We start from the raw sequence: 108,465 nt of genomic DNA on the forward strand, positions 1-108,465 counted from the left end.
CCTTGCGCAGCCACTTCGAATTTATGAGTTCACGACCTAGGACGTCGATCCTCCGACAGTTCCACTCGCTTTCCGTTCAAGAACCATGGGCTTGACCGAAGCGGCACGCGCTAAGCTCAATCAACCGATGGCACATCACTCGATGCCGCGCATGCCGGCTTCCATCTGGTGGCGTAGAACAGCCATCGCGAGCATTAGCGTCCGCCGCGCCTGTTTTCGCATCTGCGAGTAGGTCGGAGTTTCGCCATACCCGCCAGCTAATATGCAAGGCTGTAAATTGCCGAAGGCCCTCAGATAGGAAGAACCGGGGTCTTCGGTGCGGCCTCGCCCTAGGACTTCCATCGTATTGGAGGCGCGCTCTAATTCGCCATCCCCAAGCGCGGCGGTACACTGCCTGGCTGCATAGCGGCGCCTCCACAACACGCCACCGATGGCGCAACACACAATGCCATCGGCTCTCGAAAAGCGGCTAGATGCCCAGTTCACTCACATCCATGCCATATGCGGGCTCCGTGATGCTCCACCCGTCATCTTGTGACCACGTGGCCACGCCACGCACGCCAGCTTCCATCTGGTCGCGCAGAACGGCCATAGCCAGTACCAGCGACCACCGAGATTGTCTCCGCATCTGCCAGTAGGTCGGGGCTTCTCCGTATTCGTTCATGAAGTACACGAGCGTTGAGGTCGTGGCCTCTTCCGGTGATGCAGCGAACACCAGCACGACGTCGCCCTTGTCGGTGTCGACACGATAGTATTCGTTGGTGCCAGCAAGCGGGGTGAGATCGCCGGTGACGGGGCTCGCTGGCTGCTCGACACTCCATTCGCGATAGAGCTCATCCCAGTACGCTATCCCTGGCTCGCCGCGCGCCGCGCAGGCCGCGAGAAGCGGTCTGGCAGCGAGCAGCTGTCCTCGATAGGCATAGGTCAGCACGGTGTCGGCTGTGTCGTGCCGACGGTGGTGTCGCCTCCACTCCCTGTAGATGACCTCGGCTTGCTCTTCGCTTTTCGCGAAGACGGTGACCGGGGCCTCGCCGGGCTGCGTGGTCAGTTCGAATGCTGCAAGTTTCATTCTTTCCTCATCGTTCGTTGTCGATGAGGTCACCATGCGCGATCGTCGTATTGGATGCGGGTGGCTTCTGGTTGGTGGCGGTTGGGCAATGAAACCACGCGTGCACTATATACGCGTCAGAGTAATCATCACCGCATAAAAATACCCGTCCATAGCCGAATGCAATATTCCCAGCATATCGGCTATGTTTATAAATCCTATCTCGATTTATTACCTAAACAATGAAGCTAATCTTAAAAATCAAATGGTGGCCAGTACATAACCCCTGGCTTCCACGGCACTTCAGTAGTCTCAAGAAGCACAATTCGTCTCCTTGCTTGGTAAATCTTTGTACGCAGCGAACCAAGCGTGTAGCCATGATCTCTGCCGTTTGCTGCGAGCCACTTTGCAATCCGTGTCGGGCTGGCGCCGGTGCCCCCTAACTGTTGCCGCAGTAACGTCTGCGCAGCCCATACATCTGCAACGAACGCAATAGCCTTTTCCTCGCTTCCTTTCTTGAAATATTCTGCCCGACGCCAAAGCCCAGTCACCTCGACGGCAAGTGAGATACGGCGATCCCGCTCAGCCATTACGCGATCCACAAGGTCAAGAGAAAGCACCGCTGGCGCTGGACGTGCGGTTCTCCTTCGACTCTTCCTCTTGGACTTGCGCCAACGTGCGCGTCGACGCTCTACCTGCCCAGACGTTGGTTCAATCATCAATATCCTAAGAGATCATTTTAAACGCCGAGGAGGTGTGGACAAACTTTGCAACGAAATAAGCCACGAGACTCTCGGAAGATTATGTGCAGATAGGCTTTCTCCATGCCCAAACATCATAGGCACATTAAGGAGAAACCATGGACCATTTGGTCAAAAAATCACTAGAAAGAGCTTCTGAAATTCTTTCGCATGACGGAAAAGACATAATAGAAGATTTCAGCTGCAGCGAATACAACGATTTCGAGGAGACACCTCACGCAGAATATGTATACATATGCCATGAAATTTCTAATCTCATAAGGTCTTACATTAATTCCAGAAATTTAGATTTTCTCAATCCAGACTTTTACGCTCTGACTTGCGCCGAACGGTATCTGAGGGATGTAAGCGCGGCACTCTCAGAGACTTCCACAAGCGCCTCCAAAAAATAGCGCGACTCTGTTCCGCTTGCCAGTGCGCTTTAGGCTGCTACGTGGTCAACCCCGGAGCCTGCCAGCGCATAAGGCTTGCGGTTAGCGGAACTGGCCGGAGGGTTCTGAAAAGTGGCACACCAATAGCTCTCCGGCCATCAATGCCGAAAAGATCTAAAGACGCTAAACCGCACCCAACGAAAATGCTGAGGTGGTCCCGCCTTCCTGGACAGTTTGGCGGCTGAGTTATGGTCGGTGGCTGTTGGGTAATAGCGCTTTAGCCAGCTTGACCAAACATGGCCTAGATTGCGCTCAGAGCCCCCCTAAAGAACAAAACGCGATCGCAGCACACCAATCACCAGATTGACGAATTCTTTTTGAGGGAGCTTCTAAGGCGATTTGTGCATAACGGCTAAAACCTTTTACCACGAACTCGGAGATCAGGCGCGTGTCGGGCCAGTCATGCTAGAAGTCGCCTATCACGTGACGGGTGCGCTCGACATAGCCGATCGGCGCGTCCACGAACGCGATCTCGTCGCGCATTATCGCAAGGCGCTGGAAACGGAAGGACACGCCCTGCCTCCGCTCGAAGACCTGATGCGCCAGTACGCGGCCTTTCTGGCGTTCGGCTATGCGATCTTCCTGGTGAATGCATCGGACTTCCAGCCCGAGGCGATCAACACCGCTTTTTTCGACCGCGATGCTGGACAACGTTACGCTGGGCGCTCTTGCCGACTTTAAACGCGAAAAAGCCCGGCATGCCGCGCAGGCTGCCGGGCCTTCGTGAACCGCTCCCGCCCGATTCCTGCGGATGGGACGAACGCAGATCAGCTGCCGAAGTGGACCTTCACGCGCATACCGTACATGCGCGGTTCGCCCACCGAAGCCGTTTCGAATCCGACCTCGGGAGAGCCGAGACCGGCCGCATAGGTGTAGTACTTTTCCTTGGTCACGTTCGTGGCGAACAGTGAGAGATCGACCGGCGACCCGCCGATTGAGTCCCACCCGACATTGAGGTTCAGCAAGCCGAGCGAAGGCAGGGTGCTGAAAGCGGCAATCGCCGGGTTGGAATTCTCGCGGTCGATATAGTTGACCAGCATCTTCGACCGGTAGGTGTAGCTGGCGCCCAGCGTGATGTCGCCGATGCTGCGGTCGAGCGGCAGCAGGTAGTTGGCCGAAACCGTGAACTTGTGCTTGGGCGAGAGCACTTCTGGATCGCCGACTTCAAACGGAGCCGCCAGCGTGAAGTTGGGGTCGGAATAGTTCTGAAGGGTTTCCGGGACGGATTTGATCTGCGTGTGCAGATAGGTGTAGCTTCCCGACAAGGTCAGGCCGGCGAACGGATTGACCGAGGCTTCAGCTTCGAGGCCGTAGATCTCCGACTTGCCGGCATTTACAGGCGCGGCGGTGGACGATTGCCCACTGCCGGGAACCGCATTGAAACCCACCTGAAGTTGCTGGTTGGAGAAATCGTTATAGAAAGCTGCCAGGTTGAAAGTGCCGCGCACGGCGCCATGGAAGCTACTCTTGAAGCCGATCTCGTAGCTATCGACCTTTTCGGGCCCGACGAGATTCAGCGGCGCTGCAACGTTGGGCGCGATCGTCGCCGCACGATAGCCGCGTGCGTATTTGGCATAGGCCATCATGTTGGGGGTGAAGTTGTAGTCGACGTCGATCAGCCAGGTCGGCTTGCTCGACTTCTGCTTCAGCGTGACAACACAGCCGTTGGCGTCTGACGTCGGATCGGTGCAGCGAGGATTGGGCGCGCCCGGCAAGCTCGGGAACGGGCCGTATGCGGGCGGATACATCAGCGTGTAGGTCTGACGCAGACTCTCGTTGCGCTGCTTGTCCCAAGTATAGCGCAGACCGCCGGTAATCTTGAGCTGATCGGTCAGAGAGTAGGTTGCCTGTGCGTAGAGGCCGAAATCCTGGAAATAGGTCTTGCCGACAGTGTAGTTCACTGACCCCACGTGGATCGGCGGAACCGTCGAGGGGTCGCCGCCGGCTTCGGCGACTTGCTGCACGGCGCCCAGATAGGTCAGAAACCCGATCGGGTCGGTGCACTGGAAGTTGGCGCCGCCGTCCGTGCACGATGCCAGGAACGGCGACTGGCTGCCCGCATATCCGAGCGGGCGGCTGATCTCGACGTAACCGCCGGCCTGCCAGTCGAGGCGGTTGTCCATGGCCTTGCCCTGGAACTGCAACTCCTCGGTAAAAGTGTACTGGTCCGCGGTCTTGAGGCCCGGCGGAGGCGAAATCTGGGTAAAGGGCACGTGATAGCTGCCCAAGGGCAGCGCGCCGCCAGTCAGGGCGTCGAAATCGACGATCGCGTCGACACCGAACTGACCCGCGTTGATGGTCTGCTTGTACTCGGCGTAGCTGGCGATATTCTTGATCGTCAGGCTGTCAGATGCAATCCATGTGGTAGTGTTGATGACCTGCCACTGATCGATCTTCGAATAGGAATTATCCAGCGGGTTCATTACGTTATAGAAGCCGCCCCCTTGGCGCTGAAGCGAATTGTAGAAAATGCCACCCAGGCCCTCGGTCGGATCGACGGCCACCAGCTTGGTCAGGGGGCCATTCGTGTCCGAATGGATGTAGGAGGCGACCAGATAGTTCTCGAGATCCGGTGTCAGGTTGGCCACGACACTGAGGCGCAGCGCCGTGTAGTCGACGTCGTTGAAATCCTTTGGACCGATCCCGGACTGGTTCTTGAGATAGCCGTCGCGGACCATGCGGTCCCCGGCCAAGCGCACCTTGAAGGTGTCCGCCAGCGGAATGTTGATCGCCCCCTGCACGCGCCGCATGTCATAGTTGCCGATCGATCCTTCGACATAACCCTCGAGCAGATCGGTGGGCTTCTGCGGTACGAGCAGCACTGCACCGCCGGTGGTGTTGCGGCCGAACAGCGTTCCTTGAGGACCCTTGAGGATCTGAACATTCTGCAGGTCAAAGAAGTTGCCCGGCAGCACGCCGTCGCCAGTGGGCAAACCGTTCGACGCGCCGCGCGGCGTCACGACTTCGGCGAAGTAGGTACCGACCGAAGGCAATGTACCAATATCCTGCGCAAAGCCGCGGATGGCAAAGGTCGTGTTTTCCGTACCGAAGTTGGTGTTTGAGGAGAGCGACGGCGTGTACGTCGCGAGGTCATTGGCGTTGACGACGTTTTTGTCCGAAAGCTGGTCCTGGTCGTAAACAGTGATCGAGATCGGAACGTCCTGCAGGCGCTCTTCGCTGCGGCGAGCGGTCACGACAATGTCATTACTGCCGATGGTGGTTTCAGCCGTCTGCTGGGCATCGTTCTGCGCGAAAGCAGGCGTCGCCAATGCCAGCGAACTCGCCGCGCACAGCAGCAAACGGTGTCGTGAAGAACGCATGATCTCTCTCCCTGAAACTTGACGGCTTCCGATCGCGATAATCTGGAAACGCCGTTCTCAACGGTGCGCTAGATATTACGCATACGTGCTGCATTGCAAGCGAAGCCTAGACGTTCACCGTGACTTACGCTTTGGAGAACAATGCCAGTACCGCTTCGGTCAAGCGCTGGAATGCCGCAGTTTTCCTTGTATTATCATTCGCTTCCAGAAATTCGGCAAATGGACGAAAGTATCGCTGTGGGGAATTTTTGTCGCAGCCGTTCCCTACCCCGCACCGCAGCGAAGATCTTTTCGCGACTCGCACTTCGGGCGCTCTGGCGCGATCACCCGTCCGAGTAGGCGATCGCCGCGCGAAACGGACTCCCGTTCGCTTCCCAGACCTACCGGACCCGGCGATGAGGCCATGGCCCGAGTCCGTAAAGCGGCCAAGCTCTTGGACGAGGAAGTTATCGCCACGGCATCCGAATTGGTGACGGAGCTACTTCCGCTTTATGCCACCGCAGCAGCCCGATCCCTTGCCGATGAGGCGAATGTTCTCGCTCAGGAAGTGCAACAGTTCCGACTGGACACCAAGGCCGATATCGACTGTGTCGTGCCGCCGGTGGCGGCCATCTTGCCCTTCGAGGTCATTGAGTGGGAAAAGCTGTTCTGGTTCCTCAAATTCCTGATCCCGAAGCTGAAGATCAAGGACCCGAACCAGGATGAGCTCGACGAGCTGCTCGAGGCGGTGGACCTTGCCTCCTACGGCCTCGAGCGCACCAAACTGAACAGCTCGATCGAACTGGACACAGCTAAGACCGAACTGGCGCCACAGAACCCCAACCCGCGCGGCTATCGCGGTGACACACCACAGGAAGACCCCCTTGAGGAAATCATCCGCAGCTTCAACGAACGCTGGTTTCAGGGCTGGAGCGCGACCCCCGAGGAGCAGCGCGTCAAGTTTTTGAACATCGTCGAAAGCGTGAAACAGCACCCGGACTTCGACGAAAAATTCAGCGGCAACCCTGACCCATACGCCCGAGATCTGGCGTTTGAGAAAATCATGAAGGACGTCATGCTCCGTCGGCGCAAGGAAGAACTGGAGCTGTACAAGCTCCATTCTCAGGACGACGCATTTCGAGCTGCGCTTTATCGAAGTGTCCAGGATGCGCTCTCAAGAAACGCTGGAGCTTCAGAGCGCGACAGCTTACCCGAACCCGACGTGCTTCCGCAGAAGATCGTCCAGACCCCAAAAGCGGCGTTCGCGCACTTTCGTGGCGCCGGCGAGTAGCGCGATGGGTGTGCCGACCGGTGGTGTGGCGGAGCGCTGAATGCGATTTGCCTTTCCCCTGCCAAACCCGAGTTTCTACATCAGCAGGTCGGATCAAACGCGGCCCATCGATGCGGATATGCTCTATTTTGCTCTCACGAGCTCTTACAGGACCGATCGAGGGTGTAGATGATGTCGTGGTCATTTATAGCAAAATAGCTCTTAGAGAGTTTCTGAGGCGATTTCTGCGACATCTGTCGTGGAGCCAGTTCGAAGTCTTGTCTGCTAACTCCGCCAGCCTAAGGCCAGCCCATCTCCGCGATGGGTTGTGGGATTGGGTGACCCGCCGGCTGTATCGGCCTTAGCATTCGTCGCTCTCGTGGCTTGCACGATCGCCGCAGCCCATAGGCTTGGTGCCACCCTCCGCAGCCCGGAGAAGGAGAAGGGCACGCCGAGGGTGTGTTTACACAATTGCAGTTTTTGCAACTTTTGACAAAAAATCGCGTCGCGCTGACTCCTGAACGAAGTGAAGGAGTCTATGAATCTGAATCTTGAATCTGATTCTGAGTCTAAGAATCTAATTATATTATTTGTTTTCTTATGTCTGCGCACGTACGTACGCGTACGTGCATAATGCGCTCGCGTGCGTACCCGAGGGGTGTATCGAAATTTCTCGAAGGTCACGGCGTTGACCCTGGTAGACGCCTTGGTCGAATGATCTGGCGGCCATGATCGGTTAACTGGAACAGGGCTCGCTCTGGTCCCTGACGCGACCGGCGATGTCGCCAGTCAGTGGCGACCTCACCACCTCTCGGTGCACGCGATGATTTGGGCGAGATGGGTGTCATCGAACCCTTCTGGGTAGCCCTGCGGATCGCGTCAACGACCCTGCCTTCGTCGCCGGCGACATATCGAACGATCTCGGCGGGGTGTCGCATGATGTTGCATACCATCGACACCACCGTATTCAGCCGGCTTAAGACTGAAGCGCCGCCCACATCTGACACGACAGCCCCTCCAAACGAGTGCGTGTTGATGAGTACGCACTCATGCTAAATCGATATGGGTCGCCTAGCTCTCAGTTGCCCATTCACGCAGCCGCTGAAGAGCGTCTCTGGACAACGCCTTGCGTCCCCCAGAAGCCCAGCCACTCCTTATTGCAAGCATGATTGGCAACTCGTCCGGGCTCAACCACCGCCTTGCCGGCTTTGGGTCAAGAACGACCTCTCTTAACACGAGTTGCTGCTCGTCATTCAGTTCGTCTATGGGAATGCCTAGGGCTTGCTCAAGCCCCGTGCTCAGGTTGCACCCCTCTCCTCCCAAGCCACTATCTGCACGGCGTGGAGAAAGATAAATAGCGGCACTATCAGTGCGTTGTTGAACTGCAGCGGCTAAAAACTCTCCTGGGTCTAATGCCGTTGCATGTGCAATCTCAACTGCTCGATCGAGTGGAATTGGAACACGCCCCTTTGCCATATGACTAAGGACCGTAGACTGCTTGTAACCAAGATCTCTGGCCAGCGATCGGAGCGACTTGCCATTCTTCTCACCCATCTTTCGGATGGCTTCTGACAACATCAATGCCCCCCGGCTCTCCACGTAGGGAAAAGGATCGCTTCCGACTGGTTTGGGCTCCATGCGGCCACCTTGCAAAAGATCAAAAATGCGTGTATATACGCACGCATGCGTAATAACCACTCAACATATGCCAAACTTCATCCTGCCAGTCGACCCCAACCGGTGAGCGGCGCAATCGCAAGACCCAAGCGACTACAATCAAATTTGTCACTGGGAGACAGCTAGCAAATGGCAGCTCACACACTCGCAAAGAAGATCCGCGGAGCGCTGCACAAGCGCACCGGCACCACTTTCACGCGCGAACAGCTTCGGGAACTGGCTGGCTACGGCCTTCTCAATCTCATCGCGCAACATGAAGCAGATGAACTATGTCCCGCGAAAACAGCCCCCTTATTGTCGGAGACTTCTGGCTCGACAAACGACGAGATGGAAAGTCACCGGAAATATGGCAGATCGCAACGGCGCGCGACCGGACCGTTGTGTATCGATCAACTAAGTGCCGGGATGTAACAAAGGCGGGGGCAGTTCTGCGAGCCTTTGAGGCCGCCTCGCGATCGAATACGCCGCAATCGACCGAAGAGGCCGAACTCCTCCCTCATCTATTTCATTACCTGCGCGAGCAAGGACCAGACATCCACCGCATCGATACTGTGAAATCCTCTTATCGTGCGTGGATAGGTTGGCTCATGCAGGACGATCTGGGCACTGGCGCGCATGTCATTGACATCAACAAGGTCACCACGGCACGTTTCCGACGATGGCGCATGGGCCCGCACGAGTGGAAAGTGACCTGGAACGGCAAATTATACTGTCACCGCAGCAAAGGCGTCTCAGGCGAAGCTGTACAGCGAAACATTGAAGACTTGCGTTCGGCCCTCAACCATGCCGAGGCTGCCGGACGAATTCGTGCTGCACCGAAGATTCCTTCAGTCGACAAGCTGCTGCGTTCCGCGCCGCGATCACTTACGCTCACACCGAAACAGCTCGGTGCGATAGTCGCGTTCGCCGATCAGGAACCGGCGGTCCAATGCTGGCTGTGGCTCATGATCGGTACTGGTGTTCGCCCGGACGCGGCGCTCGCCTTTCGCCCTTCGAGCCAATGGCACGGCGCTGTTATCGATTTGCATCCAGTAGGCTGGCCGCGCACCAACAAACGAAACCCTGTCGTGCCGGTGATAGCCCCCCTCAAGTCAGTACTAGAGGACTGGCCCTCGGATGCTGAGGTAAGGTCTCGCAAGACTTGGTGGCGCACAATGCGATCCAAGCTGGACATTCCAATCGCCGTCATACCCAAGACGATCAGACACACGGTGGCGACTCACCTGCGCAACAGCGAGGTTCCCGGAGAGCAAATAAGTGCCCTGCTAGGTCACAAGGACCTTCGTGACAGGCTGGAAAGGACGAGTGAGATCTACGCGCACCCCGATCCCCTGAAAATGAGGGCGACTTGTCGAGCCCTGACCAAGCTGTGGACCCTTGTGGAGCGCGAAGCAGACAAATGGCGCGCTGACCATTTGCTGACCATCACGGACGACAACAACAAGATCATCGTCAAGCGTGACCGATCGAAACGCTAGTTTTCTGGTGCTCGGAAATGGTGGGCGGTGACGGGCTCGAACCGCCGACCCTCTCGGTGTAAACGAGATGCTCTACCAACTGAGCTAACCGCCCGGCATGCCGGAGAGCGCGCTCATGCTGGGTTTCGCGGGATTCGTCAATGGGCGGCTGCAAATTCCAGCCGCGAAGGGTCGGAAACCGCTAGGCGCCGGGTTCGAGCTTTTCCAGCAGGGCGAACAGCGATGCCGCGACGGCCTTGTGGCCGGTTGACACGCCCAGGGGTTTCTCACGGGACAACAGCAGCGCCAGACTCGCAATGGTGACGGCCAGCCCCGACGCGTCCATGCCCATCGTGTCCGTGCGCGGTGCGCGGCCGAGCGCATCTTCGAGCACCCGAATTTCGAGAGCGCGCGATTCCTCGATGAAATGGACGACCTCGCGTCCGAGGCCGTCGATCCGGTTGGCGAGCGCCATGAACTCGGAGATCAGGCGCGTATCGGTGGAATTGAGGCAGATGTCCCAGATCGCCCGAGCGGGCGGGGCCCGCCGGCCGCGTCCTGCAGCCGCGCCAGTTCCCGTCCGGACATGCGCCTGAACAGGGCAATCACAAGGTCGTCCATCGTCCAGAAATAGTAATAGACCAGGCGCTGCTTCACGCCGATGCGCTCGGCGATGCTGCGGGAGGTCAACTCGGCATGGCCCTGCTCGCGCGGGATCGCTTCGGCGCCGTCGAGCATGGCATGCCAGTTTTCGGAGCCCTCGGGCCCCATCCGCCGCCCCGGCTTGTCTGGGATTGCGCTACCCATACACCTGATCGTCCTGCCCGCCTTGCGCCTGCGCCCTGCCTAGTATCCCGTTTCAAGGGCGTAAAGCGGGGTAACGGGCCGGTCCGCTGCTCGATATCGCCTCCGATTGACCGCCTATCCGGCAAAAGCTAACAATGTGACGAACAGCTTGGGGAGAGACGGAATGGAGGCACGCGCGGGCCGGTTAGCCGGCAAAGTGGCGATCGTGACCGGCGCCGGCCAGGGGATCGGTGAAGCCATTGCAGTCGCCTATGCGCGCGAAAGAGCGAAGGTGATCCTGACCGGCCGCACGCTGTCCAAGCTGGAGGCCGTCGCCGAAAGGATCGGCTCCGACGGCGGCACCGCGATCCCGCTGCAGGCGATCGCCGGGGAGAAGGCCGACAGCGAGCGTACCGTCAAGCGGGCCCTGTCCGAATGGGGCCGCATCGACGCGCTGGTGAACAATGCGCACACCTTCACCGATTACCTGCCACTTGATGATCCGCAGATGGAAGAGCACTGCAAGGTCGATTTCCAGTCCGCCTTCTACGGGTCGCTGCAACTGATGCAGGCCTGCTATCCGCACATGGTCGCGCAGGGCGGCGGCTCGATCATCAACATGGGATCGAGCTACGGCGTCCGCTGCGAGCCCGGGTTTCTGGCCTACGCTGCCAGCAAGGAGGCGATCCGCGCGCTCACCAAAACGGCAGCGCGCGAATGGGGAACGAAGAACATCCGGGTCAATACGATCCTGCCTTCCGCCCTTTCGCCAAAGGCGATCTGGTATCTGGAGGAGAGCAAGACCTACGACCTGGAACTTTCCAAGGTGGCCATGGGCCGCTTCGGTGCGCCGGACGACATTGCCCCCACGGCGGTGTTCCTCGCCAGCGACGAGGCGGGGTTCGTGACCGGGCAGACGATCGGCGTCGAAGGCGGCGCGACGATGCTCTGACTTTCCCGTGCCGCCGCGCCCCCTCAGGCCGGCAAGTCGTCCGGAATCCAGTCGGGGGCCCGCTTTTCCATGAAGGCACGCATGCCTTCGCGCGGTTCACCGCCATAAGCCAGGCTGGTGAACATGGTCTCGTAATCGATGGCCGGATATTGCTGGTTGAGCATGCGCTTGGTGTGCGCGCGGGCTTCAGGAGCGGTGCGCAGGATCTCGCTGGCAGCGCGCAGGGCGGCCGCTTCGAGTTCCTCGTGCGCGACGAGACGCGAGAACAGGCCCATTTCGTGCGCTTCAGCGGCCTCGATCGGACGCGCGGAGAGGATGACGTCCCGGGCGCGGGCCATGCCGATGTGTGCAGGCAGCATCGCGGCATAGCTGGCATCGATGATCCCGCGCAGCAGTTCGGGCACGCGGAAGGAGGCACGCTGCGAAACGACGGCGATGTCGGCCATCATTGCAATCAGCAGGCCGCCCCCCTGACAGATGCCGTTCACCGCCGCAATCACCGGCTGGCGCGACTCGCGAATGGTGAGAAACGGCAGGCTCTCGTGGGTGAGCCCTTCGGGAACGTGCTCTTCGCCCTCCTCGTAACGGCCACCCAGATCGCCCCCGGCGGAGAAGGTATCGCCGGTACCGGTGATGATCAGCGCGCACGGCTCGTCGAAGGCATTGACGAGCCGCACCGCGCGTTTCAGCCCGAAATACATGGCCGGCGTGAGCGCGTTGCGCGCGTGCGGGCGGTCGATCCGGCACCACAGGACCGGTCCTTCCCGTTCCAGTTTCAGCGATTGCGTTCCAATGTCGAATTCGCCCATGGTCCTCTCCCGTTCGCAACGCGGGACAAGGCTAACGTGCTGGGGAGAAGCAGGCCATGAGCAATGTGCAACCACTACCGGTGGAGATCGGCGATATCACTCCGGCGTGGCTTTCCGCTGCACTGGGCTGCCATGTCTCCTCGGCGCACATAGCCGACGTGAACAATGGCACCTGCACCAAGATCCGCATTGCCCTGGAGACCGACGATCCGGACATCCCTGAAACACTTATGCTCAAGGGTGGGTTCGAGCCGCACAGCCGAATGATGGACTACATGCACGCAAACGAAGTGCGCGCCTACAGGGACGTCGCCCCGGTGTCTCCGCTGCGGCAGCCGCGCACCTGGTTCGCCGGGTTCGACGCGGACGCACGGCAGGGCATCGTGATCATGGAAGACCTCGTCGCACGCGGCGTCACTTTCCTTCATCCGCAGGAACCGCGCTCGCCCGAGGACGTCGCGAAGCGCCTCGAAGTGCTGGCACGGCATCATGCCGTCACACTCGGCAGATCAGAGGACTTCGCCCCGGCTGGACGGTTCGCCTGGGCGGACGACTATGTCGACGGCTTCTACCATTACGGCGAGACGATCCTGACCCCGGACGTATGGCAAGGCTTCGTGAACAGCGCGCGCGGCGCGGCAGCCTCGACGCGCTTTCACAGCCTGGACTGGTTCCTCGACACGCTGGGACGCCTGTCCCGCTTCAGCAAGACCATTCCGCGCGCGCTGCTCCACGGCGACACGCACCTGGGCAACCTCTATATCGACATCGACGGCGAACCCGGTTTCTTCGACAGCCAGCCGCATGTGGGACCGGTCATGGCCGAAGTCGCCTATCACGTGACGGGTGCACTCGACATGGCCGACCGGCGCGTCCACGAACGCGATCTCGTCGCGCATTATCGCAACGCGCTGGAAACGGAAGGGCACGCCCTGCCTCCGCTCGAAGACCTGATGCGCCAGTACGCGGCCTTTCTGGCGTTCGGCTATGCGATCTTCCTGGTGAATGCCTCGGACTTCCAGCCCGAGGCGATCAACACCGCCTATACCGCGCGCTTTTCGAGCGCGATGCTGGACAACGACACTCTGGGCGTACTCGCCGGGCTGTAGTTTGAGCAGGCCCGCCGCGCCATGCGGGCTGCCGGGCCGGTATGCAACCGTTCCCGCCCGCACCCTGCCGAAATGCACCTCGCCACGCATGGCCTACATGCCCGGCTCATCCACCGATCGAATGTCAGCCGCGATTCAGATTCGGCAGGCCGGGCGAACCGGCACCATCACCCGTTCGAGTTGGCGACTGCCGTGCGAAACAGACTTGTGTCGGCTTCCCAATCCAGGCGGACCCGGCGGTGGGCGATCAGCCATTCTCCGTCGACCTTGCGAAAAGTGTCGAGATAGTAGCCGGCGTGATCGGGGCCGATATCGGTCCATGCCACCCAATATGTCCGCGCCCTGGCACTATCCTTTCCCGTAAGGTCGATCTTCGAGGTGGAAAGGTGATGCCGCACGAAGGTGGCCCCGTGGGTATCGCCCTTTCCCTCCAGCCAGCGCGCCTGCCATGCCCGGATCGCCTCGCGCCCCTCGTAACGGAACGTGCGCTCCTCGGGGACATGCTCGCTTTCCATCACGGCATCGGCCGTGAAACACGAGACGAAATCGTCGATCCGCAGTCGATCGCCGGACGTGGTGTACTTGGCCATGACATCGCGGATCGCCTCTCTCGCGAGCAGGTCCTCGAGGGTCACGACATCACCAGCCCGGCATCGACGTTGATCGACTGGCCGGTAATCGTGCGCGCCTCGTCCGAGGCGAGAAACAGTGCCATGCGCGCGACATCCTCCGGAGTGGAAAAGGTCTTGAGCGGCAGCGGCGCAACGATGCCCGCCTCGATTTCCTCCACCGTCCTGCCCTGCTCGTCGGCTACGCGCTTCATGTAATTGAGCATCAGGTCGGTGCCGATCGCGCCGGGAACCACGCAATTGCAGCGGATGCCGTATTCACCGACTTCGCGCGCGATCGTCTTGGTGAGGATGCGCAGCGCGCCCTTGGCCGCGCTGTAGTGGCTCTTGCGGACCATGCCGTCCCAGCCGGCGCTGGACGAAAAGTTCACGATACTGCCCGCGCGGCGTTCCAGCATCGAGCGGTTGAGCACCTCGCGCGAGCACAGCATCGCGGCCATGCAGTCGACCTTGTAGGTATCCAGGAAGTTGTCGACGGTCTGTTCCCAGATGTACTTGTCCGTGCCGGGCACGGCCGCGTTGTTCATCATGACGTCGACCTGGCCCCATCGGCTCATCGCTGCATCGACCATGGTTTCGACGTCGCCTTCGTCAGTGACGTCGGCGCGGATCGCGACGGCATCGTCCCCGATGTCGGCAGCCACGTCCTCGACCAGTTCCAGCCGCCTTGCCGCAAGCACCAGCTTCGCGCCTTCCGCTGCCATCATACGGGCCATGACCGGGCCCAGCCCGGTGCTCGCGCCGGTGATGATGGCGACCTTGTCCTTGAACCGTTTCATGCTGCCATGACCTTTCGCATCACGTCATGGCTCTCCGGCGATCCGTCAAGCGCACGGTTGAACCGCTCGACGATCCGCCAGCCATCCGAGGTCCGCCGCAGGGTCCAGTGGTTCACCGCGGCGCGCCACAGGAACCAGCGATCGCCTTCCTTGAGGACCACAAAGGAATAGCCCACCGCCTCGGCCTCGTCGCCCTCGACGGTTATCTTCGGCGTCGCGGTGAGGTGGGCACACCCCGTATTCACCAGGTCGATGTGCCCTGGCCAGCTGTACATTCCCGCCACTTCGTCGGGCGCCGCAAGGCGCTTCGAACCACCGTCGGGTAGCGTGAAATTGTATCCGCCGCCCTCAATCCAGAGCTTGCCGGCGGGCTCAGCCGTGGCACTGTCCACCAGCGGGCCGTAGGTCATCAGCAGATTCTGGATCTCGAGGTGATCCTCGGCGGCCCTGAGGCGCGCCTCCAGCGCGGCCACGCGCGCCTCCAGTGCATCGGACGACATGAACTCTCCCAACCATGGCTATCGTTGCCCGGAAAGTCCCGCGCCCCGCGCCGCAGGTCAAGTTCCCTCGTGGGGAGTTGCCCCTACCAGTCGAACCAGCGCCGGCGGCGACGCGTATCGGGAACGCCGTCGTCGTCGGTATCGACGGCGCCCTCACGCTGGTACTCGTGGTGGCTGACATCGTCCCGATCATGTCCGAGCGCTTCGGCCCTCGCTTCGGCGCGGGCTGCCCGTAATTCGGCTTCGTGCACGCGTTCCTGCGCGCTCCGCGCAGCCACCTCGCCGCGCCGTTCGCGCGAAATCGCGTAGTAATGGCTCCACATCTGGCTGTGCGCGAAAGCGAGTGCCAGCCCGCCGATAATCGCCAGGTTCTTGAGCACCATTACCTGCTGCATCGGATCGCCAAGCTGATTATGGAAGAAGATGATCGTCAGCACCGTGAAGACGGCGAGCAGGACCGCCACGAGGCGAACCATGAATCCGGCGGCAAGGCAAAGGCCGGCCACGAGCTCGAAAATCCCGACCGGAATCGCCAGACCTCCGGCAAGCCCGACACCGGTAATCATGGCCTCCGTCCCGGCCACGTCCATGAGCTTTCCCGCGCCCGAAAAGATGAATATCAGCGCAAGCAGAAAACGACCGACAATGGCTGCTATCTTCGACACGGCACTTCTCCCGCCAATGGCATGCGAAAAAAGCTTCGCGCGGGATATTGTTCCGTGAGCAGGGGCCGCGCCCCTTGCAGGTCAGGACCGAGGAATGGCGGGAATGCCGTCCTTGCCGCCGGTGGTCTGCGCATCGCGGGACGTGCGCGGCTTGGCGACCGCATCGGCGATCAGGCGGTCCTGCTCTCCAGCGCTGATCCGCTCCCAGCCAGCGCGACCGAGCTTTTCCATCGGCCTGTACCGCACCTTGTACTGCATGCGCGGCGAACCCTCGACCCAGTAGCCCAGATAGACGTAACCCAGCCCCATCTCCCGGGCCCGGGAAATGTGATCGAGGATGATGTAGTTACCCAGCCCCTGACGACCCTCGTGATGCGGATCGTAGAAGCTGTAGATCATCGAAAGTCCGTCGCACTGGCGGTCTGTCAGGCAGGCGCCGACCAGGCGGCCCGGCGTTACGCCATCGGCCGACGGTTCGCGGTATTCGATGACGTAGCTGGTCACCGGGGTGTGCTCGACCATGTCGGCGAAGTCGGTCTCATCCATCGTCGTCATGCCGCCCTCGGGGTGGCGTTCGGCGAGGTAGCGCTGAAGGAGATCGAATTGCTCATTGGTCGACCACGGACGGCAGACGGTAGCGATCAGGTCGGAATTTGCCTTGAGCGCCCGCTTCTGCGAGCCCGAAGGCTTGAACTCGTCTGCCACCACACGCACCGAGACGCAGGCATTGCAATCGAGGCAGGAGGGGCGATAGGCGACGGTCTGGCTGCGACGGAAGCCGATGCGGCCGAGCGCATCGTTGAGCGAATCGGCATGCGGCCCCTTGAGTTCGGTGAAGACCTTGCGCTCGTTGCGGCCGGGAAGATACGGACACGGCGCCGGGCTGGTCACAAAAAACCTGGGAAATCGAACCTGGGCCGTCACGGGTTTGAAACTTCCTCTTGCTCTCTATGTCGTCTGCCTTGGTGTGTTGACCCAAATATGCACGGCACGCCCGAACCTTCAAAGTCTTTTAACCACGAATCGCGATGATTGTGCGGCCAAATCTGCCCGCCGGCGCTGCAAACGTACGTCGGCGTGCCAATTCGGAGCACCCGCAGGCCGCAACCTTTCATTCGCCCGCAGCGAGCCGCGCGTTCCGGTCGTCACCGCGACCGCCTTGCGGCAGCGCAATGACCTCGCATGTTCTTACAACGCCAGGACTGCCGCCCGGTTGCGGGATCAGTCGGTTTCGACGAGCTTCACTTCGTAGCCCTCGCGGCGAAGGGCCGCGATCAGCGCATTGAGCTGGTCCCGATCGCGCGCCTCGCATTCGATCTCGGTGACGAGCCCCTTGGCGGGCAAGTGCGTGAAGATGCGCTGGTGGAACACCTCGATGATGTTCACATTGTGCTCGTGGAACACCTTGGCGACCTTGAACAGGGCGCCGGCGCGGTCCTGCAGGCCGATCCGCAGACGGGCGAGGCGACCGGAGCGGGCCAGGTCACGCAGCAGGACGTTGGCCAGCAACCGGGTATCGATGTTTCCGCCCGACAGCACGATGCCCACCTTGCGACCGGCAAACAGATCGCGGTTATCCATCAGTGCGGCCAGACCGGTCGCCCCGGCACCCTCAACCAGCGTCTTCTCGATCTGCAGCAGCAGCGCCAGCGCGCTCTCGATCTTCGATTCGCCGACCAGCAGAAAATCGTCGAGATGTTCGCGGAGCACCCTGGACGTGAACAGGCCCGGGGCGAAGACAGCGATGCCTTCGGCCAGGGTATCCCCGCCGATCGGCAGGTTCGTGCCCTTCAGCAGGTTGTACATCGAGGGATAGAGCTGCGCCTCGACACCGACCAGATGGATATCCGGCTTGATGTCGCGCGCGACCGTGCTCATGCCCGCCCCGAGACCGCCGCCGCCGACGGGCAGCACCAACGTGTCGAGCTCGGGCGCGTCCTCCAGCATCTCGATGGCCACAGTGCCCTGCCCTGCCGCGACATGGGGATCGTCGAAGGGATGGACGAAGGTAAGGCCCAGTTCCTCTTCCAGCTTGCGGGCATGGGCATAGGCCTCGTCGAAGCTCTCGCCCTCCAGCACGACCTTGCCACCGACGCTCTCCGTCTGCATGACCTTCACCAGCGGCGTCGTCTTGGGCATGACGATCGTCACCGGCACGCCGAGCCGGGTGCCGTGATAGCTGAGGCCCTGCGCGTGATTGCCCGCCGAAGCCGCAATCACACCGCGATTCCTGCGCTCCTCGTCGAGCTGCAACAGCGCATTGAGCGCACCGCGTTCCTTGTAAGCCGCCGTGAACTGAAGGTTTTCGAACTTGAGCCAGACATCCGCACCGGTGATCGCGCTCAAGGTGGAACTGTATTGCGTGGGCGTACGCACCACGGCGCCCTTAATTCGCTCGGCTGCGGCGCGCACGTCGTCGGCGGTGAGCAGGGCGTCTTCGACCCCGGGAGCGATATTGAGCACTGGCTGTTCCATAGGCAGGCGCGCCTACCGGAAACTGGGGTAAATTGAAAGCAAACTTGGGGGGAAAGGCAGCGGAAGGCTCGCTTCTGGCTGTTTGCTTTCGCGCAAAAGCGGGTAGAAGGCGCCACATGAGCCAGAGCACCAGCGAACCTCGCAAGGTATCCCTGATCGGCCTCGGCGTGATGGGCGGCGCAATCGCGCGGCACATCGCAAAAGCGGGGCATGAACTGACGATCCACAACCGTTCACCCGAGCGGGCCAGGAAATGGACCGAGGACAATCCCGACCTTGCCCACCGCATTGCCGCCAATCCCGCCCACGCGGCGCAGGATGCCGACGTAGTCATCACCTGCGTTGGCAACGACGACGATCTCGCCGATGTCGTTCTGGGCCCCAACGGCGTGTTCCGCATGCTCAAGAAGGGCGGCGTATTCATCGATCACACGACCGTATCGGCCCGCATCGCCCGGCAAATCTCGGTGGAAGCGCGCGACCTGCAGATACACTGCGTCGATGCCCCGATGACGGGGTCGCAGATCGGCGCCGAGCGGGGCACGCTCACGCTGATGTGCGGCGGGCGAAAGGATGCCATCGAGGCGGCGCGCCCGGTGATGGAGGCCTATTCGCAGCGCATCGTCCACGTTGGCAAGGCCGGCTCGGGCCAGATCGCCAAGATGGCCAACCAGATCTGCATCGCCGGCAATGTCGCCGCCTTGGCCGAAGCCGTGCGCTTCGCGCAGGCGTCGCACCTGGACATGGAAAAAGTCTACGAAGCGATCTCCGGCGGCGCGGCGCAGTCATGGCAGATGGACAATCGCTGGAAGACGATGGACGCTGACGAGTTCGATTTCGGCTTCGCCATCGACTGGATGCGCAAGGACCTTGGCCTCAGTCTCGAGGAAGGGCGCGGCCTGGGCGTGTCGCTGCCCGTAGCGGCGCTGATAGACCAGTTCTTCGCAGAGATTCAGGCAATGGGCGGCGGCCGGCTCGACACCAGCGCGATCATCAAGCGGCTGCCCAAAAAGGGCAAGAAGTGAAGTTCACGAAACGGGCGGCCCTGACTGCCGCACTGGCCTGCACCCTGATCGCCCTGCCCGCCGCGGCAAGGAAGAAAAAGGACGCCGAGGAAGAAAAGCCGGTCGCAGGAACGCTGATCGACAACGTCGACGGTCTGACGCCAGACGGTGCGGGCGGTATCGAGCGCTTCGACGGTTTCCTGATCGGGCCGGACGGGCGCGTGGTTGAGGTCTACCATTCCGGCGACAAGCGCCCGCAACGGGTGGACTACAGGCTCGATGGCAAGGGCCGCATCGTCGTTCCCGGCATGATCGACGCTCACGGCCACGTTATGGCGACGGGTTTCGCGCGCATGACGCTCGACCTGTCGATGACCAGTTCGCTCGACGAAGCGCTTTCGCGCATCGCCGCCTGGACCGCCGCCCACCCCGATGCACCGTGGATTCTCGGCAGCGGCTGGAATCAGGTGAAGTGGGGCCTGGGGAGGATGCCTACCGCAGCCGAGCTCGACGCGGCCACCGGCGGCAAGCCGGCCTGGCTTGCCCGCGTCGACGGCCACGCCGGCTGGGCGAACACGGCAGCTATCAAGGCCGCCGAGGTCACTGCCGCAACGCCCGATCCTGCGGGCGGAGAAATCGTGCGCGTCTCCGGGAGCAAGGCGCCCGCCGGCGTGTTCATCGATGCCGCGACCACACTGATCGAGAGCAAGGTTCCCGAGCCCAGGCCCGAAGATCGCGACACCGCGCTCGGCGAGGCACAACTCGCCCTTCTGGCACAAGGCGTCACCGCCGTTGCCGACATGGGGACCACGATAGAGGACTGGCAGGCGTTCCGCCGCTCCGGCGATCTGGGTCATTTGCGCGTGCGCATCGTGTCCTATGCCGCGGGCGTCGACGACATGCGCCTGATCGGCGGTCCGCGGCCGACGCCATGGCTCTATGGCGACCGGCTCAAGATGAATGGGCTGAAGCTTTACCTCGACGGCGCATTGGGATCGCGCGGCGCCTGGCTCAAGGCGCCTTATGCCGACGCTCCGGCGAGCGATGGTCTGCCGCAGATGAACGAGACGCAGCTCGGCAACCTGATGAGCCGGGCCGCGATCGACAATTTTCAGGTTGCCGTCCACGCCATCGGCGACGAGGCCAATGCCACCGTTCTCGACACCATCGACGAGCTGTCCGCCACCTACAAGGGGGACCGCCGCTGGCGTATCGAACATGCCCAGATCGTCGATCCCGCCGATATCCCGCGGTTCGGCGAACATGGCGTGATCGCCTCGATGCAGCCGCAGCATGAGGCCTCCGACCGCGTGATGGCCGAACAGCGACTGGGTCCGGACCGGCTCGCCGGTGCCTATGCCTGGAAATCGCTGGCAGGGGCCGGCGCGACGCTGGCTTTCGGATCCGACACTCCGGTCGAACCCGCAAATCCTTTCGAGGGTATTGCCGTCGCCATAACCCGGCAGGACGCCGACGGCGAGCCAGTCGGAGGATGGCAACCGCGGGAAATCATCAGCCGCGAAGCCGCGCTCAACGCCTATACCACCGGTGCAGCCTACGCGATGTTCGCCGAGGATCGTCTCGGCCGCATCGCCAAAGGCTACGACGCCGATTTTCTCTTCGTCGACACCGACCCGACGCTGGCAACGCCCCAGCAGATCCGTAACACCCGGGTTCTGGAAACATGGATTGGAGGCCAACAGGCGTGGTCGGTAGCCATGGATCGGACCGGGGAAGAGTTTGTACCCGAGGGACGGTAGCGGAGCGGGGCGCCCTCACGCCGTGGCTGTGACCTGTCCCTATCCGATCACTCGGCTGTCGCGCTCGCGGCCTTTTCCTCGGCAGCCTTCTCGCGCGCGTCGCGGCGTTCGGTGAAGAGCATGACCAATAGCGTGCCTTCGAACAGGGCCATAAGCGGCAATGCCAGCATGAGCTGCGAAATCACGTCGGGCGGCGTCGCGATGGCCGCGATCACGAAGATTCCGACGATGGCATAGCGGCGCGCGCCGGCGACCTGGTCGCGCGTTACGATCCCTGCGCGATTGAGCAGCATCAGCAGCACGGGCAAGAGAAAACTGATGCCGAAAGCGAGAATGAACTGCATGACCAGCGAAAGGTAGTCGCCGGTGCCGGGCAGGGCTTCCAGTTTGAGACCGCCCTTGTCACCCTGAAATCCCAGGAAGAAATGGAAGGCCGTGGGCATGACCACGTAGTAGGCAAGCGCGGCGCCCATGGTGAAGAGAACCGGCGTGGCAACCAGGAAGGGCAGGAACGCCTTCTTCTCCTTGGCATAGAGCCCGGGTGCGACGAAAGCCCAGATCTGGTTGGCGATCACCGGGAAGCTGACGAAGAAGGCGGCGAAAAGCGCGACTTTCACTTCGACGAAGAACGCTTCGTAGAGCTTGGTGTAGATCAGCTTCCCCTGCCCTGCGGGAAAGGCATGGGTCAGGGGGCGGACCAGGAAGCCGAAGATATCGCTGGCGAAGTAGAAGCACACGCCGAAGGCCACAGCGAAGGCCAGGAAGGCGCGCAGCAGGCGCGTGCGCAGTTCGATCAGGTGATCGAGCAGCGGAGCTTGCGATTCATCGATGTCGGGAATGCGAAATGCCATGGCGGGACCGATCAGGGCGGCGGAGGCGGAAGGTTGAATTCCGCCTGTTCCGGATCACCGGACGGCTTTTGCTTCCGATCCGATGGCTCCATTTCCGGGGTGGCATCCGGTGAAGCCTCGGCGTCACTGGGCTTCGGCGTGGTCGGCGCCTGCATGTCCTCGGCGGTGGGAAGCTGCGGGGTCGATTTCATGATCGCCTCGTTCTGCTCGCGCCACTTCTTCTCCATTTCCTCCAGTTCGGCCTCGCGCACCATGGCGTCGATACCCGCGCGGAAATGGCCGGAAATCTTGCGCATCTTGCCGATCCAGCGGCCAGCCGTGCGCATCGCCAGCGGCATGTCCTTGGGGCCGATGACGACGACCGCCACGATGACGACCATCAGGAGTTCGGAGGCGCCGATGTCAAACATCGCCGGTGTGCGACCTTGCCCTGTCCAGCGTCAGGCTCAGGCCTGACCGTTCTTGGTCTCGCTGGGCGTCGGGCTGGGATCGCCCTGCTGCTGCTGCGAGGTGATCTGCGCGGGCGGAGTGGTGTCCTTTTCCGAGGCCTTCTTCTCGTCCTCGTTCATGCCTTCCTTGAAGCTCTTGATGCCCTTGCCGAAGTCACCCATGATTTCCGACACGCGGCCGCGTCCGAACAGCACGAGGACGATCACCAGAACGATCAACCAGTGCCATATCGAGAAGCTACCCATACCTAATACTCCAAATTCGGTGCGCCGATTCCAGACGCTACGCGGCCCATTTAGGAGCTTTGCGGCTAACTTGCCAGTCCGTCATCGTTGTGACCCAGTCCAGTCGCATCGCCGTCATCTTCTTCCTGATCCGGCGGATTTCCGGGACTGAGCGCCGATTCTATCATCTCGTCATCGACCGGATCGAGAAGACCTGCCGCTCTCAATTCGTCGATTCCTGGCAGTTCCTTCAACGACTTGAGCCCGAAATGCGCCAGGAATTCGGGCGTGGTCGCGTAGATGACCGGGCGGCCGGGCACTTCGCGACGGCCGGCAACGCGCACCCAGCCGGCTTCCATCAGCACGTCGAGCGTGCCCTTGGCGGTCTGCACGCCGCGAATCGCCTCGATCTCGGCGCGGCTGACGGGCTCGTGGTAGGCGACGATGGCCAGGACTTCGGTAGCGGCGCGGGACAGCCGGCGCAGTTCTTCCTTCTCACGGCGCAGCAGGTGGGCAAGATCTGGCGCTGTCTCGAAATGCCAGCGCTTGCCCCGCTCGACGAGACGGATACCGCGCTGCGCATAGTGCTGCTGCAACTCTGCCAGCGCCGGGCGCACATCGGCCTGCCCGAGATGGGTCGAGATCTGGTCCACCGTCATCGGCTGCTCGGCAGCGAACAGCGTGGCCTCTACTGCACGGACCAGATCGTCCGGGGCTTCGACAGGCTCAGCCTGAGCGGTGCCTGGACCAACGCATTCTTCCGCTCGTCCTGAGCTTGTCGAAGGACGGTTATCGGACGTCACGGCTTGGCCGCCTTGAGGCGCAGCGGTCCGAAAGTCTCGTCCTGCGCTATCTCGGCCTTGCCGGTTCGCGCCAGTTCCAGCACCGCGACGAAGCTGGACGCCAGTGCCGAGCGGCGCAATTGCGGATTGGCCCAGCTATCGTGCGCGGGAGGCAGGAAATCGCGCAGGTCCATCCAGTCGATCGCGACGCCGAGCATCGAGGAGACCCGCTGGATTGCGCTGTCGAGCGTCATCACCATGCGCTCGCGCACCATGTGGACGACCGGCTCGTTGCGGATCTTCACATCGCCATAGGCGCGGATGAGATCGAACCACTCGCATTGCCAGCGGTTCTTGCGGTCGACTCGCAGCCCCTCCGCCGCGCCGCGCTGGAACACGTCGCGACCGAGGCGATCGCGCCCCATAAGCCGCGCGGCAGCCTCGCGCATGGCGCCGAGCCGCTGGAGGCGTAGTTGCAGGCGCAGGGCCAGTTCCTCGGGGCTCGGGTCTTCCTGCTCGTCCTTGGGCAGCAGCAGTGCCGACTTGAGGTAGGCCAGCCACGCCGCCATCACGAGGTAATCTGCGGCCAGTTCCAGCCGTAATGCCTCGGCCTGCTCGATATAGGTGAGGTACTGATCCACCAGTTCGAGGATCGAGATCGTGCGAAGGTCGACCTTCTGCCTGCGCGCCAGGTCGAGCAGCAGGTCCAGCGGTCCCTCCCAACCGTCGATCTCGAGGTAGAGCGCTTCCTTGCGTGTCTCTGCCGCGGCAGCACCATCCCAATCGTCTTCGGCCGCATCGAGCGGATTTCCGGACGTTTCGGGAAGTCCGCCGTAGTCCATCCCTCAAGCCACCGCTTGCGCCAGCAGGGCATCGCGACGGGCAACAAGCTCGGCATGATCGCCGGCAGTGTCCGCTCCGCCAGTAGATTGCAGCGCGCGATGCAGCCGTTGCGCCGTTTCATCGGACATGACGGGAAGCCGCGAGGCGATTCCCACCATGTCGTCCATCTTCGCCCAGCAGTTGAGCGCGATGTCGCACCCGGCGGCAACGGCGCGCTCGGCGCGCTCGGGCACGGTCCCGTCGAGCGCTTCCATGTCGAGATCGTCGGTGAGCAGCAGCCCACCGAAGCCGATGCGCTTGCGAATGATCTCGCCGATGACGAAGGGCGAGAGCGTACCCGGCAGATCCTTGTCCCAGGCCGTGTAGCGGACATGGGCAGTCATTCCGACCGGCGCATCGGCAAGCGCACGAAATGGCTGCAGGTCGGTGTCCAGCTCTTCCTCGCTCGCTGCGACCGTGGGCAGTTCCTTGTGACTGTCCGCCATCGCGCGGCCGTGGCCGGGCATGTGCTTGATGCAGCCGACAACGCCAGCGCGCGCCAGGCCGGCCAGCGCGGCGCGCCCAAGCGCGGCGACCCGCATGGGTTCGGCGCCGAAGGCCCGGTCGCCGATCACGTCGTGTGCCCCGGGCCGACGTACGTCGAGCGACGGATAGCAGTCTGCCGTGATGCCCGCGTCGGCAAGATCGAGCCCGAGCGCCTCGGCATTGGCACGCGCCGCCTCGATAGCGGATGCCGGGGCGGTGTCGTAAAGCCTGTCGAAGGCCTCTCCGGCCGGATAGGACGGCCACACGGGAGGCTTCATCCGCGCGACGCGTCCGCCTTCCTGATCGATGCAGACGTAGAGCCGTTCACGACCATGGATGGCCTTCAGGTCGTCCACCAGTGCACGGATTTGCTCGCGGCTTTCGACGTTGCGGCCGAAAAGGATATAGCCCGCCGGATCGGAATCGCGGAAGAACGCGCGCTCCTCGTCCGATAAAGTCAGGCCGGAAAGGCCGAAAATCGCCGGTACCATCGCAATTTCGTCGCAGAAATGCGCGGAATTCGCAAGAAAACGGCCGTCTCAGGTGTGCAAAACTGCAGCCGCGCAGCGCTGCTGCCGCGCCGGTCGGGTTCTGGGGCTCAGTCCTTGACCTGACAGGCCAGTCCTGCGTCCTTCATCCCCTGGCACAACGAACGGGCCGCGGAGAGCCCGCCGGGAACCGCCTGAAGACGATAGACCGTGCCGATGTCGGCCTGCCCCTTGATCACGCGATGCGACATCTCGGCCAGCGGCGGATATTGCGACTTGAGCGCGTTCCAGCCGGCTTCGGCCGAATCCTTCGACATGTAGGCGCCCACCTGCACCCCAACACCCGCGGGTTCGGCCGGCTCGGAGGGCTGCGCCGCAGACTTGCCGACGGAATCGAAACCCGGCTTGGGCCCTTCGTCCTTTTCCTCGATCTGGGGCGGACGCGACTGGCCTTCGGCGACGGCGAAGCTGGTGTCTCCAGTGCCGTCGACGACCTCGCCGCCGGGATTTTCCGGTTTGGTCTTGTAGGGCTCCTTCGGTGCGGAAATCACGCCGCCATCGGCGACGAGCGCTTCGTCCGAATTCTTGCCCAGCACCCAGAACAATCCGCCGACAATCGCACCGATGGCGACAAGGCCCAGCAGCACCAGCAGCAGGCCCTGCCCGATGCCGGGGCCGTCCTGGTCCTCGAACTCGTCGTCGTCGCCTTCCAGCCAGGGCAGGCGAACGTCCTCGTCACCGAGTTCGAGCTGCTGCGTCTGTTCGAATTTCGCAGGCGCCTCGCCGGAGAGTTCCTGCGGCTCGCCCTCGGGGCGCTCCTGGCCCGCGAATTCGGGATCCTCGTGGCTCCCTTCCCGCCCAGTGTCCAAGATCGCCATAATCTACATTTCCTCCACCGCCTCGACGCCGAGCAGGGCCAGCCCGTTGCGGACAAGTTGACCGATTTGCACGGCCAGGAAAAGCCGCGCACCCGTGAGTGTACCGTCCTCATGGTTAATAAACCGCTTTTCGACGCGATCATTGCCCAGATTCCAGTAGCCGTGGAAGGCGGCAGCGAGATCGTGGAGGAAGAAAGCCATGCGATGCGGCTCGCGCGCGGCGGCGGCGGCTTCGATGACACGCGGGAACTGCGCGGCCAGCTTGATCAGGTCCAGCTCTTCCTCGCCCAGCAGGTCGAGGTGTGCATCGGAGGGGGCAAACCCTTCCGCCGCCGCCTTGCGCAGCGTCGAACAGACACGGGCGTGACAGTACTGGACGTAGAAGACCGGATTGTCCTTGCTCGCCTCGACCACCTTGTCGAAGTCGAAGTCCATCTGCGCGTCGGGCTTGCGGGTGAGCATGGTGAAACGCACCACGTCCTTGCCGACCATCTCGACGACATCAGCCAGCGTCACGAAATTGCCCGCGCGCTTGGACATCTTGAACGGCTGGCCGCCCTTGAGGAGCTGAACCATCTGCACCAGCTTGACCTCGAAAGGCGTGGGTTCGCCATCGACGCCGGTCATCGCTGCAACGGCCGCCTTGATCCGCTTCACGGTGCCTGCGTGGTCCGCGCCCCAGATGTCGACCAGCGCATCGGCTTCCTGCGCCTTCTGGTAGTGATAGGCGAGGTCGGCGCCGAAGTAGGTCCAGGTGCCGTCGCTCTTCTTGATCGGGCGATCCTGATCGTCGCCGAACTGGGTCGACTTGAACAGCGGCAGTTCCACCGGCTCCCAGTCCTCGGGCGTCTTGCCCTTGGGCGCTTCGAGCACGCCGTCGTAGACGAGGCCCTTCGAGCGCAGCCACGCCTCGGCCTCGTCGGGCTTGCCGGAGGCCTGCAGTTCGGCTTCGGACGAGAACACCTCGTGCTCGATGCCCAGCAGCGCGAGGTCAGCGCGGATCATGTCCATCATCGCCGCGACCGCCTTGTCGCGGAACAGCACCAGCCATTCCGATTCGGGTGCCTTGGCGTATGTGTCGCCGAATTCCTCGGCGAGTGCCTTGCCGACCGGAACGAGATAGTCGCCGGGATAGAGGCCTTCAGGGATGGCGCCGATGTCCTCGCCCAGCGCCTCGCGGTAGCGCAGGTGGACCGAGCGGGCGAGCACCTGCACCTGCGCACCGGCATCGTTGACGTAGTATTCGCGGGTGACCTTGTGCCCGGCATATTCGAGCAGCGTCGCCAGCGCATCGCCGACGACCGCGCCGCGGCAGTGGCCCATATGCATCGGCCCGGTGGGGTTGGCGGAGACGTACTCGACATTCACCGTCTTGCCGCCGCCCATGTCGGAGCGGCCGTAGTCGGCACCGAGCGCGGCAATCGCGCGCAGTTCGGCCAACCAGGCCGAAGGCGCAAGCCGCATGTTGATGAAGCCCGGCCCGGCGATCTCGGCGGAAGTAACGTCCTCGATCTTGATCAGTTCGGCAACCAGCGCCTCGGCCAGATCGCGCGGTTTCATGCCGGCGGGCTTGGCCAGCACCATCGCCGCATTTGTCGCCAGATCGCCATGGCTGGGATCGCGCGGCGGTTCGACCGTGACCGCGCCTCGCTTCAGGCCGCCCGGCAGCGTACCTGCTGCTTCCAGCGCATCGAGCGCGGCGGAAAGGTGGCCTGCAAAGGCGGCGTAAAGCGTCTGGATCTCGTTCATGGGCGCGCGGATAGCCCATGTGTGGGGAAAGGGGAACAGGCCCCGCCTACTTCAGCGTCTTGAGAAAGGAGAGCAGGGCATCGAGCTTCGCCGGATCGTGCTCCCCGGCGTAGGGCATCTTGTTGCCCGGCACGACCTTGCCCGGATTTTCGAGGTAGCGTCGCAGTTCGTCCGGCGTCCACGTCAGCCTGGAATGCTTCATCGCAGCTGAAAAGGAATAGCCCTGCAGCGTCCCCGCTTTTCGGCCCACGACGCCGTAGAGATCCGGCCCCACCGACGGGGCCGCGTCCCGGGTGCTGCGATGGCAGATCGCGCATTGGGCCTGGAATACCTTCGCGCCACCGGAAACATCGCCGGCCATGGCCGGCACACTGCCGAGTAGAGCAGCCGTGAGCGCGATCGGGCGCAGGCCCTTCAGAATGCAAGCCATGTAAAGAGCCTCAGGGCGTTGTTGTCGGATGCGTTGGCACCGGCGTTGTCATAGTTGTGACGCGATCCGTCGAATTTGCCGTAGGCGGTGTACTGCAGTCCGACCCGCATGTTGACGCGGGGACCGAGCGGAGAATCGCTTCCTCCCCAAGGCGTGTAGTCGACTTGCGCCATCACGCCATTGCTGTCGGGCCTGCCGTTGCCGCCATAAAGATCGGCATTCCGGCTGCCCGAGATCGCGAACGCAGCAAGAGTGGTCCCGATCCGGTTGTGCCAGGTATAGCCGATGTCGCCCCGCCACTCGTTGAGGTGACCGTGCGCGCATTCCGAGCTCGAGCCATCGCCGATCAACGCCAGGGCGCAGCTTGCCCGCAGGGTGCTCGATTCATGCACGTAGCGCAGCTGCGTCGAGAGGGTGTTTCCGGAAGACAGCGCCTTCTGCCATGAGGCATCGAGGCCCAGATCCGTGTAGCGATCGTGCAGGCCGGAGCTCCTGTCCCGGCCGGGATTGATCGCAGCCTTCAGCGCGAAGGCCCCTGCCTGCAGGGTCCCGCCGCCCACCTGGTGCTGCCAGGCGAGGCGGCCATAGGGGGCAAGGCCGTGAATGTCGCCGGGATCGCCGGGATCCGCGCCGAGCCAGTCCAGCGTTCCGGCGGCCGGGCTGGTGTAGGCGCCCGCCTCGGCATAGATCTTCTGCCCTACCCAGGCATAGGCACTGAGGCCCAGGGTATTCTGCGCCAGGGCATCGTCGATCAGCGGCGCGGCGCCCGGCGTGCCCGAGACTGCAGTATCGGTATACGGATAGCCCCAGGCCGGTGTCGTATTCCACGCGTCCTGGACCGTCGGCGAGTTGTTGAGCGTCAGGCCGAAGACGGTATCCGCGCCGAACAGCTTGCCTCTCGCCACTGCTCTCAGGTCCAGGTTGTCCCACGCCCAGGCTTTTTCCACCCCATCGTAGGTGATCTGCGCGAAGCCGCCGAAATGCTTGCCGACACCGCCTGCCAGAAAGACGCTGCCCTCGTCGAAGGCCAGATTGTCGTTCCGGTCCAGCCCGTCGGGCGCCGGGACCTGGTCCTTCCGGGTGTGGGTGAAGGAGCCGACTGCCATTGCCGAAAGCGGTACGTTGAATGCCTTCGTGCGCATCGTATAGCCATTGAGCTTGAACTCGCGCCCGAATGGGGTGAGCTGCGGTCCGAAGCCGCCGACGTGGCATGCCTGGCAAGACAGGCCGGTCTGCTCGGCGAAGGCCGGCACCGCCTCGACCCGGTGCGCCGGTACCACCAGCAGCACAAGCCCCAGCGCCATAGGCATGGCCACAGGAGCGAGCGTGCGAAGCCCGGGTCCTGCTCTTGATTCGCGGGCATCCGGCCGGATTTCCGGTGTTGAGGGACGTTTCATGGCTACTCCCTGCCTCTGTGCTTCGCCTGTCGCTGCGGGTTAGGCGGTCTTCCTCCGTCCCGGTGCGGCAGCCGTCCCACCGGGACGCCGCGCGCGGACATGATCCTCAGTTGTATGGGAAACTTTTCACGCGGGGATATTCGCGAGCGAGGCCGCGCGCCGCTCGGGACGCGCGCAATTTGACTGTGCGGCCTCGAATTGCGACAGTTAAGGGACGCCGGGGCCTTTGCAGGCGCCGAACGAGCGGCGCGATGCGCGTCGGAACGAATTTACCCGAAGGAATATTTATGCAGACCGCAAAGAACGGTGACACCGTGCTGATCGATTTCGTGGTGCGCACGGACGATGGCCGCGTCGTCGGCAATACCGAAAAGGACGGCCCGCAGACCGTCACTATCGGCGGTGCGCAGGTGTTTCCGCAGATCGAGGCCGCGCTTGACGGTATGGAAGTCGGCGCCGAGCAGACGGTAACGGTCACGGCTGCCGATGCGTTCGGTCCGCGGCGCGAAGAGATGGTCATCCAGATTCCGCGCGCAAATCTGCCCCAGGAAGCCGATCCGCAGCCGGGCATGGGGCTGTCGGCTCGCCAGCAGGATGGGTCTACGATCGATCTCGTGATTACCGAAGTCGGCGAGGAAGCCGTTACGGCGGATGGCAATCACCCGCTGGCGGGCGAAGATCTGCACTTCGGTCTGACGCTGGTCGAAATCAAGGCCGCGGCTTAAGCGACTGCCGCCGGCGGTCCTGGACGGACGTCCGGGGCGTTATTGCCCGTTTGCACTCGCGTCGGGAATGCGCTCCGAACCTTCCGGTGCGGACCGCCGGCCACGACGCCCTCACTCAGATGACGTGCAGGCGCTCCACCGTGCCACCTTCTGGCGTGGGACGAACCAGGTCGTCATGTTCGGCAAAGATCCGTTCGATCTCCGCGCGCTTTTCCAGAATGAGCTTGGCGACTCCGGCGGTCATGCCGCCCTCTTCACCGACACGTCCGAGAACGCCGGCGAGGTCTTCGAGAGTCGCTTTCTCCAAGGTGGCGTGCAGTACGCCCTTTGAATCGCGAAAAGCTATGCATTGACTGGCCATGTGTCGCCTCCTCCATCACGTCTGTCGAACTACAACAACGCAAGTGCGACCCGGTCGGTTGCATCCAGGGGTGCCACCTGACCGTTAACTTACGCCTCTGCCTGACGGTCGGCAACGCGGAAACGGCAGCTGTGCAAACGTGGGACGACTGCCGTAGCGAGTGTTTACGCCTGCCAGACCATAACCCCCCTGGGTCAGCCAGGTCCGCCGTCCAGGCAACGCCGCGCTCACCCCTTCAAAACCGCTGCAAACGCGTGTACGGGCGCGCGATGCGTCCTACCCAGAATCCCAAGACCTACCGGGTCAAGAGCTTCGGCTGCCAGATGAACGTCTATGACGGTGATCGCATGGCCGAATTGCTGGCCGAACAGGGCATCACCCCTGCCCCCGAAGGCGAGCAGGCCGATCTCGTCGTGCTCAACACCTGCCACATCCGCGAAAAGGCCGCCGAGAAAGTCTATTCCGACATCGGCCGGATCGTGAAGGACTGGGATGGCGATGACGGCTCCAGCCCGCTGATCGCCGTTGCCGGCTGCGTCGCACAGGCCGAGGGCGAGGAAATCATGGCGCGCGCGCCGGCAGTGAAGATGGTCGTCGGCCCGCAGGCCTACCACCGCCTGCCCGACATGCTGCGCGAAGCCACCTCTGGCAAACGCGTGACCGACACCGACATGCCGGCCGAGACCAAGTTCGACGCGCTGCCAAAGCGCCGCCGTTCGGGTCCGACCGCATTCCTCACCGTGCAGGAAGGCTGCGACAAGTTCTGCACCTATTGCGTGGTGCCCTATACCCGCGGCGCCGAAGTCTCGCGCCCGCACGCCGATCTGGTCGAAGAGGCCAAGCGGCTCGTCGATGGCGGCGCGCGCGAGATCACGCTGCTCGGCCAGAACGTCAACGCCTGGACCGGCGAGAATGCCAAGGGCCAGCCGGTGGGCCTCGACGGCCTGATCCGCGAGCTGGCGGAGATCCCCGATCTCGCCCGCATCCGCTACACCACCAGCCACCCGAACGACATGACCGAGGGGCTGATCGCGGCGCATGGCGAGATCGCCAAGCTGATGCCCTTCCTTCACTTGCCGGTGCAGGCGGGCAACGACCGCGTGCTCAAGGCGATGAACCGCAGCCATACGGTCGACAGCTACCTGCGCATCCTCGAACAGGTCCGTGCCGTCCGGCCTGACATCGCGCTTTCGGGCGACTTCATCGTCGGCTTCCCCGGCGAGACCGACGCCGAGTTCGAGGATACGCTGGGGCTCGTCGATGCGGTGGGCTATGCCCAGTGCTTCAGCTTCAAGTACTCGCCGCGCCCCGGCACGCCCGCCGCGACGATGGACGACCAGATTGCCGCCGCCGTGATGGATGAACGCCTGCAGCGGCTCCAGGCCGCGCTCAACCGCGACCAGCTGGCCTTCAACGAGGCTTCGGTCGGCAGGACCTGCGACGTTCTGGTGGAGCGCAAGGGCAAGCATCCCGGCCAGTGGCTGGGCAAGTCACCCTGGCTGCAATCGGTACACTTTACCGGAGAGGCCCGGATCGGCGATCTGCTCCGCGTGGAACTGGCCGAAGCGGGCCCCAATTCGATTTCCGCACGCCTTCTCGAAACCGCTGCCGCCTGAACGCGGCTATTCGACGGGCTTGAGCGGCTCGGCCGGGATCAGCACGGTCCCGAGCGAGTCGGTCTCCTGCGCCGGCGCGACTGTCGGATTGCGAGGATAGCCCTTGCCGTCGTATTGCAGGCGCACCGCGTGCTCCGCCACGCCGCCGCCGGCGATCGTCACCGCAAGGTCGCGCCAGCCATTGCTCTTGCTGTCGAGCACGCCCACCGGCAACTGCACGACGCTGAGCTCGCTGACCTTGCGCAAGTCGCCGCCCTCGCGCTTGAGCACCACCAGATTGCAACCACCCGTACCGCACATCATCGGCCCACCCACATAAGCCAGCACTTCGGGCGTTCCATCGCCGTCGAGATCGGTATCGGCAGTGGCATAGAGCAGCTTGCCCATGTCCTTGTAATTGGATGCGATCCAACTGGCCGCGCTATCCTGCACGACCGCTTCCTCCGGCTGTGCCGAAGCTTCTCCGGTAGCTTCGCTCGTGGGGGCGCCTGCAGGTTCGCTTGTGGACTTTTCCTTCTTGCAGCCGGCCAGAGTGCCGGAGACAAGGACGGTGGCCAGGAAGGCGGCGATGAACAGCTTTGGCTTCATGTTGGAACGCTACTCCCGCCTGTCGGCAATCTGCAACAAAAATGGCGCCGCACGAAAAGCACCACTTATCCACTGCACTGCAGCGCAGCATGACTTGCGCGGGCCAATTCCCGCCCTATCTTTCGACTCAGGAACAATTGCTTCGTTCGAAAGGAGCGCATGGCCCGCAAAGCAGCTCGTGCCGTTGATCCGGCGCAGTTCCGCCCCGAGACACATCGTAGGGCGCGTGTCGAGATCGAGTTCGACGAACCGACGTTGCTGGGGGCCTTTTTCGGCCAGTTCGACGCCAATCTCGTACAAGTGGAAAACCGGCTGGGCGTCTACATCGCCGCCCGCGGCAACCGCATCCAGATCGAAGGCCCCGAAGACGCCGTCGCCCGCGCGCGCGATACGCTGAAGGGCATGTATCACCGCCTCGAACAGGGACAGGATCTCGACTCGGGCGCCATCGAATCGCTGATCGCCATGTCATCCGAACCCACCCTAGAAGGCATCATCGCCGGCGACGAAGGCGCGCCGCCGATCATGATCCGCACGCGCAAGAAAACGATCGTGCCGCGCTCGGCGACGCAGATCGAATACATGCGCGCATTGGCAAAGTCGGACGTCATCTTCGCGCTCGGCCCGGCGGGTACCGGCAAGACTTATCTCGCCGTCGCACAGGCGGTGAGCCAGCTGATGACCGGTTCGGTCCAGCGCCTGATCCTGTCGCGCCCGGCGGTGGAAGCGGGCGAGAAGCTGGGCTTCCTGCCCGGCGACATGAAGGACAAGGTCGATCCCTACCTGCGGCCGCTCTACGACGCGCTCTACGACTGCATGCCGCCCGAACAGGTGGAACGCCGCATCGCCAGCGGCGAGATCGAGATTGCCCCGATCGCCTTCATGCGCGGCCGCACGCTCGCCGATGCCTTCGTCATCCTCGACGAGGCGCAGAACACCACGCGCGAGCAGATGAAGATGTTCCTCACCCGCTTCGGCCAGAACTCCCGCATGGTGATCTGCGGCGACCCGCGGCAGGTCGACATCCCCGGCGGCGACCGCATGTCCGGCCTTGCCGACGCCGTGGGCCGTCTGGAGGGCGTGGAAGGCATCGCGGTCACCCGCTTCACTGCCGCCGACGTGGTGCGCCACCCGATCGTGGGGCGGATCGTCGAGGCCTACGAGGGGCCGACCGAGTAGGCTCCCCGACGGGCGGGATGCCGGCGTTTTCCGGGTTGAAGCTTTCAATCGGGAGCATGGCACGATAGGCCCGCTGCATGATGAACATTCCCTGGGATCAGCCGGCGACACTGATCGATCTGGACGGCAAGACACCGATCATCGGCACGATCTTCGACTGCGTCACGCACTTCTCCCTCTTCAAGCCCTTCGCCAAGGCACAGGCGCGCATCCTGTTGACCCGGCCTGCGTTCCGCCCCGGCCAGAAGACCCGGACGTGGGTTCTCAACCCGGACGAAATCGAAATGCTCGTCGAGAAATGGGCTGCCGACATCGAGGAAGCGCTGAAGCCCGACTGATGGCGTGAATTTCGGGGCGCAAACGGGCAGGCCAAGCAAGGTCCCGTCATCTCCGCGAAGGCGGGGGGCCCGCTTCTCTTAATCCAGCCGCGAAGATAGAGCAGAGCCATGGATCTCGAAATCGACATCGAAGCCCCCTGGCCCGGCGATACCGACTGGGCTGACCTTGCCGAACGCGCGCTTGAAGCGCTGGAGCAGGTTGCGCCCGAAATCGGCAACGGACGCCTGATCGCCAGCGTACTGTTCACGTCCGACGAAGAGGTTCACACGCTCAACCGCGAGTGGCGGGCGAAGGACAAGCCGACCAATGTCCTTTCTTTTCCGATGCTGGAGCGCGAGGATCTGCTCGAACTCGCCTCCGAAGGTCCTCCGGAAATGCTCGGCGATATCGCTCTCGCCCATGAGACCTGCGCCCGGGAAGCCGCAGAAAAAGGCGTTTCGGTTCAGGATCATGCCAGTCATCTGGTGGTCCATGGACTACTCCATCTGGCCGGGCACGATCACGAGATTTCCGATGCCGATGCGGATGCCATGGAAGCGCTCGAAACAAAGGCTCTTGCGATTCTGGGCATTGCCGACCCATATGGGGACCGATCTTAGGCTTCAGGGGATACCCAGATACGATGGCCGACAATGGCCGCCACACCGAGTCCGGCTCGGGAGAAGGGGACAGTAGCGGCGCGCTCTGGCGTGTGATCAAGCGAATGTTCCAGTCCGACGTCGATCAGTCGCTGCGCGCGCAGATCGAAGGCGTCATCAACGAGCACGAGGGTGAGCAAGATCCGAACGGCCTTCCGAACGGCGACCTTTCGCCGCTCGAACGCCAGATGCTGCGCAACCTGCTGCACTTCAGCGAGCACGATGCCGACGACGTCGCCATTCCGCGCGGCGAGATCGTCGCGCTGCCGGCGTCCGCCGAGTGGGAGGACGTGGTCGAGGCCTTTGCCGAGCATGGCCACAGCCGCATGCCCGTCTACGGCGAATCGCTCGACGAGGTGAAAGGCATGCTCCACATCAAGGACGTGTTCTCGCACCTGGCGCGCGGCACGCGGCCGACCGACTGGTGCGACCTGCTGCGCCAGCCGCTCTACGTGCCGCAGTCGCGCGGCGCGCTGGACGTGCTGGCCGACATGCAGGCGCAGCGCGTCCACCTGGCCGTGGTGATCGACGAATATACGGGCACCGACGGGATCATCACCATCGAGGACCTCGTCGAGGAAATCGTCGGCGAGATCGAGGACGAACACGACGAAGCGCCCGACGTGATGCTCGTGCCGCTCGAAGGCGGCATGTGGGATGCCGATGCCCGCGCCGAGCTCGACGAGATCGCCCAACGGATCGATCCCCGCCTCGCCGAGGTCGAGGAATCGGTCGATACCCTCGGGGGTCTGACGTTCGTCCTGGCCGAAAAGGTGCCGGAGGTGGGCACCGTCCTGACGCATGAGAGCGGCTGGCAGATCGAAGTTATCGACGGGAATGAACGACATGTAACGCGCTTGCGATTACATCCCCCTCAGCAGGTCTTGGAAAACGGGGAAGAATAGTTACAGTTGCATGATCTGCACTGCAGATTGCATCCTGAGCAACCCCGACGAAAAGAAGTCCATTGCCTGTACGCCGTCTTCCCCCGCTGCGCGCACTCGAAGCTTTCGTGCGCGTCGTCCGTCTCGGCTCGGCCAAGGCCGCGGCCAACGAACTGGCCCTGTCACCCTCGGCGCTCTCGCGCCGCGTGGCCGCGCTGGAGGATTTTACCGGCAAGCGCCTCTTCACGCGGCAACACCAGGCCATGAAGCTGACCGACGAAGGCCAAGCTTTCTACAATGCCATCGGCCCCAAGCTGGAGGAACTGGCCGAGGCGGTGGAAGCGCAGATAGACCGCGGCCAGGTGCTGCGCCTGCATCTGGGCGTGCCCTCGCTGTTCGGCGGCCAGCGCCTGTTCCCGCGCCTGCCCGAACTGCGCAAACTGCACCCGCGCCTGCATATCGACATCGACACGGCGACCCATTCGGAAGACCGCGTGGGCGACACGCTGGACGCTGCGATCGTGCTCACCAAGGAACCCGACCCGGCATTCTATCGGGTCCAGCTCGATCATAACAAGGTCTACGGTATCGTCTCCAAGGAACTGGCCGAAGAACTCGGCGGCGTGCCGGATAAGGAGACGCTGTCCAAGCAGACCTTCCTGATCCATCAGGACCTGCCCGACAGCCTTGATGCCTGGAAGAAGGCCATCGGCATGCCCGACCTCGAACCGGCATCGGTCGACAAGTTCGATTCCGGCCAGCTCGTGCTCGAAGCGGCGGCACAGGGCCTGGGCATCGCGATCATGCATGACGACCACTTCCGGCGCGCCCATGACGGCCGGCTGGCCCGCCTGTTCGACATCGATATCGAGAGCCCCTACCGCTACTGGTTCATCTGCAAGCCCAAGGCGCTGGAGACCCGGCCCGTGCGCATCTTCCACGAGTGGTTGCTGCAGGCGGGGTTATAGCCTCGCGGATGACGCTCCTTGCACGCGTGTTGCAGCGGAGCCTCCGGAGCCCGTTACAGCCTGCTACGCGGCGTTCGCCTCTCAACTGGGATTGTAGGAGGACATCGACTCGTTGAGGACGATCGGCGCAATCGTGGCAAAGGGGATGATCGGCTCGAGCTGATACTTGACGGTGACGCTGCTGTACTTGGCACCGTTGGACGTCCCGCGCGTCAGGTCGAGCGAGACGATGCCATCGCTGTCGACGCCGGCCAGGCTTGCACGCACCCTGTCGAGCACTTCGGTTTGCGTCGCTGTGGGATGGACCTTGGCGTACCGGACCCCTTCACCCGCGGCATGGCGTATCGCTCCCGACGCCTGAAGCACCAGCCCAAACTGCAATATCGCGATCATCACGATCAGGACCGCCGGCACGGCGAAGGCGAATTCGATCGCGGAAGCCCCGCGTACATCGCGTAGGAAAGCCCGAGTCTTCATTGGATCCTCACCAGGCTATCGCCGGTCACGGTCATGCTCGGCGCCGCGACCCGCGCGCCGAACATGCCGGCAAGGGTTTGCCAGTCGAACTGGAACTGGACCGTCCGCTTGATCGAAACGCTGACGAACCGGGCCGACGTCTGTCCCACCGGACAAGGATTGTTGAACTTGGTCTGGCGCACACCATCGCACTCGAGAAATATGTCTGCCGTGACATCGCCTGTCGGGACCCCGGCGGCGGCCGCCGCCTCATTGCGCAGATAGGTCGCGTCCGAACCGTTGGGCCTCTTGGCGAGAGCGTAGGCAGTCGTGCGCTGGGCCGCCTGCTCGGTTTCGATCGCAGCGCAGACGTAACGCGATACGTCCACCATTCCGGCGAACATGAACAGCAGGACCGGCAGAACCAGCGCGAGTTCCATGAAGGCAGCCCCTTTCCGATCCGCGATGGCACGCCGGGCGATGCAAGGAAGAATACCGTTTGTCATCGTCGTCACTCCACCACCCTCACGACGCGAGCCGATAGGTCGAGATCGTTGTATTCGGGCCCGCAATTGTTATCCATCGAGGTGGTGCCTGCGAAGCTGACCTGGTTAGCGACCATCAGCAGGCAATCCGCGTGCTGTCCTGCGTTTCCGGTGAAGTTCAGGTTGCCGCCGGGCATGTAGACGATGCCGTCCAGTTTCAGCGTGCTGCCCCCGGTGATGTTGCTGTCGCTCGAGGCTCCCATCGGGTCCTGGAAGAACAGGATGTTCTTCCAGGTCGGATCTTCCACGGCCGTGGGGGCCCGCAAATCGAGGTTCGCGCCGCCCGCCAGCTTCACGGTTGCCACGTTCTTGGGATCGTCCCCCGTCAGGATGATGGTCACGCCGGCCCCGGTCAGATGGGCCTGGCTGTTCACCGTGAAGGATCCCTTGTCCATTATATAGACACCGGGCGAAAGCGTAACATTGCCCTGGATCGTCAGCCCGTTGCAGTACCGCCCCGGATAGATCGTCTTCGTCACGCTTGGTGCGATGTTGAGATTGTTCGCAGTGCATGCCGTAGGCGTGGACGGGACAGCGAGATTTCGCGAGGCGATCGGATCGGCGATGGGCAGACCGTAGGTTTGCAGAACTGCCGAAGACGGGACGCTCGTGCTGCTGGCGTCGATACCGCCCACCGCGTGAAAGTTCGGCGCGTCGAGCCAGCTACTGCCGTCCAGGTCGATGGCGGTCTCGATGTTCGAGTTGGCGGCCGCCCCGCAGCCAAGATTGACCTGGGCAGAGCCGACCGTCCCGATGCCGACGCCGGTGGGCGAAAGGGCGATGACGCAATATTCGCCGTCCGAGACGGTTGTCGCGACCGCGCGCGCCCTGACAACGGGCGCAATATCGAGGAAAACGCTCGAGAAGGGCAGCTTCCGGCTGGTCGTCGCCTGAACTTCCACGGCGTTGGTGTCGCCGGTGTAGGCGCCCGTCGTGGGCGGATTGGAAAGGCGTTCGATCGAAATGGAAAGGGTCGAATCGGCATTGCGGCCGAGTTCCCGGGTGGCCTCGGTCTGGTAGCCGTTGCCGAGCGCCTGGCTTAGTGCACCGGCCATCGCCCCGGAATCTACCGCCTGCTGCAATTGGCGTTTCCACAGGTACCATTGCGCCGTATCGACCGCGAGCGCGGCGCCGCCGACCAGCGTCGTCAATCCGACGGCCGTGAGAACCAGCACGTTGCCTTCCATGCTGGACCGCAGGCGGGACAGGCATGATCCAACTTTCATCGCAGCGTTCCCCGAGTCGCATCACCAAACGCTGCTATTTGAAGGCATTTCCGGTAAGGGAATCTGACGCAGTCTGATTACCCGAAATTAACAATAGTTCATCCGGTGCAGATTATCGCGCGGATGTTCAGCAAGATGTGTCACATCCTGGCAAGAAAAAGGCGGCCCTTGCGGGCCGCCCTCTTCCAATTCCGTTCAGAATCAGAAAACGCCTCAACCTTCGGAAACGGTGGCCTTGACGATCGTGCCCGGATTTCGCGGCGGTTCGCCCTTGGGCAGCGCGTCGACGTGCTCCATGCCTTCGACCACCTGGCCCCAGACGGTGTACTGGTTGTCGAGAAAGGTGGCATCGTCGAAAACGATGAAGAACTGGCTGTTGGCCGAGTGCGGGGCGCTGGTGCGGGCCATCGAGCACACGCCGCGCACATGGGGCTCGGCGTTGAATTCGGCCTTGAGATCGGGCTTGTCCGAACCGCCCATGCCGGTGCCATGCGGACAGCCACCCTGCGCCATGAAGCCGGGGATCACGCGGTGGAACTTCACACCGTCGTAGAAGCCCTCGTTCGTCAGTTCCTTGATCCGCTCGACGTGACCGGGGGCCAGATCGGGACGCAGCTTGATCTTGACGTCGCCCTGGCCTTCGCCGGTGTCGAGGGTGAGCGTCAGAAATTCGTCGGCCATTAGAAATCTCCTGTTGCCTGCGCCCGACTGCGGGCGCGGATCGGCTCGGCGCCCGATATAGGATGACTGCCGGCAAAGTCACGCTTTGGGTTCGTTGCGCACGGCACATCCGTGCCAGGCTTGCGATGCCGAACGGAAATGGCGTTGCCATTTCCGGCCGACAAACGACTCGCTGTTGCAATTGCGAGATAGGTGCGTAGACCCACGCTCATGAGCGAAGCGGACCTCAAGGAAGACCTGCCCGAAGACGAGGCCGCCGCCGAAAACGACGCGGCACTCGAAACGGAAAGCCTCGACGAGGAAAACCGCCTCAAGCCGGAATTCGTCCGCAGCGTGAAGGAAGCGCTGGCCGAGGAGGATTCCGACCGCGTCTACGACCTCGTCGAACCGCTCCACCCGGCCGATATTGCCGACCTGTTCGAACTGGTCGACGAGAACGAACGCCATACCCTCGCCCGCTCCATCCGCGACCTCATGGGCGTCGAGGTCATTGCCGAACTCAACGACTGGGTCCGCGAACTGCTGGTCGAGGCGCTGCCCGCCGACGTCGTCGCCGACATCGCCGAACAGCTCGACACCGACGATGCGGTCGCGATGCTGGAAGACCTCGACGAGGCCGACCAGCGCGCCGTGCTTGCCGAAATGGAGCCGGAAGAACGCGCGGCGATAGAATCTGCGCTGGCCTATCCAGAGGAATCCGCCGGTCGTCTGATGAGCCGCGAGTTCGTCGCGGTGCCCGAAACGATGACGGTGGGCGACCTCATCGATTTCCTGCGCGAACACCGCGAACTGCCCACCGAGTTCTGGGAAGTGTTCTGCGTCGATGCGCTGCATCACCCCGTCGGCACTTGCGCGCTGTCATGGATCCTGCGCTGCCCGCGCAACATTCCGCTCTACGACGTGATGAAGCGCGACCAGACGCTGATCCCGGTCGGCATGGACCAGGAAGAAGTGGCACTGCGCTTCCAGAAATACGCGTTGATCTCCGCTGCGGTGGTCGATCCGTCCGGCCGGCTGATCGGCCAGATCACCGTCGACGACGTCGTCCACGTCATTCAGGAAGAGGCGGGCGAGGATACCCTGCTGCTTTCCGGTGCCGGCGACGGCGACATCAACGAGCCGATCCTGCTGACCGTGCGCGCGCGCCTGACCTGGCTCTGCGTGAACCTGGCCACCGCGATCATCGCCTCCTCGGTCGTCGGCCTGTTCCAGGGCGCGATCGCCCGCTTCGCGCTGCTCGCCGTGCTGATGCCGATCGTGTCGGGCATGGGCGGCAATGCCGGCACCCAGACGCTCGCGGTGGTCGTGCGCGCCATCGCCACCAACCAGCTCACCGACACCAACACCTGGCGGATGATCATGCGCGAATTCCGCATCGCGCTGGCCAACGGCACGGCGCTGGGCGTTCTGATCGGCACAGGCACGGGGCTGTTGTTCGGCAATGCTTTGCTGGGCGCGGTCATCGCAACGGCCATGGTGGTGAACAACCTGGTCGCCGGCCTCGCGGGGATTCTTGTGCCGGTGACACTGGCTCGCTTCAAGGTCGACCCGGCCGTTTCCTCCGCCGTCTTCGTGACGACGGCGACCGATACGATGGGCTTCTTCTCGTTCCTGGGGCTCGCGGTGCTCACCGGACTGGCCTGACTCGCCTTCGCTTCCTATCTTGCCCGTCATGCCGCTGCACATGACGAAGATCGCCTTTTCCGCCGAGAGCCCCGCTTCGCTGCGCGCGTGGCTGGAGAGCCATCCGGACGAGGCGCGCCTGACCACCCGCTACCTGCCCAAGCGGCACGAGGAGATGGTCGGCGGCTCGCTCTACTGGATATTCGAGCATGCGCTGATCGGCCGCTCTCCCATTATCGGATTCGAGCAGCGCGAGAGCGACGGCCGCTGGCACATCCGTCTCGCGCCAAAGCTGATCCCGGTCGTCACCAAGCCCAAACGCGCGCACCAGGGCTGGCGCTACCTCAAGGAGGAAGACGCCCCGCGCGACCTCGGCGACGGCGAAAGCAGCGGCGACATCATGCCGCCCAAACTGGCGCGCGAACTGATGAAGCTCGGGCTGGTCTGACCGCGGCGGTCAGTCGGCACCCGGATCGCGGCGAAACACCGGTGGCCGCTTCTCGAAGAAGGCCGAAAAGGCCTCGCGCGCTTCGGGCGAGGCTATTGCTTCACGAAAGACACGCGCTTCCTCGTCGATCCGCGCCGCGATCGCAGCCGGATCGCCCTTCATCAGCCGCCGGGTGGCCTGAAGGGCCTGAGGCGGCTTTGCCATGAGCGCCGCCGCCCTAGCCCGCGCATGGGCCAGCAGATCTTCGGCGGGTACGAGGGCGGTCAGCAACCCGGCCTGATGGGCATCCGGCGCGAGCATCGGTTCTCCCAGCAGCAACAGCGCGGCAGCGCGGGCATGACCGAACGTGGCCGGCGCCAGCAGGCTCGACGCGGCTTCCGGTACAAGCCCTAGATCGACGAAGGGCATGATGAAGCGCGCATCGGGCGCCGCGTAGACCAGGTCGCAGTGGAACAGCATCGTGGTGCCGATGCCCACGGCCAATCCCTGCACGGCGGCAACCAGTGGTTTGTCGAATGTGGCGATGGCGCGGACGAATTCGAAGGCGGCTTCCCCGCCTTCGGGGCCGGCCATGAAATCGGCAAGGTCGTTGCCCGCGCAAAACGCATCGCCGCGCCCGGAAATCAGGACGACGCCGATTTCCGGATCACCCGAGGCGGCCTCGAGCGCGGCGTTCATCGCGCGGTACATCGCGGATGTCAGCGCATTCTTCTTGTCCGGCCGGTCGATCCGGATTTCGAGGACCCCGGCCGTGATCGTGGTGTCTATGCCGTTCGGCACTTTCGCATCTCCTGCCATGGAATCCCGGCCTCAGCCACGCTCCACCCACCAGCGCAGCAACGCATGGGCAACAGCGGCCTTGGGCGGCGCGCCGAAGGCTTTCCCCTGTTCGCCGCGCGCGACTGCCGCGAGTGCGTCGGTGACTTCCTCGCGGGTGAACCAGCGCACATCGTCCATCTCGGTTTCGTCCATGACGATGGCGGGATCGTCCGCGAAGGCATGGCAGCCGATCATCAGCGACGAAGGGAACGGCCAGGGCTGGCTGATCACGTACTCGACGTCGCGGGCACGCACGCCGGCTTCCTCGAAGGTCTCGCGCTTCACGGCTTCCTCGATCGTCTCGCCCGGCTCGACGAATCCGGCGAGTGCGGAATACTGGCCCGGCGCAAAGCGCGGCTGGCGGCCGAGCAGGAGCTTGCCGTCGTGCTCGACCGTCATGATCGTGACCGGATCGACGCGCGGGAAGTGTTCGGACTTGCAGGCTTCGCTGGTGCAGGTGCGCTGCCACCCGCCCTTGGCCATCGCCGTCGCGCTGCCGCAAACGGCGCAGAAACGGTGGCGTATGTGCCAGCCGACCAGCGCGCGGGCAGCGCCATAAGCCGCCAGTTCGCCCGATTCCAGCACGGCCATGGCCTTCCAGCTCGCCGGCCCGGCATGAGGCCCGCCGGGAGGCGTCGTCGCGGGCACTTCGGCAAAGCAGCCGTGCTCGCCGTCCGCCCCCTGCGCGATGCCGAGGAACACCAGTTCACTGTCCGGCGCTGCATCGGCAAGGTCGCCCCAGGCGAGCGCGCTGTCGTCCGTCAGCACCGGATCGAGACCATCCATGCGCAGCAATCGGGCCTGCGCGGTCCTGAGGGCTTCGAGCGCCGCCGGATCGTTGCGAATATGATCAGCGCGGTCGATGTGCGAACCGGAAAAGGCGATGGGGGCGGCGACATCCACGTTACTGTTTCTCCAGCAGGGCCATGACATCGGCCTTCAGGGCCGTCTGGAATTCGGGCAGCAGGTCATTGGCGTTGGGGGGCATGAACTGCACGAATATCTGCGAGCGCAGCGAATGGAGCATGTCGACCATGCCTACCGTGCCGGCGGCGCCAGACCAGCCATAGACACCGGCTTCCGCGCCCCTGCCCACGCGGCCACCGGCCCCGAAACCGGCATTGCCGCCGAACAGCTCGGGGATTTCCAGGCCGGGCGGCAGCAGGTCGCGCGTGCCGGTGCGCACGGTCAGTTCGCCCAGCACGCGCTGTCCGTCAATCTCGCCATATTGCGCGAGCATGCGCAGGAAACGGTCGTAGTCGCGCGGTGAACTCACCAACCCTGCTCCACCGAAGGGGAACGGCGGCGGATCGAGATAGATCGAGGTCTCGCCCGGATCGATCGGCACGAGGACATTCTTGACCGCGCCGTAGTTGGTCGTCAGTCGCTTAGCATCGGACGGCGGGACCTGGAAAAACGTGCTGGTCATCCCCGCCGGTTCGAAGATCGTTTCGCGCAAGTAGGCATCGAAGCTCTTGCCCGAGACGACCTCGATCACGCGGCCCATCAGGTCGAGCCCCATCGAATAGCTCCACCGGGTGCCCGGATCGGCCACCAGCGGCACTTCGGCCAGCCGGTCGGCGAAAACGTCCAGCCCCTCGACCGTCTTGCCACGGCTGAGGCCGGGAATTTCCTTGCGGCTGACTTGCCCCGCAATCAGCCCCTTCTCGTCCATCAGCTTGGCAATGGGGCCCTTCTGGATGATGGTATAGCCGATGCCCGAAGTGTGCGTGAGCAACTGGCGGATGGTGATCGGCGTGGGCGCGGGATGCAGTTCGGTGATCGATCCGTCGTAGGTATCCTGCACCATCATGTCGCGGTACTTGGGCAGGATCTCGTAGAGCGGCTGGTCCAAGCCGAGCTTGCCCTCGTCGATCAGCTGCATCGCCGCCATGCCGGTAACCGGCTTGGTCATCGAATAGATGCGGAAGAGGCTGTCGGCGGTGACGGCATCGCCGTCGTTAAAGCCTTCCGAACCGCGCGCGACATATTGCGGATCGTGCCCCGGAATGCCGAGCGAGGCGACCATGCCGGGGAACTTGCCCGGCCCCACCCAGCGCTCGATCACGGTGCGCACATGCGGCAGCAGGTCGGGGTCGGCAGCCGCCAGCGACAGACGCGGCATAAGCGCGGCGCCAAGGCCCGCGCAGGCACCCAAACGCAACAACATGCGACGGTCCATCGCCGCTTCGAGGGACTGCAAATCCCGGATCATGCCTCTTCTCCCGTTCCGGCCAGCGCCAGACGCGCGGCCTTGGCGAAAAGGGTGGGAAGGCCGGCGTCTTCGAGCCGGTCCAGCGGCCACCATTCGCCCGCTTCCTGTGCAAGACTATCGCATTGATTGCCAAGATAAACCGACAAGTTCAGCGAAAGCGAGAAGTGGGTAAAGACATGCCCCACCCTGCCCGCGCTTTCCCACGGGCCCGCAAGCGGCCCCTCGCCCGTTCCGTCGCTGCGCGCATTCCAGCCGTCGTCGGGCAAGGCGCGCATGCCGCCGAGCATGCCATTGCCGGGACGGCGGACCAGCCAGACAAGCCCTTCGCCGTCCACTTCACGCTCGATCCAGAAGGCCCGGCCATTACGGGCCGGCTTGGCCTTCTTCGGCGCCTTGACCGGGAAGCGCTCGGGCTCGCCCGTGGCCCGGCCCCGGCAATGCGCCGAGAGCGGGCAGAGCAGGCAGCGCGGGGCACGGCTGGTGCAGACCGTCGCCCCGAGGTCCATCATCGCCTGCGCAAAGTCGCCGCTGCGCGCCTCGGGCGTGATGGCATCCGCTTTCTCGCGGATTTCGGTGCGCCCGCCGGGCAGCGGCGTATCGAGCGCGAAGAGGCGCGCGACGACCCGCTCGACATTGGCATCGACCACCACCGCCCGGCGCTCGAAGGCAATGGCGGCCACGGCCGCAGCGGTATAGGCGCCAAGCCCAGGTAGCGCGCGCAGGCCCTCTTCGGTGTCGGGAAAGGTCCCGCCCTGCGCGGCCACTTCGCGGGCACAGGCGAGCAGGTTGCGGGCACGCGCGTAATATCCCAGCCCCGCCCACGCCGCCATGACCTCCTCGTCCGAGGCAGCCGCGAGCGCTTCCACCGTCGGCCAGCGGCGGGTAAACTCGGCGAAATAGGCCTTTACCGCCGCGACGGTTGTCTGCTGCAGCATGACTTCGGACAGCCACACCCGGTAGGGATCCGGCGGCGGCACACCGGGTGGCGCGCGCCACGGCAGATCGCGGGCATGGGTATCGTACCAGTCGAGCAGGGCGGACGATATGGCATCGGAACTGGCATCCATGCGCCCGCTATGGCATTGCGGCCCCGACAATGGAACGGGACGACAGCAAACAATCCGGCTCTTCGAAAGCCAGGCCATCCGGTCTCAAGCGCTACGAGCGTCCGCGCGGCGGGCAGGCGCGCGCGATTTCCGATCTGATGCCCGAAGTCGGCCGCACGGCATTCCGCCGTTTCGGCTTCGTACAGTCGAGCGTGGTGTCGCGCTGGCCGGAGATCGTCGGGGCTAAACATGCCCGAGTCTGCACACCCGAATCGATCCGTTTCCCGCCGGGGGAAAAAAGCGACGGCATTCTCCAGCTCGTCGTCGTGCCGGCCCATGCGCCGATCATCCAGCACGTGATCCCGGAGATCATCGAGAGGGTGAACCGCTTCTTCGGCTACAATGCCGTCGCCAAGGTGAAGATCCGGCAAGGTGAGGTTAAGGCACCACCTGCTTCAAAGCCGCAGGCTGCCGCACCCTCGCTGCGGCCCGTGCCTTTCGAGCTGGGGGAGTCACTGCGCGACGTGGGCGATCCCGAGCTTCGCGCGGTACTCGAGTCGCTGGCGCGCAGCATGAGCGCCAAGGATAGTCAGGAAGACCAGTAAATGAAACTTGCCGGAATGAAGACCGCCCTGGGTGCCATGGTGCTCGCGGCCGGTGCGATGACCTGCGTCTCGGCCTGGGCCAAGACGAGCAAGAGCCTCGAGACGCCTTCGACCAACTGGAACAGCCGCATTGCGGTGACCGACAACGGCAGTCATCAGTTCGGCAATCCCGATGCTCCGGTCAAGCTGACCGAATATGTCAGCTATACCTGCCCGCACTGCGCGCACTACCAGCAACAGTCCGATCCGGTGCTGCGGCTGACCGTCGTGCCCAAGGGCAAAGTGCAGGTGACAGTGACCAACCTACTGCGCAATCCCATAGACCTGACGATCGCGATGCTCACCAACTGCGGCGATCCCAACCGCTTTTTCGTGCGCCACAACGCGTTCTTCGCCACCCAGGAAACCTGGCTGGAGAAGGCCCAGAAGGCCACCAAGGGCCAGCAGCAGCGCTGGTTCCAGGGCCCGATGATCACCCGGTTGCGCGCGATTGCCAGCGATCTGGACTTCTACAAGATGATGTCCGGCTGGGGCATCGACCGCACCCAGGCGGATGCCTGCCTTGCCGACAGCACGATGCTCGACAAGCTGCGCGCGCAGCAGGAACAGGCAGCTTCGCTCAAGATCAACAGCACGCCCAGCTTCACGCTGAACGGCAAGGTCCTGACCGACGTGCACGATTGGGCCGCGGTTTCCACCGCGATCACCGACACACTTGCCGAACAACGCGACGGGACCATCTGAAGCGCCGAAATGCGCCGGTTTAGCTGTGGAGAGAATCCCCGTAGACCGCCCCCGGTGCTTTGTTCCATCCCTCCCATGGGCTAGCTCATTTCCCGACTCTGCAAAGGATTCGCCTCGATGACCCGCAATCGTTTCCGCCAGTTAGTGCTCGGCGTGCTCGCCGCGCCTCTCGCGCTGGGCCTTGCCGCCTGCGACAACAAGGCAGAGGACGGCGCACCGAAGTCGAGCGAGCCCATCGCCAAGATCGCGCCGCCGGCAGGCAAGTCCTGGCAGGACATGATCGAGAAGACAGCCGAAGGCGGCTATCGCATGGGCAACCCCGAGGCCCCCATCAAGCTGATCGAATATGGCGCCCTGAGCTGCTCGCATTGCGCCGAGTTCGCCAAGGAAAGCTTCGAGAAGCTGCGTGACGATTACGTCGCAAGCGGCCGGGTAAGCTATGAGCTTCGCTATTTCATGCTCAACCCGTACGATGTCCCGGCATCGCTGCTCGCCACCTGCGGCTCGACTGAAGCGGTTATCCCGCTCAGCGAACAGTTCTGGGCCTGGCAGCCCAACATGTTCGAGAACGTGCAGTCGGTGGGCGACGCCAAGCTCCAGGCGATCGGCGACTTGCCCAAGGAAAAGCAGATCGCCGCCATCGCAGACGTTTCCGGCATGATCGATTTCTTCTCCTCGCGCGGCATTGCCCGCGACCAGGCCAAGGCTTGCCTCTCCGACACGGCCAGGGCGAAAGCGCTCGCCGAACAGACGGAAAGGGCCTCGAGCGAGTTCAACGTGACCGGCACCCCGACCTTCATCATCAACGGCTCCTCGGTCGGTTCGATGGGCTGGGACGAACTCGAAGCGAAGCTGCAGCAGGCGGGCGCGCGATGATGCCCCCGCGGATGCTTCCTCGGCGGCTCTTCTAAAGGCGGTCCGATGCGCATAAGGCGGCTCAAGCTCAGTGGATTCAAGAGCTTCGTAGAGCCTGCCGAACTGCGCATCGAACCCGGTCTGACCGGGGTCGTCGGCCCCAACGGCTGCGGCAAGTCCAACCTGCTCGAAGCGATCCGCTGGGTCATGGGCGAAAGCTCGCCCAAGTCGATGCGCGGCGGCGGCATGGAAGACGTGATCTTCGCCGGCACCGCAAATCGCCCGCCGCGCGCCTTCGCCGAAGTCGTCCTGCAAGCCGAAACCGCGCCGCGCGATGATGGCGTGCGCGAGGAACTGGAAGTCGTGCGCCGCATCGAGCGCGGCGCCGGCAGTGCCTATCGCGTCAACGGCCGCGACGTGCGCGCCAAGGACGTCGCGCTGATCTTCGCCGATGCCGCCACCGGCGCGCACAGCCCCGCACTCGTCAGCCAAGGCCGCATCGCTGCGGTCATTGCCGCCAAGCCCGCGGAGCGCCGCCAGATGCTGGAAGAGGCGGCGGGCATCGCCGGCCTGCACGTGCGCCGCAAGGACGCCGAGCAGAAGCTGCGCGCGACGGAAACCAATCTCGCCCGGCTCGAGGACATCATGGCCGGGCTCGACAAGCAGGTGGCGACGCTGCGCCGGCAGGCGCGGGCCGCCGAGCGCTACAAGTCGCTGTCCGACCAGATCCGGCTCGCCGAGGCGCGGCTGGTCTTCGCCCGCTGGCGCGATGCCGCGGCGGCCGCCGAAGCCGCCAAGAAGGAAGCGCAGGCCGCCGAAGCCCGCGTGGCCGAAGCGCAGGAGGCGGCCAGGACCGCGCAGGAAGCACAGGCAGCGGCCGCCGAGGCCCTGACCGAAGCCCGCGACGAACTTGCCGACCGCCGCGACGACGCGACGGCCCAAGGCCATCGCATGGCGACGCTGACCAGCCAGCTCGAAGCTGCAGAGCAGCGCCTCAAGGATCTCGACCGCCAGCGTACGCGGCTCGAAGAGGACCGCAGCGATGCCGACCGCATGACCCGAGATGCCGCCGAGGCGCTCTCGCGGCTCGAACGGGATCTCGCGGAAGGGGCGAAGCAGCTGGAAGCGGACGAGGCGCAGCGTCCGCGTCTGGCGAATGCGCTCGAAGGCGCCGAGCGCATGGCGCGGACTGCCGAACTCGATCTGGCGCAGGCCACTGCCGAGCAGGCTGCCGTCGAAGCCGAGTGGCGCATTGCCGAAGCCGAACTGGCGCAGGCGCGCAGCCGGCTCGACAGGTTGAACGCGGAAGCCGAGCGGCTGCAGGCGCAACTGGCGGGCCTGCCGGCAATGGACGATCTCGATGCAACGATTGCGCAGGCCCGGCGCGAAGCCGAAGCAGCTGCTGAAGCCCTCGGCAAGGCGCGTGAGGGGCTGGAAGCGCAACAGGCGCGCAAGGCTGAGCTGCAGGCCGAACGCGATTCAGCCGCTTCCGAGCTTTCCGGCGCCCGCGCCGACCTTACCGGCATAGAGCGCGAACATGCCGCTCTGACGCGCGACCGCGAGGCGCGGGCCAAAGGCGCCAAGGCAGCGCACGGCCTTCCCGTCGCCATCGATGCGGTGCGCGCCGCGCCGGGCTATGAGCGCGCGCTGGCCGCCGTGCTGGGGCGTGACGCCAAGGCGCCGCTGGGGCGCGTCGAGAACGCCGATGGCCGCTTCTGGACCGGCGCCGAGGCTCCTTCCCCCGTGGTGGACAATTTGGCCGCGCATGTTCCGCAATGCCCGCCCGAACTCGCCGCCCGGCTGGCGCTGGTCCATGTCGCCGAAGAGGACGATGGGCGCGCGCTGAAGCCCGGCGAATGGCTGGTCACGAAGTCCGGCCTGCTGCGCCGCTGGGATGGCTTCGTCGCACGCGGCGAAGGCGCGGCGGAAGCGGCACGCCTCGAAGCCGAAAACCGCTTTGCCGAACTCGATGCCCAGCTTCCCGCGCTGCGCGAGGCTGTTGCGAAGGCGGAAGCGCGGCAGGGCGAAGTGCAGCAGGAACTGTCCAGCCTCTCCGCCGCCGTCGTCGCAGCGGAGCGCGCAATTGCCGATACCGCCAATGCCGAACGCAATGCCCTGCGCGCCGTCGATCAGGCCGAGGACACCAAGGCGCGCCATCAGGCCCGCCGCACCGAACTCGACCGCAGCGTCGCCGAGCTGGCCGAACAGCGCGCCAATGCCGAACAGGATCTGGCCGCCGCAGAGGCCAAGCGCGCCGACCTGCCCGATCCCGAGACCGGCCGCGCCGCGCTCGACGCCGCCAGGGGCAGGAACGAGACGGCCAAGAACGCGCTGCAATCGGCTACTGCCGCGCTCGCCTCGCACGATCAGGCGCTGGCCGTGGCGCGCGAACGCACCGCCTCGCAGCGCGGCGATATCAAAAACTGGCAGGCCCGCGCGGGCGATGCCACAAACCGGCTTGCGCAGATGGCCGGGCGGCTGGAGGAAATAGAGAGCGAACGCGCCGTCATCGCCGCCAAGCCCGCCTCGCTGATGGAGCAGATCGAGCAGGGCGAAGCGGTGCGCAATCGGCTCGCCGAGGAACTGGCCAAGGCCGAAGCGGCCGTGAGCGATGCCACCGAAGCAGCGCGCAAGGCCGATGCCGGTCTGGCCGCCGCGCAGGAGACACTCGCCAGCGCCCGCGAAGGCCGCGCCGGTGCCGTTGCCCGCGCCGAGAACGAGGACGAGCGCCGCATCGAGATGACACGCATTTCCGGCGAGCGCTTCCAGTGTCCGCCGCCGGTCCTGCCCGAACGCTTCGAATTCGTCTCCGCGGAAGTCAGCGGCGCGGTTGAAGAATCTGCGGTGATGGACAAGCTCGTCGCCGACCGTGAGCGGATCGGGCCCGTCAATCTGGTCGCCGCCGACGAACTGGCCGAAGCCGAGGAGCAACTGGGCTCCAGCGTCACCGAAAAGGACGAACTGACTGAGGCAGTCAACCGGCTGCGCGGCTCGATCGGCAATCTCAATCGGGAGGGCCGCGAGCGTCTGCGTGCCGCTTTCGAAGCGGTAGACGGCCATTTCCAGCGGCTGTTCAACCGCCTCTTCCAGGGCGGCAAGGCGCACCTTGCGCTGGTCGACTCCGACGATCCGCTGGAAGCCGGCCTCGAAATCTACGCCCAGCCGCCGGGCAAGCGCCTGCAATCGCTCACGCTGCTTTCGGGCGGCGAACAGGCGCTCACCGCAGTGGCGCTGATCTTCGGCCTGTTCCTCACCAATCCCGCGCCGATCTGCGTGCTCGACGAAGTCGACGCCCCGCTCGATGACGCCAATATCGAACGCTTCTGCGACCTGCTCGAAGCGATGACCAAGGAAACCGACACCCGCTACCTCATCGTCACCCATAACGCCGTGACCATGAGCCGCATGCACCGCCTGTTCGGCGTCACCATGGTCGAAAAGGGCATCTCGCGGCTGGTCAGCGTGGACCTTGTAGGCGCGGAAGAACTTCTGGCGGCGGAGTGACTACTTCAGCACGAACCGCGGCCCCGGCCCGTGCGCGGCAGCCCCGTCGCCGGCATTGTAGAGCTGGCACTTCTTCAGGCTCAGACACCCGCAGCCGATGCATTCGTCGAGTTTGCGGCGGGTCAGTTCGAGCAGGGCAATATTGGCATCGATCGAGGCGCGCATCGAGCGGCTGATGCGCTCCCAGTCAGCCAGCGTCGGCGTGCGTCCCTGCGGCAATTCTGACAGTTCGCGCTCGATCTCGGCAAGAGCCAGTCCCAGCTTCTGGGCGATCAGGATGAAGCTGACGCGGCGGATGTCGGAGCGCAGGAAGCGGCGCTGGTTGCCGCGTGTGCGCAGCGACATCAGCAGGCCCTTTTCCTCGTAGAAGCGGATCGCCGAAACCGCGACGCCGGTGCGGCGCGACAGGTCGCCGATGGAAATGAACCGATCCTCGACCATAGGCTCCACGAATTTTAGGACTTGAGCTCAAGTTAGCTTGAGGTTGCATCTTTGCCAAGCCGGTGATTCGCCGGCAAGCAAAAAGGAGTTGTAACCATGGCCAAGGGCCGCCTCGAACACGCCAATATCACGGTAAGCGACATCGAACGCTCCTCTCGCCTGCTGCAGGACCTGCTGGGCTGGGAAGAGCGCTGGAGAGGTCCGGCGATCAACGACGGCGAGACGATCCACGTCGGCGAGGAGTTCAGCTACATTGCCATCTACACCGACCACAAGCCCCACGACCGCTTTACCAAGGGCGCGCCGCTCAATCACATCGGCCTCGTGGTCGACGATCTCGACGCCGCCGAGAAGATCGTCGTCGCCGCCGGCCTCGAGCCGTTCAGCCACGCCGACTACGAACCGGGACGGCGTTTCTACTTCTTCGACTGGGACGGCATCGAATTCGAGCTGGTCAGCTATGAATGAGCCACTGATCACCGGACCCGCAGCGGGGTATCGCCCCGCCGCGCGCCGATCAGATCATGCCCGCATTGCCGACAACCCAGCAGGCAAGCGCCATGACGAGGCCCGCGTCGCGGTTCGAACGGAAGCGATACAGCGCATTTTCGCCGTCTTCGGGATCGAGCGTGAAGGCCTGAAACCCCAGGTGAAGCGCAACCGGCACAAGGGCGACGAGCGCAACCCAGTCGGGGCGGATCGCCCAGAAGGCCAACGCCCAGAAGGCCAGCGCCAGAGCGTAGAAAGCCGTGATGCCGGCGCGCACGCGATCGCCTAGCCGCAGGGCTGCGGAGCGGATGCCGATCAATGCATCGTCTTCGCGGTCCTGAATGGCGTAGATCGTGTCGTAGCCCATGCACCACACGATGCTGCCCGCATAGAGCGCCGCCAACGCTTCGAGGTGGTCGGTGCGGATTTCTATCCAGCCGACCAGCGATCCCCAAGTGAAGACGAGCCCCAGCCATGCCTGCGGCCACCAGGTAATCCGTTTCATGAAGGGATAGGCGGCCACCAGGGCAAGGCTGCCCAGCGCCACAAGCTGCGCCTGCCAGCGCAGTTGCAGGAGTACCCCGGCCCCGACCAGGCACAAAGACACGAGCCAGATCCAGGCAGCCTGCAGGCTGACCCTGCCGCTCGCGATCGGTCTGGCTGCAGTGCGCGCCACGCTGCGATCGAGATCGGCATCGACAATGTCGTTATAGACGCAACCGGCGCCGCGCATCGCAATGGAGCCGAGCAGAAACCAAAGCAGCAGGTCCCAGCGGTCCTCGCCCCCGGCCAGCAAAACGCCCCAGGCGCAAGGCCAGAACAGCAGCCACCAGCCGATAGGCCGATCAAACCGGGCCAGCCTGGCGTAAGGGCGCAGCGGCAGCGGAAGCAGGGAAACGAGGCCGCCATGCTGGCTGTCGGGCACACCGACATCCGAAAAGGTTGATGGTTCAGTCACGCGGCAGGTCTAGTCGATTGCATGCCTTGTGTCATCGGTCATCGCGAAACGGCCCTTTCGCCCGTTGCATAGCGGCAGCGATGGCGCGAGAAGGCAGGCCCCTGACAACTCCGGATCGAGAAAGCCGCTGTTCATGGCAGCCACCCCCGCCTGGCCACCCCGTTCGGCTCCCCGCCTCTTCGTTCCCGGCCCGCTCGCTGCGGCAACGCCGGTCTCCGTCGAGGGGGGGCAGGCGCACTATCTCTCCAAGGTGATGCGCGTGGCGCCGGGCGATGCCGTGGTGCTGTGCGACGACCTCACCGGCGAATGGGCGTCGCGCGTCATTTCGGCAGGAAAGCGCGATGTCGTTCTGGAACCGGCGGAATGCCTGCGCCCGCGCGAACAGGTGCCCGACTTCTGGCTATGCGCGGCCCTGCTCAAGAAGCCGAACTTCGATCTCGTCCTCGAAAAGGCGACCGAACTCGGCGTGCGCCGCATCCTGCCGCTGATCACGCGCCGCTGCGTAGCCGACAAGCTGAACCCGGACCGGGCGCGCACGATCGTCACAGAAGCGGCCGAGCAATGCGCGCGAACAGCGCTGCCGGAACTGGCGCCCGCAATGAAACTGGACGCCCTGCTGCGCGACTGGCCGGAGGACCGCGCCCTGTTCTTTGCCGACGAGCAGGGCGGATCCCCTGCAGCCGGGATGTTCTCGGCCCACGCCGGAGCGGCCGCCCTGCTGATAGGCCCGGAAGGCGGGTTCGACGATCAGGAGCGCGCCGCGATCCGTGCCCATCCACAAGCGCGTGCAATCACCCTGGGCCCGCGCATCCTGCGCGGCGAAACAGCCAGCATCGCCGGCTGCGCGCTGTGGATGGCAGTTGCAGGCGATTGGGCGACAAACGGGAATTGAGCATTTCCGAAACAAATATTGCTGGCATCGGCAGGCCCGCCCCACTACTTCCCGCCGCATGAGCACCAGGGAGGTATCGGATCGCGCCGATCCGATCGTCGAAAGCCTTGATCAACTCGCCGCGCCGATGGCCGCGGGCGAAAAGCCGCGCGCGGCGTGGCGAATCGGCACCGAGCACGAGAAGTTCGTCTACGACGTCGTCGACCACCATGCCCCCTCCTACGACGAACCCGGGGGCATCCGCGACCTGCTGATGGCACTGACCGAGTTCGGCTGGACGCCGATCGAGGAAAACGGCAAGGTCATTGCCATGAAGGGGGCCGACGGCACCGTCAGCCTCGAACCGGCCGGCCAGCTCGAACTGTCCGGTGCCCCGCTCGAGAACCTGCACGAAACGTGCTGCGAAACCGGACGCCACCTCCAGCAGGTAAAGACGATCGGCGACAAGATCGGCAAGGGTTACCTCGGCCTCGGCATGTGGCCGGACAAGACCCGCGAAGATCTGCCGATCATGCCCAAGGGCCGTTACGGCATCATGCTGCAGCACATGCCGCGGGTCGGCTCGATGGGTCTCGACATGATGCTGCGGACCTGCACCATCCAGGTCAATCTCGACTATTCGAGCGAAGCCGACATGGCGCAGAAGTTTCGCGTCAGCCTGGCGCTGCAGCCGCTCGCGACTGCGCTCTTCGCCAACTCGCCTTTCACCGAGGGCAAGCCGAACGGCTATCTTTCGTACCGCAGCCACATCTGGTCGGACACCGATCCGGCGCGGACCGGCATGCTGCCCTTCGTGTTCGAGGAAGGGTTCGGCTACGAACGCTATGTCGACTACATGCTAGACGTGCCCATGTACTTCGTCTTTCGCGACGGAAAGTACATCGACGCCGCCGGCCAGTCTTTCCGCGATTTCCTCAAGGGCGAACTCCCGGCCCTGCCCGGAGAGCTGCCGCGGGTGAGCGACTGGGAAGATCACCTGTCCACCGCCTTCCCAGAAGTGCGCCTCAAGTCCTTCCTCGAAATGCGCGGCGCAGACGGCGGACCGTGGGGCCGCATCTGTGCCTTGCCCGCCCTGTGGGTGGGCCTGCTCTATGACCAGACCGCGCTCGATGCGGCCTGGGATCTGGTCAAGGACTGGGACATGGAAGGCCGCGAACTCCTCCGCGCCGCGGTGCCCAGGCTTGGCCTCGATGCGCCGCTTCCGGGTGGCGGTAGCCTACGCGACATTGCCGGCGAAGTACTCTCCATCGCGCGTTCAGGCCTTGCCGCGCGCGGCCGGCTCAATGCCGGCGGCGACAACGAGACCGGCTACCTCGAGCCGCTGGCCGAGATCGTAGCTTCGGGAAAGGTTCCGGCCGAGCGCCTGCTCGACCTCTATCACGGCGAGTGGGGTGGCGACGTCTCGCGCGTTTACGGTGTGAAGAGCTTCTGACCTATTCGGCGGGGTGAAGCTGCGGATTGCGCGGCTGAAGGCGATTGCCCAGGCGTGACAGCGTGCGCGTGATCAGGGCGTTGCGGCCCATCCACTCGTAGTACTCGCGGTACTTCGGATCCTCAGCCAGCAGGTGCGCTTCCTCGGTCCGGGCGCGCCAGTAGTAGATGGCGCTGACGATCCCCAGCAGCACGGTATTGCGGACCGCCTCGGCGAGAGATCCGTCGCGTACCAGGAAGGGCAGGGTCGATGCCCACCAGAACAGGTTCTTCGACAGATAGGCCGGATGGCGCGTGAAGCGGTAGGGGCCATTGGTCAGGACGCCGCGATAGGTCAGGTTCGAAAACCGCAGGCCGAACGCGAAGGTGGCCCAGGCATAGATTGCCGTGAGGAACACCATCAGCGCTGCCCAGCCCCATAGCAGCGCCTGATGCGTGGCCAGAACGCCGGCCCAGCCGACCGTATTGACCTCGTATCCCAGCACGTCGGCACGGCCCATCGTGCCCCATACGAAGGGCGGATAGCACATCAGCGCCGCGAGCCAGCCGGCAAGGAAGGGATTGCCGCTGCGAATATGGGCATCGAGCGGCCGGAACGTCAGCAGGTAGCCGACCGTCCCGATCTGCACGTCGATCAGGAACAGGCCTGCTATCAGGGTCGATCCGAGCGCCGCGGGATCGTATTCCATCGCCGCGAAGTCGGCATTCACCACTTGCGCGAAGCCCGCGGGCAGGATCGAGATCATGAAGGCGCCGAAGAATGCCTTGATTGCCCAGGCCCGCCAATGCTTCTTGATTTCGCCCGAATCCCAGGCTTCCCGCCCGATCAACATGGCGCCGAAGTGCCAGGCATGGTCGCGCGGCTCGATCACGTAGCGATCGAGCCAGAAGATGTAGGGAACAGAAAGCACGAACAGCGGCAGCGCCGCGGTGCCGATCACTTCCATGGCGAACAGGTACTGTCCGTCCCAGTACCAGCGAGCGATGCAGTAGTAGAAGCCGATTACCGCCCAGGTCGCCCACAATCCGGCGATCTTGGTGATCGAGATGTCCATCGTTTCCGTCAGCGGACGCGGCGCGCTCCAGTCGATTCCGGTCGACGACCGCAAGTGGACCTTGTCGACGAACACGGACCAAAACGCCATGGCCGTGCCGGTGAAGAGCAGCGTGGCTACCGAAGCGTAAGGTCCGCTCATCGGGGCATGCGGACCGGGCAGGGCGAGAGCGTCCGCAATCGCCGCCCAGTTGCGACAGACCATCAGCCACAGGAACAGGGCGGCCAGCCCCGACAGGCCGACGCCCGCCGAGACGTCACTGGCGGGCCGGCGGTCCGCGACGGTCTGGGCATTGCTCATGCCCGATGCCTAGCCGGAAATGGTTAAGGGGTCCGAAACGGGACGGGATCGGGCCCCGCCCCGCATCCATGCCGGATCAGCGGAAAGCCGTGATCCGGCCCGAATTGTCAAGGATGTACAAGGTCCGGTTGGCCACGACCGGCTCGAGCATCACGCCATCGTTGAGCTCGGTAAAGCGCGTGTAGGTTCCGGTTGCCGGATCGACCTTGCCCACTTCGCCTTCGGAATTCGCGATCCACAGGCTGTTGCCGGCAAGGACCGGGCCCACCCAGAAGATCGGATTCTTGCGTTTCTTCTCGTTCTTGAAGCGCGCCAGCTGCGTCAGCCAGCGAACGCGGCCGGTAGAGCGGGCAATCGCCAGAATTTCGGCGTGATCGTCGAGCGTGAACACCCAGTCGCCGGCCACAGCCGGTGTGGAAATACCGGCAAGATTGAGTTCCCAGATACGCTGTCCGGTAACGAGCTCGTAGGCGGCCATGCGTCCGCCCTGGCCCAGCGCATAGACGCGGCCGCGGTCGATGATCGGATCGGCATCGACGTCGGTCAGGCTGCCGACCTCGGTCGAAATCGACGTGCGCGCGAGAGCATCGGACCAGAGCTGGCGGCCATTCTCATAGCGGTAGGCAACCAGTTCGCCAGAGGAATAGCCGGCGATCACGGTTCCCTGCCCCGCCGCCGGAGCGGCGACGCCGAACACACCGGCCTGGGTCAACGAGCCCGACTCGTTCCAGATCAGCGAACCGTCCGTCGCGTTGAGCGCCAGGATCTGGTTGTCCTGGGTCATGACGTAGACCGCGTTGAAGGCGATCGTCGGCGCCCCGCGCAGCGGGCCGGCCGGCTTCTTGCTCCAAATCTGCTCGCCCGTGGCGGCTTCGAGCGCGGCGACTTCGCCCACGCCCGTCGTGACGTAGACATGGCCGCTGTCATAGCTGACACCGCCGCCGAAGACGGACTTCGAGCCGTCTCCACTCACGCCGAAGTTCTTGGTCCACAATTTGGCGCCGCTCTGGGCATCGAAGGCATGGACCACACCCTCGGTATCCATCACGTAGAGTCGGCCATCGCCGATCACCGGCGCGGCGGCGAGACGCTGCCGATTCGAGGATCCAGCGACCTGCGCGGTCCAGGCCCGCGAGGGCGTTGCTGCCAGCGCAAGGTGGCCATAGGCCTTGTTGGCGGTGCCGCCGCCCTGAGCCCAATCGGCGTTGACCTGTTCCGGCGGCAGGATCACGGACACGGAGGCCAGGGTCGGATCGACCTTGGCCCCTGTCTCGATGCGCGAAAGGATCGGAACCCTCTCGCCGACCGTGGGCGTCTTGGGGCCGCTCTTGCCGCCACCGAACAGCTTGCAGCCCGACAACCCCATCACCAGCGCAAGCGCGATCAGGGGCACGACCCTGCGTGCACCGGGGCCGCGGCGGTCAGTTCCGCGAGTGTTCGAGACAGTAGCCTTCATGCGCACCTCATCAGACATTCTTATTCACCGCTCACTTCGGCGGCCTTGACGATCTTCGCGACCGGCTTGTCGAGCGGCTCGCCCTTGTCGTCCACCACATCGTCCACGGCATCGACGCCAAGTACGGCCGCAAGCTGGCGCGCGCGGCTGCGCAGGGCATCGTTCACCCCCTCGTCCTTGGCGATCGCCGCGAACAGCGGACCCGCCTGGTCCTTCTTGTCCTGCTTGAGATAGGCCATGCCCACCAGTTCGCCGGCAACGCCGAACCAGGGATTGCCCGGCGCGGCAAGCGGCTTGAGACGATCGACCACATCCTGCGGCTTCATCGCGTCGAAGTTGGCCGCGACTTCACGAACACGCGCAAGGTCGCGCAACGGCTGCGGTGCCTTGGCATCGGCCGCCACCCGCCCGTAGAGCTTGAGCGCCTGATTCTTGTCGTCCTTTTCCAGCGCGATGGCGGCCAGCATCAGCCTGGCCGCGGTGGCATTGGCATCGGATCCCTGGTCTGCCAGAGGCTGCAGCTTGGCCTTGGCATCATCGAGATTGCTGGCCTGAACGCTGTCGAGCGCCTGGACGAAGGTTTCGGTCCGGCCCTCCAGTTCCGTGGTCTGGCGGTGCTGCCAATAGAGCCAACCGCCGAACGCGGCGAGACCGAGCACGATCACGGCAATCAGCGGCTTGCCGAAGCTCTTCATGAAGGTCTCGACCTGGTCCTGGCGCAGGGCATCGTCGACCTCGCGAACGAACACGTCCTGCTCGGCGGCAGCCAGCGCCGCTTTTTTCTCTTCGGATTTCGAATTCTTGTCTGGAGGCAGGGCCAATTTGGGCGCTTTCCGCGGTAATCTGGATGGTTGCGGGGCTGTTTAACGTATGGACAGGCGTTTTCAACGGGGATGATCGCTGCACGTCCCGGCGTGAAGCGCGCCTGAATGGCGAATGTGGCTAGGGGAAGGCAGTCCGTCCCAGGGCACGGCCATAGGTTTCGCGGTAGTCGCGAATCATGGATTTCTCATCGTAATCGGCCTGTGCGCGGGCGCGATTGGCTTCTCCAACCGCCGAACGCAGGGCCTCGTCTGCGGCCAGGAGGCGCAGCGATCCCGCCAGCGCCGCCTCGTCCCCGGCAGCCGTCACGAACCGCCGGTTATCCCCGGATACCATGTCCGCCACGTCGCCGACGGCAGGCGATGCCACCGCGACTCCGGCCGCCATGGCCTCGACAACGGAAATCGGGAACTGCTCGCTGTCGGAAGAAAGCGCGAAAATGTCGAACAGGCCGACCACGCGCGACGGGTCCGGGACGAAGCCGGGCAAGTGAACCCGTTCGGCGACACCGCAGGCGGCGGCCTGCGCCGCGATAGCATCGCGCTCCGGCCCCTCGCCCACGATCACCAGCCGCCAGTCCTCGGGCAAGGCGGCGAAGGCCCGCACGAGGCGGGGCAGGTTCTTGACGGCGCGCAAGCCGGCAAGCGTACCCAACCATCTTTCGCCCGGGGTCTTGATCAGCCCCGGCACTGCATCGGCGGACGGCGGCTCGCGATACGCGCCCGTGTCGATCCCGTTCACGATCAGCCGTACCCGCGCGGCGGGCTGGCGCCAGGCATCCAGCGCTATCGCCTGCAGCCGCCGCGAAGGCACCACCAGCGCCGATGCCCGCGCAAGCGCCACGCGCCGGAACTGGTTGCGCGCAGGTTTCAGGCCCTGCGCTTCATCCTCGTTGAAGCCATCTTCGTGATGAACGAGTGGCCCCAGGCCCAGCACGCCTGCATAGAGGCGATGCGCCAGCACGGCGTCCATCGCCCCCCAGTTGTAGGTCAGCACCAGATCGAAACCTTGCATGGCGCGGGCAAGGCGCAGCAGCCGCAAGGGCGTGGGACGGCCTTGCAGGCTCGGAAAGTCCCGCGGGTACTCGACCTCTATTTCAGGATCGAGCGCAACTGCAGCGCCATAGGCATCGGGTTGGGCGGAGACCACCGCGTGAGCGACCTCGGGCCCGAAGGCATTCATCAGCCGGGCGGCGCGCAATTCCTTGCCGCCAGCCGAAAAGCTCGAGTGAAGGTGCAGGATGCGCACGGCGAAGGCCTCAGGCGACGCGCGCCAGCAGCCGCTCGATGGCGGCAATCGATTCGGGTTCGTCGAGCGTCGGCGCGTGACCGACGTCTTCCAACGTCACGGCGTCGGCACCCGGGAGGCGGCGAACCATTTCTTCGAGCGTCGCTTGCGACAGCAGATCGGACAGGGCGCCGCGCAGGATCAGTACCGGGCTTCCCGCCAGGGCCTCCCAGGCCGGCCAGATATCGGGCTGATCGTCAACCTCGAACGCCATGAACGGCTCGGCGATCTTCATGTCGTAGTCGAACACGATCCGGCCATTGCTCGTCAGCGTCATGATGCGCTTCGCCATGCCGATCCAGAAATCGAGAGGCTGGCCGGGGTGGGCCTGGCCGTGCGTCTCCTCGATCTCGCGCGCGGCGTGCACCCAGGTGGGAAAGCTGCGCCCCTGGCCGACATATTCCTTGATCCGCGCGAGGCCATCGGGCTGGAGTTGCGGCCCGACATCGTTGATCACCGCCCCGGCGATCTTCTCCGGAATCACCGTCGCCAGCCCCATCGTGAGCAATCCGCCAAGCGACGTGCCGATGGCAACGAAACGCTCCACGCCTTCCTGTTCGATCAGTTCGAGCAGGTCCTCGGCATACTGCGCCGGCGTGTAGCTTGCGGCATCCTTGGCGTATTCGCTTTCGCCGCGGCCACGCAGATCGGGGCAGATCACGCGCCGTTCGGTGGCAAGACGGGATGCCAGGTTCTCGAAATCGCGTGCATTTCGGGTCAGGCCGTGCAGGCACAGGACCGGCGGCAGCGCATCGCCGGCGCCCGTTTGCGGGCCCGGATAATCGCGGAAATGCAGCTTGAGTCCGTCGCGGCTCGACCAGAACCGATCTTCGAAATCCGTCATGCCGAAACGGCAACCTCCTTCGCACCCGGCTTGATCGGCGGGCCAGCGCACCCCACTATCGCTTGATGCGAAGCGAACCGCAAGCAAGTGCCTATCGCCCCGATCCGCGCATCGCGAAAATTGCCGACTGGATCGGCGATCCGGTGCCTGCTGCGGATTTCCCCCGGCACCAGTTGCGCTTCCGCAATGACCGCTGGGCCAGGGCTGTAGGGCTGGACGATCTCGACGATGCCACGTGGATATCCCACCTCGGGCGTTTCGAACCCCTGCCGGACAATCTGCCGCAGCCGTTGGCCCTGCGCTATCATGGGCACCAGTTCCGGGCCTACAACCCCGACATCGGTGACGGCCGCGGCTTTCTCTTTGCCCAGATGCGCGATGCCGACGACCGCCTGCTCGATCTCGGCACCAAGGGCTCCGGCCGCACGCCCTACAGCCGCGACGGCGACGGCCGCCTGACACTCAAGGGCGCCGTGCGCGAGATCCTCGCCACGGAAATGCTCGAAGCGCTCGGCGTCAATACCAGCAAAACCTTCTCGGTGATCGAGACCGGCGAATCGCTTTGGCGCGGCGACGAACCCTCGCCCACCCGCTCGGCCGTGCTGGTGCGCCTTTCCCACGGACACATCCGTATCGGTACCTTCCAGCGCCTCCTGGCCCACGACGACAAGGAGCACATGGAGGCGCTCGTCGCCTATTGCCTGGAGACCTATCCCGGCGGGCAGCCGCCGGCCGATGCGCCCGCCCGCGAGGAGCCCGCGGTCATCCTGATGCACCAGGTGGTCGAACGTCTGGCGGATCTTGCGGCAAGCTGGATGATCGCCGGATTCGTCCACGGGGTGCTCAATACCGACAACATGAACATTTCGGGCGAAAGCTTCGATTATGGTCCCTGGCGCTGGCTGCCCAAATGGGACCCGCGCTTTACCGCCGCCTATTTCGATCATGGTGGGCTCTACGCCTTCGGACGTCAGCCGGAATCGGTTCTATGGAACTGCGGCCAGTTGGCCGTCGCCCTGCGCATGCTGACAGACACCGAACCGCTGATCGCCGCACTCGACCGCTTCGGACCGCTCTACCAGCAGGCGATGGCGCGCCGATTTACCTGGCGTCTGGGGGTCGAAGCACAAGGGCTCGAAACAGACACCACGCTGATCCAGGCGGCCGAGCGCCACATGGTCGACAGCCAGCAGAGTCCGGACGATTTCTTCATTGCCCATCGCGGCGGGCGCGGCGCAGGTGACGATCAATTCGGAGAAATTCTGCGCCGCTACATCCCCGCCGCCGATACCGAGGCGGATATTTGGCACGCGAACGAGCCGCCAAACCTGTTGATCGAGGAAGTCGAACGGATTTGGTCAGCCATCGACGAGCATGACGACTGGGCGCCACTGCAAGAAAAGCTTGCGCAAATCCGCAACCTTGGCAGAAATCTCGACGAACCGCCCGAGCCGTGCGGCCTGCAAACAATTTAAGCCCGCGCGTTAGCACCCCGGTAGGAATACTTGTGGCATAGACTGCCAAATCTAGAACTTTCTTGGATAACGGATTGTTAGCCGTAATGGACGGTGCAGCAGCAAGTTCAGCAACAATAGCCAGCGATCGAGGCCCCGTGTCTGAATCAAGCAAGGCCGAAATCATTTCCTATGAGCCGGCGACCGGTGCCGAGATCTGGCGCGGACCCGTGTGCGAGATCGACGATGTCGTGTCGCGTGCGCGCCGCGCGTGGCCGGGCTGGGCAGCCCAGCCGCTGTCTACCCGCATGGAACTGGCCCGCCGCTTCGCCAATGAAGTGCGCAAGGACGCGGACAAGCTTGCCACCAGCATTGCCCGGGAAGTCGGCAAGCCGCTTTGGGAGGCCAATGCCGAAGTCGAGCAAGTGATCAACAAGGTCGAAGTCTCGATCCGCGCCTACGCAGAACGCACGAGTCAGCGAAAGCTCGATTCGGCCCTCCAGGGAACGATGGCGGTGCGCCACAAGCCGCATGGCGTGCTGGTCGTGCTCGGCCCATACAACTACCCGGCCCATCTGCCCAACGCGCACATCGTACCCGCGCTGATCGCGGGCAACGTCGTGATCTTCAAGCCCAGTGAAAAGGCCCCTGCCTCTGGCGAAATCCTTGCGCGCTGCTTCAACCGTGCCGGAATTTCCGCCGCGGTCATGCAGTTTGCACCCGGCGGGCCGACAGAAGGCCAGGCCCTGATCTCGCACGATGGCGTCGACGGCGTTCTGTTTACCGGTTCGGCCAATACCGGCATCGCCATCAATCGCCGGCTCGCCACGCGACCCGACAAGATGGTCGCGCTGGAAATGGGCGGCAATAACGCGATGGTCATGTGGGACACGCCCAAGCTGACCGACGCCGCCGCGCTGATCGTGCAGTCCGCCTTCGCCACTACCGGCCAGCGGTGTACCGCCGCGCGCAGGCTGATCGTCAAGAATTCGATGTACGATGCCGTCATCTCGGAAGTGAAGGCTCTGGCCGACCGGGTGATCTTCGGTGCACCGTTCGACGAGCCGGCGCCTTTCATGGGTCCGGTAATCGACAATGCCGCCGCCGACGGGCTTTCCGAAAGCTTTCTCTATCTGATGAGCAACGGCGGCAAGGCGATCAAGCACCTCGTGCGCCCCGACGAATCGCTGCCCTTCCTCAGCCCGGCGATCATCGACACGACGGCGATGAAGGACCGCCCCGACGTCGAGCTGTTCGGTCCGATCCTGCAAGTCATCCGCGTGGAAGACTTCGACGAGGCCATTGCCGAAACCAACAACACGCGCTTCGGCCTGGCCGCATCGCTGATCGGCGGCACTCCCCAGGAATACAACAAATTCTGGGCCAACGCCCGCGCCGGTCTCGTCAACTGGAACCGCGCCACGGTGAACCCCAGCCACGCGGCGCCGATGGGCGGCATCGGCCTATCGGGCAACCACCGCCCCACCGGCTACTATGCTGCCGACTACTGCGCCTATCCGGTCGCCTCGGGCGAAATGGAACAGCCGCGCGCGATGATCGGCGTCGGCCTCAAGTAAAGCGGTATAGGACTCTTCCCGTCCCCCTGGTCGGGAAGAGTCCGGACCTGCGGATTTTATTCGCCGCTGGTCACCAGATCGACTTCGGTGATTCCGCTGCCCAGCTTGCGAGCGTAGATGACATAGGCCTTGCTACCCTTGCGGCCGCCAAGCACGTGGTCGTCGCCATCAAGCTTGTACTCGGCGCTGTACCCAGCCTGCCCCGCCTTGGTGTAGTAGAAGCTGATCACGTCGTCGGGCGTGACCGGCGTCGCGAAATTGACCACCCTCAGGGAACAGTTGCTGCTGTCGATGCCGGCGGCCTCCTGCACGGCGCCGCGCGGATAGACGGGAATCTCGGACGGCAGCTTGGCCGCCCAGGTGTTGGAGTACTCGGCCTTGGCGGCGCAGTCGGTATGCGCGAGCTTCGAGGCTTGCGCGATTTGCGCAGCGGTAGCAGCTGCCTCGGTCAATTCGGCAGCGCCGCCACTGGCGGGCTGCGGGGCGGGCTTGAGATTGCCGCCCACGGCAGCGGCAGCCTTTTCCTTGGCGTCCGCGATCGCCTCGGGCGACCGGTCCTCGGGCGGCAGAGTGATTTGTCCACTGTTGGCACCCACGGCAGCGCCATCCTGCCCGGCCATGTCCGGATCGACCATGATCTGGTCGCCCAGCGCTCCGCTCATCGCCGGATCGGTTTCGGTGCCGGTGGGCGTCTTGTCGTCGGAGCCGCAACCGGCAAGAAGCAGCGTACCGGCAAGGCCGAAAGCCATCAAACGGGCGAAAGTCTTCATCGTCGCGTTCCTCATTTCGCTGCACCACGAGAGCGCAGCGCTTCGCCTTTATCCGTTGAAAGGGCGATCAACGCTTTCAACCAGACGCGAAAAGTGGCGGAATTGCGAGTCGTAAGCAACCGGCGTCCCAATTCGGGAAGAGCGCGGCGCAAAAGGTTGAGGGCGCCCGCGCTACACGCAGACGCCCTCCCGCCCGGGCACGCAGGGCTGCGGCCGGACGGTCCCCCACGCGTCGCCGTCCGCGTGAAGAACCGATTTTCAGATCATGTCAGGTCAGCGGCAGCGGGAATCGCCACGGTCGATCTCGCGTCCGAGCAGCGCGCCACCGACCGCGCCCAGCAATGTGCCCAGCGTGCGATCGCGACCGCCGTCGATTTCCCGGCCCAACAGCGCACCTGCTGCACCGCCGATGATGAGCCCGGTCGTGCCGTCCTGCTTGCGGCAATAGTAGCGGCCGTCGCGGCCACGCCAGGTTCGCGTGTTGCGGTAGACCGGCTCACCGTAGCTGCGGTAGTTGCCGCGATATCCGCGACGCCGGTCTTCACGCGAATAGCGCTCGCGGCTGTGATTGTAGGTTTGTTCACCTGGCGCATGGAACTGTGTGTCGAACGCCGGGCTTGCCGATGCCGGAGCGGCCACTGCAAGGCTCGCGGCCGCCGCAGCCAGGGCCGTAAACTTGTTGAATGCGTTCATCTCATTTCTCCTCGCACGTGAGGGGCGGACCGGGCTGTCTCGACTCGATCCGTGCCACGCATTCATCTTTAGGCCGTTTAATATGAACGGCCTGCAACGGCGCTGTCAGATTTGGCTTAATCGACGAAGCGAGCGGAAGATTGCGATGAAACGATAGTCTTGCCGGGGCGAGGCCAGACCTTTATGCGCCCCCCGGTCGGGCCAAAGCCCCTCCCCCCAGAGTTCGTCATGCCAAGCACCATTCCCTCCCGCCTGGGCGGCCTCGCCCAGGGCCTGAGCGCATATCTGATCTGGACCCTGTTCCCGCTCTACTTCGCGCTGCTAAAAACCGTCTCGCCGTTCGAGGTGGTGGCGTGGCGCATCCTGTTCACGCTGCCGTTCTGCATCGCGATTATCGCGCTGTTACGGCAGGGCCGCGAGTTGCGTGCAGCCTTGAGCAACCCGCGCATCCTGGGGGCCTTGGCCGTGAGCGGGACGCTGATCGGCACAAACTGGCTGGTCTATGTTATCGCGGTAATGCACGGCCATGTGCTTGCGGCGAGCCTCGGTTATTACATCAACCCGCTGCTGAACGTGCTTACCGGGGCGATTTTCCTGCGCGAACGCCTCTCCCGGCTGCAATGGTTCGCCGTCGCTTTAGCGGCGATCGGCGTCGCCCTGCTGGCCAACGATGCCCTGGCGACGCTGTGGATCAGCGTCACGCTGGCCCTCGCCTTTGCCGGATACGGACTCACGCGCAAGCTCGCTCCGGTTGCTTCGCTTCCGGGCCTCACCATCGAAACCGTGGTCCTGCTGGTCCCGGCTTCGGCGCTGCTGGCTTGGCAGGCGACGACCCCGGAAGGCCTGAGCATGGGCACCAGCGTGGATCTCAGCCTGCTGCTGGCCTGCGCCGGCGTGCTGACCGGCATCCCGCTCTTGCTGTTCGCCAGCGCCGCCAGAAAGCTCGACTTTTCGGTGTTGGGGTTTCTTCAGTTCGTGACCCCGACGGGTTTGTTCCTTCTCGGCCTGTTCGTTTTCGACGAACCGCTCAGGCCGGTTCAGCTCGTGTGCTTCCTGTTCATCTGGACCGCGATCGGCTTGTTCTGCTGGGACATGCTAGCACGCAACCGGTCCGCGCGGTCTGCGGGATTACAGAGCGCCGGCGAAGCGTAGCGGCTCGCCCAGCGCCTGATTGGCCAACTGGCCTTCCCACATCGCGGCGTGGCCGCGCACGATCGTCCCGACGACACGCCCGTCGAGTTCCATGCCGGTAAACGGCGACCAGCCGCAGCGGCTTTCCACCCAGTCCTCGGTCACGGTGAACTTGCCCTTGCGGTCGACCACGGTGAAGTCGGCATCGTAGCCGGTGGCGATGCGCCCCTTGCCGACGAGGCCGAACACGCGCTGCACGCCGGCGGAAGTCATGTCGATCAGCCGCTCCAGCGTCATGTTGCCCTTGGCGACGTGATCGAGCATCAGCGGCAGCAGCGTCTGCACACCCGGCATGCCCGAAGGACTGGCCGGATAGCTCTTGGCCTTTTCTTCCTTGGTGTGCGGCGCATGGTCCGACCCGATGACGTCGGGCACGCCCTGCCGCAGCCAGTGCCACAGCCCGTCACGATGCGCGGCCGAGCGGATCGGCGGGTTCATCTGCGCATAGGACCCGAGCCGCGGATAGGCATCTTCGGCCGCGAGCGTGAGGTGCTGCGGGGTGACTTCGCAAGTCGCGATATCGCGGTGCTGCGCGATCAGTTCGAGTTCCGCCGGGGTGGTGACGTGAAGGATATGGATCGGCCGCCGCGCCTGGCGCGCCAGCCGCAGGATGCGCCTGGTCGCCAGCATCGCGCTTTCATCGTCGCGCCAGACGGGGTGACTGGAAGGATCGCCCTCGACCCGCTCGCCCTTGCGCTCGTTCATCCGCGCTTCGTCCTCGGCATGGATGGCGACGCGGCGGCGGCCATGCGCCAGCACCCGGGCGAGTTGTTCGTCCTCGGCCACCAAGAGGTTACCGGTCGAGGCGCCCATGAAGATCTTCACGCCGGCGGTGCCCGGGATGCGCTCCAGGTCGCCCAGCTCCTCGGCATTCTCCGCCGTCGCGCCGACATAGAAGGCGTGGTCGCAGTACATGCGGTGATGGCCGCGTTCGAGCTTGTCGTGCACGCGCATCACCGTGTCGGTGTTGGGATTAGTGTTGGGCATTTCGAACACGGCGGTCACGCCGCCCATCACCGCCGCGCGGCTGCCGCTTTCAAGGTCTTCCTTGTGCTCCAGCCCCGGCTCGCGGAAATGGACCTGGCTGTCGATGACGCCCGGCAGCACGTCGAGCCCGGTACAATCGATCCGGCGCGCCGCATCGGGATAGCTGCCCACGCCCACGATCTTGCCGTCACGCACAGCGACATCGGCCACGGCGGCGCCGTTGGGCGTGTGGACCATTCCGCCGGAAAGCACGAGTTCGGGGGCAGTTGCGGTCATCGGCTAGTCTCTCCGCTGTCCAGGGTTACACGCAGTTGACACGGGTGACACGGTCCAGAAGCAAGCCGCCGAACCGCATTCCGGCTCGGACCTAGGCTTACCGTGGAGATCGTGCAAGGAGGGGGCGCCGGCGTCATGCCGCCATTCTGCCACAGCCGGCAGCGTGTAGGACAGGCCCTTGGCCGTTCAGCGACCCGCGCCCTTGCGCAGCAGGGCCTGGACGAAGGCGTCGAGATCGTCGACTTCGACATCGAGCACTTCGTTCCAGTCGGCCAGAACCGCCTGGATGTCCTCGCGGCTGTATGCGGCCTGCGGCGAAAGCGGCACGCGCGGCGGACGGTGGGGCCAGGGGTGGCCCGTCAGGTTGTTGAACAGCCAGCCGACGCCGCTGAGCAGGAACACGTTCGCCGCGATCGGCAGCATGAAGGCCGCGCCCCAGGGGACCTTTCCCGTCGCTCCCAGGGCGCAGAGCAGCGCGCAGGCGCCTCCGGGCGGATGCAGGCAACGCGCCAGCGACATGACGGCGATCGCGATGCCCACGCCCAGACTGGCGGCCAGCCAAGGATCACCCAGTGCATGTCCTGCGCCAAGGCCGATGATAGCCGAAATCAGGTTGCCGCCGATGACCGGCCAGGGTTGCGCCAACGGACTGGCCGGCACGCAGAACACCAGCACCGCCGACGCCCCTAGCGGTGCCACCAGAAACGGGAGCAGCGCGGCCCTGCCGCCCACCAGCAGCAGGGTCACGGCTCCTGCCACAGCTATGCCCAGTCCCGCTCCCACGGCGTTGCGCGCCCAGCCCAGGTGGCCGACCGCCATGCGGCCCCAGTTGGCCTGCGACGTCCGTTCCGGTAATTGCGACACGATCCCTCCCTTGTGGCAGGGGCGCTATGCCCGATCCCATGCCGGACGGCGACACAGGCATTTCACGGAGTTGAAAAGGTCAGCTTTTCAACCTGCACCGTGGATCAGGTCAGAACGCCACCTTCACGCCGACCATGACGCGGTTGCTGACGGAGCCATCCGGCATCGCCGCCGAATCGACGTGCAAGTCGAGCGAGGCTCCTCCCCCCAGATCCACCTCGGCACGCGGCAGTCCGCCTTGCGTCACGTAAGTGTCCGGCAAGGGGCGCAGCCGGTTCGCTTCGGGATCGGGTGCGCAGACCACGATCTCGTGCCCGGAAGACAAGGGGCAGCGCGGCTTCACCACCTTCAGGTCGAGGCCCACGTCGTCGCCGGAGACGTCGGCCAGGTCGAACGGCACCGGTGCCTGTGCCATGACAACAGGACTATCGGGGGGAAGATCGACGGGGGGCATCGGCACCTCGCAGGCAACAGCAATGCACCTTGCCCTCGCAAACGTGGCGAATTCGCGGCAGCCGCTCCCTTCCGCCGATTAACTTTGCGCAACCAAGACGGCCCGGCCCGCCCCTGCTGGGGCGAACCGGGCCGATCGGCGCCCGCAAGGGCCAAGGGGCCGGGCGGGCGCCGCGGGGGGATTGAAAATCAGGCGAACTTGCCGGCCTTGACGATCTCGGCAACCGGCTTGCGCGAGCTGGGAATTTCCCTTTCCTGCAGGAAATCGGGCAATGTTTCCTTCGCGGCCTGCTTGCCGATCACGAAAGCGGCCTCGAGACGGTGATCGTCGGGAATTCCCAGCGCCTTTTCCGCCTCGCCGAACTTGATGCCCGTCATGCCGTGGGTGTGATAGCCCATCGCCTGCGCCTGGAGCGCGGCAAGGGCCCAGGCCGCGCCGGCATCGAAGCTGTGGCTGTGGTTGTCCGAATTGCCCTTCTCCGAGCGCATCTGCGAATCAGAGACGACGAAGACCAGGACCGAAGCGTCCTTGGCCCAGCTCTGGTTGAAGTCGATGAGCTGCGAGAGCAGCAGGTCCCAGTTGGCATCGCCGCGGCGGGCATAGAGGAACGTCCAGGGCTGGACGTTGTAGGCCGAAGGCGCCCAACCGGCGGCCTCGAAGATCACGTCGAGGTCTTCCTGCGGCATCTCGCTGCCATCGAAGGCGCGCGGGCTCCAGCGATCGACGATGAGCTTTTCGACCTTGGGGTGTGCAGTGCGTCCGGTCATCAAAACGGGTCCTTTCGGTTGGGGAGAAAGAAGTGGAATGCGCGGCGGAGCAGAACGCTCCGCCGCAGGGGATCAGGCGGCATCGACGAGGACGAGTTCGGCATCCTCGAGCGCAGTCACGGTGATGGTGTCGACGCCGGTTATGGCGACGCCGTCGCGCGCCCGCGCTTCGACCTCGCCGATCCGCACGCGCCCGGCGGCGGGGACGAGATAGGCATGGCGTCCGGTTTCGGTGCGATACGTCACCGTATCGCCCGCCTTGATCGTGGCGCCCAGCACGCGCGCGTCGGCATTGATCGGCAGCGCATCTTCATCATCCTGCCTGCCGCTGGCGAGCGTGACGAAGCGACCGGCGCGGTCGCCCTTGGGAAAGGGACGCGCGCCCCAGTCAGGCCGTTCGCCGCGACGATCGGGCATGATCCAGATCTGGAACAGCGTGGTTTCCTCATCCTCGAGGTTGTACTCGGAGTGGCGAATGCCGGTTCCCGCACTCATGACCTGCACGTCGCCCGCTTCGGTACGGCCACGATTGCCGAGACTGTCCTCGTGCGTGATCGCACCTTTGCGAACGTAGGTGACGATTTCCATGTCGCGGTGCGGATGGGGGGGAAAGCCCGTGCGGGGGGCGATGGTATCGTCGTTCCAGACCCGCAGGCGGCCCCAGGTGGTCCGCTCCGGATCCTGGTAATCGGCGAAGGAAAAATGGTGGTGGGCGTCGAGCCAGCCATGGTTGGCGGCACCGAGGCTTTCGAAAGGGCGCAGTTCGATCATGGGGGCACTCCTCGAATTGGACGGCATGGGGGTCGCAGCGACCCGATGCCCGTGAAGTTAGGGCTTGGCGAGCAATCGGAAAATTGAGATAAATTCGACAATAATGTTCGGAATAGTTGAATGCCTGACCTCGTACCGCCCAGTCTGGACCACCTGCGCACGTTTCTCGCCGTCGTGGAGGAAGGCAGCTTCAATGCCGCCGCGCGCAAGCTTGGCCGGGCGATATCGGTGGTCAGCTACGCCATCGCCCAGCTCGAGACACAGCTCGACGTCCAACTTTTCTATCGCGAGGGTTCCCGCAAGCCGCAGTTGACCGAGGCCGGACGCGCCCTGGTCAGCGAGGCCCACGCGATCGCAGACGATGTCGATGCGCTGTTGGCGAAAGTGCGCAGCCTGCGGCAGGGACTCGAAGCGGAGCTTTCCCTTGCCATCGACGTCATGATGCCGGGCCATGTCCTGGCCAGGCTCCTGCGCGACTTCCAGGCGCGCTTTCCTAGCGTTTCGCTGCGCCTCCACATCGAGGCGCTGGGCGCCGTCGCGGCACTCGTGCTGGAGGAGCGAGCGACGCTGGCGGTGGCGGGGCCGGACATCCTCGACCTGCCGGAAACCGAGCGCGAAACTATCGGCTCGGTGGAGATGGTGGCCGTCGCCGCGCCGGACCATCCGCTGGCACGGATGGAGCGGATCGCCCCCGGCGAAGCGCGCAAGCACCTGCAACTCGTTCTGACCGACCGATCGCCGCTGACCGAGGGCCGCGACTTCTCGGTATTCAGTCCGCGATCCTGGCGCCTCGCCGATCTCGGTGCCAAGCACGCCTTGCTCAAGGAAGGGATCGGCTGGGGTTCGATGCCGCGCCACCGCGTCGAAGCCGACCTGGCAAGCGGTGCGCTCGTGGAACTGCACCTGCCCGAGAGCGCGACGATGATCTACGCGCTCGTCGCCCTTTGGCGAAAGGACTGCCCGCCCGGCCCCGCCGCCACCTGGGTGCTAGACGAAATACGCGAGCGGCTGGCGAACTGTCCCCAGAAGGCGTCAGCGGGACTTGCACCGCAGGCCCCGCTCCCCACCTTGGAGTCATGACTGCGACCCGCCTCTTCGACCGCACCGTGATCCGCCTGTCCGCCCGCGAAGGTGCGGACGAGAGCGTTGCCGATTTCCTGCAGGGACTCGTCACGTCCGACGTCAAGTCGGCGCTCCCCGTCTGGACCGGGCTGTTGAGCCCGCAAGGCAAGGCGCTTTTCGATTTCCTCGTCTGGCCCGCCGGCGACGACATCCTGCTCGACTGCGAGAGCGTCGCCGCCGATGCGCTGATCAAACGGCTGTCGATGTACCGGCTGCGCAAGCCGATCGAGATTGCCCGTGACGAGAGCGTGGCCGTGCACTGGCGCCCCCATATGGGCGATGCCGCCGCGGCCGATCCCCGGCTTCCCGCACTGGGCGAACGCTGGATCGCCCCGATCGACGAGACCGACCCCGAAGAAAGCGAAAAGGGAGCCGACGCGGCATGGCGCGAGCATCGGCTTTCGCTTGGCGTTACGGAAGGCCGGGCAGAGCTGGGCGACGGCGAGACGCTGTGGCTGGAATGCAATGCCGCCGAACTGAATGGGGTCAGCTTCACCAAAGGATGCTTCGTGGGCCAGGAGAACACCGCGCGGATGAACTGGCGGCAGAAGGTCAACCGCCGCCTCGTCGTCGCGCCGCTGGAGCGTTCCGACGAGAAGCGGCGGCGGATTGCCTATCCCGATCTGGGCCTTGCCGTGGACTACCTGCGGGTAGCCGACATGGATGCGGACCTGATGCCCGCATGGCTCGTGAACGCGCAACCCCGCTGACGGCGTCGGTCAGGCGGAAAGTGCATGCTCGTCCTGGGCCGCGAAGAAATTCGAGTGGCCCTTTTCGAGATCGGCCACGAAGATCCTCGCCGGCGCTGACCCGCCACGCCCTTCGCTGTAGCGCGGCTGTTCATCGCCGGTATCCTGAAAGCCCGCCGCCTCGAGCACACGAACCGAGGCGTCGCTGTCGATGAAGTGCCTGGCGACCAGACGGCGGTGACCCAGGGTCCAGGCCTGTCTCACCACTGCACGCAAGGCTTCCAGGGCATAGCCCTTGCCGCGATAGGCCGAGGCGATCCAGTAGCCCACCTCTGCATCGTTGCCGTAGGGACCCAGCCCGATGCCGCCCACCAGCTTCGCTCCCTGCGCGCCTCGCAGATACATGAAGAAGTGGGGGTAGCGCGGGTCGCGCGGGCGCTCGAGATATTCACGCACAGCCTCTCGGGTGCGCGGAAATGCCGTCACTTCCACAGTGCGCTGAATTGATTCGTCATTGAAGGCCTCGAAAAGATCGTCGAGATCTTCAGGCCAACCAGGTCGTAAAAATAGCCTCTCCGTGCGGAAAAACATTAGACGGTTCTCCGTTTCCCCGATTCCGCAAAACTATTGTGCCCCCAAACACCTGCAATTGCACGAACTTTTCTGCATTATGTGGGCTGCTTGCGACCAAAGGTCTGACATCTCGCGGTTAATCAAAGGTAATGACGTGAATCCAGTCCGGAGTCAGGCTGCGCGCTTGCATCGCATGGCATCCCCGCAGGCGTGCGAGGGGCCCAGTGCCAGTTCGTAGGTCCGTGCCGGACAGGCCTGACCACGCCCCTTGCTGAACCGTTCCACGACTCGCGCAGTCCTGCGAAAACCCGCCTTTTCGAGCACCCGTCCGGAGGCCGGATTGTCGACGAAGTGTTCGGCAACGACTCGGGTATGGCGCATGGCGCCGGCCAACCCCACCACGGCGCGCACTGCCTCGGTGGCATAACCGCGTCCCCAATGGTCGCGCGCGATCCAGTAACCCAGTTCGGCTCCACCTTCGGCTCGGTCCAGACCGATGCACCCGACGATGCATGCACCTCGGGCATCCGGCCTGGTGATCAGAAAGCGTGGATAGCGATGGCTCTGCGGCAGCCCGATGAAGCTGCGCGCATCCTCTGCGGTATAGGGCCAGGGCACACTGGCAAGGTTGCGCACGACGTCCTCGTCGGCAATCACCCCCAGCAGCTCTTCCCAGTCCTCGGGCCAGCCCGGCCGCAGGAACAGCCGTTCGCTGCGAATGAACATCTCGTTTCTCCACTCATCCGCCCCGCCATGCCGGATAGCCGGCGCGCGTGACATTGCCATTACGCAGGCGGGCGCGGAACGGGTCGGCCATGCACGACATCGCTAAGATGCGGCAGGCACGGGCCGAAGAGACGCACGCTTGCGGCGAAGGGAGGGAGAAACGCAAAGAGGGAGACGGGCGGTGGCCCTCTCCCTCATTCAGCCGAACTTAGAGCGTCCGGCGGGGCCATCCCGTCAGGATGGCCCGTTTACCGACCATCCGGTTATTCGGCGGCTTCCGCCATGGCATCGACCGACACGTACTTGCGGCCGAGTTTGCCATCGTGGAAGCGCACGCGGCCTTCGGCCAGCGCGAACAGGGTGTGATCCTTGCCCATGCCGACGTTCACGCCCGGGTACACCTTGGTCCCGCGCTGACGCATGATGATGTTGCCGCCGATCACTTCCTGACCGCCGAACTTCTTCACACCGAGGCGGCGGCCCGCTGAGTCGCGACCGTTGCGCGATGAACCGCCTGCTTTCTTATGTGCCATTTCCCGTTACTCCGAATGCAGGGCTTCAGCCGACCGACGTGATGCGCAGCAGCGTCATCTGCTGGCGGTGGCCGTTCTTGCGACGATAGTTGTGGCGGCGGCGCTTCTTGAACACCACGACCTTCTCGCTCTTGGCCTGCGCAATGATCTCGGCCGAAACCTTGACCTTGGCGGCATCGGCGATCTCGCCGTCCTTGCCGGCCAGCAGAACGTCGTCCAGCGTGATGGTCTCACCAGCTTCACCAGCCAGCTTCTCAACCGCGATCTTGTCTCCGGCGGCAACCCGGTACTGCTTGCCGCCCGTGCGCACAACTGCGAACATGGTGCCCTTACCTAATATCAAATGTGCCCGAAACGAGCCGAAACAACCGTGCCCCGGCCGCGGTGTTCCAAGGCAGGCCTTAAAACGTGCGGGCGACGCGCCGGACACCCCGCGAGGCGCGAGGGGCCGGAAAGAGTGGGTGCCGTTAGGGCAAGGCCCGATTCGTGTCAACCAGGGACTGCAGGTTTCGCGCGCAGCGCGCGGCAAATCCGATCACGAAAGGCACTCCCTTCATCGGCGCTGCATGCTATGGCGATTTCATGATCCGCGCGAAAGCCCGATTGCTTACCGTTCTGCTGCCGATGGTGGCCGGCGCCTGCTCCACGGCGGGAAACTATCCTTCGCTCGCCTTGCGCGACGTCGAACGAATCAGGGGAAGCGCGCAGCCGGTCGCCGGCGAAGCGCCCCAACCCGCCCCGGAGCCTCCGCCGCTCAGCGCGGACCTGGCCACGCGTCTCAACGGACTGGTGAAGATGGCGCGCGAAGCCGACCGGCAGTTCCAGGCCAACCGCCCTGCGGCCGAGCGGGCCGTCGCCTCGGCCGGCGGCATTGCCAGCGATTCGTGGAGCACGGCCAGCATCGCACTGGCCCGCCTCGAAACGAGCCGGTCGAGCGCCATGGTGGCTCTCGCCGATCTCGATGGGCTCTACGTCGACGCGCGCACCGATGCGCCGCTCGAGGAAACGCCATCGGCAGAGGCCATCGCCTCTGCACGCGATCTGGTGGATGGCTGGGTCGACGCTCAGGACGAAGTCCTGTCCAGCCTGGCCGCACGCTTGCCGGGCTGAACGCGCCACCACCTTCGCGCATCGGATTTCAAAAAAGCGAAAAGCCCCTCCCCCAAGCGTGGGAGAGGGGCCCTCCGAACGTCCGATCTTTGGCCCAATAGCCCCCCGGCTCGGGCCAGACGATCAGATTACGAAGGCCACGATGGCCGCGACCGCCAGGCCCCAGCCCAGGATCAGCACGGGCAGGGTAAGTACCTGAATGGCCGCTTCGTTGGCTGTCAGCCTTCCGCTCAGAGTGTCGATACCGCGGGCGGCAAGCTGCCCCCAGGTCATTGCGGCAGTGTCGTTCTCGGGCTTCATCGTCGCCCAGAAGCCCGCCAGCCCGAACGAGAAGACGATGAAACCGGCAAAAAGAACCATCGGGATCGCCAGTTCCGGGTTGAGGAACAGCGCCGCCATGAGGCCGATGAAAGCAAGGTAGAGGGCTACCGTCGCGGCATAGAGGCCGGTCGGCAAACCGAAATTGCGGTCGACTTTCGTACGCGCCGGCACATCGGTGACGACGGCGACGTCATGAAGTTCTTGCTGATTGAGACGTTGCGACATGGTTCCATCCCCCGTTTGCGGGCACCATGTTCGATTGCCGTCTCCAGCGAATTGACCGGAATCAACGGATTCGGCTTTTTCGGGTCACCCCCAGCGGGCGATATCCTCGAAATCCTGCGCGCGCGGCTCGATCCAGCGCCACTCTCCGTCCGCCTTCTCGCGCTTCCAGAACCACGATTCGCTCTTTAGGTGATCCATGGCGTAGTCGGCGGCGGCAAAGGCATCGCGGCGGTGGCGCGCAGCTGCTGCAACGAGCACGATCGGATCGCCCGGTTCCATCACGCCGCTGCGATGGATCACCAGCAGGCCTTCGAGCTCCCAGCGCTTGCGGACCCGCTCGGCAAGATCCTTCATAGCGGGGAGGGTCAGCGGTTCGTAGTGCTGCAGTTCCAGCGCCTCGACCTCGTCCCCGGCGCGCACCTGCCCGAGAAAACTGACCACGCCGCCGGCCTCGGGATGGACGCGCGTGAAGGCGCCCAGTTCGTGGGCGGGATCGAAGGGATCTGTCAGCAGGCGTACGTCGGAACCGCTGGGCGTCATGTCATCCGCCCGAAACCGGTGGCAGGAAGGCTATCTCGTCGCCGTCCTTGAGCACCGGGGCATCGGTGTCCTGAAGCAGGATGCCGTTGACGGCGAGCTTCACGCGCGGTTCGCGCAGGGCGCTGGCAAGGGCCGGATCGAGACCGTCGAGCACGGCGTCGATGGAAGGCGCCAGAGGCACCTTGCGGCTGCTGCCGCCGGCCAGGTCCTCGAGGCGCCCCAGGAACACCAGCTTCACACTCAAGGAATTCTTCTCCCCGGAAGAAACCAGCTCTGCTCGCGCATGCACGTCAACCTCCTGTCATGGACATGTGACGGGAAACTGCCGGAGCGGCGCCGGGTTCCTCGATAGCGAAGTGGTGGCGTTCGGGCTTGATCCGCATGGCCGTATCGAGCGCGGCAGCCAGTTCCGCCTCGGGATCCTCGCTGCGCAGCGCGGCGCGCAGGTCCACCCGTTCGTTACCGCCGAGACAGGCATAGAGCTGGCCGGTCGCGGTCACGCGGATGCGGTTGCAGCCTTCGCAGAAGTTGTTGGTCAGCGGCGTGATCAGACCGATGCGGCCGCCGGTCTCTTCCACGTCCCAGTAGCGCGCCGGGCCGCCGGTGCGGTGTTCGCTGGGCGTCAGCGTCCAGCGCCGCGCGAGATCCTCCTGCACCGCCACCAGCGGCAGGTAGTGATCGAAACGGTCTTCCTCGACATCGCCCAGGGGCATGACCTCGATCAGGGTGGAATCGAAGCCCTGCCCGTGCGCCCAGGCGATAAGATCGGGCATTTCACGCTCATTGATGTCTTTGAGCGCCACCGTGTTGAGCTTGACCTTGAGGCCAGCCTCCTTCGCGGCCTGCAGCCCTTCGAGCACCTGCGGCAGCGAATCGCGGCGCGAGAGGCGGGTGAAGGTTTCGCGGTCGAGCGTATCGAGCGAGACGTTGACGCGGCGTACTCCGGCGGCAACGAGATCGTCGGCGAATTCGGAAAGCCGCGTGGCGTTCGTCGTCAGCGTCAGTTCTTCAAGGCCATCGCCGATCTTGCGGCCGAGCGCGCGCACGAGTTCGATCATGTCGCGGCGTACCAGCGGCTCGCCACCGGTCAGCCGAATCTTGGTGATGCCGCGGGCAATGAACCCGAGCGCGAGATCGTGCAGTTCCTCGAGCGTAAGCACTTCCTTGCGCGGCAGGAACGTCATCCGCTCGGGCATGCAGTAGGAGCAGCGCAGATCGCAGCGGTCGGTAACGGACAGGCGCAAATAGGTGATGCGGCGCTGGAACTGGTCGACAAGGGGTGCGGGACTGGTCATCCCTGCTGATATAGCACCGGACCGGCTCCGGTTCCATCGAGGGGCATCAACTGGCCCGTGACCCCGGCGGCACCCTCCATCCAGCGCACCGCGGCTTCGAGCGCGGCGGGTTCGTCGCATTCGAAGGCATTGACCCGGGACGGCGCAAAGCGGCGCGCAAGTGCCTGAACGACAGCGAGGCGCCAGGCCCGATGGGTATGATCAGCCGGCAGGAACACCATGGCCAGAGGGTCCGCCCCGCCGCCCAGCGTCGCCTCGATCGATGGCAGCAGCCGCGCGTGAAAATCCGCGGCGGCATCCAGCGGATCATCCGCCAGCGGACCGACGTGGAACAATTCCATCACGCCGCCCCCTTCACCGCCGTTCCCGCGTCAAGGTCATGCCGATCTTTTCTCCGTTCTCGGCAATCGCCAGCTTGACGATCTTGACGGTCACGGCCTCGACCCGTTCGTCCTGGAGGAACAGGGTTTCGCAGATGTGGTCCGCGACAGCCTCTATCAGCTTGAAGTGCAGCCCCGGCGGCAGTGCTTCGGAGGCCGCGAACTTGAGGTCCATGTAGTTCTTGCTGGCCGTCAACGGCGTGTCGGGCGCGTAATGCCGCGCGGGCTTCATCCGGACGGTAATGGTAAAACGCAGCGGCTGCGGTTTGCCGGTTTCCTCCGAGTAGATGCCGGTGAGGACATCCTGCTCGAAATCGGCGACTTCAAGAATCAGCGAATCGGCCATGGCGCCCCTTAGCCGGGATTCGACCAGCGCGCGAATATCGCGGTGGGGAGCAGGCGGCCCTGGCGATCCTCGCGGACGGCAAGGTCGCCGTGCTCAATCTTGCCCGGAAGGCCCTCGAACAGCTCGTCCATCAGACCGGCCAGCGCCAGCGAAGACATGCGCACGGCATAGACGGTGAGGAACAGGAATCGGCTATCCGGATCGAGGAGCTGGCGGCAATCGGAGAGCAGGCCAGGAAGGCCCTCTTCCAGCCGCCAGGTCTCGCCGCCCGGACCGCGGCCGAACTTGGGCGGGTCGAGGATGATTCCGTCGTAGCGCTTGCCCCGGCGCACTTCGCGCGCGGCGAACTTCGCGGCATCGTCGACCAGCCAGCGCACCGGGCGGTCTTCCAGACCCGCCAGCGCGGCATTGTCGCGCGCCTGCGCCACCGACTTCTTCGAGGCATCGACGTGCGTCACTTGCCCGTGTGCCGAAAGCGCCAGCGTGCCGACGCCGGTGTAGCCGAACAGGTTCAGCGTCGCGGCATCGTCGCGCCCGGCAAGTTGTTCGCGCATCCAGTCCCACACCGGCGCCATGTCGGGAAAGAAGCCGAGGTGGCGAAAGGGCGTGCACTGCGCGGTGAAAGAGACCTCGTTCCACATGAGCGGCCAGCCTTCGCGCGGAACCTTGCCGCCGAAATGCCACTTGCCGCCGCCGTCCTCATCGGAGCCGGGTACGAATTCGCCATGCGCATCCCAGTCGGCAAGCCGGGGCGTCCACATCGCCTGCGGTTCCGGACGGATGAAGCGGTAGTCGCCGTAGCGCTCGAGCTTGCGGCCATGCCCCGAATCGACGAGTCCGTAGTCGCTCCACCCTTCTCCCGCGAGGACGACCGGCTGGGTTACCAGCTCAGCCATCAGGCCCTGGGCGAAGCGTGGCTGGCCACGAACTCGGCAATGGCGGCGTATTCACCGGGAAGCGCCACGCACTTTTCCTCACGGTCGAACAGGTCGCCGACGCGGGCGGGCAGGCTCGGGCGGTGTCCTGTGGAGCGCTCTACGGCTTCAGGGAACTTGGCCGGATGAGCGGTAGCCAGCGTGACCACCGGCGTCGCCTCGTCGAGGCCCGAGGCACGAGCCGCGAAGAGGCCGCAGGCGGTGTGCGGATCGATCAGCTCGCCGCAGTTCTCCCAGGCCCAGCGGATGGTCGAAGCCATCTCGTCGGCATCGGCGCGGCACGACTGGAACAGCGCCGAAGCGCCTTCGCGCTGCGCATTGGTGAGCTGCATCGCCTTGGTCGCTTCGAAGCCCGCCATCTGCGCGGCCATCGCCTTGCCGTCGCGGCCGCCGAGGTCGAACAGCAGGCGTTCGAAGTTCGACGAGACCTGGATGTCCATCGAAGGCGCCGCGGTGGGCGTGACCGTGCCTTGCGAGTAGTCGCCGGTCGACAGCGCGCGGTGGAGGATGTCGTTGACGTTGGTCGCGACGATCAGCTTGGCGACGGGCAGGCCCATCTGCGCCGCGACATAGCCGGCGAAGACGTCGCCGAAGTTGCCGGTCGGTACCGAGAAAGCCACCGCGCGGTGCGGCGCTCCAAGCTGCAGGCCGGCAGCGAAGTAGTAGACGACCTGCGCCATCAGGCGCGCCCAGTTGATCGAGTTCACCGCGCCGATGGCGAAGCGATCGGTCATCGCGGTGTCGGCGAACATGCGCTTCACCATCGCCTGGGCATCGTCGAACGAGCCGTCGATGGCGATGTTGTGGACGTTAGGCGCGAGCACCGTGGTCATCTGCCGGCGCTGCACGTCGGAGACGCGGCCCTTGGGGTGGAGCATGAAGATGTCCACCTTTTCACGTCCTGCCACCGCGTCGATCGCCGCCGAACCGGTATCGCCGGAAGTGGCGCCGACGATCGTCAGGTTGCGGTCGGAACGCGAGAGGAACTCTTCGAAGAACAGGCCGAGCAACTGTAGCGCCACGTCCTTGAACGCGAGCGTGGGCCCGTGGAACAGCTCCAGCACCCACTGCTGCTCGTCGAGCTGACGCAGCGGCGTCACCGCCTTGTGCGCGAAGCGGCCATAGGCCTCCGTGGTCAGTTCGAGCAGCCGCTCGTAAGTCAGGCTGTCACCGACGAAGGGCGCCATGACTTTCGCAGCAAGTTCCGCATAGGGCAGGCCCGCCATGTCCGCGATCTCTTCCCCAGAGAAGCGCGGCCATTCGCGCGGCACATAAAGGCCGCCGTCCGACGCGAGGCCGGCCAGCGTCGCGCCTTCGAAATCGAGCGCCTGTGCGCTGCCGCGGGTGCTGATGTATTCCATGGCCAATCCTGTTGTTTGCCGGGCCGGTTAGCGGCGCGCGCGCGGAAAGGGAAGCCTTGGCTTGCGCGTCAGTCGCGCGAAAGGCGCTTCCGCAGCGCCAGCGCGTAGATGACGAGCGCAGTCGCGGCGAAGAAGAACCACTGGATCGCATAGGACAGGTGGTTGTTGGGTATACCCGAAGGATCGGGAATCTCGTTGGGCTCGAGACCGGCCAGCGGTGGATTGGCGACCAGGCGCGGACCCGGTGCGATCACGCCGCGCACGTCGCCGCCCTGCCAGGCGGTCGCGGCGTTGGGTTGCTTCGACCATCCCAGCACGACGAGCGCCTTGCCGCCGCCGGGCAGCGAGCAATCCGCCGTCTGCCCCATACCTGGCTGACCCTCGGCATTGCGGCCGGCAATGCTGCTGTGGCCGATCACCGCGGAACACGTGAGGTGCGCTCGGCGATAGAGCATTGTGTCGTTGACACCTTCGGAGGTCCATTCCACCGCCTCCGAGGCGTGCTGGGCTGCCGCGTAGTGATTGAGCAGCGCCTCTTTCCACTGGAGCCGGCGCAGTTGCCAGAACCCGAGCGAGATCATGATCGCGACGGCAACCAGAACCAGCAGCGTGGGCAGCAGGGGAACACGGCGAATCATTCGTCCTTCAGCCGCCCCTCGCCGGCGCGGCGGCGGTATTCGGCGCCGAGCAGCCAGGCCTTCGCGATTCGCAGTCCGGCGATCACCAGCACGGTCGTCAGCGGCACCCACAGTATCGCGTGAACCCAGAAAGGCGGTTCGAAGGACAGCTGCAGCCAGATTGCCAGGATGGCGATCACGGCCCCGACGATAAGCGTCAGGAATGCGGCGGGCCCGTCCCCGACGTTGAACTGCGAGTAGTCCAGCCCGCAGGCCCGGCAGCGCGGCGCGAACTTCACCATGCCGTCGAACAGGGTCTTGGCGCCGCAGCGCGGGCAAAGACCGAAAAGGGCAGCCGAAGCGGTCTCCGGCTGCCCCTCAGATTTTGGATTATCTTCAGACGACATCAGTGCGTCGGGTAGCCCCAGCCACCCCAGATGTAGACCGCCACGAAGAGGAACAGCCACACGACGTCGACAAAGTGCCAGTACCACGCGGCCGCTTCGAAACCGAAGTGCTGGCGCGGCGTGAAGTCGCCCTTGTAGGCGCGCACGAGGCACACGATCAGCATGATGGTGCCGACGATGACGTGGAAGCCGTGAAAGCCGGTCGCCATGTAGAAGGCCGAGCTATAGGTGTTGCCACCAAAGCCGAACGGCGCATGCATGTATTCGTAAGCCTGGATCGAGGTGAACAGCAGGCCGAGCAGGACGGTCGCCCAGAGACCCTTCTTCAGACCGTCGCGATCGCCATGGATCAGCGAGTGGTGAGCCCAGGTCACGGTGGTGCCCGAGCACAGCAGGATCAACGTATTGAGCAGCGGAAGCGCGAAGGGATCCATGACCGCTTCAATCGCCTTGGGAGGCCACTGCCCGCCGACGACTTCCGCCAGTTCGGACGGGAACAGCGAGAAATCGAAGAACGCCCAGAACCAGCCGACGAAGAACATCACTTCCGAAGCGATGAACAGGATCATGCCGTAACGCTGGTGCAGCTGCACGACCGGGGTGTGATCGCCCGCGTGCGCTTCCTTCACGATCTTGGAGAACCACATGAACATGGACGCGAGCAGGATCGCCATGCCCAGCCACGGCACGAAGTGACCGCCGGGCAGTTCGTGCATGAACAGCACCATGCCCGATGTGAACGTTAAGGCGCCGATGGTGGTTGCCAGCGGGGCAATGTCCGGCGGAAGGATGTGGTAATCGTGGTGCTTGGTACCGGCCATGCTGCCTTCTTCCCCGTTATTCGAAACAGTCTCTTGCCTGCGGCGCCCCCACGGTGCCGCGAAAGGTTTCCCGTGGGCCCTTAACCGCCCGTGCTGTTCTGGTCCAGTGTCTTTGCATCGCCCACCGATGTAAGGTGGAACGTATAGCTCAGGGTGATCTCTTCCACATCCTTGTTGTCGGGATCGTCGAGGATCGCCGGATCGATGTAGTAGAGCACCGGCATACGCACTTCCTCGCCGGGTTGCAGTGTCTGCTCGGTGAAGCAGAAGCACTGGATCTTGTTGAAATACTTGGCCGCCTGCTCCGGCTCGACATTGAAGCTGGCAGTGCCGGTGACCGTTTTGTCGGAATCGTTGCGGGCCCAGAACAACGCCATGTCGCGCACCCCGATGGAAACCGTATCCTTCACCTGCAGCGGTTTGAATTCCCAGGGCATGTTGCGTGCCGTATTGGCATCGAAGCGTACCGACATCGTTCGCCCGCTGTCCTTGATCGACGCAGCCTGCGCCTCGTCGACGCGCTTGGTCGTGCCGCCGTAGCCCGTCACCTGACAGAAGATGCGATAAAGCGGGACAGAGGCATAGCCGAGCCCGAGCATCCCCAGCGCCATCGACAGGGCGACAAGTGCGACCTTGCGATTGCTCTGCCGAGCCCTCTCCACTGCGCTGCTTGCCTGGGTCATCGCGTTCAGCCCATCTTGGCGAGCGAAATGAAGAAGACGAGTATCACGAACGCGGCAAGGCTGAGAGCCAGCACACGGTTGCGGCTTTTGCGGATCTGCTCGATGGAGCGCGGATCGTTTTCGGGTTCTTGCATGGGATCGCCTTACAGGACCACGAAGCGGTCCACCACCAGCGCCGCGAACAACGCGAAGAGATAGATCACCGAATAGGCGAAAAGCTGCTTTTCGGGCTTCATCGTATCTTCGGGTCCACTGCGTTCACGGAAGGCGACGCGCAGCGACAGGGCCAGGAACAGCCCCGAGAGCACGAGGGCCGACAGGCCGTAGACGGCGCCGGTCCCACCGATCCACCACGGCAGCACACTGAGCGGCAGCAGCAGCACGGTATAGATCAGGATCTGGCGGCGCGTAGACCTCTCACCGGCAACGACCGGCATCATCGGTATGCCGACCTTGGCGTAGTCGCTCTTCACGAAGAGCGCGAGCGCCCAGAAGTGCGGCGGGGTCCAGAAGAAGATGATGGCGAATAGCACGACCGGCATCAGCGAGATGTGGCCGGTCGCCGCGACCCAGCCGATCAGCGGCGGAAACGCACCGGCACCGCCGCCGATGACGATGTTCTGCGGCGTGCGCGGCTTGAGCCAGATCGTGTAGACGACGGCGTAGTAGATGATCGAAATCGCCAGGATCGCCGCAGCCAGCCAGCCGACCGCGAAACCCATCAGGAACACCGAGGCGGCGCAAAGCACGCCGGCGAAATCGCGCGCGGTCGTGCGGTCGAGGCGGCCTTGCGGCAGTGGCCGCTTGGACGTGCGCTTCATGCCCGCGTCGAGATCTGCCTCCCACCACTGGTTGAGCGCGGCGGCACCGCCCGCGCCCATGGCAATGCACAGGACCGCGGTAAAGGCGAGAACCGGGTGGATGCGCTCCGGCGCGGCGATCAGGCCGCACAGACCGGTGAAGATCACCAGGCTCATCACGCGCGGCTTGGTGAGCGCGAACAGGTCGCGCCAGTCGGCCGGCAGCGACGTCGAAGCGGAGGCGGGAATCGTAGGTGTCATGGCGTCTGGATCATACACCGGAAGGGCGTGTCATGGCGAGGTGCCCGATACGGAGAAGCAATCCAGCGCGCTTTGAGGCCCTGGATTGCTTCTTTCGGCTCGCCACGACGAGCGTCCGGATCAGTGGTGAGCCGTTTCCTCGATCACGGGAAGCGTCTCGAACTGGTGGTACGGCGGCGGGCTGGAGAGGGTCCACTCGAGCGTGGTCGCGCCTTCGCCCCAGTAGTTGTCCTCCGCCTTGCGGCCAGCGGCGAAGGCATAGATGATGTTCACGAACCAGATGCCCATGCTCGCGGCCATGATCATGTAGCCGACGGTCGCGAAGTGGTTCCAGTAGGCGAAGGCTTCCGCATAGTCCGGGTAACGGCGCGGCATGCCCTGCAGCCCGAGGAAGTGCATCGGGAAGAAGATCATGTTCACGCCGACGAAGAACACCCAGAAGTGCAGATGTGCCAGCAGCTCGGAGTGCATCTTGCCGCTCATCTTCGGGAACCAGTAGTAGAAGCCCGCGAAGAGGGCGGTCACGGCACCCAGCGACAGCACGTAGTGGAAGTGCGCCACGACGTAGTAGGTGTCATGCAGCACGTCGTCGACACCGCCGTTCGCCAGCACGACGCCGGTCACGCCGCCCACGGTGAACAGGAAGATGAAGCCGATCGCCCAGACCATCGGCGACTTGAACTCGATCGAGCCGCCCCACATCGTCGCGATCCACGAGAATATCTTGATGCCGGTGGGCACCGCGATGACCATGGTGGCCGCAGTGAAGTACATCTTAGTGTTCACCGACAGGCCCGTCGCATACATGTGGTGCGCCCACACGATGAAGCCGACGACGCCGATGGCGACCATGGCGTAAGCCATGCCGAGGTAACCGAAGACCGGCTTCTTCGAGAAGGTCGAGATGATCTGCGAGATGATGCCGAAGCCCGGCAGGATCATGATGTAGACTTCGGGGTGGCCGAAGAACCAGAACAGGTGCTGGTACAGGACCGGATCACCGCCGCCCGAGGCGTCGAAGAAGGTCGTGCCGAAGTTGCGGTCGGTCAGCAGCATGGTGATGGCCGCGGCGAGAACCGGCAGCGAGAGCAGCAGCAGGAAGGCAGTAACCAGGACCGACCACACGAACAGCGGCATCTTGTGCATGGTCATGCCGGGGGCACGCATGTTGAAGATGGTGGTGATGAAGTTGATCGCGCCCATGATCGAGCCGGCACCGGCAAGGTGCAGCGCGAAAATGCCGAAGTCGACGGCGGGGCCGGGCGAACCGCTGGTCGAAAGCGGCGCATAGACGGTCCAGCCGGTGCCGGCGCCCATGCCGGTGCCGCCCGGCACGAAGGCAGAGAACATCAGCGAGCAGAAACCGGCAACGGTCAGCCAGAACGAGACGTTGTTCATGCGCGGGAACGCCATGTCCGGCGCGCCGATCATGAGCGGCACGAACCAGTTGCCGAAACCGCCGATGATCGCCGGCATGACCATGAAGAACACCATGATCAGGCCATGCGCGGTGATCAGCACGTTCCACATGTGCAGCGTGGCGTTGAAATTCGACGGATCGTCGCCCACGAGCTGGGAGAAGAAGCCGAGGTACTGGATGCCCGGTTCAGCCAGCTCGAGACGCATGATGCCCGAAACGGCGCCACCGATGACCCCCGCGAAAATCGCGAAGATCAGGTACATCGTGCCGATGTCCTTGTGGTTGGTGGACATGAACCAGCGCGCGAAGAACGCCGGCTTGTGATCGTGATCGTGCCCGTGGTCTTCCGCGTGGCCCTGGAAGTGTTCAGCGGTGGTTGCCATTTTCTGGTGACCCTGTCCTTGAATACGCGCTTATTCAGCTTCGACGGCAGCAGGTGCTGCGGATGCGTCGGCGGCGGGAGCCGCACCGGCGGGCTCTTCACCCGGCAGGTAGTCGGTTTCGCTGCCTGCGGGGGCATTGGGATTGTCGACCTTGGCGCCGGGATGCGTCATGACCCAGGCGTTGTACTTGTCGCGCGGGAGCGCCTCTACCGCGATGGGCATGTAGCCATGCTTGGCACCGCACAGCTCCGAGCACTGGCCGTAGTAAACGCCCGGCTTGTCGATCATCAGCACCTTCTCGTTGATTCGGCCCGGAACGGCGTCGAGCTTGAACCAGAGCGAGGGCACAGCGAACGAGTGGATGACGTCGGATGCCGTGATCTGCAGGCGGATCGGCTCGCCGGCGGGAACGACCATGCGGTTGTCGACCTCGAGGTGGGACGGACCGTCCCACGGCTCGGAACCGACCTTGCGGATACCGTTGTTGATGGTGGGGCCGGTCACCGGGTTCAGCATGTTGGAAACGACTTCAAAATCGCCGTTGTCGGGGTAGCCGTAAGTCCAGAACCACTGGTTGCCGGTAACCTTGATAGTCAACGCGCCCTTGGGAGCCGGCTTGTACTGCTTGGCGATGAGATCGATCGAGGGAACCGCGATACCGATCAGGATCAGCACGGGAACCAGCGTCCAGATCACTTCGATCAGGGTATTGTGGCTGGTTTTCGAAGCGACCGGATTGGCGCGGCGGTTGTAGCGCAGCACCACGATGATCAGCAGGGCCAGCACGAGCAGGCAGATCACGGTGATGATCGGCAGCAGCACGCCGTTGTGGATCCAGGCCCCGTATTCGCCGAGTTTAGAATACTGGTCCTGCAGGCCGATGCCTTCGGGAACCGGCATGCCAACTCCTGGCGTCGGCTTCATCGGCGTGTAGCTGCCGGCGACGGCTTCGGTCGCAGCGGCTGCAGGCGCAGAAGCGGCATCCTGTGCGAAAGCCGGCGTTGCCGCGACGGCAAGAACACTGGCGAGAGAAATACCGAGAGCCTTCACGGACTGGCTAACGGCGCTGGCGTTTGTGCCGGATTTCATCGTCTTTGCGCTTCCGTTTTCCTTATCACGCGCCTTCGAGTCGCCCCGCTTGCGCGCACCCCTAATGCGGAGGCAAAGCCCCCCTTCGCGGGGCCTATACGCGCGCTTGCCGCGTGTCTCAAGCGCCTCTAGGGGAATTTTTGACCGAAGGCGCAACAAAGGTGCGCCAGATCAATGTAAATTACGTCAGGGGTAACGTCCGAAATGACCGAACAAGAGGTCCTCGCCGAATTCCGTGCCAGCAAGGCCTTGCTTGAGGGACACTTCCTGCTTTCCTCCGGCCGGCACAGCGCGCACTACCTGCAATGCGCCCGCGTTCTGATGAACCCGGAGCGTGCCGGGCGGCTCGCCGTGGCGCTCGCCGCAACGCTGCCGCACGACGTCCGCAAGCAGATCGACAAGGTCGTCTCGCCGGCCATGGGCGGCGTGATCATCGGCCAGGAGATGGGCCGCGCACTGCAGGTCGACGCGATGTTCGTCGAACGTCCGACCGGCACTTTCGAGCTGCGCCGCGGCTTTGAACTCGATCCCGGCGACAGGGTGCTGCTGGTGGAAGACGTGATTACCACCGGCAAGTCCTCGCGCGAGGCGATCACGGCGATCGAGGAGGCCGGCGGAAAGGTGATCGCAGCCGCTTCGCTCGTCGATCGCTCGGCAGGCACGGTCGATCTCGGTGTGCCCTATTTCCCGCTGGTGGCGATCAATTTCCCCACTTATGCCCCCGACGAACTGCCCCCCGAACTGGCGGCAACGCCGGCGATCAAGCCCGGGAGCCGGGTCGCGACCTGACCCTTCGACCAGACCGGCCCTTCGACTAGCTCAGGATGAACGGATGAACGTCCTCAACCCGACCCGCCTGCGCCTCGGCGTCAACATCGATCACGTGGCGACGATCCGCAACGCGCGCGGCGGCGAGCACCCCGACCCGGCGCGTGCGGCGCAAATCGTCGCGCAGGCGGGCGGCGACGGCATTACCGTGCACTTGCGCGAAGACCGCCGCCATATCCGCGACGACGACCTGCAGCGCGTCCAGTCGGCCACCGGGCTGCCGCTCAATCTCGAAATGGCCGCAACCGACGAGATGCTGGAAATCGCCCTGCGCCACAAACCGCATGCGGCCTGCATCGTGCCGGAAAAGCGAGAGGAGCGCACGACCGAGGGAGGTCTCGACGCGGCCGGACTGCACAACCAGCTCGCACCGATCGTCTCGCGCCTGTCCGACGCAGGCGTACGTGTCAGCCTGTTCATCGCCCCCGAACCCCGCCAGATCGAAGCGGCGATGAAACTGGGGGTGCCGGTGGTCGAGTTTCACACCGGTGAATACGCCCATGCCACCGGCGGCCAGGTTGCAGTGGAATTGAAGCGGATCACCGACATGGCCGCGCTTGCCGCGAAGAACGGCATCGAGCCGCATGCCGGCCACGGCCTCACTTACGAAAACGTGCAGCCGGTTGCCGCGATCCCCCAACTGGCCGAACTCAACATCGGTCACTATCTCATCGGCGAGGCGATCTTCTGCGGGCTCGAAGCCAGCGTGAAGAAGATGCGCGCACTGATGGACGAAGTGCGGTGAGATTTGGAACCAACCGTCATCCCGGCGAAGGCCGGGATCGCGTGCCGGAAACGCGGCACCTGGTGCATAGCGGCCCCAGCCTTCGCTGGGGCGAGGACCGGAGGAGCAAGGCTTGATCATCGGAATGGGCTCTGACCTGTGCAACATCGAGCGTATCCAGAATTCGCTCGACCGCTTCGGCCAGCGCTTCGAGAATCGCGTCTTCACCGAGATCGAGCGCGCCAAGGGCGACCGGCGTCCGTTCACCAAGGCCGGCACGCTGGCCAAGCGCTTTGCCGCCAAGGAGGCCTTTTCCAAGGCCGTGGGCACCGGCTTCAAGGCCGGCGTCTTCATGAAGGACATCGGGGTGGTCAACGCCAAGTCCGGCGCGCCAACGCTGGCGCTGACCGGTGGAGCGAGGTTACGGCTTGATTCGATGACTCCGGAGGGTCATGAGGCCGTGGTTCACCTTACGCTCACAGACGATCATCCATGGGCGCAGGCCTTCGTCGTCATCGAAGCTCGTCCGCTCACTGCCGAATAGGATCCGAGTTGCCCCCCGCCATGTCCGAAACCGCCCCTTCCGTTTCCCAACCGAAGGACAAGGACCGGGAAGGCTCCCGGCGGGAGACGATCAACTGGTGGCACGAATTCCGCGGACTGGCGCTGATGCTGCTGGGGGTGCTGGCGTTTCACTCGTTTCTCGCCAAGCCGTTCTACATCCCCTCGATATCGATGATGCCGAACCTGCTGGTGGGTGACCGGCTGGTGGTATCCAAGTATCCCTATGGCTGGAACTGGTCCTCGCTGAGCTTCCACCTGCTCCCGCGCAGCACCTGGCGCATCCTGGGACGCACCCCGCGATACGGGGACATCGTCATCGTCGTCCCGCGAAACCGCAAGGAAGATCTGATCAAACGCGTCGTGGCGCTTCCGGGGGACCGCATTGCCGTGATCGACGGACGCATTCGCCTCAACGGCAAGTTCATCAAGCGCGAGGTCGAGCCGCCGGTCGAGATCGCCGCGGACGATTCGCTGCAATGCGATGGCCAGGCTCCGGGGCATTGCTACGACGGCTTCGGCATGTTCCGCACGCGCCTGCCGAGCGGGCGAGAGGTCTACGACCTGCCGACGTATCGCGAAACATTGCCCAACGGGGCAACCTACCCGGTCATCGATTATCTCGACCAGCCGCTCGACAACTATCCCGAGACAGTCGTGCCCAAGGATCACGTTTTCCTGATGGGCGACGACCGTGACCGCTCCGCCGACAGCCGCGCGCCGTTCGACACGGATTTCATGGGCAACCCCGGCGGCGGCCTCGGCGGCCCCGTGCCGCTTTCCGACATCGGCGGGCGTGCCGAATTCATCACCTTCTCGCTCGACGGAACCCAGACCTGGAATCCGCTGACCTGGTGGAGCGCACTGCGCGAAGGCCGCGCCTTCAAGAGCCTGCGACCCCGGATCGACCCGGCCGTCGCCAAGGCCTACGAAGAGAAGCTGGCGGCAGCCGCAAGATAGCTCCGCAACCCGAGCGCTGCGAGGCAGGTGCTTGACCCCGACGGCTGCCCGGGCAACACGCACCGCCCATGGCTCGCAAGTTCCTCTACGTCATCGCCGTCCTGGTGGTGCTCTACATTCTCGTCAGGCTGGTCCTGACTTTCTACGCCGAAGACCTGACGGAAATGGCGTTCGTCCCCGATGGTCCGTTCCATGCGCGCCCCGCCCTTGCCGACAACGCCTATGACGATCCCAGGATGTGGATCGCCCGGCCCGACCTGGAAACGAAAGACAATGCGGCGCAGTGGCTGCCGCCCGGTGTCGACGCTCCCGACAAGGCGCCCACCGTTGCGGTCTTCTTCGTTCATCCGACCAGTTACATCGAAAAGGGAGACTGGAACGCCGATCTCGACCATGCCAAGTCGAAGCAGCGGGCCGACCTTTTCGTGCAGGCCATGGCAAGCCCGTTCAACGGCACGGGCGCAATCTGGGCGCCGCGGTATCGTCAGGCGGCGGTCGGAGCCTTCCTGACCGACAAGCCCCAGGCGGAAAAGGCCATCGATCTTGCCTATCGCGATATTCGCGATGCCTTCGATGCATTCCTTTCCAACATTCCCGAAGACCGGCCGATTGTCCTTGCCGGCCACAGCCAGGGCGCCTTCCTGCTGCGCCGTCTGCTGCGCGACCGGGTGGCCGGAACGCCGCTGGCCGGTCGGATCGCCGCGGCCTACGTCGTGGGATGGCCTGTTTCGATCGAACACGACCTGCCGCACATGGGCCTGCCGGCCTGCATGCAGCCACGTCAGTCCGGCTGCGTGGCGAGTTGGCTGAGCGTTGCCGATCCCGCGGACACCTCGATGCTGATGCAGGCCTATGCCCGCCGCAAGGGGCTCGACGGACAGAACGAAGGCGGAAGCCCGTTCCTGTGCTTCAATCCGCTCACCGGAACCCTGGGCGGCGCCGCCGACGCCACTGCCAACAAGGGCACGCTGGTCCCCGACTTCAAGCACAGCACCGGAGAACTCGTGCCGCAGGAGGTGCCCGCAGCCTGCGGTGCCGACCACTTCCTTCACATCGGCCCGCCGCCCAAGCTCGATCTCGACGCCTTCGTGCTGCCGGGCAACAACTACCACGTCTATGACATCACCCTGTTCTGGGCCAACCTCAGGGCCGACTACGAAAGGCGCACTGCGACATGGCTGAAAGCGCACTGATCACCACCAGCGCGCTCGACTTCCGCGACGCGCTTCCCGACGCCGGGCCCCTGCTCGGGCTCGACCTGGGCACGCAGACCATCGGGACGGCCTTCTGCGATGCCGGCTGGCGCTTCGCCTCGCCCGGCAAGACGATGAAGCGGGGCAAGTTCGGCGCCGACAAGGCCGCGCTGGAAGCCCTGATCCGCGAACGCTCGGCCAAGGGCATCGTGATAGGCCTGCCGCTCAACATGGACGGGTCCGAAGGTCCCCGGGCGCAATCGAGCCGCGCCTATGCCCGCAACCTCTCGGTTCTGGGTCTGCCGATCCTCTTGTGGGACGAACGCTGGTCCACCACCGGCGCCGAACGCGGTCTCATCGAGCAGGACATGAGCCGCGCCAAACGCGCCAACCGTATCGATTCGGCCGCCGCCGCCGTGATCCTGCAAGGTGCGATAGACGCTCTGGCCGGCGGTTTGTTTTAGAGGCTGCAATCGCCTGGCGGTCCTCCAACAGCCACATCGGGCCTTGCCCGCCGGTCAGCTGAAAATGCGCGCGAAGAAGCTCTTGATGCGTGTGGGCGGTGATGTCTGGCCCGTCACCTGGAACAGATAATTCCCCAATTGAACGGCCTGGTTCTTGTCCATGAACACGAACTGCGTGTGAAGATCTTCAGGATCGTATGGGGGGGTCTTGCGTACCGTCTCGAGCTTCAGCGCCAGCCGGCTGCCGAGGTCTTGCGACGTCCAGCCGACCAGTACACCGGAGTTTTCATCCATGGGCTATCCCCGTTAGCTTACGGGAAAAACTCTACACGCGTCCAACCCCGGATGACAATTACCCCTTCGGGCTGACCGGACAAGCTGCCGCCACACCTACCTTCGGCGCTTCGCCGCTTTCGCGACCCTGCGGCTGCCGGCCGCTTCCGCCTCGCGCCAGACTGCATCGCGCGCTCCGCTATCCGATGCCGCGCCTGCCAGAGCGCGCCAGGCGACGAGCCGCATGCGATCGCTGGGGTGGTGCTTTCCAAAATGCCGCGCAAGTTCGCCGGCCTCCTCGCTGCCCAGCGCCACGGCAAGGCGCAGGAAAGTTTCGCTGGGTCCGTGGCCCAGCACGCTGGCGATGCGAAAGCCGCCGACGCTGCCGTCGATCGGTTCGAAGGTGTGGTGGTCCGTCCAACCCTGGGCGCCGTGGACATGACACAAGGTCAGGCTGACCGACAGCGCCTCGGGCGGATGCTGGCAATGGACATCGCACCTCGCGCGGTAGTGGACGAGCCGGCCCGGCATGTGCTGCGAGCGACCGACCGGACGCAGCATCACTGCAGCGCCGGAATGGCTGGCGGAATTCTCCACGTCGAATTCGTAGTCGTCGATGCGGCAGCCGGGGCCGAAATAGCCCAGCGTCAGAAAATCGAAGTTGTGGTTGTGGACCACGCCGTAGCCGAGAGCCCTGGCGCCACTGGCACGCAAGGCGTGCTCGGCCGGGGACGGCAGGATTTCCGCGCCGATGGCGAAATTGCCGCGATCGGGCCCGGCAAGCAGAAGACTGTTCGGCCCCCAACCGCGGAATGCCGGCGCGCCGGCCGCCGGCCGCTCGCGCCCGGCAAGCAAATCGACAAGCGCATCGCCGAGAAAATGCGGATCGTTGCCAAGACGCCGCAGCCAGTTGGCCGAATGCGACAGGCTTTCCTCTTCACGCGGATCGAATCCCCACGTCGCGAGCGCCTCCACGCATTCGCCGAGCGTCGCCGGGGTCGGGTCCCTTGCCGGGATCACTCTGACCATGGCGACGTTCTCTCCAGATCCGGCCACGTATCGAGCAACGAGGCATGCAGTGACGCGACAGGATGCGACAAGGGGTCTTCGGGATCGGCGGACAGGCGGGCGAGCAAGTCCAACCCGGCGGCGGTGTCGAGCGCCAGCACCTCGCGCAGCGCTTGCCAGCGCAGGCTTTGCGAGGCGTCCTTGAACGTGTCTCCCGATGCTATCGCAGCCATTGCCCCGACTGCATCCTTGCGCCCCATGCGCGCAAGCACGGAAACGGCGAGTTCGAGACGGGTATCATGAGGCTGCGCAGCTGCCTGGTGTACCAGCGTTCCATCAGGCAGGCTGAATTCGCGTGCCGGCTCGGTATCGGCAAAGGCGCGCTGCAAACGCAAGAGCACCAGGCTTCCCTGCACGCTGCGCACCTGCAAGGCCTGGCGGGGACCATAGCGGTAGAAGGCCGTCCCGGGCCGCAGTTCGACCGCACCCGATTGCAGCACCTCGCGGTCGTCCGGGCCATCCCGGCGCAGGATCAGATCGGCCGTCCCCGTGCCGGAAAGGACGTGTATCCACGTCTCCTGCGGGCTGAAGCGCGCCGTCCTCGGCGCCGGCAGCGCCGCGAGCGCGGCACCTTCGTAAGCCGCAAGAGCCAGACTGGCCCGTCCCGAGGACGCCAGCACGAGCACCGGCACGGCATTGCGACGACCATGCGAGAGCGGCATCTGACCGAGAGGATGCGCGCGCAGCCCATCAAGCCCTGCCGAAACGAAAACCTCGGCAAACCGCCTGGCCTGAGGCGTCTCTGCAGCGAAAAGATCGGCCAGGGCAGGACACAGATCGAGCGCAGCGCCCTTGCCGAAGCGATCCATGGCTTCGAATACCGACGCGACGCACGGGTCCGCGCGCCATTCAGCAACCCTGTCGGCAAGGGCTGCCTGGGCAATCTCCACAGTCTCTTCTTCCTGGCGCAGCGCGGCCAGGGCCTCGTTCACCGACATGGGAATCGCGTCATTCGGTCAGGGCGAACGGCATGAGGTAGGGCATCAATTCCGCATGGTTGTCGTCCTCGGCATCGATCCGCGACTCGTCGGCAAGGCTGCCGAAGATGCCGGTCAGCACGTCCAGATCGGGCAATGCCGCGTGATCGATCCGCGGAAGCGTCGTCTCGTCGCGTCCGGACATTTGGTGTCCCGCCCCCTGTTTTTGGTGGTATTTGTCCAACGTGAAAATGCCGCAACGCGCGGAAAGCTCTCAATTAAAAGTTTGCAACGGTGGAACGGGGCGTCGTTCACCCGCGCCTTTCCGGGCCGCGCAGGAGCACCACGAGCCCCTCGCCCGCCGGAATCTGCCCCGGCGCCACTGCCACCCGGCTGGCGTCGGCCCGCGCCCGTTCGAGAACCTTCCTCGGCACGCCGGGCTCGAAGGCGACGATGTCTGCCGATCCCATCAACCGCGCCTCCCGCAGCGTCAGGTCTTCGGGGTCATCGCTGCGCAGAACGATCTCGACAGCGCCCGTCGGGTCCGGATCCGCCTTCTCCCCGAGCCAATGCTCGACACGTCCCGGAGCGACCTCCGTCAACACGTCGAGCGCGCCTCCGGCGCCGAGCGCGGCATCGAGCGCCCGGCGGCGCGCGCCCGCGTCGGGAAAGCGCGTCCGCAAGGCTGCCCGCGCTTTCCCGAGCGCCGTAGCCAGCGGCCCGAGCGATTGCGGCAGGAGTTGCTCAAGCCGCAGTCGCAACTGCTTGGCCAGGCCCGCCGATGCCCCGCCGGTGCCGATGGCTACAAGCACCGGTGAACGGTCGAGGATGGACGGCACCGTGAAGTCGCACAGGGCCGGCCTGTCGGTGGCATTGACGAGCAGTCCTGCACATCGTGCCCGGATCGCGTCCGCCTCGGCTGCACTGTCGCTGTCATGGGCAATGAAAGCCAACCGGGCTCCCTTGTCGATCCCCTCCTGCAGGTCGTCGATGACGAGGCCTCCGGCGCGCTGCACCAGCCGCCGCTTGGCTTCGGCCGCTTCCCCTGCACCGAGCACGACGACCGGCTGGCCGGAAATACGATGGAAAAGGGGAAGGGTTTCGATCATCGCCAGACCGTAGCGGGGGAAACGGCCAAGCCCAAGACCTCGCACGCGGGCCGCGACAGGCGTCTGGCACGGGACGTTTCGTCGCCTTCCGCACTCGGAAAGGCGACAATCGGCAACCGCCAAGAGCCGGAAGCGTTTTCCTCACGTAACCGAAGTTGCTTTCGGGAGAATGCAGATGACCGGAAAGATCATACCTGTCCTTTTCGGGGCGGCTCTGGGCCTGGCCGCGCCGGCACCGGCACAGGACGTCGCGGCCCGCGCCTCTGCCGGTCCGGCGACCAGTCCCGCCATGGCGCCCCCCGACGTGGTGACTGTCCGCAATATCACGCGTGTCGAACTCACGCCGGGGCTGCCCATCGTGGATGACAGCGGGGCGCAGATCGGCACTGTCAAGAAAGTGGCCGGCAACACCATCGTGATCACGGATGGCACCGCGGACTACAAGGTGCCGATCACGCAGTTGTACGCATATCGCAAGGATGCCGCCGACCATTTTGCCAGCCGCCTGCCCAAGTCGGTTCTCGAACGAGAGGAGTAGCGCGCCGGCAAAAGGGCGATTGCTTGTGCCATGGACGATTTCGCGTCCGCTGGCCTCGGCTGCGGATGTTACGAATGTGTGCTTCGGGAACCCTTGGCTATGCTCCCCGTTGCACAAATGCACAGTTTCACAGCGGCTTGCAAAGGAGAGTGCCCCATGGCTGATTCGACACCCACAGGACGCGCCAAGTGGTTCTGGATCATCGTGATCCTGCTTTTGCTCGTGGTCCTTGTGGTCTGGCTGTTCTCGCCATCGGGTGACAGCAACGATGTGGCCGTCACTGCGCAGGCGACCGAGGATTCGAGCCAATGGGTGGAGGAACCCTCCGGTCCGAAGGTCCCTGTAGACTTGCCGACATCGCAGTAGGCAGCGACCCCGCGATTTCATGAGCTTCGCAGCGCGCCGCAATGGAATGCGGTGCGCTGTCGCTTGCGGTACCGGCCGGGCTTGGGCATGCTTGCGGCAAAATCGCAAGGGGGAGAACCATAACCATGCCCACTATCAACCAGACGCTTGTCCTGGTGCCGATGCTCGTGGTCGTCGCACTGACGTTCATTGCCTTCGTAAGGATGGCTGTAGCCCGCGGGGCGGCAGTGAAGGCCGGGCAGGATCCGAACTTCTATCGCGCTCATCTCGGTTCGCCGGAGCCTGAACCTGCGACGGCGGCGGCACGGCACTGGGACAATCTGTTCGAACTGCCGACGTTGTTCTACGCCGGCTGCCTCACCGCGTTCGTGCTCGGCGCCGTGGGCACATGGACCCTGGTCTTCGCCTGGGGCTATGCGATTTCACGCCTGGCGCAGAGTGCCGTGCACATGACGTCCAACAATCCGGGGCCGCGCGGTATCGCCTTCAGTCTCGGCACGCTGTTCATGCTGGCGCTGTGGATCAACGTCGGCAGCGCGATCGTCGCCGCGCTCTAGAGCCTGTCACGCTCCATTGCCTCGACGGCGTCCTTCGATTCCTTGAGGCCCATTCCGGTCGCTTCGCGCAAAAGCTTGATCGCATCGATCTTGTGGCCCTCTGCCACCGCCGTTTCGATTTCCGCGCGCAGCGCCGGGCCGAGGTCGAAATAAGCAGGCGGGAGCGGGGCCGATGCACCGCGTCTGCGCGCCGTGCCACGCCCGGCCATCCAGCCCAGCGCGAACACGACAAGCAACATCAGCATGAACAGTAGCCAGTCCAGCCCGCTCATGCGCCGATCTCCCCGCTCGTAAGCGTTCGGATGTGCACTTCGCGCTCTCCGGCGAGATGCCGGTTTTGTCGCCCGCAGATACCGACATCATCGAGCACTGCACGTTCGAACTCGGCATGACGGGTGCGTCCGATCTTGTCGTTGACCAGGCCGGGCTGGCCGGTGCCCAAGTTCAAGGTCCGGAGATCGGCCGTCTGCCCCAGTCTTTCGGGCGCGATTTGAAACTCGAAGGGTCGCACGCTCGATTCAGAAGACATAGCCGTCCTCCCGTCTTCAGGGTTGCTCCATACCATGATCTCGCCGCGTTGCCGCATGAACGTACGTTCACTGTCCGACACTGCGCAAAGCGGACCTGCACCCGGAATGTAGAGAAGCCGCGACGGCCCGATCATGGCGTGCCCCTGATCGCATGCCGAATCGCTTGCCCGCCGAACCGCCGTCCCCGGGGGGGGCTAAGGGACGGCGGCCGGCACAGCTCGGGGCCGCACCGTGGACGGGCGTATTGCAAGGGCAGGAGACAACGGCCGCGATGACTACCGGCCGAAAAATCGCCCAAGTATATTAAAGATCTCAGTATTCATTCAAATTACCTCACTGCCACAGCAAGGCAAGCTGGATTGCCACCGAAATGAACCCTAACACCTGCCGATAGGATTAAATATCGGTAAGGCAAAACCTTTAAAATCAGACCGAGAACTCAATTCAAATGAAAAAAGCAACCCCGTTAGTAGGGTTAACTACATGCTGCAATTGCAGCCCACCCTTCACCTGACCAGTAACAGGCTCAATAAGCGGCAGTCGCCAGGAAGGCGTTCGCGTGTGCGAAATTTCCGGTCAACGCCCGGACGGGCGTTCAATCAGATGGTCCAGGAGCCGGGATTCGGCATCGGGGCGTGTTTTTGCGCGTTGATCAGGCACAGGACGCTGCGCACGATCACGAGGATCGCCGTCGCAAGAAGCACCAGAAAGCCGATCAGCACGATCATCAGCAGAAAGCCGGCGATCGACCCCACAAGCGCGATCCAGAACGTATTGATCAGATACTGGTAGTGCGAAACTTCCCAATCCGCCTTGGGTTCGTTGCGCCAGACAAAGGCCAGAACGACGCCGATGATCCCCGTGACCCCGACCACGAAGGATGCGAGGTAGAGCAGGCTGATGATCGTCGGGTTGTTGAATTCGAAACCCGAAGCCGGGTTCGAGGGCTTGCGGTCGAGATCGTCCATGGCTTGCCTCCCTGTCGCCAGAATGCGCACCGCGGGGATGGTGCCTTCTTTGCGCTTCGGGTGCAACCGCCCTCTGCCGGTGCGTCAGGCGAGGTCTTTCATGCTCTGCGCCATCGCCGTCAGCGCTTCGCGGCGCGGCATGGCGCGCAATTGGGAGAACATCTCGCGGTAATGGGCATTGGGAACGAAAGTGGGCCCTTCGCGCAGGTTGTCCAGTGTGAGCCGGGCCACCTCGGCGGCAGCCTGCAGGTTGGCGAGGCCGGGCATGCCGGCCGTAGCTTCGGATTCGGTTGCACCGGGGCACAGCGTCAGCACGTCCACGCCGGTGCCCTGCAACTCGCCCCACAGGCCCTCGCCCAGAGACACGACCAGCGCCTTCGATGCCGAATAGGCCGTCGAGTATGGGCAGCCGATCAGTCCCTCGACCGAGGCGGTGAAAACGATCCCTCCGCGCCCGCGCGCTTTCAGACGGGAGATGAAGCCATGCGCCAGTTGCATCGGTGCCTGGCAATTGACCGCGAGCATCTTGGCCATCGCCGAAGCGTCCTTGGTCTCGAAGGCACCCTTGAGGTTGAAGCCGGCATTGCTGACGACGAGGCCGATGTCGCTGCCTTCCGTCTCCGCCAGCAGCCTTGCGGGCGCTTCGGGATCGGACAGGTCGGCGCCGATCACCCGCGTGCGTACGCCGCATGAACTGAGCAGGCGCTGCGCCAGGGCCTCGAGCCGATCGGTGCGCCGCGCCGTGAGCACCAGATCGAACCCACGCGCGGCGAGTTCCTCGGCAAAGGCGAGGCCGATGCCGGACGAGGCGCCCGTCACCAGGGCGATGGGTCCGTAGGTCTCGCGGAATTCCTCTGGCTTCATGGCGCCCTCCGGCTAGCATTGTCGCTTGTCAGGGGAGAGAAAACGATGACGCAGCCGATTGTCCAGACGCGCGCAGGCAAGATCGCGGGGACGCAACATGACGGGTTCCGGCGCTGGCTGGGCATCCCCTATGCGCAGGCCCGGCGTTTCGCGGCGCCAGAACCCGCAGCGCCCTGGGCCGGCGAACACGCTGCCACCGCATTCGGCAAGCAATGTGCCCAGCAGTTCGGCCGCAAGGTTCGGGCGGCCTATGCACAGAGCGAGGGCTTCGGCGAGGACTGCCTCTATCTCAACGTGTGGTCGCCCGACGGCGGCACCACCGCGCCCAAGCCAGTGATGGTCTGGATCCACGGCGGTGCTTTCGTCGCGGGCGGAGCGGATAGCTACGACGGTTGGCAACTCTCCACCGAGGGCGATGTCGTGGTGGTCACGATCAACTACCGGCTGGGCGTGTTCGGGTTCGTCAACTTCGGCGAAGGCCTGGGCTTGCCGGCGATCCCCTCCAACCTTGGCCTGCGCGACCAGATCGCGGCGCTCGCATGGGTGCGGGACAACATCGCGGCTTTTGGCGGCGACCCCGACAAGGTGACGATCTTCGGCGAATCCGCGGGCTCCATGTCGGTTTCGCTGCTGATGCTTTCACCCCTGGCGCAGGGCCTTTTCCACGGCGCGATCATGCAGTCGGGCGCCGTCAGCCTGATTCACGACCGCGACCGCTCGATCAACGATGCGCGCCGCTATGCCGAGGTGCTCGACCTCGACCAGTCTGGCTTCGCCAAGCTCCAGTCGCTCTCTGCAATGGAGCTGCTCCAGGCCCAGGCCCGGGTCGGCGCGATGGTCGAGCCCGGCATCCCGGCAGCTCCATGGTACGACGACGATGTCCTGCCCGCCTCGCTGGCAGACGCCCACAAGCGGGAGATGGCCCCGGTTCCGTTGATCGCGGGTGCCACGCGCGAGGAGATACGCCTGTTCCGCATCCTGCCCGGAAACATCCTGCCGACGAAGCGCGAGGACCTGGAACACCTTGTCCGCAACCAGCTGGATCAGGTCCACGCCGAACGGATCCTGGCGCAGTATCCGCGCAACAAGCGGGGCGAGATCGCGCTCGGCACCGACCTCACGTTCCTGATGCCCACCCGCAACTTCGCCACCCGCCACGCCGCGCACCAGCCGACATGGTTCTATCGCTTCGACTACGCCAATCCGTTCTTCGGCGCCGCCCATGCCATGGATCTCGGGGTGTTCTGGCCGATGCAGGGCCTGCGCGCGTTCATCGTCAGGGGCGGGCTCAACCGCGGGCGGCGAAAGGCGCTGGGCGTGCGCATGCGCCGTCACTGGGCTCATTTCGCCCACCACGGCACGCCCGGGGAAGACTGGCCGTCCTTCACGCCGGAGGGCCAGCAGATCCGCAGCTATGCTCTGGAGGACGCGATGCTCGAAGACCCGGACGCCGCGCGTTTCGCCGCGTGGGGCGGCGCAGACGTGAAGGCGCGGATCGGGCTCTAGCGGAAAGCCTCAGACCAGGCTCAGGAACAGTCCCGCAAGCGCCGCGCTCATCAGGTTGGAAAGGCTGCCCGCCGCCAGCGCCCGAATGCCCAGTCTGGCAATCACCGGACGCTGATTCGGCGCGAGGCCGCCCGTAACCGCCATCTGGATCGCGATTGACGAGAAGTTGGCGAACCCGCACAGCGCGAAGGTGACGATCGCGACGGTGCGCGCGGACAGGGTGCTGTCCTGCCCCAGTTCGATGAACGAAACGAATTCGTTGAGAACGATCTTGGTGCCGAACAGGCCGCCGGCATGCATCGCCTCGTTCCAGTCCGGCGCGCCGAGCAGGAAGAACACGGGCGCAAAGACATAGCCGAGCAGCGACTGGAAAGTGACGCCCTGGAACCCGAACAGGCCCGCCGCCCAGCCGACGAGGCCGTTGGCGAGCGCGATCAGGGCGACGAAGGCCAGCACCATTGCGCCGACGGCGACAGCCAGCTTCACGCCCGTCTGCGCGCCTTGCGATGCCGCCATGATTATGTTCGCGGGTTCTTCGTCCTCGTGCTCAACCGGCTCGACCTCGTCCACGTGGACTCCCGGCTGGTGCGTCACGTCGTCGCGGTTGAGCGCAGCGGCGGCCATGCCGGCCGGCGGCACATAGCCTTCGTGCACGTTGCTTTCGTCGGGGTGCGGCCCGCGCGGATCGGGCATGATCATCTTCGCCATGAAGATGCCGCCCGGCGCCGACATGAAGGCGGCGGCCACGAGATAGTCGATGCGGATGCCCATCGAGGCATAGGCTGCCAGGATCGTGCCCGCCACGCCGGCCAGGCCGACGGTCATCACGCAGAACAGCTGTGAGGGATTGAGGCTGGCGAGATAGGGCCGGATCACCAGCGGGCTTTCGCTCTGGCCGACGAAGATGTTCGAGGCCGCGCACAGGCTTTCCACCTTGCTGATCCCGGTCACCTTCTCCAGCGCCCCGCCGATCCAGTGGATCACCAGCGGCATGATGCGCAGGTAATAGAGGATCGAGATCAGCGATGCGAAGAAGATGATCACCGGCAGCGCCGCGATCGCGAAGCTGGTGCCGCCGATCTCGGGCGATGCGAGGGGGCCGAACAGGAAATCGACACCGGCATGGGCATAGCCGAGCAGGCTCTCGACGCCCGCGGCCGCGCCGCGCAATACCCGGTTGCCGAAAGGAACATAGAGCACGAGTGCGGCGAAACCCGCCTGCAGCGCGAATGCCGCGCCGACCACGCGCAGCCGGATCGCCTTGCGGTCCGCAGAGAGCAGAAATGCTGCCGTCATGATGAGAACGATGCCCAGCAGGCTGTAGACGACATGCATCGAGGCGGAAATCTTTCGTGAAATGGGAGGAGGAATTGGGAGAACCTATCGGCCCGGACCCGACACGGCTAGTCCAATTGTCTCCACCCCGTTAGAGGATGGTCATGGACCAACCTGTCGCTGCCGCACCTGCGCCCGCCCCTGCAACCTCCCGCTCTCTTTTCGTCTATTCCCTCCTTTACGGGGGGCTCGTCGTGCTGGCGGGCGTGCTGGGCACAAAGCTCGCCTCGCTGGGACACTGGCCGGTGCTGGGTGATCTCGCGGTCGAATCGGGAATCTTCGCCTTCCTGCTGCTGGTCGTGCTGTCGAGCGCCGTCGCCGAACTGCACGGCAAGGACGCCGCGAACCGGCTCGTACGCTACGGCTTCATCCCGCTGATCGTCTCGATGCTGTTGCTGACTTTCGTCATCCATGTGGTGCCGCCGGCGCCGTTCTGGGACGACCAGGAAGCCTTCGCCCGGCTTCTGGGCCAGGGTGCGCGCATGCAGTTTGCCGGGCTGGTCTCCTACGGCGTGTCGCAGACGCTCAACGTCTATCTGTTCTCCAGGCTCGCGGGCGAGAACCTCGGGCACGAGCGCAGTGGCATGCTGCTGATGCGCGCCTGGATCGCGAGCATGCTGTCGCAGACGATCGATACGGTGCTGTTCATCTCCATCTCGTTTGCAGGGCAGGATCTGCCTCTGATTTCCATCATGGAAGGGCAGATCATCTCGAAACTGCTGCTTTCCACGATCATGGTGCCGCCGTTCATCTGGTTCTTCGTGAAACTGGGGCGGCGCCTCGACGCTTGAGGAGGCTGCAGACCCGTGTGCAATCACTATGGCAACATCGCGGGCGCCGAAGATCTCATCTCCAGCTGGCGTGACTATATCGCCTGGTCGCTCGACAGCGACATCCCGCAGGGTTCGTTTGAAACGGATCTCTGGCCGAAGCGCGAAGCGATGGTGGTGCGCGACGCAGCCGGCGGCGCCGTAATCGACCGCCTGCGCTGGGGCGCGCCGCTCAAGGTGCCCGGCAAGCGCCCGGGAACCACGATCACCCGGCGCGTGACGAACGTGCGCAATCTGGCCAGCCCCTTCTGGCGCTCCATGCTCGCTTCCCCGGCACAGCGCTGCCTCGTGCCCTTCACCCGCTTTGCCGAGCCGAAGCCGGGGGCAGGCAGGGAAGAAGTCTGGTTTCGGGTGAATGCCACGACGGTGCCTGCCTTCGCCGGCATCTGGCGCGCTTCCGAGGAGGGCAACGTCTTCGCGTTCCTGACCTGCGAACCGAACCCGCTGGTGGGGCCGATCCACCCCAAGGCGATGCCGGTGATACTTCATCCCGAGGACTACCAGGACTGGCTCGACGGCGCTCCTGCGCAAGATTTCGCCAGGCCGTTTCCCTCCCAGCTCATGGCCGTGACCGCGGCGGACTGAGCGATTCGCTGCAATCATCCGGGCGGCAAACGCCAATCTGCCGGAAAACCTCTTCAAATCCGCGCCAAGGGTACTAAAGCCCATCCCATGTCGAATCCCCACGATCCCGCCATGCTCGCCAAGGCCGAAACGCTCGTCGATGCGCTGCCCTATATGCAGCGATATGCCGGCCGCACTTTCGTGGTGAAGTATGGCGGTCATGCGATGGGCGATCCTGAACTGGCGCACGACTTCGCCGAGGACGTGGTGCTGCTCAAGGCGGTTGGCATCAATCCCGTGGTGGTCCACGGCGGCGGGCCGCAGATTGGCGCCATGCTCAAGAAGGCAGGGATCGAAAGTCAGTTCGTCGACGGCCTGCGCGTGACCGACAAGGCGACCGCCGAAGTGGCGGAAATGGTCCTGTCGGGCGCGATCAACAAGGAAATCGTCGGCTGGATCACCAAGGCCGGCGGCAAGGCCATGGGCATTTCCGGCAAGGACGGAAAGATGGTCACGGCCCGCAAGGTCCAGCGCACCAAGAAGGACCCCGACAGCCTGATCGAGCAGGTGGTCGATCTCGGCTTCGTGGGCGAGCCCGACACGATCGACACCTCGGTGATAGAGACGATTTCGTCTGCCGGCATGATCCCGGTGATCGCCCCGATCGCCCCCGGCGCCGAAGGCGACACCTACAATGTCAACGCCGATACGATGGCCGGCGCCATTGCCGCTGCACTCGGAGCCGCGCGCCTTTTCCTGCTCACCGACGTACACGGCGTGCTCGACAAGCAGGGCAACCTGCTGACCGACCTCAGGCCTGCCGACATCGAGCGCCTGCAGCAAGACGGTACGATTTCCGGCGGCATGATCCCCAAACTGGAAACCTGCGTGCACGCCGTCGAAGCGGGGTGCGAGGCTGCGGTCGTGCTTGACGGGCGTGTATCGCATGCCATGTTGCTGGAAATATTCACGCAGGAAGGGGCCGGCACGCTGATCCGCACGGGCCAGGCAACCAAGTGAGGGGCTTCAAAAGGCTGAAAGGTATCACGAATCCCATGCGCACCAGAGCCGCATCCAGGACCATGCTCGCCACCGCACTTTCGGGCAGCGTGCTGCTGCTCGCGGGCTGCGACAACAATGCGCCTTCGCCGGAGATGACCGCCGAGGCGACCGGATTTGCAACCGATGCCGTCGTCACAGAGCCGGCACCGCTTCCTTCGGTGGATGCATCCGCGGCCGCAAGCGCCGGCATCGCTGCCGGACTGGACATGGCCGCGCTGCACGAACGCCGCGATCCCGAACGCCTGCTGCGCTACTATACCAACGCGATCCGCGTCGGCGACTGGATCGATGCCGCAAAGGCCTGGAGCCTCGATGCGCAGATGACGCCGGAGAAGCTGCAGGCCGAGTTCGGCGGGCAGGCAGGCCCCAAGATCGCGGTGGGCAAGGGCGATGTTGAAGGGGCTGCCGGCTCGCTCTATTACGAAGCACCGATCGTCGTCGATTTCGCCGATGGGCGCCCGTCCAAGCGGGGCACCATCGTGCTGCGCCGCGTGAACGACGTGCCCGGCGCGAGCGAGGAACAGCTCAACTGGCGGATCGAGCGTACGTCCACGCTGGTCCCCTGATTCCCGGCCCGAACGCACTGCACGGATCGGTATTCGTCGAAAGCTGTCGATCAGCGGTAGAGCGCACCCTTGCCGGGATGGCGCCTGCTCGGCTATCAGCGCGTCCAGCCTCGACCTGAGCGCGGGTCCCCATCAGGAAAGGAGCAGGTGTTGCTGTTCGCCACCCTCTACGAGATCGTCCAGTATCTCATCAATATCATCGTCTTCGTGGTGATTGTGCAGTTCGTGTTGAGCCTGCTCATCTCGTTCAACGTGGTCAACATGCACAACCAGTTCGTCGCGGCAGTCTATCACGCCCTAAACGCCATTCTCGATCCGCTGTTGCGGCCTATCCGGCGGATAATGCCCAATACCGGTGCGATCGACTTTTCGCCGATGATCCTGATCATCGGGCTGACCATCCTCGGCATCATCCTTCGCAACCTGGCGATAGCGTACGCGTAATGTCGGAAGCTGCGATCATCGACGGCAAGGCCTTTGCTGCGGGCCTGCGTGAACGCGTCGCCAAGGTAGCAGCCGATTTCGAGGCGCAGGCAGGCCGCAAGGCGGGCCTCGCGGTCGTGCTGGTGGGCGAGGATCCGGCCAGCCAGGTCTACGTGCGCAACAAGAACAAGCAGACGGTCGCCTGCGGCATGAACAGCTTCGAGCACAAGCTGCCCGCCGAAACGCCGGAGGCGGATCTGCTGGCGCTGGTCGAAAAGCTCAATGCCGACCCGGCGGTGGACGGTATCCTCGTCCAGCTGCCGCTCCCGGCGCACATGAACGAGCAGAAGGTGATCGCCACGATCAACCCCGACAAGGACGTCGACGGCTTCCACGTCGTCAACGTCGGGCGTCTGGCGACCGGCCTGCCCGGCTTCGTGCCCTGCACGCCGCTGGGCTGCACGATGCTGCTGAAGGACCGGCTGGGATCGCTCTCCGGTCTCAATGCCGTGGTGATCGGCCGCTCGAACATCGTCGGCAAACCGATGGCGCAGTTGCTTCTTCGTGAGAACTGCACGGTGACGATTGCCCACAGCCGGACGCAGAACCTCCCCGAGGTCGTGCGCGGTGCCGACATTGTCATTGCAGCGGTCGGTCAACCTGAAATGGTCAAGCAGGACTGGATCAAGCCCGGCGCGACCGTGATCGATGTCGGCATGAACCGCCTGCCGCCGCCCGAAGGTGAAACCAAGGGCAAGCTCGTCGGCGACGTCGATTTCGCTGGTGCTTCGAAGGTGGCCGGATCGATCACCCCCGTCCCTGGCGGCGTCGGCCCGATGACTATCGCCGTTCTGCTGCGCAACACTATCGTCGCCGCGCATCGCAATGCCGGGGTCACGCTGGACGAGAGCGCGGTTTGAACCGCTTCGGCGCCTTCCTGCTGGCAGGTGCGACGGTGGCAATGCTCGCCGCGCCCGCGAGTGCTGACAGGCGCCGTCGACCTGCGGGCGTGGGGACGGCCAATCCCAGCGCCCTGATCGCGGCCGAGATCGCCTTTGCCCGTGCCGCGCGCGAAGACGGGCAATGGACCGCCTTCCGCAAGTTCGCGGATGACGAGGCCGTGATGTTCGTGCCCCAGCCCGTCATGGCGAAGGACTGGCTGAAAGGCCGCGCCAATCCTGCTCAGCCCGTGCAGTGGGAACCCTACCAGGTCTGGATGAGCTGCGACGGCACGCTCGGCGTGACCAAGGGCGAATGGAACCGTCCGGACGGGTCGGTTGGCTATTTCACCACGATCTGGAAGCAGCAGAAGAAGGGCGATTACCGCTGGGTGCTCGATCAGGGCGATGCGCTGAACGAGCCGCTGGAAAAACCCGACTGGCTTTCCGCAAGCGTAGCGGATTGCCCCCAGCGCGGCAGCGGCGAGCCTCAGCACACCGGCGACGGCGATCACGAGAAGCGTCGCGAAGCTGGAATGACCGGTTATGGGCAGGCCGATGACGGCACCCTGAGGTGGAGCTACAAGGTGTCGCCCGACAACTCGCGCGTGCTGTCCGTCTACCTGCGCAAGAACGGGAGCATGACCGAGGTCTTGTCTTCATCCGTGGCCGGGCAGGCGAACTGAGCGCAGCATGCTCGACCTGTTCCTCTCGGCTTTCGTCACCCTTTTCGTGGTGATCGACCCACCCGGCTGCGCGCCGATCTATGCAGGGCTTTCGGCAGAGGCGAGCCGGCGACAGGCCGTGATCAT

At 64.3% G+C, this 108,465-nt stretch carries 124 protein-coding genes and 1 tRNA gene (1 of these 125 only partly in view); 47 read left to right on the forward strand and 78 right to left on the reverse strand.

All coding sequences use genetic code 11. The features are described from left to right. Positions 1-469 precede the first annotated feature (469 nt). Positions 470-1,069, reverse strand: coding sequence for a hypothetical protein (locus LK12_RS19355; protein ID WP_039287933.1), 600 nt, complete (start codon positions 1,067-1,069; stop codon positions 470-472). 233 nt (positions 1,070-1,302) lie between these two features. Further along, complete coding sequence (locus LK12_RS24735) at positions 1,303-1,638, reverse strand: hypothetical protein (RefSeq protein WP_156135569.1); 336 nt, start codon at positions 1,636-1,638, stop codon at positions 1,303-1,305. Positions 1,639-2,642: 1,004 nt separating this feature from the next. Between LK12_RS24735 and LK12_RS19360 the strand changes: the two genes are divergently transcribed. Beyond that, entirely contained in the window at positions 2,643-2,921 is a 279-nt protein-coding gene (locus tag LK12_RS19360) for a hypothetical protein (RefSeq protein ID WP_039287936.1), read from the forward strand. A gap of 86 nt (positions 2,922-3,007) precedes the next feature. On the opposite strand, the gene LK12_RS19365 is transcribed toward LK12_RS19360, so the two are convergent. Next, positions 3,008-5,560 carry a TonB-dependent receptor gene (locus LK12_RS19365; RefSeq protein WP_039287938.1) on the reverse strand — a complete coding sequence of 851 codons (2,553 nt, stop codon included), beginning with the start codon at positions 5,558-5,560 and terminating at the stop codon, positions 3,008-3,010. Between the two features lie 403 nt (positions 5,561-5,963). On the opposite strand from LK12_RS19365, the gene LK12_RS24990 reads away from it, so the two are divergent. Further along, on the forward strand, positions 5,964-6,830 hold the full coding sequence (locus LK12_RS24990; protein WP_039287941.1) for a hypothetical protein: 867 nt from the start codon (positions 5,964-5,966) through the stop codon (positions 6,828-6,830). A gap of 1,050 nt (positions 6,831-7,880) precedes the next feature. On the opposite strand, the gene LK12_RS24745 is transcribed toward LK12_RS24990, so the two are convergent. Beyond that, on the reverse strand, positions 7,881-8,447 hold the full coding sequence (locus tag LK12_RS24745; RefSeq protein WP_156135570.1) for a helix-turn-helix domain-containing protein: 567 nt from the start codon (positions 8,445-8,447) through the stop codon (positions 7,881-7,883). Positions 8,448-8,755: 308 nt separating this feature from the next. Between LK12_RS24745 and LK12_RS19375 the strand changes: the two genes are divergently transcribed. Then, positions 8,756-9,964: a tyrosine-type recombinase/integrase gene (locus LK12_RS19375; protein ID WP_039287944.1), complete on the forward strand. Its 1,209-nt coding sequence runs from the start codon at positions 8,756-8,758 to the stop codon at positions 9,962-9,964. 18 nt (positions 9,965-9,982) lie between these two features. Here LK12_RS19375 and LK12_RS19380 read toward each other — a convergent pair. The 3 genes from LK12_RS19380 to LK12_RS25220 form a co-directional block, all read right to left on the reverse strand. After that, positions 9,983-10,058: transfer RNA gene (locus LK12_RS19380), tRNA-Val, on the reverse strand. 87 nt (positions 10,059-10,145) lie between these two features. Further along, positions 10,146-10,418: a hypothetical protein gene (locus tag LK12_RS25215; protein ID WP_052223621.1), complete on the reverse strand. Its 273-nt coding sequence runs from the start codon at positions 10,416-10,418 to the stop codon at positions 10,146-10,148. Positions 10,419-10,429: 11 nt separating this feature from the next. Beyond that, complete coding sequence (locus LK12_RS25220; RefSeq protein ID WP_231568425.1) at positions 10,430-10,750, reverse strand: TetR/AcrR family transcriptional regulator; 321 nt, start codon at positions 10,748-10,750, stop codon at positions 10,430-10,432. Between the two features lie 163 nt (positions 10,751-10,913). Between LK12_RS25220 and LK12_RS19390 the strand changes: the two genes are divergently transcribed. Then, positions 10,914-11,681: an SDR family NAD(P)-dependent oxidoreductase gene (locus LK12_RS19390; protein WP_039287947.1), complete on the forward strand. Its 768-nt coding sequence runs from the start codon at positions 10,914-10,916 to the stop codon at positions 11,679-11,681. 23 nt (positions 11,682-11,704) lie between these two features. Here the strand turns inward: LK12_RS19390 and LK12_RS19395 are convergent, their stop codons facing one another. Beyond that, on the reverse strand, positions 11,705-12,490 hold the full coding sequence (locus LK12_RS19395; RefSeq protein ID WP_039287951.1) for an enoyl-CoA hydratase/isomerase family protein: 786 nt from the start codon (positions 12,488-12,490) through the stop codon (positions 11,705-11,707). Positions 12,491-12,546: 56 nt separating this feature from the next. Between LK12_RS19395 and LK12_RS19400 the strand changes: the two genes are divergently transcribed. After that, positions 12,547-13,599, forward strand: coding sequence for a protein kinase family protein (locus LK12_RS19400; RefSeq protein ID WP_039287954.1), 1,053 nt, complete (start codon positions 12,547-12,549; stop codon positions 13,597-13,599). A 167-nt stretch (positions 13,600-13,766) separates the two neighbouring features. Here LK12_RS19400 and LK12_RS19405 read toward each other — a convergent pair whose 3' ends face one another. The 6 genes from LK12_RS19405 to LK12_RS19430 all read right to left on the reverse strand — a co-directional run bounded on the left by LK12_RS19405 (position 13,767) and on the right by LK12_RS19430 (position 18,647). Continuing rightward, complete coding sequence (locus LK12_RS19405; RefSeq protein ID WP_039287957.1) at positions 13,767-14,234, reverse strand: nuclear transport factor 2 family protein; 468 nt, start codon at positions 14,232-14,234, stop codon at positions 13,767-13,769. Beyond that, positions 14,231-15,007 (reverse strand): SDR family NAD(P)-dependent oxidoreductase, encoded by a 777-nt coding sequence (locus LK12_RS19410; RefSeq protein ID WP_039287958.1) that lies wholly within the window; start codon positions 15,005-15,007, stop codon positions 14,231-14,233. Before LK12_RS19410 ends, LK12_RS19405 begins: the two co-directional genes overlap by 4 nt. Beyond that, the gene (locus tag LK12_RS19415; protein WP_039287961.1) at positions 15,004-15,507 is read right to left on the reverse strand and encodes a nuclear transport factor 2 family protein; all 504 of its coding nucleotides are present in this window, start codon (positions 15,505-15,507) and stop codon (positions 15,004-15,006) included. Before LK12_RS19415 ends, LK12_RS19410 begins: the two co-directional genes overlap by 4 nt. 83 nt (positions 15,508-15,590) lie before the next feature. After that, positions 15,591-16,172, reverse strand: coding sequence for a DoxX family protein (locus LK12_RS19420; RefSeq protein ID WP_039287964.1), 582 nt, complete (start codon positions 16,170-16,172; stop codon positions 15,591-15,593). Positions 16,173-16,253: 81 nt separating this feature from the next. Continuing rightward, positions 16,254-17,096 carry an arginyltransferase gene (locus LK12_RS19425; protein WP_039287967.1) on the reverse strand — a complete coding sequence of 281 codons (843 nt, stop codon included), beginning with the start codon at positions 17,094-17,096 and terminating at the stop codon, positions 16,254-16,256. A gap of 297 nt (positions 17,097-17,393) precedes the next feature. Next, positions 17,394-18,647: a threonine ammonia-lyase gene (locus tag LK12_RS19430; protein ID WP_039287970.1), complete on the reverse strand. Its 1,254-nt coding sequence runs from the start codon at positions 18,645-18,647 to the stop codon at positions 17,394-17,396. 116 nt (positions 18,648-18,763) lie between these two features. Between LK12_RS19430 and LK12_RS19435 the strand changes: the two genes are divergently transcribed. Both LK12_RS19435 and LK12_RS19440 read left to right on the forward strand, forming a co-directional pair. After that, entirely contained in the window at positions 18,764-19,672 is a 909-nt protein-coding gene (locus LK12_RS19435; protein ID WP_039287972.1) for an NAD(P)-dependent oxidoreductase, read from the forward strand. A gap of 44 nt (positions 19,673-19,716) precedes the next feature. Further along, positions 19,717-21,411, forward strand: a complete 1,695-nt coding sequence (locus LK12_RS19440) for an amidohydrolase (RefSeq protein WP_407938177.1) — start codon at positions 19,717-19,719, stop codon at positions 21,409-21,411. Positions 21,412-21,458: 47 nt separating this feature from the next. Here LK12_RS19440 and tatC read toward each other — a convergent pair whose 3' ends face one another. From tatC to LK12_RS19490, 10 genes are all read right to left on the reverse strand, one after another. Next, positions 21,459-22,262, reverse strand: a complete 804-nt coding sequence (tatC, locus tag LK12_RS19445) for a twin-arginine translocase subunit TatC (RefSeq protein ID WP_039287975.1) — start codon at positions 22,260-22,262, stop codon at positions 21,459-21,461. An 11-nt stretch (positions 22,263-22,273) separates the two neighbouring features. Next, complete coding sequence (gene tatB / locus LK12_RS19450; protein ID WP_039287978.1) at positions 22,274-22,672, reverse strand: Sec-independent protein translocase protein TatB; 399 nt, start codon at positions 22,670-22,672, stop codon at positions 22,274-22,276. A gap of 36 nt (positions 22,673-22,708) precedes the next feature. After that, entirely contained in the window at positions 22,709-22,957 is a 249-nt protein-coding gene (locus LK12_RS19455; protein ID WP_039287981.1) for a twin-arginine translocase TatA/TatE family subunit, read from the reverse strand. Between the two features lie 65 nt (positions 22,958-23,022). Beyond that, complete coding sequence (gene scpB / locus LK12_RS19460; protein WP_039289506.1) at positions 23,023-23,640, reverse strand: SMC-Scp complex subunit ScpB; 618 nt, start codon at positions 23,638-23,640, stop codon at positions 23,023-23,025. A gap of 95 nt (positions 23,641-23,735) precedes the next feature. After that, the gene (locus LK12_RS19465) at positions 23,736-24,560 is read right to left on the reverse strand and encodes a segregation and condensation protein A (protein WP_039287984.1); all 825 of its coding nucleotides are present in this window, start codon (positions 24,558-24,560) and stop codon (positions 23,736-23,738) included. A gap of 3 nt (positions 24,561-24,563) precedes the next feature. Further along, a complete protein-coding gene (gene nagZ, locus LK12_RS19470) occupies positions 24,564-25,577 on the reverse strand; it encodes a beta-N-acetylhexosaminidase (protein ID WP_039287987.1) in 1,014 nt (337 codons plus the stop codon). Between the two features lie 107 nt (positions 25,578-25,684). Then, positions 25,685-26,452, reverse strand: coding sequence for an SPOR domain-containing protein (locus tag LK12_RS19475; RefSeq protein WP_039287989.1), 768 nt, complete (start codon positions 26,450-26,452; stop codon positions 25,685-25,687). A gap of 3 nt (positions 26,453-26,455) precedes the next feature. Continuing rightward, positions 26,456-28,201: an arginine--tRNA ligase gene (argS, locus tag LK12_RS19480; protein ID WP_039287991.1), complete on the reverse strand. Its 1,746-nt coding sequence runs from the start codon at positions 28,199-28,201 to the stop codon at positions 26,456-26,458. 46 nt (positions 28,202-28,247) lie between these two features. After that, the gene (locus LK12_RS19485; RefSeq protein ID WP_052223624.1) at positions 28,248-28,631 is read right to left on the reverse strand and encodes a c-type cytochrome; all 384 of its coding nucleotides are present in this window, start codon (positions 28,629-28,631) and stop codon (positions 28,248-28,250) included. Then, on the reverse strand, positions 28,616-30,028 hold the full coding sequence (locus LK12_RS19490) for a cytochrome C (RefSeq protein ID WP_156135571.1): 1,413 nt from the start codon (positions 30,026-30,028) through the stop codon (positions 28,616-28,618). The genes LK12_RS19485 and LK12_RS19490 overlap by 16 nt, the downstream gene beginning before the upstream one ends. 287 nt (positions 30,029-30,315) lie before the next feature. On the opposite strand from LK12_RS19490, the gene LK12_RS19495 reads away from it, so the two are divergent. Further along, the gene (locus LK12_RS19495; protein WP_039287994.1) at positions 30,316-30,753 is read left to right on the forward strand and encodes an FKBP-type peptidyl-prolyl cis-trans isomerase; all 438 of its coding nucleotides are present in this window, start codon (positions 30,316-30,318) and stop codon (positions 30,751-30,753) included. Positions 30,754-30,868: 115 nt separating this feature from the next. Here the strand turns inward: LK12_RS19495 and LK12_RS19500 are convergent, their stop codons facing one another. Further along, positions 30,869-31,114 (reverse strand): hypothetical protein, encoded by a 246-nt coding sequence (locus LK12_RS19500; protein WP_039287997.1) that lies wholly within the window; start codon positions 31,112-31,114, stop codon positions 30,869-30,871. 269 nt (positions 31,115-31,383) lie between these two features. Here LK12_RS19500 and miaB point away from each other — a divergent pair, with 269 nt between their 5' ends. Continuing rightward, on the forward strand, positions 31,384-32,730 hold the full coding sequence (gene miaB, locus LK12_RS19505) for a tRNA (N6-isopentenyl adenosine(37)-C2)-methylthiotransferase MiaB (RefSeq protein ID WP_039288000.1): 1,347 nt from the start codon (positions 31,384-31,386) through the stop codon (positions 32,728-32,730). Positions 32,731-32,736: 6 nt separating this feature from the next. Here miaB and LK12_RS19510 read toward each other — a convergent pair whose 3' ends face one another. Next, positions 32,737-33,318, reverse strand: coding sequence for a hypothetical protein (locus LK12_RS19510; RefSeq protein ID WP_039288003.1), 582 nt, complete (start codon positions 33,316-33,318; stop codon positions 32,737-32,739). 159 nt (positions 33,319-33,477) lie between these two features. On the opposite strand from LK12_RS19510, the gene LK12_RS19515 reads away from it, so the two are divergent. From LK12_RS19515 to LK12_RS19535, 5 genes are all read left to right on the forward strand, one after another. Then, entirely contained in the window at positions 33,478-34,497 is a 1,020-nt protein-coding gene (locus LK12_RS19515) for a PhoH family protein (protein ID WP_039288006.1), read from the forward strand. A 77-nt stretch (positions 34,498-34,574) separates the two neighbouring features. Then, entirely contained in the window at positions 34,575-34,835 is a 261-nt protein-coding gene (locus tag LK12_RS19520) for a hypothetical protein (RefSeq protein ID WP_039288009.1), read from the forward strand. Positions 34,836-34,943: 108 nt separating this feature from the next. Further along, positions 34,944-35,435, forward strand: a complete 492-nt coding sequence (ybeY, locus tag LK12_RS19525) for an rRNA maturation RNase YbeY (protein ID WP_039288011.1) — start codon at positions 34,944-34,946, stop codon at positions 35,433-35,435. A gap of 23 nt (positions 35,436-35,458) precedes the next feature. Further along, positions 35,459-36,379, forward strand: a complete 921-nt coding sequence (locus tag LK12_RS19530; RefSeq protein ID WP_039288013.1) for a hemolysin family protein — start codon at positions 35,459-35,461, stop codon at positions 36,377-36,379. Positions 36,380-36,441: 62 nt separating this feature from the next. After that, positions 36,442-37,326 carry a LysR substrate-binding domain-containing protein gene (locus tag LK12_RS19535; protein WP_082010661.1) on the forward strand — a complete coding sequence of 295 codons (885 nt, stop codon included), beginning with the start codon at positions 36,442-36,444 and terminating at the stop codon, positions 37,324-37,326. Between the two features lie 81 nt (positions 37,327-37,407). Here LK12_RS19535 and LK12_RS19540 read toward each other — a convergent pair whose 3' ends face one another. The 4 genes from LK12_RS19540 to LK12_RS19555 form a co-directional block, all read right to left on the reverse strand. Continuing rightward, complete coding sequence (locus tag LK12_RS19540) at positions 37,408-37,803, reverse strand: TadE/TadG family type IV pilus assembly protein (RefSeq protein ID WP_039288016.1); 396 nt, start codon at positions 37,801-37,803, stop codon at positions 37,408-37,410. Next, positions 37,800-38,288, reverse strand: a complete 489-nt coding sequence (locus LK12_RS19545; RefSeq protein WP_082010662.1) for a TadE/TadG family type IV pilus assembly protein — start codon at positions 38,286-38,288, stop codon at positions 37,800-37,802. Before LK12_RS19545 ends, LK12_RS19540 begins: the two co-directional genes overlap by 4 nt. 5 nt (positions 38,289-38,293) lie before the next feature. Next, complete coding sequence (locus LK12_RS19550) at positions 38,294-39,553, reverse strand: TadE/TadG family type IV pilus assembly protein (RefSeq protein ID WP_082010663.1); 1,260 nt, start codon at positions 39,551-39,553, stop codon at positions 38,294-38,296. Between the two features lie 213 nt (positions 39,554-39,766). Beyond that, positions 39,767-40,234, reverse strand: coding sequence for a peptidylprolyl isomerase (locus LK12_RS19555; RefSeq protein ID WP_039288022.1), 468 nt, complete (start codon positions 40,232-40,234; stop codon positions 39,767-39,769). 210 nt (positions 40,235-40,444) lie between these two features. On the opposite strand from LK12_RS19555, the gene mgtE reads away from it, so the two are divergent. Continuing rightward, positions 40,445-41,878 (forward strand): magnesium transporter, encoded by a 1,434-nt coding sequence (gene mgtE / locus LK12_RS19560; protein WP_039288025.1) that lies wholly within the window; start codon positions 40,445-40,447, stop codon positions 41,876-41,878. Between the two features lie 28 nt (positions 41,879-41,906). Then, a complete protein-coding gene (locus tag LK12_RS19565; protein ID WP_039288029.1) occupies positions 41,907-42,305 on the forward strand; it encodes a DUF1489 family protein in 399 nt (132 codons plus the stop codon). Between the two features lie 9 nt (positions 42,306-42,314). On the opposite strand, the gene LK12_RS19570 is transcribed toward LK12_RS19565, so the two are convergent. The 4 genes from LK12_RS19570 to LK12_RS19585 are packed head-to-tail and all read right to left on the reverse strand — an operon-like array spanning position 42,315 to position 46,406. Further along, the gene (locus tag LK12_RS19570) at positions 42,315-43,085 is read right to left on the reverse strand and encodes an enoyl-CoA hydratase (protein WP_039288032.1); all 771 of its coding nucleotides are present in this window, start codon (positions 43,083-43,085) and stop codon (positions 42,315-42,317) included. Between the two features lie 30 nt (positions 43,086-43,115). Continuing rightward, complete coding sequence (gene nudC / locus LK12_RS19575; protein ID WP_052223628.1) at positions 43,116-44,057, reverse strand: NAD(+) diphosphatase; 942 nt, start codon at positions 44,055-44,057, stop codon at positions 43,116-43,118. Then, entirely contained in the window at positions 44,029-45,339 is a 1,311-nt protein-coding gene (locus LK12_RS19580; RefSeq protein WP_039288039.1) for a serine hydrolase domain-containing protein, read from the reverse strand. Before LK12_RS19580 ends, nudC begins: the two co-directional genes overlap by 29 nt. After that, entirely contained in the window at positions 45,336-46,406 is a 1,071-nt protein-coding gene (locus LK12_RS19585) for an A/G-specific adenine glycosylase (RefSeq protein WP_039288041.1), read from the reverse strand. Before LK12_RS19585 ends, LK12_RS19580 begins: the two co-directional genes overlap by 4 nt. A 29-nt stretch (positions 46,407-46,435) precedes the next feature. Between LK12_RS19585 and LK12_RS19590 the strand changes: the two genes are divergently transcribed. The 4 genes from LK12_RS19590 to smc all read left to right on the forward strand — a co-directional run bounded on the left by LK12_RS19590 (position 46,436) and on the right by smc (position 52,093). Beyond that, entirely contained in the window at positions 46,436-46,990 is a 555-nt protein-coding gene (locus tag LK12_RS19590; RefSeq protein WP_039288044.1) for a DUF721 domain-containing protein, read from the forward strand. Beyond that, positions 46,991-47,734 (forward strand): thioredoxin domain-containing protein, encoded by a 744-nt coding sequence (locus LK12_RS19595; RefSeq protein WP_039288046.1) that lies wholly within the window; start codon positions 46,991-46,993, stop codon positions 47,732-47,734. It begins immediately after the preceding gene. 117 nt (positions 47,735-47,851) lie between these two features. Further along, a complete protein-coding gene (locus LK12_RS19600) occupies positions 47,852-48,610 on the forward strand; it encodes a DsbA family protein (RefSeq protein ID WP_052223629.1) in 759 nt (252 codons plus the stop codon). A gap of 45 nt (positions 48,611-48,655) precedes the next feature. Further along, a complete protein-coding gene (gene smc, locus LK12_RS19605) occupies positions 48,656-52,093 on the forward strand; it encodes a chromosome segregation protein SMC (protein WP_039288049.1) in 3,438 nt (1,145 codons plus the stop codon). Here smc and soxR read toward each other — a convergent pair whose 3' ends face one another. After that, complete coding sequence (soxR, locus tag LK12_RS19610; protein WP_039288052.1) at positions 52,094-52,534, reverse strand: redox-sensitive transcriptional activator SoxR; 441 nt, start codon at positions 52,532-52,534, stop codon at positions 52,094-52,096. It abuts the gene before it with no gap. A gap of 96 nt (positions 52,535-52,630) precedes the next feature. Between soxR and LK12_RS19615 the strand changes: the two genes are divergently transcribed. Next, positions 52,631-53,002 carry a VOC family protein gene (locus tag LK12_RS19615; protein ID WP_039288054.1) on the forward strand — a complete coding sequence of 124 codons (372 nt, stop codon included), beginning with the start codon at positions 52,631-52,633 and terminating at the stop codon, positions 53,000-53,002. Positions 53,003-53,051: 49 nt separating this feature from the next. On the opposite strand, the gene ubiA is transcribed toward LK12_RS19615, so the two are convergent. Next, positions 53,052-53,981 carry a 4-hydroxybenzoate octaprenyltransferase gene (gene ubiA, locus LK12_RS19620; RefSeq protein WP_039288058.1) on the reverse strand — a complete coding sequence of 310 codons (930 nt, stop codon included), beginning with the start codon at positions 53,979-53,981 and terminating at the stop codon, positions 53,052-53,054. 133 nt (positions 53,982-54,114) lie between these two features. Between ubiA and LK12_RS19625 the strand changes: the two genes are divergently transcribed. Continuing rightward, complete coding sequence (locus LK12_RS19625) at positions 54,115-54,873, forward strand: 16S rRNA (uracil(1498)-N(3))-methyltransferase (RefSeq protein WP_039288062.1); 759 nt, start codon at positions 54,115-54,117, stop codon at positions 54,871-54,873. A gap of 58 nt (positions 54,874-54,931) precedes the next feature. Continuing rightward, positions 54,932-56,305: a glutamate--cysteine ligase gene (locus tag LK12_RS19630; RefSeq protein ID WP_039288065.1), complete on the forward strand. Its 1,374-nt coding sequence runs from the start codon at positions 54,932-54,934 to the stop codon at positions 56,303-56,305. Between the two features lies 1 nt (position 56,306). Here the strand turns inward: LK12_RS19630 and LK12_RS19635 are convergent, their stop codons facing one another. The 5 genes from LK12_RS19635 to LK12_RS19655 form a co-directional block, all read right to left on the reverse strand. Next, positions 56,307-57,659, reverse strand: coding sequence for a methyltransferase family protein (locus tag LK12_RS19635; RefSeq protein WP_039288068.1), 1,353 nt, complete (start codon positions 57,657-57,659; stop codon positions 56,307-56,309). Positions 57,660-57,735: 76 nt separating this feature from the next. After that, the gene (locus LK12_RS19640) at positions 57,736-59,115 is read right to left on the reverse strand and encodes an outer membrane protein assembly factor BamB family protein (protein WP_039289521.1); all 1,380 of its coding nucleotides are present in this window, start codon (positions 59,113-59,115) and stop codon (positions 57,736-57,738) included. Positions 59,116-59,135: 20 nt separating this feature from the next. Beyond that, positions 59,136-59,936 (reverse strand): tetratricopeptide repeat protein, encoded by an 801-nt coding sequence (locus tag LK12_RS19645; RefSeq protein ID WP_039288071.1) that lies wholly within the window; start codon positions 59,934-59,936, stop codon positions 59,136-59,138. Positions 59,937-60,057: 121 nt separating this feature from the next. Beyond that, entirely contained in the window at positions 60,058-61,185 is a 1,128-nt protein-coding gene (locus LK12_RS19650) for a glycosyltransferase (RefSeq protein ID WP_039289524.1), read from the reverse strand. 10 nt (positions 61,186-61,195) lie between these two features. Beyond that, entirely contained in the window at positions 61,196-62,068 is an 873-nt protein-coding gene (locus LK12_RS19655) for an alpha/beta fold hydrolase (RefSeq protein WP_039288074.1), read from the reverse strand. A 65-nt stretch (positions 62,069-62,133) separates the two neighbouring features. Between LK12_RS19655 and LK12_RS19660 the strand changes: the two genes are divergently transcribed. Together LK12_RS19660 and LK12_RS19665 are read left to right on the forward strand one after the other, a co-directional pair. Beyond that, the gene (locus tag LK12_RS19660) at positions 62,134-63,543 is read left to right on the forward strand and encodes a protein adenylyltransferase SelO family protein (RefSeq protein WP_039288076.1); all 1,410 of its coding nucleotides are present in this window, start codon (positions 62,134-62,136) and stop codon (positions 63,541-63,543) included. Positions 63,544-63,680: 137 nt separating this feature from the next. After that, positions 63,681-65,099, forward strand: coding sequence for a succinylglutamate-semialdehyde dehydrogenase (locus LK12_RS19665; RefSeq protein WP_407938175.1), 1,419 nt, complete (start codon positions 63,681-63,683; stop codon positions 65,097-65,099). Between the two features lie 56 nt (positions 65,100-65,155). Here LK12_RS19665 and LK12_RS19670 read toward each other — a convergent pair whose 3' ends face one another. Next, the gene (locus LK12_RS19670; protein ID WP_039288082.1) at positions 65,156-65,869 is read right to left on the reverse strand and encodes a hypothetical protein; all 714 of its coding nucleotides are present in this window, start codon (positions 65,867-65,869) and stop codon (positions 65,156-65,158) included. Positions 65,870-66,142: 273 nt separating this feature from the next. Next, positions 66,143-66,562 (reverse strand): glycine zipper 2TM domain-containing protein, encoded by a 420-nt coding sequence (locus LK12_RS19675; protein ID WP_039288084.1) that lies wholly within the window; start codon positions 66,560-66,562, stop codon positions 66,143-66,145. A 228-nt stretch (positions 66,563-66,790) separates the two neighbouring features. Between LK12_RS19675 and rarD the strand changes: the two genes are divergently transcribed. Further along, entirely contained in the window at positions 66,791-67,714 is a 924-nt protein-coding gene (rarD, locus tag LK12_RS19680; protein ID WP_039288086.1) for an EamA family transporter RarD, read from the forward strand. Here rarD and LK12_RS19685 read toward each other — a convergent pair. The 5 genes from LK12_RS19685 to LK12_RS19705 form a co-directional block, all read right to left on the reverse strand. Continuing rightward, positions 67,691-69,016, reverse strand: coding sequence for a dihydroorotase (locus LK12_RS19685; protein ID WP_039288088.1), 1,326 nt, complete (start codon positions 69,014-69,016; stop codon positions 67,691-67,693). The two genes, rarD and LK12_RS19685, sit on opposite strands and share 24 nt — an antisense overlap. Positions 69,017-69,202: 186 nt before the next feature. Then, a complete protein-coding gene (locus tag LK12_RS19690) occupies positions 69,203-69,880 on the reverse strand; it encodes an HPP family protein (RefSeq protein ID WP_331454156.1) in 678 nt (225 codons plus the stop codon). Positions 69,881-69,989: 109 nt separating this feature from the next. Beyond that, positions 69,990-70,334, reverse strand: a complete 345-nt coding sequence (locus tag LK12_RS19695) for a hypothetical protein (protein WP_039288094.1) — start codon at positions 70,332-70,334, stop codon at positions 69,990-69,992. Between the two features lie 188 nt (positions 70,335-70,522). Then, on the reverse strand, positions 70,523-71,101 hold the full coding sequence (locus tag LK12_RS19700) for a nitroreductase family protein (protein ID WP_039288097.1): 579 nt from the start codon (positions 71,099-71,101) through the stop codon (positions 70,523-70,525). A gap of 72 nt (positions 71,102-71,173) precedes the next feature. Continuing rightward, entirely contained in the window at positions 71,174-71,872 is a 699-nt protein-coding gene (locus LK12_RS19705; RefSeq protein WP_039288101.1) for a pirin family protein, read from the reverse strand. Positions 71,873-71,992: 120 nt separating this feature from the next. Between LK12_RS19705 and LK12_RS19710 the strand changes: the two genes are divergently transcribed. Further along, a complete protein-coding gene (locus LK12_RS19710) occupies positions 71,993-72,952 on the forward strand; it encodes a LysR family transcriptional regulator (protein ID WP_052223630.1) in 960 nt (319 codons plus the stop codon). Beyond that, positions 72,949-73,704 carry a CAF17-like 4Fe-4S cluster assembly/insertion protein YgfZ gene (gene ygfZ, locus LK12_RS19715; RefSeq protein ID WP_039288104.1) on the forward strand — a complete coding sequence of 252 codons (756 nt, stop codon included), beginning with the start codon at positions 72,949-72,951 and terminating at the stop codon, positions 73,702-73,704. The genes LK12_RS19710 and ygfZ overlap by 4 nt, the downstream gene beginning before the upstream one ends. Before the next feature lie 9 nt (positions 73,705-73,713). Here ygfZ and LK12_RS19720 read toward each other — a convergent pair whose 3' ends face one another. From LK12_RS19720 to rplU, 4 genes are all read right to left on the reverse strand, one after another. Beyond that, positions 73,714-74,274 (reverse strand): GNAT family N-acetyltransferase, encoded by a 561-nt coding sequence (locus LK12_RS19720; protein ID WP_052223631.1) that lies wholly within the window; start codon positions 74,272-74,274, stop codon positions 73,714-73,716. A 153-nt stretch (positions 74,275-74,427) separates the two neighbouring features. Further along, positions 74,428-74,982, reverse strand: coding sequence for a GNAT family N-acetyltransferase (locus tag LK12_RS19725; protein WP_039288106.1), 555 nt, complete (start codon positions 74,980-74,982; stop codon positions 74,428-74,430). Positions 74,983-75,245: 263 nt separating this feature from the next. Next, entirely contained in the window at positions 75,246-75,515 is a 270-nt protein-coding gene (gene rpmA / locus LK12_RS19730) for a 50S ribosomal protein L27 (protein ID WP_039288109.1), read from the reverse strand. 25 nt (positions 75,516-75,540) lie between these two features. Next, a complete protein-coding gene (gene rplU, locus LK12_RS19735; protein WP_039288112.1) occupies positions 75,541-75,837 on the reverse strand; it encodes a 50S ribosomal protein L21 in 297 nt (98 codons plus the stop codon). Between the two features lie 260 nt (positions 75,838-76,097). Here rplU and LK12_RS19740 point away from each other — a divergent pair, with 260 nt between their 5' ends. Then, a complete protein-coding gene (locus LK12_RS19740) occupies positions 76,098-76,625 on the forward strand; it encodes a hypothetical protein (RefSeq protein ID WP_039289531.1) in 528 nt (175 codons plus the stop codon). A 123-nt stretch (positions 76,626-76,748) separates the two neighbouring features. Here the strand turns inward: LK12_RS19740 and LK12_RS19745 are convergent, their stop codons facing one another. The 16 genes from LK12_RS19745 to coxB form a co-directional block, all read right to left on the reverse strand. Further along, the gene (locus LK12_RS19745) at positions 76,749-77,171 is read right to left on the reverse strand and encodes a hypothetical protein (protein ID WP_039288114.1); all 423 of its coding nucleotides are present in this window, start codon (positions 77,169-77,171) and stop codon (positions 76,749-76,751) included. Between the two features lie 84 nt (positions 77,172-77,255). Then, a complete protein-coding gene (locus LK12_RS19750; protein WP_039288116.1) occupies positions 77,256-77,711 on the reverse strand; it encodes a molybdenum cofactor biosynthesis protein MoaE in 456 nt (151 codons plus the stop codon). A gap of 1 nt (position 77,712) precedes the next feature. After that, positions 77,713-77,949 carry a MoaD/ThiS family protein gene (locus tag LK12_RS19755; protein ID WP_231568441.1) on the reverse strand — a complete coding sequence of 79 codons (237 nt, stop codon included), beginning with the start codon at positions 77,947-77,949 and terminating at the stop codon, positions 77,713-77,715. A 52-nt stretch (positions 77,950-78,001) separates the two neighbouring features. After that, positions 78,002-79,006 carry a GTP 3',8-cyclase MoaA gene (moaA, locus tag LK12_RS19760; RefSeq protein ID WP_039288122.1) on the reverse strand — a complete coding sequence of 335 codons (1,005 nt, stop codon included), beginning with the start codon at positions 79,004-79,006 and terminating at the stop codon, positions 78,002-78,004. After that, entirely contained in the window at positions 79,003-79,347 is a 345-nt protein-coding gene (locus tag LK12_RS19765; protein ID WP_231568442.1) for a Rossmann fold domain-containing protein, read from the reverse strand. Before LK12_RS19765 ends, moaA begins: the two co-directional genes overlap by 4 nt. A 13-nt stretch (positions 79,348-79,360) precedes the next feature. Beyond that, a complete protein-coding gene (locus LK12_RS19770; RefSeq protein WP_039288127.1) occupies positions 79,361-79,732 on the reverse strand; it encodes a dihydroneopterin aldolase in 372 nt (123 codons plus the stop codon). An 8-nt stretch (positions 79,733-79,740) separates the two neighbouring features. Further along, complete coding sequence (locus LK12_RS19775) at positions 79,741-80,628, reverse strand: class I SAM-dependent methyltransferase (RefSeq protein WP_039288130.1); 888 nt, start codon at positions 80,626-80,628, stop codon at positions 79,741-79,743. After that, entirely contained in the window at positions 80,628-82,028 is a 1,401-nt protein-coding gene (thrC, locus tag LK12_RS19780) for a threonine synthase (protein WP_039288133.1), read from the reverse strand. Before thrC ends, LK12_RS19775 begins: the two co-directional genes overlap by 1 nt. Before the next feature lie 68 nt (positions 82,029-82,096). Continuing rightward, a complete protein-coding gene (locus LK12_RS19785; RefSeq protein WP_039289533.1) occupies positions 82,097-82,663 on the reverse strand; it encodes an SURF1 family protein in 567 nt (188 codons plus the stop codon). Then, positions 82,663-83,052 (reverse strand): DUF983 domain-containing protein, encoded by a 390-nt coding sequence (locus tag LK12_RS19790; protein WP_039288136.1) that lies wholly within the window; start codon positions 83,050-83,052, stop codon positions 82,663-82,665. Before LK12_RS19790 ends, LK12_RS19785 begins: the two co-directional genes overlap by 1 nt. Next, positions 83,052-83,873: a cytochrome c oxidase subunit 3 gene (locus LK12_RS19795; protein WP_039288138.1), complete on the reverse strand. Its 822-nt coding sequence runs from the start codon at positions 83,871-83,873 to the stop codon at positions 83,052-83,054. The genes LK12_RS19790 and LK12_RS19795 overlap by 1 nt, the downstream gene beginning before the upstream one ends. Positions 83,874-83,953: 80 nt before the next feature. Further along, positions 83,954-84,556, reverse strand: coding sequence for a cytochrome c oxidase assembly protein (locus LK12_RS19800; RefSeq protein ID WP_039288141.1), 603 nt, complete (start codon positions 84,554-84,556; stop codon positions 83,954-83,956). Positions 84,557-84,561: 5 nt separating this feature from the next. Next, positions 84,562-84,690 (reverse strand): hypothetical protein, encoded by a 129-nt coding sequence (locus LK12_RS25315; RefSeq protein ID WP_269430669.1) that lies wholly within the window; start codon positions 84,688-84,690, stop codon positions 84,562-84,564. A gap of 9 nt (positions 84,691-84,699) precedes the next feature. Continuing rightward, positions 84,700-85,617: a heme o synthase gene (locus tag LK12_RS19805; protein WP_039288144.1), complete on the reverse strand. Its 918-nt coding sequence runs from the start codon at positions 85,615-85,617 to the stop codon at positions 84,700-84,702. A 120-nt stretch (positions 85,618-85,737) separates the two neighbouring features. Beyond that, complete coding sequence (gene ctaD / locus LK12_RS19810; RefSeq protein WP_039288146.1) at positions 85,738-87,420, reverse strand: cytochrome c oxidase subunit I; 1,683 nt, start codon at positions 87,418-87,420, stop codon at positions 85,738-85,740. Between the two features lie 30 nt (positions 87,421-87,450). Continuing rightward, positions 87,451-88,509, reverse strand: a complete 1,059-nt coding sequence (gene coxB / locus LK12_RS19815; RefSeq protein ID WP_039288148.1) for a cytochrome c oxidase subunit II — start codon at positions 88,507-88,509, stop codon at positions 87,451-87,453. A gap of 204 nt (positions 88,510-88,713) precedes the next feature. Here coxB and pyrE point away from each other — a divergent pair, with 204 nt between their 5' ends. The 6 genes from pyrE (at position 88,714) to ruvX (ending at position 93,239) form a co-directional block, all read left to right on the forward strand. Then, a complete protein-coding gene (pyrE, locus tag LK12_RS19820; RefSeq protein WP_039288151.1) occupies positions 88,714-89,298 on the forward strand; it encodes an orotate phosphoribosyltransferase in 585 nt (194 codons plus the stop codon). A gap of 43 nt (positions 89,299-89,341) precedes the next feature. Further along, positions 89,342-90,082 (forward strand): pyridoxine 5'-phosphate synthase, encoded by a 741-nt coding sequence (locus LK12_RS19825; RefSeq protein ID WP_039288154.1) that lies wholly within the window; start codon positions 89,342-89,344, stop codon positions 90,080-90,082. 112 nt (positions 90,083-90,194) lie between these two features. Beyond that, a complete protein-coding gene (acpS, locus tag LK12_RS19830; protein WP_039288157.1) occupies positions 90,195-90,605 on the forward strand; it encodes a holo-ACP synthase in 411 nt (136 codons plus the stop codon). 20 nt (positions 90,606-90,625) lie between these two features. Then, positions 90,626-91,582: a signal peptidase I gene (lepB, locus tag LK12_RS19835; protein ID WP_039288160.1), complete on the forward strand. Its 957-nt coding sequence runs from the start codon at positions 90,626-90,628 to the stop codon at positions 91,580-91,582. 68 nt (positions 91,583-91,650) lie between these two features. Beyond that, the gene (locus LK12_RS19840; protein ID WP_039288163.1) at positions 91,651-92,775 is read left to right on the forward strand and encodes a DUF3089 domain-containing protein; all 1,125 of its coding nucleotides are present in this window, start codon (positions 91,651-91,653) and stop codon (positions 92,773-92,775) included. After that, entirely contained in the window at positions 92,757-93,239 is a 483-nt protein-coding gene (gene ruvX / locus LK12_RS19845; RefSeq protein ID WP_039289536.1) for a Holliday junction resolvase RuvX, read from the forward strand. The genes LK12_RS19840 and ruvX overlap by 19 nt, the downstream gene beginning before the upstream one ends. Before the next feature lie 54 nt (positions 93,240-93,293). On the opposite strand, the gene LK12_RS19850 is transcribed toward ruvX, so the two are convergent. The 5 genes from LK12_RS19850 to LK12_RS19865 all read right to left on the reverse strand — a co-directional run bounded on the left by LK12_RS19850 (position 93,294) and on the right by LK12_RS19865 (position 96,606). After that, positions 93,294-93,533: a hypothetical protein gene (locus tag LK12_RS19850; RefSeq protein WP_039288166.1), complete on the reverse strand. Its 240-nt coding sequence runs from the start codon at positions 93,531-93,533 to the stop codon at positions 93,294-93,296. Positions 93,534-93,629: 96 nt separating this feature from the next. Further along, positions 93,630-94,541, reverse strand: a complete 912-nt coding sequence (locus LK12_RS19855) for a hypothetical protein (RefSeq protein ID WP_039288169.1) — start codon at positions 94,539-94,541, stop codon at positions 93,630-93,632. Then, a complete protein-coding gene (locus LK12_RS19860) occupies positions 94,529-95,518 on the reverse strand; it encodes a hypothetical protein (RefSeq protein WP_039288172.1) in 990 nt (329 codons plus the stop codon). The genes LK12_RS19855 and LK12_RS19860 overlap by 13 nt, the downstream gene beginning before the upstream one ends. A 10-nt stretch (positions 95,519-95,528) precedes the next feature. Next, positions 95,529-95,702, reverse strand: a complete 174-nt coding sequence (locus LK12_RS24750) for a hypothetical protein (RefSeq protein WP_156135572.1) — start codon at positions 95,700-95,702, stop codon at positions 95,529-95,531. Between the two features lie 106 nt (positions 95,703-95,808). Next, positions 95,809-96,606, reverse strand: a complete 798-nt coding sequence (locus LK12_RS19865) for a precorrin-2 dehydrogenase/sirohydrochlorin ferrochelatase family protein (RefSeq protein WP_039288174.1) — start codon at positions 96,604-96,606, stop codon at positions 95,809-95,811. Between the two features lie 175 nt (positions 96,607-96,781). Between LK12_RS19865 and LK12_RS19870 the strand changes: the two genes are divergently transcribed. From LK12_RS19870 to LK12_RS19880, 3 genes are all read left to right on the forward strand, one after another. Then, the gene (locus LK12_RS19870) at positions 96,782-97,144 is read left to right on the forward strand and encodes a hypothetical protein (RefSeq protein ID WP_039288175.1); all 363 of its coding nucleotides are present in this window, start codon (positions 96,782-96,784) and stop codon (positions 97,142-97,144) included. Between the two features lie 156 nt (positions 97,145-97,300). Continuing rightward, positions 97,301-97,510: a hypothetical protein gene (locus LK12_RS19875; protein ID WP_039288177.1), complete on the forward strand. Its 210-nt coding sequence runs from the start codon at positions 97,301-97,303 to the stop codon at positions 97,508-97,510. Between the two features lie 125 nt (positions 97,511-97,635). Next, positions 97,636-98,067, forward strand: coding sequence for an MAPEG family protein (locus LK12_RS19880; protein WP_039288179.1), 432 nt, complete (start codon positions 97,636-97,638; stop codon positions 98,065-98,067). Here LK12_RS19880 and LK12_RS19885 read toward each other — a convergent pair. The 4 genes from LK12_RS19885 to LK12_RS19900 form a co-directional block, all read right to left on the reverse strand. Next, positions 98,064-98,339 (reverse strand): ribosomal protein L7/L12, encoded by a 276-nt coding sequence (locus LK12_RS19885; protein ID WP_039288180.1) that lies wholly within the window; start codon positions 98,337-98,339, stop codon positions 98,064-98,066. The two genes, LK12_RS19880 and LK12_RS19885, sit on opposite strands and share 4 nt — an antisense overlap. Further along, positions 98,336-98,731: a hypothetical protein gene (locus LK12_RS23995; RefSeq protein WP_052223632.1), complete on the reverse strand. Its 396-nt coding sequence runs from the start codon at positions 98,729-98,731 to the stop codon at positions 98,336-98,338. Before LK12_RS23995 ends, LK12_RS19885 begins: the two co-directional genes overlap by 4 nt. A gap of 465 nt (positions 98,732-99,196) precedes the next feature. Further along, positions 99,197-99,565: a DUF4870 family protein gene (locus tag LK12_RS19895; protein WP_039288182.1), complete on the reverse strand. Its 369-nt coding sequence runs from the start codon at positions 99,563-99,565 to the stop codon at positions 99,197-99,199. 84 nt (positions 99,566-99,649) lie between these two features. Continuing rightward, positions 99,650-100,429, reverse strand: coding sequence for an SDR family NAD(P)-dependent oxidoreductase (locus LK12_RS19900; protein WP_039288183.1), 780 nt, complete (start codon positions 100,427-100,429; stop codon positions 99,650-99,652). A gap of 45 nt (positions 100,430-100,474) precedes the next feature. Here LK12_RS19900 and LK12_RS19905 point away from each other — a divergent pair, with 45 nt between their 5' ends. Beyond that, positions 100,475-101,935 carry a carboxylesterase/lipase family protein gene (locus LK12_RS19905; RefSeq protein ID WP_039288185.1) on the forward strand — a complete coding sequence of 487 codons (1,461 nt, stop codon included), beginning with the start codon at positions 100,475-100,477 and terminating at the stop codon, positions 101,933-101,935. Positions 101,936-101,944: 9 nt separating this feature from the next. On the opposite strand, the gene LK12_RS19910 is transcribed toward LK12_RS19905, so the two are convergent. Continuing rightward, positions 101,945-103,270: a NupC/NupG family nucleoside CNT transporter gene (locus tag LK12_RS19910; RefSeq protein WP_039288187.1), complete on the reverse strand. Its 1,326-nt coding sequence runs from the start codon at positions 103,268-103,270 to the stop codon at positions 101,945-101,947. A gap of 104 nt (positions 103,271-103,374) precedes the next feature. Between LK12_RS19910 and LK12_RS19915 the strand changes: the two genes are divergently transcribed. The 8 genes from LK12_RS19915 to LK12_RS19950 form a co-directional block, all read left to right on the forward strand. Beyond that, a complete protein-coding gene (locus LK12_RS19915) occupies positions 103,375-104,061 on the forward strand; it encodes a queuosine precursor transporter (RefSeq protein ID WP_039289542.1) in 687 nt (228 codons plus the stop codon). 15 nt (positions 104,062-104,076) lie between these two features. Next, the gene (locus LK12_RS19920; protein ID WP_039288189.1) at positions 104,077-104,685 is read left to right on the forward strand and encodes an SOS response-associated peptidase family protein; all 609 of its coding nucleotides are present in this window, start codon (positions 104,077-104,079) and stop codon (positions 104,683-104,685) included. Positions 104,686-104,772: 87 nt separating this feature from the next. Then, on the forward strand, positions 104,773-105,684 hold the full coding sequence (gene argB / locus LK12_RS19925) for an acetylglutamate kinase (RefSeq protein ID WP_039288191.1): 912 nt from the start codon (positions 104,773-104,775) through the stop codon (positions 105,682-105,684). Between the two features lie 35 nt (positions 105,685-105,719). Continuing rightward, positions 105,720-106,292, forward strand: a complete 573-nt coding sequence (locus LK12_RS19930; RefSeq protein ID WP_039288193.1) for a hypothetical protein — start codon at positions 105,720-105,722, stop codon at positions 106,290-106,292. Between the two features lie 150 nt (positions 106,293-106,442). Further along, entirely contained in the window at positions 106,443-106,736 is a 294-nt protein-coding gene (locus LK12_RS19935; RefSeq protein ID WP_039289545.1) for a YggT family protein, read from the forward strand. Beyond that, entirely contained in the window at positions 106,736-107,635 is a 900-nt protein-coding gene (gene folD, locus LK12_RS19940) for a bifunctional methylenetetrahydrofolate dehydrogenase/methenyltetrahydrofolate cyclohydrolase FolD (protein WP_039288195.1), read from the forward strand. Before LK12_RS19935 ends, folD begins: the two co-directional genes overlap by 1 nt. Next, the gene (locus tag LK12_RS19945) at positions 107,632-108,339 is read left to right on the forward strand and encodes a hypothetical protein (protein WP_231568426.1); all 708 of its coding nucleotides are present in this window, start codon (positions 107,632-107,634) and stop codon (positions 108,337-108,339) included. Before folD ends, LK12_RS19945 begins: the two co-directional genes overlap by 4 nt. A 7-nt stretch (positions 108,340-108,346) precedes the next feature. Continuing rightward, positions 108,347-108,465, forward strand: the 5' end (the start) of a protein-coding gene (locus LK12_RS19950; RefSeq protein ID WP_039288197.1) for a MarC family protein. The gene runs 517 nt beyond the window's last position; the window shows 119 of its 636 coding nt (coding positions 1-119); it begins with the start codon at positions 108,347-108,349; the stop codon falls past the right edge of the window.

It is taken from the genome of Novosphingobium malaysiense, from assembly GCF_000802225.1.
In the GTDB taxonomy this organism is placed as follows: domain Bacteria; phylum Pseudomonadota; class Alphaproteobacteria; order Sphingomonadales; family Sphingomonadaceae; genus Novosphingobium; species Novosphingobium malaysiense.

Excerpts from the sequence above, each read along its gene's own strand:
- LK12_RS19765 (WP_231568442.1), bottom strand. The coding sequence starts at position 79,347 with ATGGAATTGTTCCACGTCGGTCCGCTGGCGGATGATCCGCTGGATGCC.
- pyrE (WP_039288151.1), top strand. The coding sequence starts at position 88,714 with ATGACCGAACAAGAGGTCCTCGCCGAATTCCGTGCCAGCAAGGCCTTG.
- LK12_RS19585 (WP_039288041.1), bottom strand. The coding sequence starts at position 46,406 with ATGGATGCCAGTTCCGATGCCATATCGTCCGCCCTGCTCGACTGGTAC.
- miaB (WP_039288000.1), top strand. The coding sequence starts at position 31,384 with ATGCGTCCTACCCAGAATCCCAAGACCTACCGGGTCAAGAGCTTCGGC.
- tatB (WP_039287978.1), bottom strand. The coding sequence starts at position 22,672 with ATGTTTGACATCGGCGCCTCCGAACTCCTGATGGTCGTCATCGTGGCG.
- thrC (WP_039288133.1), bottom strand. The coding sequence starts at position 82,028 with ATGGAATACATCAGCACCCGCGGCAGCGCACAGGCGCTCGATTTCGAA.
- LK12_RS24750 (WP_156135572.1), bottom strand. The coding sequence starts at position 95,702 with ATGTCCGGACGCGACGAGACGACGCTTCCGCGGATCGATCACGCGGCA.
- LK12_RS19895 (WP_039288182.1), bottom strand. The coding sequence starts at position 99,565 with ATGGACGATCTCGACCGCAAGCCCTCGAACCCGGCTTCGGGTTTCGAA.
- LK12_RS19410 (WP_039287958.1), bottom strand. The coding sequence starts at position 15,007 with ATGAAACGGTTCAAGGACAAGGTCGCCATCATCACCGGCGCGAGCACC.
- coxB (WP_039288148.1), bottom strand. The coding sequence starts at position 88,509 with ATGAAATCCGGCACAAACGCCAGCGCCGTTAGCCAGTCCGTGAAGGCT.
- LK12_RS19540 (WP_039288016.1), bottom strand. The coding sequence starts at position 37,803 with ATGAAGACTCGGGCTTTCCTACGCGATGTACGCGGGGCTTCCGCGATC.
- LK12_RS19825 (WP_039288154.1), top strand. The coding sequence starts at position 89,342 with ATGAACGTCCTCAACCCGACCCGCCTGCGCCTCGGCGTCAACATCGAT.
- LK12_RS19630 (WP_039288065.1), top strand. The coding sequence starts at position 54,932 with ATGAGCACCAGGGAGGTATCGGATCGCGCCGATCCGATCGTCGAAAGC.
- LK12_RS19500 (WP_039287997.1), bottom strand. The coding sequence starts at position 31,114 with ATGGCCAGTCAATGCATAGCTTTTCGCGATTCAAAGGGCGTACTGCAC.
- LK12_RS24745 (WP_156135570.1), bottom strand. The coding sequence starts at position 8,447 with ATGGAGCCCAAACCAGTCGGAAGCGATCCTTTTCCCTACGTGGAGAGC.
- LK12_RS19865 (WP_039288174.1), bottom strand. The coding sequence starts at position 96,606 with ATGATCGAAACCCTTCCCCTTTTCCATCGTATTTCCGGCCAGCCGGTC.
- LK12_RS19390 (WP_039287947.1), top strand. The coding sequence starts at position 10,914 with ATGGAGGCACGCGCGGGCCGGTTAGCCGGCAAAGTGGCGATCGTGACC.
- LK12_RS19840 (WP_039288163.1), top strand. The coding sequence starts at position 91,651 with ATGGCTCGCAAGTTCCTCTACGTCATCGCCGTCCTGGTGGTGCTCTAC.
- rplU (WP_039288112.1), bottom strand. The coding sequence starts at position 75,837 with ATGTTCGCAGTTGTGCGCACGGGCGGCAAGCAGTACCGGGTTGCCGCC.
- LK12_RS19640 (WP_039289521.1), bottom strand. The coding sequence starts at position 59,115 with ATGAAGGCTACTGTCTCGAACACTCGCGGAACTGACCGCCGCGGCCCC.
- ybeY (WP_039288011.1), top strand. The coding sequence starts at position 34,944 with ATGGATCTCGAAATCGACATCGAAGCCCCCTGGCCCGGCGATACCGAC.
- LK12_RS19565 (WP_039288029.1), top strand. The coding sequence starts at position 41,907 with ATGCCGCTGCACATGACGAAGATCGCCTTTTCCGCCGAGAGCCCCGCT.
- ctaD (WP_039288146.1), bottom strand. The coding sequence starts at position 87,420 with ATGGCAACCACCGCTGAACACTTCCAGGGCCACGCGGAAGACCACGGG.
- LK12_RS19415 (WP_039287961.1), bottom strand. The coding sequence starts at position 15,507 with ATGTCGTCCGATGCACTGGAGGCGCGCGTGGCCGCGCTGGAGGCGCGC.
- LK12_RS19625 (WP_039288062.1), top strand. The coding sequence starts at position 54,115 with ATGGCAGCCACCCCCGCCTGGCCACCCCGTTCGGCTCCCCGCCTCTTC.
- LK12_RS19520 (WP_039288009.1), top strand. The coding sequence starts at position 34,575 with ATGATGAACATTCCCTGGGATCAGCCGGCGACACTGATCGATCTGGAC.
- LK12_RS19590 (WP_039288044.1), top strand. The coding sequence starts at position 46,436 with ATGGAACGGGACGACAGCAAACAATCCGGCTCTTCGAAAGCCAGGCCA.
- LK12_RS19740 (WP_039289531.1), top strand. The coding sequence starts at position 76,098 with ATGATCCGCGCGAAAGCCCGATTGCTTACCGTTCTGCTGCCGATGGTG.
- ygfZ (WP_039288104.1), top strand. The coding sequence starts at position 72,949 with ATGACTGCGACCCGCCTCTTCGACCGCACCGTGATCCGCCTGTCCGCC.
- LK12_RS25315 (WP_269430669.1), bottom strand. The coding sequence starts at position 84,690 with ATGCAAGAACCCGAAAACGATCCGCGCTCCATCGAGCAGATCCGCAAA.
- LK12_RS19430 (WP_039287970.1), bottom strand. The coding sequence starts at position 18,647 with ATGGAACAGCCAGTGCTCAATATCGCTCCCGGGGTCGAAGACGCCCTG.
- LK12_RS19510 (WP_039288003.1), bottom strand. The coding sequence starts at position 33,318 with ATGAAGCCAAAGCTGTTCATCGCCGCCTTCCTGGCCACCGTCCTTGTC.
- LK12_RS19515 (WP_039288006.1), top strand. The coding sequence starts at position 33,478 with ATGGCCCGCAAAGCAGCTCGTGCCGTTGATCCGGCGCAGTTCCGCCCC.
- LK12_RS19790 (WP_039288136.1), bottom strand. The coding sequence starts at position 83,052 with ATGTCGTCTGAAGATAATCCAAAATCTGAGGGGCAGCCGGAGACCGCT.
- LK12_RS24990 (WP_039287941.1), top strand. The coding sequence starts at position 5,964 with ATGGCCCGAGTCCGTAAAGCGGCCAAGCTCTTGGACGAGGAAGTTATC.
- LK12_RS19495 (WP_039287994.1), top strand. The coding sequence starts at position 30,316 with ATGCAGACCGCAAAGAACGGTGACACCGTGCTGATCGATTTCGTGGTG.
- LK12_RS19360 (WP_039287936.1), top strand. The coding sequence starts at position 2,643 with ATGCTAGAAGTCGCCTATCACGTGACGGGTGCGCTCGACATAGCCGAT.
- LK12_RS19465 (WP_039287984.1), bottom strand. The coding sequence starts at position 24,560 with ATGGACTACGGCGGACTTCCCGAAACGTCCGGAAATCCGCTCGATGCG.
- argB (WP_039288191.1), top strand. The coding sequence starts at position 104,773 with ATGTCGAATCCCCACGATCCCGCCATGCTCGCCAAGGCCGAAACGCTC.
- LK12_RS19910 (WP_039288187.1), bottom strand. The coding sequence starts at position 103,270 with ATGCATGTCGTCTACAGCCTGCTGGGCATCGTTCTCATCATGACGGCA.
- lepB (WP_039288160.1), top strand. The coding sequence starts at position 90,626 with ATGTCCGAAACCGCCCCTTCCGTTTCCCAACCGAAGGACAAGGACCGG.
- tatC (WP_039287975.1), bottom strand. The coding sequence starts at position 22,262 with ATGGCATTTCGCATTCCCGACATCGATGAATCGCAAGCTCCGCTGCTC.
- LK12_RS19770 (WP_039288127.1), bottom strand. The coding sequence starts at position 79,732 with ATGGCCGATTCGCTGATTCTTGAAGTCGCCGATTTCGAGCAGGATGTC.
- LK12_RS19455 (WP_039287981.1), bottom strand. The coding sequence starts at position 22,957 with ATGGGTAGCTTCTCGATATGGCACTGGTTGATCGTTCTGGTGATCGTC.
- smc (WP_039288049.1), top strand. The coding sequence starts at position 48,656 with ATGCGCATAAGGCGGCTCAAGCTCAGTGGATTCAAGAGCTTCGTAGAG.
- LK12_RS19860 (WP_039288172.1), bottom strand. The coding sequence starts at position 95,518 with ATGTCGGTGAACGAGGCCCTGGCCGCGCTGCGCCAGGAAGAAGAGACT.
- nagZ (WP_039287987.1), bottom strand. The coding sequence starts at position 25,577 with ATGGTACCGGCGATTTTCGGCCTTTCCGGCCTGACTTTATCGGACGAG.
- LK12_RS19885 (WP_039288180.1), bottom strand. The coding sequence starts at position 98,339 with ATGAGCGGGCTGGACTGGCTACTGTTCATGCTGATGTTGCTTGTCGTG.
- LK12_RS19395 (WP_039287951.1), bottom strand. The coding sequence starts at position 12,490 with ATGGGCGAATTCGACATTGGAACGCAATCGCTGAAACTGGAACGGGAA.
- LK12_RS19880 (WP_039288179.1), top strand. The coding sequence starts at position 97,636 with ATGCCCACTATCAACCAGACGCTTGTCCTGGTGCCGATGCTCGTGGTC.
- LK12_RS19530 (WP_039288013.1), top strand. The coding sequence starts at position 35,459 with ATGGCCGACAATGGCCGCCACACCGAGTCCGGCTCGGGAGAAGGGGAC.
- LK12_RS19355 (WP_039287933.1), bottom strand. The coding sequence starts at position 1,069 with ATGAAACTTGCAGCATTCGAACTGACCACGCAGCCCGGCGAGGCCCCG.
- LK12_RS19850 (WP_039288166.1), bottom strand. The coding sequence starts at position 93,533 with ATGGATGAAAACTCCGGTGTACTGGTCGGCTGGACGTCGCAAGACCTC.
- LK12_RS19905 (WP_039288185.1), top strand. The coding sequence starts at position 100,475 with ATGACGCAGCCGATTGTCCAGACGCGCGCAGGCAAGATCGCGGGGACG.
- LK12_RS19490 (WP_156135571.1), bottom strand. The coding sequence starts at position 30,028 with ATGAAACGTCCCTCAACACCGGAAATCCGGCCGGATGCCCGCGAATCA.
- LK12_RS19365 (WP_039287938.1), bottom strand. The coding sequence starts at position 5,560 with ATGCGTTCTTCACGACACCGTTTGCTGCTGTGCGCGGCGAGTTCGCTG.
- LK12_RS19545 (WP_082010662.1), bottom strand. The coding sequence starts at position 38,288 with ATGACAAACGGTATTCTTCCTTGCATCGCCCGGCGTGCCATCGCGGAT.
- LK12_RS19400 (WP_039287954.1), top strand. The coding sequence starts at position 12,547 with ATGAGCAATGTGCAACCACTACCGGTGGAGATCGGCGATATCACTCCG.
- LK12_RS19375 (WP_039287944.1), top strand. The coding sequence starts at position 8,756 with ATGTCCCGCGAAAACAGCCCCCTTATTGTCGGAGACTTCTGGCTCGAC.
- LK12_RS19745 (WP_039288114.1), bottom strand. The coding sequence starts at position 77,171 with ATGTCGCAACGTCTCAATCAGCAAGAACTTCATGACGTCGCCGTCGTC.
- LK12_RS19805 (WP_039288144.1), bottom strand. The coding sequence starts at position 85,617 with ATGACACCTACGATTCCCGCCTCCGCTTCGACGTCGCTGCCGGCCGAC.
- LK12_RS19685 (WP_039288088.1), bottom strand. The coding sequence starts at position 69,016 with ATGACCGCAACTGCCCCCGAACTCGTGCTTTCCGGCGGAATGGTCCAC.
- LK12_RS19725 (WP_039288106.1), bottom strand. The coding sequence starts at position 74,982 with ATGTTCATTCGCAGCGAACGGCTGTTCCTGCGGCCGGGCTGGCCCGAG.
- ruvX (WP_039289536.1), top strand. The coding sequence starts at position 92,757 with ATGGCTGAAAGCGCACTGATCACCACCAGCGCGCTCGACTTCCGCGAC.
- LK12_RS19485 (WP_052223624.1), bottom strand. The coding sequence starts at position 28,631 with ATGGCTTGCATTCTGAAGGGCCTGCGCCCGATCGCGCTCACGGCTGCT.
- LK12_RS19580 (WP_039288039.1), bottom strand. The coding sequence starts at position 45,339 with ATGATCCGGGATTTGCAGTCCCTCGAAGCGGCGATGGACCGTCGCATG.
- LK12_RS23995 (WP_052223632.1), bottom strand. The coding sequence starts at position 98,731 with ATGATCGGGCCGTCGCGGCTTCTCTACATTCCGGGTGCAGGTCCGCTT.
- LK12_RS19900 (WP_039288183.1), bottom strand. The coding sequence starts at position 100,429 with ATGAAGCCAGAGGAATTCCGCGAGACCTACGGACCCATCGCCCTGGTG.
- LK12_RS19915 (WP_039289542.1), top strand. The coding sequence starts at position 103,375 with ATGGACCAACCTGTCGCTGCCGCACCTGCGCCCGCCCCTGCAACCTCC.
- LK12_RS19775 (WP_039288130.1), bottom strand. The coding sequence starts at position 80,628 with ATGGCTGAGCTGGTAACCCAGCCGGTCGTCCTCGCGGGAGAAGGGTGG.
- LK12_RS19750 (WP_039288116.1), bottom strand. The coding sequence starts at position 77,711 with ATGACGCCCAGCGGTTCCGACGTACGCCTGCTGACAGATCCCTTCGAT.
- LK12_RS19635 (WP_039288068.1), bottom strand. The coding sequence starts at position 57,659 with ATGAGCAATGCCCAGACCGTCGCGGACCGCCGGCCCGCCAGTGACGTC.
- LK12_RS19555 (WP_039288022.1), bottom strand. The coding sequence starts at position 40,234 with ATGGCCGACGAATTTCTGACGCTCACCCTCGACACCGGCGAAGGCCAG.
- LK12_RS19675 (WP_039288084.1), bottom strand. The coding sequence starts at position 66,562 with ATGAACGCATTCAACAAGTTTACGGCCCTGGCTGCGGCGGCCGCGAGC.
- moaA (WP_039288122.1), bottom strand. The coding sequence starts at position 79,006 with ATGACCAGTCCCGCACCCCTTGTCGACCAGTTCCAGCGCCGCATCACC.
- LK12_RS25220 (WP_231568425.1), bottom strand. The coding sequence starts at position 10,750 with ATGGGTAGCGCAATCCCAGACAAGCCGGGGCGGCGGATGGGGCCCGAG.
- LK12_RS19700 (WP_039288097.1), bottom strand. The coding sequence starts at position 71,101 with ATGACCGGACGCACTGCACACCCCAAGGTCGAAAAGCTCATCGTCGAT.
- argS (WP_039287991.1), bottom strand. The coding sequence starts at position 28,201 with ATGAACGAGATCCAGACGCTTTACGCCGCCTTTGCAGGCCACCTTTCC.
- nudC (WP_052223628.1), bottom strand. The coding sequence starts at position 44,057 with ATGTCATGGCCCTGCTGGAGAAACAGTAACGTGGATGTCGCCGCCCCC.
- LK12_RS19550 (WP_082010663.1), bottom strand. The coding sequence starts at position 39,553 with ATGAAAGTTGGATCATGCCTGTCCCGCCTGCGGTCCAGCATGGAAGGC.
- LK12_RS19655 (WP_039288074.1), bottom strand. The coding sequence starts at position 62,068 with ATGACGGATTTCGAAGATCGGTTCTGGTCGAGCCGCGACGGACTCAAG.
- LK12_RS25215 (WP_052223621.1), bottom strand. The coding sequence starts at position 10,418 with ATGGCGCTCGCCAACCGGATCGACGGCCTCGGACGCGAGGTCGTCCAT.
- LK12_RS19595 (WP_039288046.1), top strand. The coding sequence starts at position 46,991 with ATGAAACTTGCCGGAATGAAGACCGCCCTGGGTGCCATGGTGCTCGCG.
- LK12_RS19875 (WP_039288177.1), top strand. The coding sequence starts at position 97,301 with ATGGCTGATTCGACACCCACAGGACGCGCCAAGTGGTTCTGGATCATC.
- rarD (WP_039288086.1), top strand. The coding sequence starts at position 66,791 with ATGCCAAGCACCATTCCCTCCCGCCTGGGCGGCCTCGCCCAGGGCCTG.
- LK12_RS19600 (WP_052223629.1), top strand. The coding sequence starts at position 47,852 with ATGACCCGCAATCGTTTCCGCCAGTTAGTGCTCGGCGTGCTCGCCGCG.
- LK12_RS19870 (WP_039288175.1), top strand. The coding sequence starts at position 96,782 with ATGACCGGAAAGATCATACCTGTCCTTTTCGGGGCGGCTCTGGGCCTG.
- LK12_RS19795 (WP_039288138.1), bottom strand. The coding sequence starts at position 83,873 with ATGGCCGGTACCAAGCACCACGATTACCACATCCTTCCGCCGGACATT.
- LK12_RS24735 (WP_156135569.1), bottom strand. The coding sequence starts at position 1,638 with ATGGCTGAGCGGGATCGCCGTATCTCACTTGCCGTCGAGGTGACTGGG.
- soxR (WP_039288052.1), bottom strand. The coding sequence starts at position 52,534 with ATGGTCGAGGATCGGTTCATTTCCATCGGCGACCTGTCGCGCCGCACC.
- LK12_RS19695 (WP_039288094.1), bottom strand. The coding sequence starts at position 70,334 with ATGCCCCCCGTCGATCTTCCCCCCGATAGTCCTGTTGTCATGGCACAG.
- LK12_RS19710 (WP_052223630.1), top strand. The coding sequence starts at position 71,993 with ATGCCTGACCTCGTACCGCCCAGTCTGGACCACCTGCGCACGTTTCTC.
- LK12_RS19705 (WP_039288101.1), bottom strand. The coding sequence starts at position 71,872 with ATGATCGAACTGCGCCCTTTCGAAAGCCTCGGTGCCGCCAACCATGGC.
- LK12_RS19475 (WP_039287989.1), bottom strand. The coding sequence starts at position 26,452 with ATGGCGATCTTGGACACTGGGCGGGAAGGGAGCCACGAGGATCCCGAA.
- LK12_RS19800 (WP_039288141.1), bottom strand. The coding sequence starts at position 84,556 with ATGACCCAGGCAAGCAGCGCAGTGGAGAGGGCTCGGCAGAGCAATCGC.
- LK12_RS19855 (WP_039288169.1), bottom strand. The coding sequence starts at position 94,541 with ATGGTCAGAGTGATCCCGGCAAGGGACCCGACCCCGGCGACGCTCGGC.
- mgtE (WP_039288025.1), top strand. The coding sequence starts at position 40,445 with ATGAGCGAAGCGGACCTCAAGGAAGACCTGCCCGAAGACGAGGCCGCC.
- rpmA (WP_039288109.1), bottom strand. The coding sequence starts at position 75,515 with ATGGCACATAAGAAAGCAGGCGGTTCATCGCGCAACGGTCGCGACTCA.
- LK12_RS19670 (WP_039288082.1), bottom strand. The coding sequence starts at position 65,869 with ATGAAGACTTTCGCCCGTTTGATGGCTTTCGGCCTTGCCGGTACGCTG.
- LK12_RS19660 (WP_039288076.1), top strand. The coding sequence starts at position 62,134 with ATGCGAAGCGAACCGCAAGCAAGTGCCTATCGCCCCGATCCGCGCATC.
- LK12_RS19720 (WP_052223631.1), bottom strand. The coding sequence starts at position 74,274 with ATGTTTTTCCGCACGGAGAGGCTATTTTTACGACCTGGTTGGCCTGAA.
- LK12_RS19615 (WP_039288054.1), top strand. The coding sequence starts at position 52,631 with ATGGCCAAGGGCCGCCTCGAACACGCCAATATCACGGTAAGCGACATC.
- folD (WP_039288195.1), top strand. The coding sequence starts at position 106,736 with ATGTCGGAAGCTGCGATCATCGACGGCAAGGCCTTTGCTGCGGGCCTG.
- LK12_RS19435 (WP_039287972.1), top strand. The coding sequence starts at position 18,764 with ATGAGCCAGAGCACCAGCGAACCTCGCAAGGTATCCCTGATCGGCCTC.
- LK12_RS19930 (WP_039288193.1), top strand. The coding sequence starts at position 105,720 with ATGCGCACCAGAGCCGCATCCAGGACCATGCTCGCCACCGCACTTTCG.